This is a genomic window from Enterobacter cloacae complex sp. P18RS (assembly GCF_014982105.1).
Taxonomy (GTDB): Bacteria; Pseudomonadota; Gammaproteobacteria; order Enterobacterales; family Enterobacteriaceae; genus Enterobacter; species Enterobacter hormaechei_C.
Genome location: NZ_JADCKV010000016.1, coordinates 160237 through 275579, shown reverse-complemented (window position 1 = coordinate 275579; position 115343 = coordinate 160237). Strand labels below are relative to the sequence as shown.

General features: G+C 56.5%; 107 protein-coding genes and 1 pseudogene (2 of these 108 only partly in view). 52 read left to right on the top strand and 56 right to left on the bottom strand.

The features are described from left to right. A protein-coding gene (locus tag INF61_RS13455; protein WP_015570520.1) for a DeoR/GlpR family DNA-binding transcription regulator crosses the window boundary here: on the top strand, positions 1–365 show its final stretch. The gene continues 394 nt to the left of window position 1, outside the view; the window shows 365 of its 759 coding nt (coding positions 395–759); the start codon falls outside the window, past its left edge; the stop codon is at positions 363–365. Positions 366–469: 104 nt separating this feature from the next. Next, complete coding sequence (locus tag INF61_RS13450; RefSeq protein ID WP_193547832.1) at positions 470–1762, top strand: glycosyl hydrolase family 28 protein; 1293 nt, start codon at positions 470–472, stop codon at positions 1760–1762. A 177-nt stretch (positions 1763–1939) separates the two neighbouring features. Here INF61_RS13450 and INF61_RS13445 read toward each other — a convergent pair whose 3' ends face one another. The 3 genes from INF61_RS13445 to INF61_RS13435 form a co-directional block, all read right to left on the bottom strand. After that, on the bottom strand, positions 1940–2425 hold the full coding sequence (locus INF61_RS13445; RefSeq protein WP_003857133.1) for a GNAT family N-acetyltransferase: 486 nt from the start codon (positions 2423–2425) through the stop codon (positions 1940–1942). Continuing rightward, positions 2413–2679, bottom strand: a complete 267-nt coding sequence (locus INF61_RS13440) for a DUF1778 domain-containing protein (protein ID WP_003857131.1) — start codon at positions 2677–2679, stop codon at positions 2413–2415. Before INF61_RS13440 ends, INF61_RS13445 begins: the two co-directional genes overlap by 13 nt. Before the next feature lie 63 nt (positions 2680–2742). After that, positions 2743–3672 (bottom strand): LysR family transcriptional regulator, encoded by a 930-nt coding sequence (locus INF61_RS13435; protein WP_063847896.1) that lies wholly within the window; start codon positions 3670–3672, stop codon positions 2743–2745. A 129-nt stretch (positions 3673–3801) separates the two neighbouring features. On the opposite strand from INF61_RS13435, the gene INF61_RS13430 reads away from it, so the two are divergent. Then, positions 3802–5184 carry an MFS transporter gene (locus INF61_RS13430; RefSeq protein ID WP_193547831.1) on the top strand — a complete coding sequence of 461 codons (1383 nt, stop codon included), beginning with the start codon at positions 3802–3804 and terminating at the stop codon, positions 5182–5184. A gap of 21 nt (positions 5185–5205) precedes the next feature. Here the strand turns inward: INF61_RS13430 and INF61_RS13425 are convergent, their stop codons facing one another. From INF61_RS13425 to INF61_RS13415, 3 genes are read right to left on the bottom strand one after another with little or no spacing between them, the layout of a single operon-like run. After that, complete coding sequence (locus INF61_RS13425) at positions 5206–6201, bottom strand: DUF2891 domain-containing protein (protein WP_017382342.1); 996 nt, start codon at positions 6199–6201, stop codon at positions 5206–5208. Between the two features lie 9 nt (positions 6202–6210). Beyond that, a complete protein-coding gene (locus tag INF61_RS13420; protein WP_017382341.1) occupies positions 6211–7197 on the bottom strand; it encodes a DUF979 domain-containing protein in 987 nt (328 codons plus the stop codon). Continuing rightward, positions 7194–7916, bottom strand: coding sequence for a DUF969 domain-containing protein (locus INF61_RS13415; RefSeq protein ID WP_003857121.1), 723 nt, complete (start codon positions 7914–7916; stop codon positions 7194–7196). Before INF61_RS13415 ends, INF61_RS13420 begins: the two co-directional genes overlap by 4 nt. A gap of 224 nt (positions 7917–8140) precedes the next feature. Between INF61_RS13415 and INF61_RS13410 the strand changes: the two genes are divergently transcribed. Then, positions 8141–8689, top strand: a complete 549-nt coding sequence (locus tag INF61_RS13410; RefSeq protein WP_003857118.1) for a winged helix DNA-binding protein — start codon at positions 8141–8143, stop codon at positions 8687–8689. Here INF61_RS13410 and glgX read toward each other — a convergent pair. Genes glgX through treZ form a run of 3 tightly spaced genes read right to left on the bottom strand, consistent with a single transcriptional unit; the run spans position 8686 to position 15029 of the window. Next, on the bottom strand, positions 8686–10761 hold the full coding sequence (gene glgX, locus INF61_RS13405; RefSeq protein WP_193547830.1) for a glycogen debranching protein GlgX: 2076 nt from the start codon (positions 10759–10761) through the stop codon (positions 8686–8688). The two genes, INF61_RS13410 and glgX, sit on opposite strands and share 4 nt — an antisense overlap. A gap of 15 nt (positions 10762–10776) precedes the next feature. Beyond that, complete coding sequence (gene treY, locus INF61_RS13400) at positions 10777–13245, bottom strand: malto-oligosyltrehalose synthase (RefSeq protein ID WP_193547829.1); 2469 nt, start codon at positions 13243–13245, stop codon at positions 10777–10779. Beyond that, on the bottom strand, positions 13242–15029 hold the full coding sequence (gene treZ, locus INF61_RS13395) for a malto-oligosyltrehalose trehalohydrolase (RefSeq protein WP_193547828.1): 1788 nt from the start codon (positions 15027–15029) through the stop codon (positions 13242–13244). Before treZ ends, treY begins: the two co-directional genes overlap by 4 nt. Positions 15030–15160: 131 nt before the next feature. Here treZ and INF61_RS13390 point away from each other — a divergent pair, with 131 nt between their 5' ends. The 3 genes from INF61_RS13390 to INF61_RS13380 all read left to right on the top strand — a co-directional run bounded on the left by INF61_RS13390 (position 15161) and on the right by INF61_RS13380 (position 17769). After that, positions 15161–15688, top strand: coding sequence for a GNAT family N-acetyltransferase (locus INF61_RS13390; RefSeq protein WP_032653615.1), 528 nt, complete (start codon positions 15161–15163; stop codon positions 15686–15688). Positions 15689–15799: 111 nt separating this feature from the next. After that, positions 15800–16684 (top strand): SDR family oxidoreductase, encoded by an 885-nt coding sequence (locus INF61_RS13385; protein ID WP_193547827.1) that lies wholly within the window; start codon positions 15800–15802, stop codon positions 16682–16684. Positions 16685–16791: 107 nt separating this feature from the next. After that, positions 16792–17769, top strand: coding sequence for an MBL fold metallo-hydrolase (locus INF61_RS13380; protein ID WP_193547826.1), 978 nt, complete (start codon positions 16792–16794; stop codon positions 17767–17769). 117 nt (positions 17770–17886) lie between these two features. Here the strand turns inward: INF61_RS13380 and INF61_RS13375 are convergent, their stop codons facing one another. Continuing rightward, entirely contained in the window at positions 17887–18471 is a 585-nt protein-coding gene (locus tag INF61_RS13375) for a nuclear transport factor 2 family protein (RefSeq protein WP_023296638.1), read from the bottom strand. A 109-nt stretch (positions 18472–18580) separates the two neighbouring features. Between INF61_RS13375 and INF61_RS13370 the strand changes: the two genes are divergently transcribed. Together INF61_RS13370 and INF61_RS13365 are read left to right on the top strand one after the other, a co-directional pair. Then, a complete protein-coding gene (locus tag INF61_RS13370) occupies positions 18581–19462 on the top strand; it encodes a LysR substrate-binding domain-containing protein (RefSeq protein ID WP_193547839.1) in 882 nt (293 codons plus the stop codon). A 16-nt stretch (positions 19463–19478) separates the two neighbouring features. Next, entirely contained in the window at positions 19479–20402 is a 924-nt protein-coding gene (locus INF61_RS13365) for a LysR family transcriptional regulator (protein WP_193547825.1), read from the top strand. Here the strand turns inward: INF61_RS13365 and INF61_RS13360 are convergent. Continuing rightward, positions 20393–21277, bottom strand: a complete 885-nt coding sequence (locus INF61_RS13360; protein ID WP_058689400.1) for a LysR substrate-binding domain-containing protein — start codon at positions 21275–21277, stop codon at positions 20393–20395. The genes INF61_RS13365 and INF61_RS13360 overlap by 10 nt on opposite strands. 111 nt (positions 21278–21388) lie before the next feature. On the opposite strand from INF61_RS13360, the gene INF61_RS13355 reads away from it, so the two are divergent. From INF61_RS13355 to INF61_RS13345, 3 genes are all read left to right on the top strand, one after another. Further along, complete coding sequence (locus tag INF61_RS13355) at positions 21389–22870, top strand: UbiD family decarboxylase (RefSeq protein WP_017382330.1); 1482 nt, start codon at positions 21389–21391, stop codon at positions 22868–22870. A 130-nt stretch (positions 22871–23000) separates the two neighbouring features. Continuing rightward, entirely contained in the window at positions 23001–23288 is a 288-nt protein-coding gene (locus INF61_RS13350; RefSeq protein WP_032671155.1) for a VF530 family DNA-binding protein, read from the top strand. A gap of 7 nt (positions 23289–23295) precedes the next feature. Beyond that, a complete protein-coding gene (locus tag INF61_RS13345) occupies positions 23296–24585 on the top strand; it encodes a glycoside hydrolase family 10 protein (RefSeq protein ID WP_033487785.1) in 1290 nt (429 codons plus the stop codon). 38 nt (positions 24586–24623) lie between these two features. On the opposite strand, the gene dsbG is transcribed toward INF61_RS13345, so the two are convergent. The 11 genes from dsbG to INF61_RS13290 all read right to left on the bottom strand — a co-directional run bounded on the left by dsbG (position 24624) and on the right by INF61_RS13290 (position 37589). Beyond that, positions 24624–25400 carry a thiol:disulfide interchange protein DsbG gene (gene dsbG, locus INF61_RS13340; RefSeq protein WP_193547824.1) on the bottom strand — a complete coding sequence of 259 codons (777 nt, stop codon included), beginning with the start codon at positions 25398–25400 and terminating at the stop codon, positions 24624–24626. A gap of 41 nt (positions 25401–25441) precedes the next feature. Next, complete coding sequence (locus tag INF61_RS13335; protein WP_193547838.1) at positions 25442–25999, bottom strand: RNA polymerase sigma factor; 558 nt, start codon at positions 25997–25999, stop codon at positions 25442–25444. A 5-nt stretch (positions 26000–26004) separates the two neighbouring features. Next, complete coding sequence (locus INF61_RS13330; RefSeq protein ID WP_015570500.1) at positions 26005–26418, bottom strand: hypothetical protein; 414 nt, start codon at positions 26416–26418, stop codon at positions 26005–26007. A gap of 189 nt (positions 26419–26607) precedes the next feature. After that, a complete protein-coding gene (locus INF61_RS13325; protein WP_017693401.1) occupies positions 26608–28158 on the bottom strand; it encodes a methyl-accepting chemotaxis protein in 1551 nt (516 codons plus the stop codon). Positions 28159–28268: 110 nt separating this feature from the next. After that, complete coding sequence (locus tag INF61_RS13320) at positions 28269–29270, bottom strand: LacI family DNA-binding transcriptional regulator (protein WP_193547823.1); 1002 nt, start codon at positions 29268–29270, stop codon at positions 28269–28271. A gap of 28 nt (positions 29271–29298) precedes the next feature. Further along, positions 29299–30705: a sucrose-6-phosphate hydrolase gene (locus INF61_RS13315; RefSeq protein ID WP_063413298.1), complete on the bottom strand. Its 1407-nt coding sequence runs from the start codon at positions 30703–30705 to the stop codon at positions 29299–29301. After that, on the bottom strand, positions 30705–32075 hold the full coding sequence (locus INF61_RS13310; protein ID WP_017382323.1) for a sucrose-specific PTS transporter subunit IIBC: 1371 nt from the start codon (positions 32073–32075) through the stop codon (positions 30705–30707). Before INF61_RS13310 ends, INF61_RS13315 begins: the two co-directional genes overlap by 1 nt. A 65-nt stretch (positions 32076–32140) precedes the next feature. Then, on the bottom strand, positions 32141–33658 hold the full coding sequence (locus tag INF61_RS13305) for a carbohydrate porin (RefSeq protein ID WP_023303760.1): 1518 nt from the start codon (positions 33656–33658) through the stop codon (positions 32141–32143). Positions 33659–33829: 171 nt separating this feature from the next. Next, positions 33830–34726: an aminoimidazole riboside kinase gene (locus tag INF61_RS13300; RefSeq protein WP_058689401.1), complete on the bottom strand. Its 897-nt coding sequence runs from the start codon at positions 34724–34726 to the stop codon at positions 33830–33832. 88 nt (positions 34727–34814) lie between these two features. Next, on the bottom strand, positions 34815–36026 hold the full coding sequence (locus INF61_RS13295) for a diguanylate phosphodiesterase (protein ID WP_193547822.1): 1212 nt from the start codon (positions 36024–36026) through the stop codon (positions 34815–34817). 87 nt (positions 36027–36113) lie between these two features. Continuing rightward, a complete protein-coding gene (locus tag INF61_RS13290; RefSeq protein WP_128771612.1) occupies positions 36114–37589 on the bottom strand; it encodes a carboxylesterase in 1476 nt (491 codons plus the stop codon). Positions 37590–37856: 267 nt separating this feature from the next. Between INF61_RS13290 and INF61_RS13285 the strand changes: the two genes are divergently transcribed. The 7 genes from INF61_RS13285 to INF61_RS13255 are packed head-to-tail and all read left to right on the top strand — an operon-like array spanning position 37857 to position 44685. Then, positions 37857–38711 carry a MurR/RpiR family transcriptional regulator gene (locus INF61_RS13285; RefSeq protein ID WP_047719541.1) on the top strand — a complete coding sequence of 285 codons (855 nt, stop codon included), beginning with the start codon at positions 37857–37859 and terminating at the stop codon, positions 38709–38711. Positions 38712–38723: 12 nt separating this feature from the next. Then, the gene (ddpX, locus tag INF61_RS13280; RefSeq protein ID WP_017382319.1) at positions 38724–39296 is read left to right on the top strand and encodes a D-alanyl-D-alanine dipeptidase; all 573 of its coding nucleotides are present in this window, start codon (positions 38724–38726) and stop codon (positions 39294–39296) included. A gap of 15 nt (positions 39297–39311) precedes the next feature. Then, positions 39312–40844 carry an ABC transporter substrate-binding protein gene (locus INF61_RS13275; RefSeq protein ID WP_003857078.1) on the top strand — a complete coding sequence of 511 codons (1533 nt, stop codon included), beginning with the start codon at positions 39312–39314 and terminating at the stop codon, positions 40842–40844. Positions 40845–40867: 23 nt separating this feature from the next. Continuing rightward, positions 40868–41890 carry an ABC transporter permease gene (locus INF61_RS13270; RefSeq protein ID WP_003857077.1) on the top strand — a complete coding sequence of 341 codons (1023 nt, stop codon included), beginning with the start codon at positions 40868–40870 and terminating at the stop codon, positions 41888–41890. Next, a complete protein-coding gene (gene ddpC / locus INF61_RS13265; protein WP_006810694.1) occupies positions 41887–42783 on the top strand; it encodes a D,D-dipeptide ABC transporter permease in 897 nt (298 codons plus the stop codon). Before INF61_RS13270 ends, ddpC begins: the two co-directional genes overlap by 4 nt. Further along, positions 42780–43766, top strand: a complete 987-nt coding sequence (locus tag INF61_RS13260) for an ABC transporter ATP-binding protein (RefSeq protein WP_032671167.1) — start codon at positions 42780–42782, stop codon at positions 43764–43766. Before ddpC ends, INF61_RS13260 begins: the two co-directional genes overlap by 4 nt. Then, positions 43759–44685: an ABC transporter ATP-binding protein gene (locus INF61_RS13255; protein WP_015570491.1), complete on the top strand. Its 927-nt coding sequence runs from the start codon at positions 43759–43761 to the stop codon at positions 44683–44685. Before INF61_RS13260 ends, INF61_RS13255 begins: the two co-directional genes overlap by 8 nt. Here the strand turns inward: INF61_RS13255 and INF61_RS13250 are convergent. After that, entirely contained in the window at positions 44682–45431 is a 750-nt protein-coding gene (locus INF61_RS13250) for an SDR family oxidoreductase (protein WP_193547821.1), read from the bottom strand. The two genes, INF61_RS13255 and INF61_RS13250, sit on opposite strands and share 4 nt — an antisense overlap. Before the next feature lie 137 nt (positions 45432–45568). On the opposite strand from INF61_RS13250, the gene INF61_RS13245 reads away from it, so the two are divergent. Beyond that, on the top strand, positions 45569–46474 hold the full coding sequence (locus INF61_RS13245) for a LysR family transcriptional regulator (protein ID WP_193547820.1): 906 nt from the start codon (positions 45569–45571) through the stop codon (positions 46472–46474). Between the two features lie 23 nt (positions 46475–46497). Here INF61_RS13245 and INF61_RS13240 read toward each other — a convergent pair whose 3' ends face one another. Both INF61_RS13240 and INF61_RS13235 read right to left on the bottom strand, forming a co-directional pair. Then, the gene (locus tag INF61_RS13240; protein WP_003857069.1) at positions 46498–46926 is read right to left on the bottom strand and encodes an OsmC family protein; all 429 of its coding nucleotides are present in this window, start codon (positions 46924–46926) and stop codon (positions 46498–46500) included. Positions 46927–46995: 69 nt separating this feature from the next. After that, positions 46996–47883, bottom strand: a complete 888-nt coding sequence (locus INF61_RS13235) for a LysR family transcriptional regulator (RefSeq protein ID WP_255510063.1) — start codon at positions 47881–47883, stop codon at positions 46996–46998. Positions 47884–47994: 111 nt separating this feature from the next. Between INF61_RS13235 and INF61_RS13230 the strand changes: the two genes are divergently transcribed. From INF61_RS13230 to adhP, 7 genes are all read left to right on the top strand, one after another. After that, positions 47995–48846, top strand: a complete 852-nt coding sequence (locus tag INF61_RS13230; RefSeq protein WP_023296660.1) for a Vmh family MBL fold metallo-hydrolase — start codon at positions 47995–47997, stop codon at positions 48844–48846. A gap of 51 nt (positions 48847–48897) precedes the next feature. Further along, positions 48898–49419, top strand: coding sequence for a VOC family protein (locus tag INF61_RS13225; protein ID WP_017693390.1), 522 nt, complete (start codon positions 48898–48900; stop codon positions 49417–49419). Positions 49420–49560: 141 nt separating this feature from the next. Then, positions 49561–49776: a biofilm-dependent modulation protein gene (gene bdm, locus INF61_RS13220; protein WP_015570485.1), complete on the top strand. Its 216-nt coding sequence runs from the start codon at positions 49561–49563 to the stop codon at positions 49774–49776. A 95-nt stretch (positions 49777–49871) separates the two neighbouring features. Continuing rightward, positions 49872–50009 (top strand): stationary-phase-induced ribosome-associated protein, encoded by a 138-nt coding sequence (gene sra, locus INF61_RS13215; RefSeq protein ID WP_000841561.1) that lies wholly within the window; start codon positions 49872–49874, stop codon positions 50007–50009. A 176-nt stretch (positions 50010–50185) separates the two neighbouring features. Continuing rightward, positions 50186–51883: an NAD-dependent malic enzyme gene (locus tag INF61_RS13210; RefSeq protein WP_006810704.1), complete on the top strand. Its 1698-nt coding sequence runs from the start codon at positions 50186–50188 to the stop codon at positions 51881–51883. Positions 51884–52225: 342 nt separating this feature from the next. Continuing rightward, entirely contained in the window at positions 52226–53935 is a 1710-nt protein-coding gene (locus INF61_RS13205) for an ABC-F family ATP-binding cassette domain-containing protein (RefSeq protein ID WP_193547818.1), read from the top strand. 196 nt (positions 53936–54131) lie between these two features. Then, positions 54132–55142: an alcohol dehydrogenase AdhP gene (gene adhP / locus INF61_RS13200; RefSeq protein ID WP_193547817.1), complete on the top strand. Its 1011-nt coding sequence runs from the start codon at positions 54132–54134 to the stop codon at positions 55140–55142. Positions 55143–55181: 39 nt separating this feature from the next. On the opposite strand, the gene INF61_RS13195 is transcribed toward adhP, so the two are convergent. Then, positions 55182–55691: an Rrf2 family transcriptional regulator gene (locus tag INF61_RS13195; protein WP_015570482.1), complete on the bottom strand. Its 510-nt coding sequence runs from the start codon at positions 55689–55691 to the stop codon at positions 55182–55184. A 130-nt stretch (positions 55692–55821) separates the two neighbouring features. Here INF61_RS13195 and INF61_RS13190 point away from each other — a divergent pair, with 130 nt between their 5' ends. Next, a complete protein-coding gene (locus INF61_RS13190; protein WP_193547816.1) occupies positions 55822–57024 on the top strand; it encodes an NAD(P)/FAD-dependent oxidoreductase in 1203 nt (400 codons plus the stop codon). A 39-nt stretch (positions 57025–57063) separates the two neighbouring features. Here INF61_RS13190 and araJ read toward each other — a convergent pair whose 3' ends face one another. Continuing rightward, complete coding sequence (gene araJ / locus INF61_RS13185; protein WP_017693387.1) at positions 57064–58239, bottom strand: MFS transporter AraJ; 1176 nt, start codon at positions 58237–58239, stop codon at positions 57064–57066. A gap of 161 nt (positions 58240–58400) precedes the next feature. Here araJ and ppk2 point away from each other — a divergent pair, with 161 nt between their 5' ends. From ppk2 to INF61_RS13170, 3 genes are all read left to right on the top strand, one after another. Beyond that, complete coding sequence (gene ppk2, locus INF61_RS13180) at positions 58401–59219, top strand: polyphosphate kinase 2 (protein WP_193547815.1); 819 nt, start codon at positions 58401–58403, stop codon at positions 59217–59219. Between the two features lie 101 nt (positions 59220–59320). Next, positions 59321–59509, top strand: coding sequence for a hypothetical protein (locus tag INF61_RS13175; RefSeq protein WP_017382306.1), 189 nt, complete (start codon positions 59321–59323; stop codon positions 59507–59509). Beyond that, a complete protein-coding gene (locus tag INF61_RS13170) occupies positions 59509–59832 on the top strand; it encodes a CcdB family protein (protein ID WP_071963960.1) in 324 nt (107 codons plus the stop codon). Before INF61_RS13175 ends, INF61_RS13170 begins: the two co-directional genes overlap by 1 nt. A 51-nt stretch (positions 59833–59883) precedes the next feature. On the opposite strand, the gene fdnI is transcribed toward INF61_RS13170, so the two are convergent. The 3 genes from fdnI to fdnG are packed head-to-tail and all read right to left on the bottom strand — an operon-like array spanning position 59884 to position 64476. Next, the gene (gene fdnI, locus INF61_RS13165; RefSeq protein ID WP_150325874.1) at positions 59884–60540 is read right to left on the bottom strand and encodes a formate dehydrogenase-N subunit gamma; all 657 of its coding nucleotides are present in this window, start codon (positions 60538–60540) and stop codon (positions 59884–59886) included. Then, positions 60533–61417 carry a formate dehydrogenase subunit beta gene (gene fdxH / locus INF61_RS13160; RefSeq protein WP_003857048.1) on the bottom strand — a complete coding sequence of 295 codons (885 nt, stop codon included), beginning with the start codon at positions 61415–61417 and terminating at the stop codon, positions 60533–60535. The genes fdnI and fdxH overlap by 8 nt, the downstream gene beginning before the upstream one ends. A gap of 11 nt (positions 61418–61428) precedes the next feature. Continuing rightward, positions 61429–64476 carry a formate dehydrogenase-N subunit alpha gene (fdnG, locus tag INF61_RS13155; protein ID WP_100244796.1) on the bottom strand — a complete coding sequence of 1016 codons (3048 nt, stop codon included), beginning with the start codon at positions 64474–64476 and terminating at the stop codon, positions 61429–61431. Between the two features lie 220 nt (positions 64477–64696). On the opposite strand from fdnG, the gene yddG reads away from it, so the two are divergent. After that, positions 64697–65575, top strand: a complete 879-nt coding sequence (gene yddG, locus INF61_RS13150; RefSeq protein ID WP_193547814.1) for an aromatic amino acid DMT transporter YddG — start codon at positions 64697–64699, stop codon at positions 65573–65575. 626 nt (positions 65576–66201) lie between these two features. Beyond that, positions 66202–67275 carry a porin OmpC gene (gene ompC / locus INF61_RS13145; RefSeq protein ID WP_017382300.1) on the top strand — a complete coding sequence of 358 codons (1074 nt, stop codon included), beginning with the start codon at positions 66202–66204 and terminating at the stop codon, positions 67273–67275. Positions 67276–67320: 45 nt separating this feature from the next. Here ompC and INF61_RS13140 read toward each other — a convergent pair whose 3' ends face one another. Next, positions 67321–68811: an MFS transporter gene (locus INF61_RS13140; protein WP_032648391.1), complete on the bottom strand. Its 1491-nt coding sequence runs from the start codon at positions 68809–68811 to the stop codon at positions 67321–67323. Between the two features lie 116 nt (positions 68812–68927). On the opposite strand from INF61_RS13140, the gene INF61_RS13135 reads away from it, so the two are divergent. The 6 genes from INF61_RS13135 to narI all read left to right on the top strand — a co-directional run bounded on the left by INF61_RS13135 (position 68928) and on the right by narI (position 77820). Continuing rightward, positions 68928–69503: a TetR family transcriptional regulator gene (locus INF61_RS13135; RefSeq protein ID WP_015570471.1), complete on the top strand. Its 576-nt coding sequence runs from the start codon at positions 68928–68930 to the stop codon at positions 69501–69503. Between the two features lie 210 nt (positions 69504–69713). Continuing rightward, on the top strand, positions 69714–71099 hold the full coding sequence (locus INF61_RS13130) for a NarK family nitrate/nitrite MFS transporter (protein ID WP_193547813.1): 1386 nt from the start codon (positions 69714–69716) through the stop codon (positions 71097–71099). Between the two features lie 67 nt (positions 71100–71166). Beyond that, entirely contained in the window at positions 71167–74907 is a 3741-nt protein-coding gene (locus tag INF61_RS13125) for a nitrate reductase subunit alpha (RefSeq protein ID WP_045329886.1), read from the top strand. After that, a complete protein-coding gene (gene narH, locus INF61_RS13120) occupies positions 74904–76448 on the top strand; it encodes a nitrate reductase subunit beta (RefSeq protein WP_015570469.1) in 1545 nt (514 codons plus the stop codon). Before INF61_RS13125 ends, narH begins: the two co-directional genes overlap by 4 nt. After that, positions 76448–77143 carry a nitrate reductase molybdenum cofactor assembly chaperone gene (gene narW, locus INF61_RS13115; RefSeq protein ID WP_180263037.1) on the top strand — a complete coding sequence of 232 codons (696 nt, stop codon included), beginning with the start codon at positions 76448–76450 and terminating at the stop codon, positions 77141–77143. Before narH ends, narW begins: the two co-directional genes overlap by 1 nt. Then, complete coding sequence (gene narI / locus INF61_RS13110) at positions 77140–77820, top strand: respiratory nitrate reductase subunit gamma (RefSeq protein WP_015570467.1); 681 nt, start codon at positions 77140–77142, stop codon at positions 77818–77820. Before narW ends, narI begins: the two co-directional genes overlap by 4 nt. A gap of 88 nt (positions 77821–77908) precedes the next feature. On the opposite strand, the gene INF61_RS13105 is transcribed toward narI, so the two are convergent. Continuing rightward, positions 77909–78358, bottom strand: coding sequence for a hypothetical protein (locus INF61_RS13105; RefSeq protein WP_047365085.1), 450 nt, complete (start codon positions 78356–78358; stop codon positions 77909–77911). 94 nt (positions 78359–78452) lie between these two features. After that, positions 78453–79298 (bottom strand): N-hydroxyarylamine O-acetyltransferase, encoded by an 846-nt coding sequence (nhoA, locus tag INF61_RS13100; protein ID WP_141414357.1) that lies wholly within the window; start codon positions 79296–79298, stop codon positions 78453–78455. Positions 79299–79403: 105 nt separating this feature from the next. Here nhoA and INF61_RS13095 point away from each other — a divergent pair, with 105 nt between their 5' ends. Beyond that, the gene (locus INF61_RS13095) at positions 79404–79976 is read left to right on the top strand and encodes a flavin reductase family protein (protein WP_193547812.1); all 573 of its coding nucleotides are present in this window, start codon (positions 79404–79406) and stop codon (positions 79974–79976) included. Positions 79977–80024: 48 nt separating this feature from the next. Here the strand turns inward: INF61_RS13095 and fusA are convergent, their stop codons facing one another. Further along, positions 80025–82124 (bottom strand): elongation factor G, encoded by a 2100-nt coding sequence (fusA, locus tag INF61_RS13090; protein ID WP_023296668.1) that lies wholly within the window; start codon positions 82122–82124, stop codon positions 80025–80027. Positions 82125–82285: 161 nt separating this feature from the next. Between fusA and INF61_RS13085 the strand changes: the two genes are divergently transcribed. Then, positions 82286–82585 (top strand): helix-turn-helix domain-containing protein, encoded by a 300-nt coding sequence (locus INF61_RS13085; protein WP_193547811.1) that lies wholly within the window; start codon positions 82286–82288, stop codon positions 82583–82585. Here the strand turns inward: INF61_RS13085 and INF61_RS13080 are convergent. From INF61_RS13080 to INF61_RS13015, 13 genes and pseudogenes are all read right to left on the bottom strand, one after another. Further along, on the bottom strand, positions 82578–83219 hold the full coding sequence (locus INF61_RS13080; protein ID WP_023296669.1) for a hypothetical protein: 642 nt from the start codon (positions 83217–83219) through the stop codon (positions 82578–82580). The genes INF61_RS13085 and INF61_RS13080 overlap by 8 nt on opposite strands. Before the next feature lie 91 nt (positions 83220–83310). Continuing rightward, positions 83311–84312 (bottom strand): Kdo(2)-lipid IV(A) acyltransferase, encoded by a 1002-nt coding sequence (locus tag INF61_RS13075; protein ID WP_193547810.1) that lies wholly within the window; start codon positions 84310–84312, stop codon positions 83311–83313. Positions 84313–84498: 186 nt separating this feature from the next. Then, positions 84499–84729, bottom strand: a complete 231-nt coding sequence (pptA, locus tag INF61_RS13070; RefSeq protein WP_003857012.1) for a tautomerase PptA — start codon at positions 84727–84729, stop codon at positions 84499–84501. Between the two features lie 37 nt (positions 84730–84766). Next, on the bottom strand, positions 84767–85384 hold the full coding sequence (locus INF61_RS13065; RefSeq protein ID WP_193547809.1) for a glutathione S-transferase family protein: 618 nt from the start codon (positions 85382–85384) through the stop codon (positions 84767–84769). Between the two features lie 41 nt (positions 85385–85425). Beyond that, a complete protein-coding gene (locus INF61_RS13060; RefSeq protein WP_017382289.1) occupies positions 85426–86313 on the bottom strand; it encodes a transporter substrate-binding domain-containing protein in 888 nt (295 codons plus the stop codon). 9 nt (positions 86314–86322) lie between these two features. Further along, the gene (locus tag INF61_RS13055; protein ID WP_017693375.1) at positions 86323–87096 is read right to left on the bottom strand and encodes an amino acid ABC transporter ATP-binding protein; all 774 of its coding nucleotides are present in this window, start codon (positions 87094–87096) and stop codon (positions 86323–86325) included. After that, positions 87080–88006, bottom strand: coding sequence for an amino acid ABC transporter permease (locus INF61_RS13050; RefSeq protein ID WP_193547808.1), 927 nt, complete (start codon positions 88004–88006; stop codon positions 87080–87082). The genes INF61_RS13055 and INF61_RS13050 overlap by 17 nt, the downstream gene beginning before the upstream one ends. A gap of 9 nt (positions 88007–88015) precedes the next feature. Then, the gene (locus INF61_RS13045; protein ID WP_015570459.1) at positions 88016–88525 is read right to left on the bottom strand and encodes a GNAT family N-acetyltransferase; all 510 of its coding nucleotides are present in this window, start codon (positions 88523–88525) and stop codon (positions 88016–88018) included. A gap of 9 nt (positions 88526–88534) precedes the next feature. Continuing rightward, positions 88535–90798: pseudogene (locus INF61_RS22905) on the bottom strand (NtaA/DmoA family FMN-dependent monooxygenase). A gap of 16 nt (positions 90799–90814) precedes the next feature. Beyond that, a complete protein-coding gene (locus INF61_RS13030) occupies positions 90815–91936 on the bottom strand; it encodes an amidohydrolase (protein WP_017382285.1) in 1122 nt (373 codons plus the stop codon). Then, the gene (locus INF61_RS13025; RefSeq protein ID WP_032653686.1) at positions 91933–92934 is read right to left on the bottom strand and encodes an LLM class flavin-dependent oxidoreductase; all 1002 of its coding nucleotides are present in this window, start codon (positions 92932–92934) and stop codon (positions 91933–91935) included. Before INF61_RS13025 ends, INF61_RS13030 begins: the two co-directional genes overlap by 4 nt. A gap of 109 nt (positions 92935–93043) precedes the next feature. Beyond that, entirely contained in the window at positions 93044–93583 is a 540-nt protein-coding gene (locus INF61_RS13020) for a shikimate kinase (RefSeq protein ID WP_017693371.1), read from the bottom strand. Positions 93584–93654: 71 nt separating this feature from the next. Beyond that, positions 93655–94053: a cupin domain-containing protein gene (locus tag INF61_RS13015; RefSeq protein ID WP_015570456.1), complete on the bottom strand. Its 399-nt coding sequence runs from the start codon at positions 94051–94053 to the stop codon at positions 93655–93657. 112 nt (positions 94054–94165) lie between these two features. On the opposite strand from INF61_RS13015, the gene INF61_RS13010 reads away from it, so the two are divergent. Then, positions 94166–95056 (top strand): LysR family transcriptional regulator, encoded by an 891-nt coding sequence (locus INF61_RS13010; protein WP_015570455.1) that lies wholly within the window; start codon positions 94166–94168, stop codon positions 95054–95056. A gap of 327 nt (positions 95057–95383) precedes the next feature. Next, on the top strand, positions 95384–96880 hold the full coding sequence (gene ansP, locus INF61_RS13005) for an L-asparagine permease (RefSeq protein WP_015570454.1): 1497 nt from the start codon (positions 95384–95386) through the stop codon (positions 96878–96880). Positions 96881–96972: 92 nt separating this feature from the next. Here ansP and INF61_RS13000 read toward each other — a convergent pair whose 3' ends face one another. Beyond that, positions 96973–98034: a YncE family protein gene (locus INF61_RS13000; RefSeq protein ID WP_193547807.1), complete on the bottom strand. Its 1062-nt coding sequence runs from the start codon at positions 98032–98034 to the stop codon at positions 96973–96975. Positions 98035–98280: 246 nt separating this feature from the next. Here INF61_RS13000 and pqqU point away from each other — a divergent pair, with 246 nt between their 5' ends. Next, positions 98281–100398, top strand: coding sequence for a TonB-dependent receptor PqqU (gene pqqU, locus INF61_RS12995; protein WP_193547806.1), 2118 nt, complete (start codon positions 98281–98283; stop codon positions 100396–100398). Positions 100399–100520: 122 nt separating this feature from the next. Here pqqU and INF61_RS12990 read toward each other — a convergent pair whose 3' ends face one another. From INF61_RS12990 to INF61_RS12980, 3 genes are all read right to left on the bottom strand, one after another. Then, on the bottom strand, positions 100521–101189 hold the full coding sequence (locus INF61_RS12990) for a GntR family transcriptional regulator (RefSeq protein ID WP_003856981.1): 669 nt from the start codon (positions 101187–101189) through the stop codon (positions 100521–100523). Positions 101190–101448: 259 nt separating this feature from the next. After that, positions 101449–102483: an NADP-dependent oxidoreductase gene (locus INF61_RS12985; RefSeq protein ID WP_180249234.1), complete on the bottom strand. Its 1035-nt coding sequence runs from the start codon at positions 102481–102483 to the stop codon at positions 101449–101451. Positions 102484–102549: 66 nt separating this feature from the next. Continuing rightward, a complete protein-coding gene (locus tag INF61_RS12980) occupies positions 102550–103125 on the bottom strand; it encodes a helix-turn-helix domain-containing protein (RefSeq protein WP_017382277.1) in 576 nt (191 codons plus the stop codon). A 148-nt stretch (positions 103126–103273) separates the two neighbouring features. On the opposite strand from INF61_RS12980, the gene INF61_RS12975 reads away from it, so the two are divergent. Both INF61_RS12975 and INF61_RS12970 read left to right on the top strand, forming a co-directional pair. Beyond that, positions 103274–103792, top strand: coding sequence for a GNAT family N-acetyltransferase (locus INF61_RS12975; protein WP_015570449.1), 519 nt, complete (start codon positions 103274–103276; stop codon positions 103790–103792). Next, positions 103789–104238, top strand: coding sequence for a DMT family transporter (locus INF61_RS12970; RefSeq protein WP_045334946.1), 450 nt, complete (start codon positions 103789–103791; stop codon positions 104236–104238). The genes INF61_RS12975 and INF61_RS12970 overlap by 4 nt, the downstream gene beginning before the upstream one ends. 3 nt (positions 104239–104241) lie before the next feature. Here the strand turns inward: INF61_RS12970 and INF61_RS12965 are convergent, their stop codons facing one another. Together INF61_RS12965 and INF61_RS12960 are read right to left on the bottom strand one after the other, a co-directional pair. Then, on the bottom strand, positions 104242–104475 hold the full coding sequence (locus INF61_RS12965; protein ID WP_032669817.1) for a YdcY family protein: 234 nt from the start codon (positions 104473–104475) through the stop codon (positions 104242–104244). 101 nt (positions 104476–104576) lie between these two features. Continuing rightward, entirely contained in the window at positions 104577–106175 is a 1599-nt protein-coding gene (locus tag INF61_RS12960) for an ABC transporter substrate-binding protein (protein ID WP_003856968.1), read from the bottom strand. A gap of 282 nt (positions 106176–106457) precedes the next feature. Here INF61_RS12960 and INF61_RS12955 point away from each other — a divergent pair, with 282 nt between their 5' ends. From INF61_RS12955 to INF61_RS12945, 3 genes are read left to right on the top strand one after another with little or no spacing between them, the layout of a single operon-like run. Further along, the gene (locus INF61_RS12955; RefSeq protein WP_154054557.1) at positions 106458–107789 is read left to right on the top strand and encodes an SrfA family protein; all 1332 of its coding nucleotides are present in this window, start codon (positions 106458–106460) and stop codon (positions 107787–107789) included. 4 nt (positions 107790–107793) lie between these two features. Continuing rightward, positions 107794–110775, top strand: coding sequence for a virulence factor SrfB (locus INF61_RS12950; protein WP_193547805.1), 2982 nt, complete (start codon positions 107794–107796; stop codon positions 110773–110775). Beyond that, complete coding sequence (locus INF61_RS12945) at positions 110772–112946, top strand: virulence factor SrfC family protein (protein WP_045334952.1); 2175 nt, start codon at positions 110772–110774, stop codon at positions 112944–112946. The genes INF61_RS12950 and INF61_RS12945 overlap by 4 nt, the downstream gene beginning before the upstream one ends. A gap of 33 nt (positions 112947–112979) precedes the next feature. Here the strand turns inward: INF61_RS12945 and INF61_RS12940 are convergent, their stop codons facing one another. Together INF61_RS12940 and INF61_RS12935 are read right to left on the bottom strand one after the other, a co-directional pair. Continuing rightward, complete coding sequence (locus INF61_RS12940; protein ID WP_039270671.1) at positions 112980–113738, bottom strand: alpha/beta fold hydrolase; 759 nt, start codon at positions 113736–113738, stop codon at positions 112980–112982. An 86-nt stretch (positions 113739–113824) separates the two neighbouring features. Continuing rightward, complete coding sequence (locus INF61_RS12935; RefSeq protein WP_003856960.1) at positions 113825–113998, bottom strand: GhoT/OrtT family toxin; 174 nt, start codon at positions 113996–113998, stop codon at positions 113825–113827. Positions 113999–114241: 243 nt separating this feature from the next. On the opposite strand from INF61_RS12935, the gene INF61_RS12930 reads away from it, so the two are divergent. Genes INF61_RS12930 through INF61_RS12920 form a run of 3 tightly spaced genes read left to right on the top strand, consistent with a single transcriptional unit; the run spans position 114242 to position 115135 of the window. Beyond that, complete coding sequence (locus INF61_RS12930; protein WP_015570441.1) at positions 114242–114568, top strand: DUF1971 domain-containing protein; 327 nt, start codon at positions 114242–114244, stop codon at positions 114566–114568. Between the two features lie 27 nt (positions 114569–114595). Continuing rightward, positions 114596–114949 carry a DUF1971 domain-containing protein gene (locus INF61_RS12925; protein ID WP_003856958.1) on the top strand — a complete coding sequence of 118 codons (354 nt, stop codon included), beginning with the start codon at positions 114596–114598 and terminating at the stop codon, positions 114947–114949. Between the two features lie 3 nt (positions 114950–114952). Beyond that, positions 114953–115135: a DUF1869 domain-containing protein gene (locus INF61_RS12920; RefSeq protein ID WP_003856955.1), complete on the top strand. Its 183-nt coding sequence runs from the start codon at positions 114953–114955 to the stop codon at positions 115133–115135. Between the two features lie 35 nt (positions 115136–115170). Here INF61_RS12920 and patD read toward each other — a convergent pair whose 3' ends face one another. Continuing rightward, positions 115171–115343, bottom strand: partial view of an aminobutyraldehyde dehydrogenase gene (patD, locus tag INF61_RS12915; protein WP_193547804.1) — the end only. It continues 1252 nt past the right edge of the window; the window shows 173 of its 1425 coding nt (coding positions 1253–1425); its start codon lies beyond the right edge, outside the window; it ends in the stop codon at positions 115171–115173.

Genomic DNA, 115343 nt, shown 5'->3' with positions numbered 1-115343 from the left:
CATGCATAGAGGTGATCCTGATTGGTGGTCGTTTGTATAAACACTCCATCGTCACGGTCGGCGCGGCCGCTATTGAAGGCATCAATAATATTCATGCGGATCTGTTCTTCATGGGGGTCACTGGCGTCCATCCTGAGGCCGGGCTGACCACCGGAGATTATGAAGAAGCGTGCATCAAACGTGCATTTTCCGGCAGAGCGGCGGAAACGGTGGTATTGGCCTCACCGGAAAAGATCAACACGGCCTCGGCGTTTGTGATTGGCGACCTGTCGCTGGTGAATACGCTGGTTGTTGAAAACACAACGGATGAACGCTGGGTGAGCGCTCTGAAAGAAAAGGGCGTTGCGGTGATCGCAAGCCAGTAAATATCTGCTTTTTTGCCAGCCTGACCGCGTGGCTGTCAAACAGACAAAGGTTATCCTTCACGCGGATTTCTAGACTAAGGCTTTCATCTGTTTAAGGACAAGCCATGAAAGCGGTCTCCATTCTGACGTGCGGCGCGGACCCAACCGCGCAACGCCTGTCAACGTCTGCCATTCAGCAGGCCATAAATAGCGCTCAACAGAACGATGTCATTGTTATTCCGCAAGGCCGTTTTCTGACCGGAGCACTGTTCCTGAAAAGCGGTGTTTCGCTTCGCCTGGACGCTGGCGCACAGCTCGTTGGAAGCCAGGATCTGGCTGATTATCCATTGATAAACACCCGGGTGGCCGGCATTGATATGCGCTGGCCGGCAGGCATTATTAATATCATCGATTGTGAAAACGTCAGTATTACCGGTACAGGCACAATAGACGGGCAGGGTGTTATCTGGTGGCAACGCTTCTGGGGCGATGACGAGCGCAGCGGCATGGTCGACGATTACAGCGCCAGAGGATTGCGCTGGGTGGTTGATTACGACTGTCAGCGCCCGCGCAATATTCTGGTCTTTGAAAGCCAGAGCATTCTGCTGCGTGATTTTACCAGTCGGGAGTCCGGATTCTGGAACATGCATCTTTGTTATTCGCGCCATATCACGGTTGAGGGCGTGCAAATCAGCAATTCTGCGGGGCCGAGCACCGACGGGATTGATATCGATTCCTGTGAACAGGTGCGGGTTGAACGCTGCATTGTTTCCTGTAATGACGACAATATCTGCATAAAATCAGGACGAGGACGCGAAGCGGCGCAAAAAGCACGTACCGCTAGGGATATAGTGGTTCGCGGTTGTACGCTGAATAAGGGGTCCGGGATCACGCTGGGGAGCGAAACCTCAGGCGGCATTGAACGCGTCCTGATAGAAGATAATGCGTTTAACGGTACGGGCGTCGGGTTTCGCATTAAGTCGGCCCGCAACCGGGGCGGATTTATCCGTGATATCACCGTCCAAAATTTACATCTTACGGACGTGCGTTTTCCGGTGCTGATCCAGCTGAACTGGTTTCCGCAGTACAGCTATGGCGACCGGGGAAATTTATCTGATAAACCAGAACACTGGCGCAAGCTGGCTGAAGGTGTTGAGGGCGAAGCCGGTCTTACTGCGGTCAGCGGACTGACGATTAAAAATATGTCGGCGCATCGCTCAGACAACAAATATTTCTCGCGGGCATTTTTCATTGAGGGGTATCCGGAGCGTCCTGTGGCCGGGTTAACGCTGGAGGGTATTTTGATTGACGCGACAGAGTTCGGGAAAATTTCCGGTGTGGATGGGTTGCGCTTTCAGAATGTGCAGGTGACTGCCGTAGAGAACACGCAAGACTGTAACGACAGTTATGAACGTTAAGGGCATAGAATCGATGGACATAATGCGCTGAATGAGCAGAACAAGGATGGGTCCGAAACGGCTGGATTTGTTCTTAATTAATCTTAGTGCGCATAATGTATATTATGTTAAATTGGATATTATGAAGCCTATCCCTCGTCAGATAAGCCCATCGCATCCTACCCCCTCCCTTTGCCTCTACTGAGGAAGCCTGAGAAACAGTGTCCGTTCCTGAGTCTGCGATGCTTTGAAACCATGGTGGATATAAAACGCTTTGGCTTCCTCAGTGAGTGCATGAACCATGATCGCTCGCACCCCGATATTCTCAGCTACCCGATAACAGCGTAAAACCGCATCGTGGAGTAAATCGGCTCCCAACCCGTTTCCGCGTAACGAGACATCCACAGCCAGACGGGCAAGTATAATCACGGGTATGGGATCCGGCATGTTACGCCGCAGATTACCTGTCGCTTGCGTATGGTTAACGCTGCCGGTAGCCAGAGAGTAAAATCCCGCGACCTGCTTCGTGCCCGTTTTACAAACGACAAACGTTCGGGCTGCGCCGAGCGCCTGGTTTTTCAGACCTCTTTGTTTTAGCCATTCGTCAAGCACGGCCTCTCCACTGACGAACTCCGCCAGTTGATGGACGCTGGATAAGGGCTCTGGTGCTGTTACACGTCCCACTGAGGTTTCCTTGCCAGCAGTTTTTCTATGGCAGGATCGTCCGCGACCGGGGCATCGAGCATGTCAATGAACTCTGCATACTGTTCATCGTTAAAATTGAATACACGTCGATCGAGGATCACATTCTCGGCTGCCTGACAGGCCATCTCCAGAATGAAGTCTGTACGTGATTTATGGAGGATCTCTGCGGCGGCATCGATAAGCGCCCGCTGGGATTCTTTGGCTCTGAGATTGAGTTGAACATCTGATTTCATAGGTATACCTCTTGTATAGCAATTGCTTTACAAGCATAGCATAAGCGCTGTGTATAGCAATCGCTATACAGAACCCTTAATCATGTCTGACCTCTCCACACCGCATATCGCAAGAATTTGCTCTCTCAGCCAGCGGTGACCAGGGTCGCGTTCCATTCTTGGGTGCCACATCTGCGATACCGTAATACGACGGCCTTTGAACGGCAGCTCGAACAGATGTACCTGGTCCGTTACCTGCTGATTGAGTAAATAGAGCGCGGGTATCATGGCGATAAGATCCGATTCCAGCGCCACGGAGAGCGCCGTCGGAAATCCCGGTACGACGCTGGCGATTTTACGTTTTGTCCCCAGTTCGGCCAGCGCATCGTCAACGGATCCATGCAACGCGCCCTCGGGTGACGCAACCACATGGCCCCAGGCGACATAATCCTTCACGCCTATTTCTGCCTGCTTAGCCAGCGGGTGTCCCTTACGCACGACGCCCACAAACCGATCCTCAAACAACCGTTGCAGCCGTATTTCAGGCCCCATATTGCTCTGGACGCCAATCTCCAGATCAACCAGCCCTTCCCGAAGATAGCGCGACGTTTTTTCCGGCTTAGGCGCGAAGCGTATACAGACGTCCGGCGCGGCATCGGCCACAGCCGCTATAAGCGCAGGCCCAAACGCCACCACAAAACCATCGTTTGCCCTGATGGTAAAAAGGCGCGCCAGACTTTGCGCACTGAACGTTTCAGTTGAGGGCTGCAATACCGCCCTCGCCTCGTGCACTGCACGTCTGGCGCGATCCCGGGTCGCTTCGGCCCACGGGGTTAGTACCATGTTACGTCCTGCGCGCACCAGGATCGGGTCGCCTGTAACGTCGCGTAACCTGCTTAATGTCCGGCTCATGGCCGAGGTGCTGAGGTTCAGACGACGTGCTGCACCTGCGACACTCGCTTCGCTCAGCAATATGTCGAGTGCAATCAGTAAATTAAAATCAGGATCGGTCATAGCGCTCATTCCTGTTCATTCAGATAAGGCGTTTCGTGCAACGATAAAGTGTAAATGGTGCGCCTTCCGCCCTGTAAAAGCCATCTTTATAGTTTTGTCATCCATACACTCTTCTCAGAGGACAACATAATGACGCTCTTTTCCAGTCAACCCGGCGACGAAGGACTGCCTGGCCCGGCGCGCGCACGGGTGATGGCCGCAATTATGACCACCACCTTAATGGGCGTGTTTGATGGCACCATGATCAACATTGCCCTGCCCTCCATGGCTCAGGAGATGCAGGTACCTGCCAGTATTGCCGTCTGGTTCGCCAACGGGTATCTGCTGGCGGCTGCGATGACGCTGGCGATATTCGCGGCGCTTGCGGCCCGCCTGGGTTATCGCCCCGTATTTCTGGCAGGTCTGACGACCTTTACCCTGACATCACTGGGTTGCGCGCTGGCGAATACACCCGAAATGCTTATCGGTATGCGCGTGCTTCAGGGGATCGGCGGCGCGGCGACGCTGAGTATTGCCCCCGCAATCCTGCGGTCCGTATTTCCCGGGCGATTGCTTGGCCGCATTCTGGGGTTACACGCCCTGCTCATCGCCTCCAGTTCCGCTATCGGCCCGGTATTGGGCGGGACGATCCTTCACACCCTGAGCTGGCAATGGCTGTTTGCGATAAATGTTGTTCCCGGCACCCTCGCCTTACTGCTGGCGGTCAAAGCGCTGCCGCGGGATGCGGTTCGAAAGCAAGCGCCTTTCGACACCCCGGGCGCGATATTGTCGGCGCTGCTGTTGGGGTCGACGATCATGGCGGCGAACAGCCTCCAGGACTATCATCCCGGTAGCCTTTGCTGGACAATGCTCGCTGCGCTGAGCGGCATGGCGTTTATCTGGCAGATCCGCCGCGCGGATAACCCCTTACTGCCGCCGATGATGTTTAAAAATGAACGTTTTACCCTCGCGGCCTTCACGTCGATGATTGCTTTTGTCAGCCAGGGGATCACCTTTATTGCGCTGCCCTTCCTTTTTCAGAGCGAATACGGCTACAGCCCGGTGTTGTCTGCCCTGCTGTTTACGCCGTGGCCGCTAGGGATCGTACTGATTGCGCCGCATGCAGGCCGGTGGGCAGACACGATTTCAGCCCCGGCGATATCCACCCTGGGGCTGATGATTTTTGTCGTCGGTTTGATCCTGCTGGCAACATTACCCGACCGCCCTTCAGTGTGGGATATCTGCCTGCGGAGTCTGCTGTGCGGAGTGGGGTTTGGCTGCTTTCAGAGTCCCAATAACCGGGAAATGCTTTCCAACGTTATTCGTGAGCATGCGAGCTATGCATCCGGTGTTTTATCCATTATGCGCACGTTCGGGCAGTGTCTGGGCGCCGCCGCCGTGGCCGTTCTGCTGGCCGCAGATGAAAGGTCAATTCATGTTGCGCTGTGGGTCGCCGCCGCAGCTTCTGCGGTAGCGGTCGTCGTCAGCGCGAGCCGGTTGCGTAAAATCACTCATCCTGCGGAAACAGGATGAGCACGAAAATATAACTAAGCGCTACTCCAGCGCCAGCAGCGCAAAACTCGCCAGCCAGTGGCCGCCGCTGTAGTGACTGCCGACAACATGCTCCACGCTTGCCGAGAGATGGCGCGCAACGGCATCCTGTAACGCCTGCTGCGCCGGGTGGTTTTCCGGCAGAGCACGGGCAATGTGCTTCATACACCAGGCGCGGCTGAGGTTAAGCCCGTCCAGGTGCGCGATTTTCGGGTCGGTGCGGTCGCTTACCTCAGCCGGGTTCATCAGCGCTGAAACGGCACCCACTTCAGGCAGAAACGCATCGAACCAGGCCGGGAAATTCTCTACCACCTTACTCATCAGTAACGCCTCGGTCAGCGCCCCGGAGATATACTCGTCGCCGCCCGGCTCATAATGCGCCGGATATTGCGTGTCCGTATGATAAAAGCGCGTCGCCGCGTCCAGGATCGCCTGTTCAAGCCCGTCATCCGTCACCGCCCGGGCATAATCCAGCCCCAGCGCGAGCGCAAACGCTGTGTTGTAATGCGTTCCGACGCGGATGGGATAGGTAAGCTTGCTGAGGTAATCCACCAGCCGCTGGCGAATATCCCGCGTTAACGGTTGCAGCGTCTGGTACCAGCGCTCCGCCTGTGGCAGTGACGACTGTTTCAGCTCCTGCGCCAGCGCCAGCAGCCAGCCGTAGCCATAAGGCCGCTCAAACGACGCGCGGAACGGCGCGGTAAAATAGGCCAGCTCCTTCGCCACCTTCTCGTCGATCAGGTGTTCTTCGAACAGAGTGATGATCTCTTCCCGGCACGGCAGTTCGGGCCAGAGACGCAGGCAGCGCAGCAGCAGCCAGTAGCCGTGCACCGCAGAGTGCCAGTCAAAACAGCCGTAAAAGATCGGGTGCAGCTCGCGAGGCGGCAGAACGTCGCCGTCATCGTTGAGCAGATGCATAATGTGGTTCGGGTATTCCTGACGTAAATAGGTCAACGGCATTCTGGCGAAGGCGTCAGCCTGATGTTGCGTTAATTCCATTGCAGCTCCTTAGCGAAACACGAGGAAATACATTAAGAACACGTTCACCACCAGCAGGGTTAACGCGGTCGGGATCTGGATCTTGATAACCTGATATTTGTCTTTTAGCTCCAGCAGCGCGGCGGGCACAATGTTGAAGTTGGCGGCCATCGGCGTCATCAGCGTGCCGCAATAGCCTGCGTACATACCGATAGCCAGCAGCGGCGCCGGGTTACCGTGATGGACGTTAATCAGGAATGGCAGAGCGATACCGGCGCTTAACACCGGGAAGGCTGCGAAGGCATTACCCATGATCATGGTAAACAGCGCCATCCCCACGCAGTAAATGACCACTAGCATGAAGCGGCTGTCCGGGTTCACAAACAGGCTGACCACCTTTTGTACCGATTCGCCGGTATTCGCCACCACGAACACCCCACCGAGCATGGCGAGCATCTGCGGCAGGATCACCGCCCAGCCAATGGTATCGACCAGCCGACGCGACTGACGCACCGCATGCAGCGGCGTACCTTTTGTCAGCCACCAGCCGGTAAGGATAGCCGCCACGCAGGCCACGCACAGCGCCGCCAGCGTAAGCTGTTTCTGGTCGAGCAGATAAACGCCGCCAATCGACACGCCTTTCAGAAACAGCGTCCCGATGACCGTTACCACGGGGATCATCAGTGCCGGTAAAAACAGCCAGTTTTTCAGCCGGTTCGACGAGGCAACACGCTCCTCCTCGGTGGACATTTTATAATGCCCCTTCCCGACCAGCCCGAAACCGGCCAGCAGCGCAATCACGATAACGGCGCCGCCAATAATGCGATACGCCAGCGACTTACCCAGCTCCTGCACCATCAGATCGCCAAACAGGAAGATCCCGCCAAACAGAAACCAGAACAGCGCCGTGGTATAGCGTTTCGGGTTAGCGCGGTCGCGAAGGGTCATCACAACCAGCAGCATCACGACGAAGCCGATCAGGTAATACACGCGGTTAATGGTGATGAGGGTCATCATGGTGCGATCTCCTGCGTACCCTGCTCTGCTTTCCAGGCCATCACGTCGCGACGAATGCTGGCGTCGAGGCGCAGCAGACGCGTCATATGGATGATCAGTGCCGCAATAGCGGTCGGAATGGCCCACAGGCCGATATGCAGCGGTTCGATCCCCTCGATCCCGTTCTCTTTCAGGAACGCATCAATCAGCAGTACCGCGCCAAAGGCGATAAAGATATCTTCCCCAAAGAAAACCGCGATATTGTCACACGCGGCGGCATGGGCTTTGATTTTGTCGCGGATAGTCTGCGGCAGTTCGCCGTATTCATTCAGGGCCGCCCCTTCCGCCATCGGCGCCAGCAGCGGACGCACCGTTTGCGCGTGGCCGCCAAGGGACATCAGGCCCAGCGCAGCCGTCCCTTCGCGGGCGACAAAGTAAAGCATCAGGATACGCGCCGAGGTGGCGCTGGCGATCTTCGCGACCCAGGCCTGGGCGCGCTCTTTCAGCCCGTAATACTCCAGCAGGCCAATCACCGGCAGGATCAGAATGAAGGTGGCAAGCGATCGGCTATTCACGAACTTTTCGCCAAAGGTTTCCAGCAGCATACCGAAATCCATGCCAACCAGCAGGCCCGTCGCCAGCCCCGCCACCACGACAACCAGCAGCGGGTTGAAACGCAGTGCAAAACCAATAACCACCACCGGAATCCCGATAAGTGGCAACAGTGTAGAACTGTCCATAAACGTTACCCTATCCAAAGTGAGCGTTGCGCGCCGACGGCTATTTTTTATACTTCGCAGCAGAGCGAAGCCGGTGCATTACGGCGCGCGATGTTGTGTTTTGCGTCAGGCTCCACAGAACCTGCACTAAAAAGCTATATCTGAACGTCAAAAACATGTAAACAATTTATCAATAAAATGTTCTTATTTTATCGACGGGTTTACATTTCGGGGGAAGGATCGTTATGACAGTAAAGAAAAAGACGACAGCGTTAAACCACGACGATATTGCGGACGGGCGAATCGTCTCCTCCCGTCATCTCGTCTCAGAGCGGTGTGCTGAATTATCAGAGCTGGAATATGCGCTGATCATGACCAGCAATGCGTTTAACAAATGGATGGTGCGCTGCATGACCGCTGCGGGTGAACCGGATATGGGGGCCTTTGACGTTTCGCTTCTGCACCACGTGAATCACCGCAACCGCAAGAAAAAGCTGGCCGACATCTGCTTTGTGCTGAACGTGGAAGATACCCACGTGGTGACGTATGCGCTGAAAAAGCTGGTCAAGGCGGGATATGTCACCAGCGAGAAAGCCGGAAAAGAGCTTTTTTTCTCCACCACGGAGGAGGGAAAAGCGCTGTGCATGAAGTACCGGGAGGTGCGGGAGGCCTGCCTGATCAACATTCATGCGGAAAGCGGCATTCCGGGAGCATCAATTGGCGAGACCGCGCAGTTACTCCGCGCGATCTCCTCCCTGTATGATACCGCCGCACGCGCGGCGGCCTCGCTTTAAGGACGGCGGAAAAGCGTCATACTCCGCCCGGCCAGTTCATAATCGACGGATTCCGTGATGATTTCCCCTGTGGGGGCCTCATCCGCCGTCGAAAGCTCCAGCACCCAGCCCCCTTCGCCAAACTGCGGGATCTGGAATGGAACCGTGCCTTCAAACGGGTTAAACAGCATCAGCACGTCGTGCCAGACGCCCTCTTCCTGCTTAAGATCCGGGCGGCTGATGGCAAGACCAAGGGTGGAACCCTCGTCCCATTGTTCCGACTGCTGCGGTCCGCCACCGGCGTTAAACCAGCGGATCTCCAGCCCGTCGCGCCAGTTCTCACGTCGCAGCAGCGGCTGCGTCGCGCGCAGGGCAATCAACCGACGGGTAAAGTCGCGCAGCTTCTCGTCGTTTTCAGAGAGCCCTTTCCAGTTTACCCAGGAGATCTCGCTGTCCTGACAGTAGCCGTTATTATTGCCCTTTTGCGTCCGGCCAAACTCATCCCCTGCCAGCAGCATCGGCGTACCGTGCGAGAAGAAGAGCGTGGTGAGGAAGTTGCGCTTTTGCCGCTCGCGGGTGGCGATGATATCCGGGTTCTCCGTCGGCCCTTCTTCGCCGTAGTTATACGACCGGTTATCGTTATGTCCGTCGTTATTATCTTCCCCGTTATCGGCGTTATGTTTCTCGTTGTACGACACTAGGTCGTTCAGCGTGAAGCCGTCATGCGCGGTAATAAAATTGACGCTGGCCCACGGACGACGCCCGCGCAGATCGTACAAATCACCGGACCCTAACAGACGGGCGGCAAAATCGTTAGAGACGTTATCCCCCTTCCAGTATTCACGTACCGTATCGCGGTATTTGTCGTTCCACTCACCCCAGCCAGGCGGGAAGCCTCCCACCTGATACCCGCCGGGGCCGATATCCCACGGCTCACCGATGAGCTTCAGCTTCGACAGCACCGGATCCTGGGTCACGGCATCGAAGAAGCCGCCGCGCGGATCGAACCCCTCCGGCTCACGTCCGAGAATGGTCCCGAGGTCAAAGCGGAAACCGTCAATCTGCATCGATTCTGCCCAGTAACGCAGGGAGTCCATGACCATCTGCAATACGCGCGGGTGTGAAGTATTAACGGTGTTTCCGGTGCCGGTGTCGTTGATGTAATACCGGTGCTGATCCGGCATGGTGCGGTAATAACAGAAGTTATCAATTCCCTTAAACGACAGGGTTGGCCCCAGCTCGTTGCCCTCCGCCGTGTGGTTATAGACCACGTCGAGGATCACCTCGATGCCCGCGTCATGATAGGCACGCACCATGTCGCGGAAACCCTGGATCCCCGCCGGGCCGTAATAGCGTGACGCTGGCGCAAAGAAACCGAGCGAGTTATAGCCCCAGAAGTTTTTCAGACCGCGATCGAGCAGGTGCTGATCGTCAGGGAACCAGTGAACCGGCAGCAGCTCGACCGAGGTAATCCCGAGGCTTTTGATGTACTGCACCGACGCTTTATGCCCCATCCCCTCAAACGTACCGCACAGTTCAGGCGGAATAGCCGGGTTAAGCTGGGTAAAGCCTTTTACGTGGCTCTCATAAACCACGGTATGCGGCCACGGGATATCGGGTCGGCGGGAGTCTTGCCAGTCGACGGCATTGGGGTCGATGACCTTACATTTGGGCGTAAACGGCGCGCTGTCTCGCGTATCAAAGCTGAGATCCAGCTCATCGTGTCCCAGCTCATAGCCGAAGTGGGCATCGTTCCACTCAATGTCACCCACCAGTTCACGGGCATAGGGGTCAATAAGCAGCTTATTGGGATTGAAGCGGTGACCGTTCTCCGGATCGTAAGGGCCATACACACGGTAACCATACAGCGCCCCCGGTTTCAGATCCGGCACATAGCCGTGCCAGACCTCATGGGTATATTCCGGCAGTTCCAGGCGGGCTATTTCTGTTTTTCCCGAAGGATCAAACAGACACAGCTCTACCCGCTCCGCGTGGGCGGAAAACAGAGCGAAGTTCACCCCTTTCCCGTCATAATTTGCGCCCAACTGCTGGCCATGACCGGCCCGAATTTCAAACGTTGTATCCTTTGGCATTTTTGTTCTCCTCGATTAGTCGCAGGTAAGCAGAACCAACAAACATCCCTTTTCAGACGTTAAATCCAGCGTCTCTGGCAGAAGGCGGCGCTCACCGGTAAACAGATCCCGGTAGTGCTTCCCGGCCAGCTCCTGGGGTATGGCCACCGTAGTATTGGCCCACAGCATCGCATTGTCGGTGACGTCAAACACCAGACGCGGCACGGCGACGATCAGCGCCTCGTCATCTTTTATGCGGGCATAAACGATCAGATTCTCTTCCCGCTCGCCGGTCACCTTCAGCGGCAGCCAGTCGCCGTAGCGGAAAAGCGCGGGGTAATGCGGCCGCAGCCGTAACAGCGTGGCGGTGACGTACTGCTTCACGCTGCCCTCTCGCCAGCGTTGCGCATCGTTAAAAATGGTTCCATCCGCTACGCTGAGGTTTTCCGCCAGCGCGGTGAAATCCGGTTCGCGGCGGTTATCCGGGTCGACCAGGCTGAAGTTAAGCCCTTCGCTGCCCTGGTAGATGTCCGGTACGCCTGGCGCAGTCAGCTTGATCACCGTCTGGCTCAGGCTGTTCATTAACCCAGCCCGAATAAACGGCTGGAGTGCGGCACTGAAATCACGCAGGAACAGGGTGTTATCCGGGGAGAGCAGATGGCGCACGTAGTCCAGCACCACGCTCTCGTACCCTTCGTTGCTGTCGATCCAGTCGGTACGCTGCTTGGCCTCGCGCAGGGCTTTCTCAATAAAGCCGAGGAAACGCTCTTCCAGTGACTTAAGACCATCACGATCGTCTGGCGACAGCGTGGCTGGCCAGACGCCCGCCAGCGCCTGGAAGATCATCCAGGTGTCGGCGGCGTTCGGCGCGGTGCCGTCGTTGAGGAATCGGACCTGCGTCTGGTTCATCTGCCGCCAGCGCGCCAGGTTTTCCCCCCACAGATCTGGCGCTTCCGTCAGCGTGTATAGTCGCGCTCGCGCATCCTCGCCGCGTTTGGTGTCGTGGGTGGAGGTTCCCAGCAGCGCATCGGGCTGGCGGGCAAGACGAATGCGCATCTCCTGATGAAAACGGGAAAGTGAAAATGCGCGCGGCGTCGGGTCAGCGCCGACTTCGTTCAGGGCCAGCTCCAGGTTATGGCGGAAGAACAGCGTATCCTCTACCGATTTCGCCATCAGCGGCCCGGTCAGTTGCTGAAAACGGGTGCGGAAAAGCGAGGCCAGCGCGTGGTCATGCTCCGGCAGATCGCCGGTAAGAATACGCACGATCAGGCTGAGCGCGGGTTCAGAGGTGTCGACGCTGGCGACCACGCGACTGAGCAGCGCCACATCCGGTGGCGTCAGCCCCTCTCCGGTGCCGTAGGTGCGATACACCGGAAACGCGATAAGCAGCTCGCGCAGGGCATGGCGGATATCCTCATGCTCCACTTGGGCACCGTTATGCCCGGCCAGCTCGCTGGCGATTTTGAGCAGCGTGGTAAATTCACCTTCAAAATTACGATCGGTCATCAGCCCTTTGGCTTTGCGAAGTTCCGCCTGCCTGTCCACGGTCGTGCCCAGCGTCTCGTCGTAGAGCGTCTCCAGTCGCGAGAGGTTGGTATCATCCACCAGCACTTCCGCCAGCGAGGCAATAAACTCATAGCCCGTAGTACCCGAGACCGGCCACTCCTGAGGAAGCTGTTCCCCTTTGGCGAGGATCTTCTCTACCGTGATGTAGCAATCCGGCCCGGTCGCCGCACGCAGGCGCTGCAAATAGCCCAGCGGATCGGCAAGCCCGTCCACATGGTCAATGCGCAGGCCGTCGACAACCCCGGCGTGAACAAGCTCAAGGATCAGGCGGTGCGTGTCTGCGAAGACCGCCTCATCCTCTACCCGCACGCCGACCAGCCCGGTGATTTCAAAAAAGCGCCGCCATGAAAGCTGTTTCGGCGCTTCCCGCCAGGACATCAGCCGCCAGCTTTGCGCCTCGTGGATCTCAGCGATGCTCTTGCCTTCGGCATACGTGCCGGGATTAAGCGGATAGGCGGTATCATAGTAAACCAGCGCTGCGCTGTTGGTGACACTGTCACGTTTTAAGGTGATAGCCCCCCGCTCCAGCTCGGCTTCAAAGGTGTCGCCAAGAAACGGCAACGTCAGCGGTCGGGACCAGTCGATATCAAAATACGCCGCATAGCGGCTCTGCCTGCCTTGTTCTATAACATCGCGCCACCAGCGGTTTTCCAGCGAGGTCGACATATGGTTAGGAACGATATCCAGAATCAGCCCCATCCCCGCCTGCTTCAGCGCTGCCGCCATGCGGTCAAACCCTTCCCGCCCGCCAATCGCCGGGTCGATTTCGTTGGGGTCGGTCACGTCATAGCCGTGGGTGGAATCCGTGGTTGCGGTGAAAACAGGCGACGCGTAAAGATGGCTAATTCCAAGGTCTTTCATATACGGAATCAGGTCCACCACGCGATCGAAGGTCATGCCGTTGCGAAACTGAATTCGGTAAGTAGAGGAAGGGATCATAGCGCTGCTTCTCCATCAGCTAAGCGAACAACAATGCTGTTTGGCGGCAGGTTATCGACTGCCTCCGGCCAGCTAAAGATCGTTTTTCCGGGCAGGTTCGGTAAGGCGAGCGGCTTTTTGCCGATATTCAGCGCCAGCGACAGCGTACCGGACGGGAAACGCCAGCTCACGGCAACCATGCCGAGCGCCGTTTGCAGGACGTTACCCTCCACGGCGCCCCGCTGTTTCAGTAGCGGGACGATAAAGCGCTGACGCAGCGCAATCAGTTCGCGCGTAGCGTGCAGCCACGCCCTGCCTTCCTGCGTGTCTGCCTTGTTCCAGTCAAGCTTCGACCGCATAAAGGTATTTACGTCATTGGGGTCCGGTACGGTTTCATCGTGCCCGGCATGGCCGGTAAACTCTTTCGCGCGTCCTTCCCGCACGGCTTTCGCCAGGTCGCCGTGAAAGTCGGTGAAAAAGAGGAACGGATGCGTTTCGCCATACTCCTCGCCCATAAACAGCAGCGGAATATGGGGCGACATAAGCATCGCCGCAAACAGCACACGCGTTTTATCCGCGCCTGCCAGAGAGATAAGCCTCTCCCCCTGGGCACGGTTGCCGACCTGGTCGTGATTCTGAATAAAATCGACAAAAAACTGCGGAGGTTGCTCGCGACACTCTACCCCGCGCGATTTTCCGGTCTGAAGCGAGATTTCCCCCTGGTAGACAAAGCCCTCTGCCAGCGCCCGCGCCAGTTTTTTCTCCGGCTCAAAGGAAAAATCCTGATAATAGGCGTGTGATTCCCCGGTCGCGAAGACATGCGCGGCGTTGTGAAAATCATCATTCCATTCGGCGGTGAAAAGCGGCGTCTGACCATGCTCATCGCGCGGATGCAGGAAAATCACGTTGCGACTGTCTTCGGTGGTCAGATGGATATGCCGATCCGGAAATGCGTCGCGGATCCGTTGCGCTATCTCGGGAAGAATATGGGTCTCAGCGTCGTCATGGATCTGGTCGATGGCGTCGAAGCGCAGACCGTCAAGATGATACTCCGAGAGCCAGAATAACGGCGCCTCGGCGATGTATTGCCGGACGGCCTCAACCTCATAGGCAATACCGTTGCCCCACGGGGTCATACGATCCTGATGGAAAAACGCTGGCGAGAGCAACGGCAGGTAATTACCTTCCGGGCCAAAGTGGTTGAGTACGATATCCAGCACCACGGAAAGCCCGAGCGCGTGGGCGGCATCAATGAAGGCATGAAAATCATCCGGTGTGCCATAAGCCGAGTGCGGGGCATACAGCAGTACGCCGTCATACCCCCATCCGCGCGCCCCCCCGAACTGGGACACGGGCATCACTTCCAGTTGCGTAATACCCAGCCCGGCCAGATAAGGCAGTTTGTCGATGGCCGCCCTGAAGGTTCCTTCCCCGGTGAAGGTGCCGATATGCAGCTCGTAGATCACCGTCTCTTCCCACGGTCGTCCTTGCCATTCCCGCTGAGTGGGCAGGCTGCGACGCGGGTCGATCACCACCGACGGGCCGTTGACGCCAGCCTGCTGCGCGCGTGAGGCCGGATCCGGCACCGCCATTCCATCCTGTAAAACAAACTGATAGGTCGTACCGTGCCTGACGCCGGGCACGTCAATCTGAAACCAACCGTCGCCCACCGCCGCCATGGGAATGTCGGTATCGGTTAAACGTAATGTGAGATCTTTCTGCCCTTCTGCCCAGACGCGAAAACGTACAACGTCATCGGAAATAAACTCAGCACCCCAGTGCCTGCGACATGTTCTGAATTCCATTCATTGTCCTCGAATGACCACCTTTTACGCGGAACGAAATACAAGCTTAGACCAGGATCTACAGAGTGTTATGCCAGCAGGGGATGCCGCTTCGTCTATTATCTATTTATAACTCCCACTTAAGGAATACTATGCATATTCGAAAAGGATTAAGTACAGACCTCGCCCGCCTTGAATGTTGTGATTTTTCTTTCAAGGTTGATGAGATTGCCAGAGAGCCATTTCTCAATGGTGATTTGCATATCGAGGCGCTGACCGAACCTTATCTTAAAACCTATGAACTTGATCTCCAGACGCTGGAAAATCATTGCGTTAATCCGGATTCAATATTTCTTATCGCCGAAACGGATGACGGTGAAATCGCCGGTTTTATTACCGCGTCCTGCAACTGGAATAAATTTATTTCGGTGGATTACATTGCCGTGGAGCGTTCAAAACGCCGTACGGGCGCGGCGCACAAGCTGATGTCCGCCACCCACGTCTGGGCGCGAAGCCTCAATGCGCCCGGGTTACGGCTGGAGACGCAGAACGTTAATGTTTCTGCCTGTCAGTTCTATCGTCACTATGGGTTTATTCTCGGCGGTTACGATCGCTACCTTTACAACGCCCTGCCGGAAAAAGATGAGGTCGCCCTTTTCTGGTATTACATGCTGGCTTGAGAAAATATTTTATATCCGCTACCAGAAGATAGATTTGTCTGAATTTGTCAATTTTGCCCGCTTACGTTTAATTAACGACTAATCTTGGAATTCACTATTAAGGAGGCCGGTATGTCTACAGGAAATAATCACACGCTGCATTACCCTCGTCCACCGTTTGCTGAACAACCGCAAAGGGCCCCCGGGCTGGCATCTGAAATGAAGCCAATACCGGATCACGGTGAAACAAGTTATATCGGATCAGGCAAACTGGCAGGAAAAAAAGCGCTGATTACCGGCGGTGATTCCGGAATTGGTCGCGCGGTAGCGATCGCCTATGCCCGTGAAGGTGCAGATGTGGCTATTGGCTATCTCCCGGAAGAGGAGTCCGATGCGGCATCGGTCATTGCGTTGATTCGGGCCGAAGGCCGTAAAGCGGTCGCCATTCGCGGCGATATTCGCGTGGAATCGTTCTGCGATACGCTGGTGGAAAAAGCCGTCGCAGAACTGGGTGGCCTGGATATCCTGGTGAACAACGCCGGACGCCAGCAGTACTGCGAATCGATCGACGATCTCACCACGGCAGATTTCGACGCGACGTTTAAAACCAACGTCTATGCCCCCTTCTGGATCACTAAAGCTGCGCTGCGCCATTTGCAGGAAGGCGCCGTGATCATCAACACCACTTCCGTTCAGGCGTTTAAACCGAGCGCGATCCTGGTGGACTATGCGCAGACCAAAGCCTGTAACGTGGCCTTTACCAAGTCTCTGGCTCAGCAGCTGGGGCCGCGTGGCATTCGGGTGAATGCCGTCGCGCCAGGTCCATACTGGACGCCTCTTCAGTCCAGTGGCGGTCAGCCGCAGTCCAAAGTTCAGAAGTTCGGGGAAGATACGCCCCTGGGCAGACCGGGCCAGCCGGTTGAAATCGCACCGCTGTATGTGCTGTTTGCCTCCGATACCTGCTCATACGCCTCCGGGCAAGTGTGGTGCTCTGACGGCGGTACCGGCGTGCTGTAAAGCATCCTCTCAGACCTATCCATTTCATGGATAGGTCACATTCACTTCCCTGCTGTTCTCAAAAATCTCAGTTGAACTATGATGAACTTACTATTGAGGAGCCCATCATGTTTACTGTGAAAAAACTTGCGATATCAACCCTGTTGACCGGTTCGGTTTTGTTCTTTCCCGCGATCCACGCGGTGGCCAGCGTTCCACAGCATGTGGTGAAACAGCAGGCTGGCGGCTACAGCGTTCAGGTTGGCGATACGATTGTCACCGCCTTTACGGACGGCAGCGTGCCGCAGGATCTGCACGCCTTACTGCGTCGGACGACGGCAGAAAATACCGATGCGTTACTGGCTAAAAACTTCCAGGCCAATCCGGTGGAAGCGTCGATTAACGCGTTCTATATCGCCATCCCCGGCCACAAAATTCTGGTGGATACCGGTTCCGGTCAGCTCTTTGGCCCCGGCAAAGGCGGGCGGCTGATTGAGAGCCTGGCGACGCAGGGCATTAAACCGCAGGATATTACCGATATCCTGATCACCCATGCGCACTCCGATCATGCTGGCGGCCTGGTTAAAGACGGTCAGCGCGTATTTACCCGCGCACAGGTGTATGTCGGCAAACCGGATATCGATTTCTTCTTTAACGACGAGAACCAGAAAAAATCTGGCTATGACCAGAACTACTTCGACGTCGCGTACAAGACCTTAAAGCCCTATCTGGATGCCGGAAAAGTGAAGACTTTCTCCGGGACGGAACAGCTTCTGCCGGGCATCAGTGGTACGGTTCACCCGGGCCACACCCCAGGGTCCGCGTTCTACACGCTGGAGAGCAAAGGTGAAAAAATTACCTTTGTCGGCGACATCATTCACGTTGCCGCGGTTCAGTTCCCACAGCCCAACGTGACGATTGCTTACGATGAGGATCAGGACGGAGCCGCCCGGGTACGCAACGCAGCGTTCGCTGAGTTTGTGAAAAACAAAGATCTGATTGCGGCGCCACATCTGCCTTTCCCCGGGATCGGGTATGTGAAGAAAGGTGAGCGGGAAGGCTACGCGTGGGTTCCGGTGACCTATACCAACCGGGACGCCCAATAAGAGAGTCTCTGCGTCCCAGGCTAAATATGTCAGCCTGGGACCGCTATCTCACGCCCAGGGCCCCGCGGCCGGGTATTAACCAGCCGGCGAAATCTGTTCGGCCCTGCGCTCAACCTGTCAGACAGCCAGCCATTTTTTTGCGTTCGCTTTCATATTCGCTTCTAGTTCACTGTCACGCGTGGCAAATACGCGGCCGAGGGGAAAACCGCTTTGTTCCAGCAGATAAGCTAGCGCGGCATATTCCCGCGGATAGTTGGCAGCAATTTTTGAATCAATCTCAACCGGGCCCAGCGGAAAGGTGAAAATACCCATGTCGTAGATGCTCTGACGATGGAACAGCTTCCATACGCCCTCTCTCTTTTCTGCCAGATCGTAGAAACGATTGTGGCATTCGCATCCAATATTAAGTTTTATATTTTCAGCGATGATCATCGCATTGGTTTCGAGAATCGCTTTGTCGCCGCGGTCGTTAAAAGTGACGGCGGGCGAGCCAATCATATGTTTTGTGCGCAAATCTGAAGCGCCCATACGCATGGAACCCTCGACAAAATCGCTCGCGAGCCCTTCGAACCACGTAATTTCGATTGTGCCGTCCGGATGAAAAAGATTACGCAGCTGCTCCCATTCGCCCAGGTCGCGGTGCATCCAGCCATTCATGAGGTCGTTAAGATCCTGACGGTCTTGCAGTTGGTGAGTTTGCATTGTTTGGTTCCTGTTTGAGTTGATGCGTTCAGTTTGGCCGTGAAGCGGTTTATACTCAAATATATATATTTTACTAAACAATCATTTTTAATGATGAGTCAGGGTGGCAATGGAACTCCGGCACTTACGCTATTTTTTGGCTGTTGCAGAAGAAGAGCATTTTGGACGCGCGGCTAAGCGACTCAATATTGTTCAGCCTGCGCTCAGCATGCAGATTAAAGCCCTTGAAACTGAGTTAGGCGGTCCGCTGTTTATCCGCACCAGCCGTCGTGTGGAACTTACTGAGGCCGGATCGCTTCTTCTCAGCGAAGCCAGACTGATGCTGGAACAAATGGAACACACGCGTCTGGCAGTCCAGCGTGCGATACGGGGAGAGACAGGGCGTGTACGGGTCGGTTTTGCCGGTAACGCCATTTTTAGTGGCAAAATGATTACCGATGTACGTCGCTTCCGTAAAACCCATCCGGATGCAGAAGTCACCATTCAGGAAATCGCTCCCCAGAAACAGGTAGCTGCGATCCTCGCAGGGCATATTGATGTCGGTTATACACCGGATAACAGTACGACAGCCGATCCGCAGATCAGGGTGCAGAAAACCGGAAACTGGGAGATGATAATCGCAATGTGTGACGATCATCCCTTAGCCATCCATCCGCACCTCTCCGTTGAAATGCTCGCCGGTCATCCCCTGGTCCTGTACGACGCGCATGACTCCAATGAAAATCTGACTGTGCTGCTGGCGCAGCAGCTCGGGGATGGTTTTTGCGTGGCACATCGTTCAAACAGTACGCTAAGCGTTCTGGCATTTGCCGCAGCCGGGCTCGGTCTGGCGCTGGTTCCCGCCCCCCTGCAACAGGTGCAAATACCCGGACTGATTTACCGCAACCTGAATGCTCAGGCGTTGACCGCAAATCTGGTCATGATCAGCCGCATGCAGGAGCCAGGTAATGCAGTGACTGCTTTTCTGGCAATGGCTAACCTTCCCTGTTGAATAACGGCAGCAAGCTATGACGCACAATAAGATGCCCTCCTCCGATATGGATATGGACCTGATCCTGACGCTGGATGCGTTACTCAGGGATCAGAATATCACCCATGCGGCCGCGCGGCTGGGCATCAGCCAGCCGGCGATGTCTGCCCGCCTTGCGCGCCTGCGCGTCCTGTTCAATGAGCCGCTGTTTATCCCTTCCCCACACGGACGTGGGGTGTTACCTACGCCGCGCGCCGAGGCGTTAAGGCCGCAGGTCGCGACGGTTTTGCAGGGTATATCGGCGATGCTTGAACCCACCACGTTCAACGCGCATAACAGCACCCGCACCTTTGTGATTGCCCTGCACGAGAACCCGGCGCTGATGCTGGGGGCAGAGTTGCAGAATCAGATTAGCAGCACAGCACCAGGCATCCGCCTGCGTTTTGCGCTCCCGGAAACCCCGCTGCTGCCAGCGCAGATGGAAAATGGCGATGTGGATATTTATGTCGGCGTTAACGCGGGGGCGCACGATGCATGGGTCAGACGCAAGCTGTTTGACGATGAATATGCCACCGCCCAGCGTAAAGGCCATCCGCGCGGTACGGTGCCGATGGATCTGGAAAGCTATTGCAGCCTTTCCCACCTGGTGGTTTCATCCGAGGGCGACCCGTTCGCGGGCTTTGTCGATCAGCATCTGGCGGGGCTTGGCCACCAGCGTAACGTGGTGATGTCGACGCAAAGCTATGCGATGGCGCCTGCGATTGTTGCCGGTACCGATTTGCTCTGCACCCTACCCAGACGCATGTTGCTACGGTTCACGCAAACGCTTGATATTTTTCCGCCGCCGCTGGATCTCCCTCCGATCGTCATCGGTATGTACTGGCACCCGAAAAACAGCCGGGATCCGGCTAACCGCTGGCTGCGAGAACAGCTTCTTCAGGCCGCCGGACGTCAGGTATGATCGAGGATGCTCATCAATTTTTTCAGGATCTCAGAGCGAATAATCCGGTGGCAAACCAGCGTCAGCTCGCTCTTCCGGAGTCGGTCAAGAATATCCACAAAGACGACGTTTTGTACGCATATCGCCTTCGCTGAAGCCGGCAGCATAGCGATGCCAAACCCTGCCGAGACGAGAGTTATCACCGTGGGGACATCGGTGGCATTTTGCACAACGTCAGGCTGTATGCCCGCGCTGTGGCAGGCATCATAGAAATATTGCTCCAGCCCCATCCCCTCCGGGTCGCGCAGGGCGATCCACTTCTCCTCTTTCACCGACGCAAGCGTCAGCGCGGCGGAGCCCGCCAGGCTATGTTGACGAGGTAAGGCCAGCACGGCCTTTTCCGTTGTAAATGGACGGCTTTGCAGATCGTCAGGCAATAGCGGTAACGGGGCACGAATAATGGCCACATCCAGCTGGTTGCTTTGCACGCCGGTATAAAGGGTTTGCACGTTACCCGTCATCATGGAAAGGCTGATGGCGGGCCATTTCTCATGTAAAAGCCGTAGCGCGGCGGGTAGCTTACTGTCGAATATCGCACTTGAAACACATCCGAGATTCAGCACGCCCTGTTCCCCTCTGGCCGTCTGTCTGGCATCCAGAATCGCCTGATCGGTCATTAAAATCGCGACTCTGGCTTTACTGAGAAATGCCTCACCGGCTGGCGTCAGCGTCAGGCGACGATTCGCCCGGCTAAAGAGCAAGACCCCAAGACGATCTTCAAGCGTTTTTATCTGCTGGCTCAGCGCTGGCTGCGCCATGTTAAGGCGCTCCGCCGCCCGATGCATGTGAAGCTCTTCCGCCACCACGATGAAATTGCGCATCAGTCGAAACTGCATACCATGCCTTTATTATTGATAATAAAATTCATATTAAAATAGCATAAATGATGCAATTGATAGCCCTCTTCGTCCGGTTAAGAATGGAAGCCTTCATCCGAGGAGGGAAATATGAAAAACCACATCAACGATCTCAGAAGTGCTATCGAACTGCTCAAACGCCATGAAGGTCAATACCTTGAAACCAGCCATCCGGTCGATCCTGACGCGGAGCTGGCGGGTGTGTACCGGCATATTGGTGCTGGCGGCACGGTAAAACGTCCGACGCGCATTGGCCCGGCGATGATGTTTAACGCTATTAAGGGATATCCCGACTCGCGTATTCTGGTCGGAATGCACGCCAGCCGCGAGCGGGCGGCGCTCCTGTTGGGCTGCGAGCCCTCTGAACTGGCAAAACATGTCGGCCAGGCCGTGAAAAACCCGATTGCTCCCGTTGTGGTTCCGGCGGCACAGGCGCCCTGTCAGGAACAGGTGTTTTATGCCGACGATCCGGACTTCGATCTGCGTAAATTGCTTCCGGCACCGACCAACACGCCGATAGATGCCGGTCCGTTCTTCTGTCTGGGGCTGGTGCTGGCAAGCGATCCGGAAGATGCCTCACTGACCGATGTCACTATTCACCGTCTCTGCGTGCAGGAGCGCGATGAGCTCTCCATGTTTCTTGCCGCGGGCCGCCATATTGAAGTGTTCCGTAAGAAAGCCGAGGAGGCGGGCAAACCGTTGCCGGTCACGATCAATATGGGTCTCGATCCCGCTATCTATATTGGCGCCTGTTTCGAAGCCCCTACCACGCCCTTCGGCTACAACGAGCTGGGTGTCGCCGGCGCGTTACGTCAGACCCCCGTAGAGCTGGTGCAGGGTGTGGCCGTAAATGAAAAAGCGATAGCGCGTGCGGAAATTATCATCGAAGGCGAACTGCTGCCGGGCGTGCGTGTAGAAGAAGATCAGCATACCCACACCGGGCACGCGATGCCGGAATTTCCCGGCTACTGTGGGGAGGCTAACCCCTCCTTACCGGTAATCAAAGTGAAGGCCGTCACGATGCGTCATCAGGCGATCCTGCAAACCCTGGTAGGACCGGGCGAGGAGCACACCACGCTGGCCGGTTTGCCAACGGAGGCCAGCATCCGTAATGCGGTGGAAGAAGCCATCCCCGGTTTTCTGCAAAACGTCTATGCGCATACCGCTGGCGGCGGCAAGTTTCTTGGCGTATTGCAGGTGAAAAAACGCCAGCCCTCTGACGAAGGGCGTCAGGGTCAGGCGGCACTCATCGCGTTAGCCACCTATTCCGAGCTTAAAAACATTATTCTCGTCGACGAAGATGTGGATATTTTCGACAGCGACGACATCCTGTGGGCGATGACCACCCGTATGCAGGGCGATGTCAGCATCACCCATCTGCCGGGGATCCGCGGACACCAGCTCGATCCGTCTCAGGCGCCGGACTACAGCCCCTCCATTCGTGGCAACGGGATCACCTGCAAAACGATTTTCGACTGTACGGTGCCCTGGGCGCTGAAGTCCCGCTTTGAGCGTGCGCCCTTTATGGAGGTAGACCCGACGCCGTGGGCGCCTGAACTGTTTAAAAAATAGCGTTAACCGGAAAATCTTCTTCACCCTTCACGGGTGAAGAACCTCACGCTGAAATTGCCGCGTCCCCTGCTTTCTTGTAACCTTTGAGCGTTTATCACATCCCCATAAAAACTGAGACTACCGGACGCCTATGACAGCACATATTTCCAACGATCCTTTGCATGGCGTAACCCTCGAAATGCAGGTTAACGCGCTGGTTGCGCGATATGGCTGGAATGAACTGGGCAACCGAATCAAAATCAACTGTTTTCGCAAGGACCCGAGTGTTAAATCGAGTCTGAAGTTCCTGCGCCGCACCCCATGGGCGCGGGCGGAAGTTGAAGCCCTCTACCTCGACTCTCTTCACGATGACGGTAACGGGGAACAGGACGAACCGGAGTTTAATCCCTGGACGGATAGCCGGACACCCAGGAGCTAACACGCAAATGATGCGACACGTAAAACGGACTGGCGCGCTGCTTGGCTGCGCGCTTTTACTGGTAAGTTGCACTTCCAAACCACCCAAATCACTCGTTACCCCGCTGCCGCAGGCGAAACCTCTACAGCAGACTAACGAACCCATGCGCGGGATCTGGCTGGCGACCGTCTCCCGTCTCGACTGGCCTCCCGTGTCATCGGTGAATGGCCGTAGCGCGGACCAGCGTATCGCCCAGCAACAGCGGGCGCTGACGGACAAGCTCGATAAGCTGAAAAAACTTGGGATCAACACCGTCTTCTTTCAGGTAAAACCGGACAGTACGGCGCTGTGGGCCTCTAAAATACTGCCCTGGTCAGATACCCTGACGGGGACTATCGGGGAAGATCCCGGTTACGATCCGCTTCAGTTTATGCTGGATGAAGCGCACAAGCGCGGGATGAAGGTTCATGCCTGGTTTAACCCGTACCGCGTTTCCACCAACACGAAGCCGTCGACCATCGCCGCGCTTAACCGCACCTCGTCGCTTCATCCTTCCAGCGTGTACGTCCAGCATCCGGAGTGGATCCGCACCTCGGGGGATCGTTTTGTTCTCGACCCGGGCATTCCCGACGTGCGGGACTGGATAACCCAGGTGGTGATGGAAGTGGTAAATCACTACCCTGTCGACGGCGTTCAGTTCGATGACTATTTTTACACCGAGACGCCGGGGTCCACCCTGAATGATGCCTGGACCTTCAGGCGCTATGGCGAAGGTTTTGCGTCAAAAGCGGACTGGCGTCGACACAATACGCAGCAGTTGATTGTGCAGGTTTCAAGGGCGATCAAGCAGGCTAAACCTGAGGTCGAATTTGGCGTTAGCCCGGCGGGGGTCTGGCGCAATCGCTCCTTCGACCCGGCAGGCTCGGACACCCGCGGTGCCGCAGCCTATGATGAATCCTACGCTGACACGCGCAAATGGGTACAGCAGGGTTTACTGGATTACATTGCGCCGCAGATCTACTGGCCCTTCGCCCGCGACGCGGCACGTTACGATGTGCTGACAAAATGGTGGGCTGACGTGGTGAAACCGACCCATACCCGCCTGTATATCGGGATCGCGTTCTACAAAGTGGGCGCGCCTTCCAGAAACGAACCGGACTGGACGGTGAACGGCGGCGTACCGGAGCTGAAAAAACAGCTCGACCTCAACGATTCACTGCCAGACGTTAAGGGCACCATCCTGTTCCGTGAAGACTATCTTAACCAGCCGCAGACGCAGGAGGCAGTAAATTACCTCCGGGGACGCTGGGGTAGTTGACTGAAAAAAGGCAGAAACGTCCTGTTTCTGCCTTTCTTTTACGGCTTCGGCCCGAACATCGCCTCAAGCTGTTTTGCGTCTGGCATACCCACGACCTGTTGGAGTTCGTTTTGCTCATTCAGGTAATAAATAGCCGGTGTGGCATTCGCGCCGAGACTGTCCATTAGCGTCTGGTGATTTTGCAGGATCTCAACGGTTTCCCGGGAAGCCGCAGCTTCAGGTTTCGGCAGCTTTTTCCCGCCGGACAGCTCGTACGTTTTCCAGGCCGACACCGGATCTTTCGCATTCAGGATCGCGGAGGCGTTACGCCCGCTGTTTGGGTTAAGAAATGCAACCAGCAGCGTATTGAGCTGAACCTTGCCAGCCTTCACCCACGGCTGCGCTTCAGCCCAGAACTGCTTGCAGTACGGGCAGAACGGGTCGGCAAAGACGAAGACTTTGCGCGGGGCACTCTCCGCGCCCTCTTTCAGGGGATGCGCCGCATTGAGCTTTTTCCACATCTCGCGGCCCATCGGGGCGTAGATCTCTTTCTGGAAAAAGGCCTCGCTGAGGTTGGTTCCTTTCTCATCATAAAGATAACCAGACACGACGTGCTTTCCGTCAGGGGTCAGAAAGAGCGTCACGCCCATGTCCTGATATTTCCCCAGCCACGCTGGCGCGCCGCCGGGGGCGTCAATTTTCTTGATGATTTTGATGTCCTGCTGTTCACTGAAGTGCTTCACCACATCCGGAAGCGACTCCTCTGCCCTGACCAGCCCTGAAACCATCAGAGCAGAGACTAACAGCACCTTTTTCTTTGCTAACCGTTGAAGCATAACGACCCCTTTAAAATATTGTTTTTCAGAGTGGTCGAAGTTTATTGCCCTGTCAACGCTTCATAAATATCCTTGAGGCGACTACGCAAAAATCGCACGGCTTTGTGTTTGCGGGATAATAACGCCTGCACACTGTCGCCTGTTTCCTCTGCCAGCATCTTCATGCTGTAGCCCTCAAATTCCGTTTTTTCAAACACCTCGCGCTGAGGTGGCGGCAGTTCCGACAGGGCTTGCCCCAACTCTTCCCATAGCAGCATGTTGAGATACTCTTCCTCCGGCGTTTGCGGTACGCCGAATAACGTTTCTGCAATCTCCTGCTCAGGAAAGTCTTCGTCATCTGCTGTCAGGTACCCCGGCAGTGAAACCTCGTGCTTTTTTCGCGCCCGGTCGATCATCTCATTTCGTGCGGCGCGAAACAGCCAGGCGGCGACGTTCTCGACCGGTTGTTCCACTTTCATCAACTGCCAGGTCACTTCCTGAAGAATATCATCGACATCATCACGAACCGCAGTCCGTCCGTGAATGAAGGCTTTTAGCCGCGCGCGGCAGGCATTGAGTGCCGAGATCAGTAATGATTCCCCCGCCTCACCGGCTTTCATATCGCTCACTCGGCTTCCGGCGCTTTTGCACCGTTATCATCTCGCTTTTCATCCCGGCCATCGTGCCACCGGCAATGACCGTGGCGCCCAAATCCCGCCCGACGCTGCTGAATGAAGGCCTCACGTTGTTCGGGGCTCATATTCATCCATTGTTCGTGCATACGGCGGTGTGCACCGAACATGCCCGGACGGAAACCCAGCCCACCGAAAAGAATGCGGCTCAGCAGCAGGATCCCCAGCGCCTGCCAGAAGCCAATGGCTTTAACCCCCAGGATGGCCGGGAGCAACGCGTTCCACAGGGACATGACCAGCAGGCCAAGCACCACGAACAGGACTGCGCCAATCACGATGCCCTTACCCATACGATGGCGGCCCAAACCACGCCCGTGACCTTTTCCGTGCATATCAAAATTTCTCATGTGTACCTCGTTTATGTTGAATGATTATGGTCTCTGATGAGGTAGACGGATGAGGAACAGAAATATTGCCGGGGAAAGATAAAATTTATGTCATAGCGGCTTTGTACGGATAACAGTAATGGCTGAAGGAGATTGTGCAGCGGCTACATGCAGACATTAAAAAGGCTCCCTCAGGAGCCTCTCTGAACATCACGCCGTAGCAGGCAAACTAAAGCTCGAGATACTCTGGGACAGCTGCTGCGCCTGCTCCTCCAGCGAGGCCGCGGCGGCGGCGGATTGCTGCACCAGCGCCGCGTTCTGCTGGGTCACACCGTCCATCTCCGTTACGGCCTGCCCAACCTGACCAATCCCGCGGCTCTGCTCTTCTGAGGCAACCGAAATCTGTTCCATCAGCGTATGCACTTTATTCACAGAGCTGATAATAGAATCAATCACCTCTCCCGAACGATTCACCAGTTGTGCACCGTTTTTCACGCTGGAAACAGACTGGGCGATAAGGCTTTCGATATCTTTCGCCGCCACCGCGCTTTTTTGTGCCAGGGTGCGCACTTCACTTGCTACCACGGCAAATCCTCGCCCCTGCGCGCCAGCACGCGCCGCTTCAACGGCCGCGTTTAGCGCCAGAATATTAGTCTGGAAAGCAATGCTGTTGATGACGCTGGTGATGTCTTCAATACGCTTCGAATTGGACGCGATAGTATTCATCGTTTCGATGACTTCACGGGTTACCGCTTCACCGGTATGGGCATTTTTCACGGCATCCTGCACCAGCTTACCGGCCTGGAAAACGTTGTCGGTGTTATTCGCCACCGTCGCGCTCAGCTCTTCCATGCTGGCGGCCGTCTGGGTCAGGGCCGAAGCCTGTTGCTCGGTACGGGAGGCCAGGTCGATATTGCCGGAGGCAATTTCCTGCGCCGCATGCGTCACAGTGTGGCTGGCATCGCGCACCTGAGAAATGGTGGAGAGCAGCGCCTGGCGCATCTGCTCCATCGAGGACATCAGGTGATCGATTTCATTCCCGGAATCACGCTTGATCGGTACCGGTACGTCCAGCTTCCCGGCCGCAATCTGGCGACAGTGCTCGCGCGCCAGGTTCACCGGCGCAAAGACCACGCGTTTCATCAGCAGGCTGACGGCGAAGATCACCACCACGAACAGCACCGCAATGCAGGCGATAATAACCAGACCCGACACGAAATTATGGCTCGCATCCTCGTTCAGCGTTTTGGCGTACTTCTGGTGAACGGAGAGAACCTGATCGAGCACAATTTCATATTGGCGATCGAGTTGAGACACCACGGGAATAAGAGCGTTGAACCGCGACACATCGTGAGCGGCGGCAGCGGCGATGAGAGGCGCCAGTCCCTGGTTACGGTAGTTTTGCCACGCCTCCTGGTAGGCAGTGACCAGCGGGGCTTCGTCCGGCAAACGCGGCGAGGCCATAAACGCCGAAAATGCACTATCGGCTTTGGTCAGCGCCTCTTTAACCGAGGCCAGTTTCGCAGACGGGTCGGTAGCGTCCCCCGCTTCCACCATTTTCACATACTCCATAACCCTGACCCGCAGGGTTCGGCTGTGGTTAATGGGATCAATAATGGACAGAACCACCTGAATTTCTTTGTTCACATTATCCAGCGAAGTATTACTTTTAATGATGAGCCCAACGCTGGTGATAGTGCTGGCCACAAAGAAGAAAAGCAGGGAAAACAGGATAATCAGGGATGATTTTTTCAACGACATAACACACCTCAGGGATATAATTTCCCTTTGGTTATCGGCTGAATCCAATCTTTAATTAATTAAAGTTATTGATGTCACCCTCAGACGTTACCCTGTCACTCTACGGCCTTTTATCGCCGTTGCAGGGTGGCATCCAGCTTACGCTGGATCGGCTCCGGCGTTTCCCCTTCAATCAGTTTGCCAATCAGATCAAAGCAGTGCCAGGCGAGCTGGCGGTTATCCTGACGAACGGTATCGACAGGAATGGTTAGAGAATCATAGAGATAGTGATCGTCAAAGCTGGCCAGACGCATATCGCTTTGCAGCAGATTATGTTGCCCCATATAGCGCAACACCCCTTCCAGCAGACCGCAGGCGGCGGTAAAAAGGGCTTTTGGCGGGCGGCCCAGGCGTGCGCAAAGCTCGGCAAACATTTCGTAGCCGGAGCTCGGATGGTAATTACCATGAATGATCCACTCCGGACGTAACTCGACGCCAGCGTCACGCAGCCCCTGCTTAAACCCTTCAAGACGGTCACGCGTCGGGGAAAGCCGCGGCTGACCGCCGAGGAAGTAGAACTCATCCGGATGCTGGCGCGCGATGTCGGCCACCAGTGTGGCGGTTGGGGTAATTGAATCGGTGAGAACCAGCGGCAGAGAACTGTCGTTCATATGACGGTCAAAGAGTACAACGGGCAACTGTTCGCTCAGCTTTTGATAGTCCGCGTCGTTGAGCATGCTGGAGGCGACAATCAGCCCGTCCACCTGGCGGGCCACCATGTTATTGACCACCACAGTCTCCTGGCCGGGATTTTCATCGCTACAGGAGATCAGCAGCTGAACACCCGCCTCGCGGCAGAGGGTCTCCAGCTCATGAGAAAAAACGGCAAACCCGTAGTTGGTGATTTCCGGCACCACCAGACCAATGGTGTGGCTGCGGTTGTCCCGCAGCGAACGGGCGTGAATGCTGGGCTGATAATGATGTTCTTTGGCAATCGCCAGCACACGCTCGCGTGTCTCCTCCGCCACCCGAAGCTCTTTGCTGCGGCCGTTCAGAACCAGGCTGGCGGTGGCTTTTGATACCCCCGCGAGCTCCGCGATATCTTTAATGGTGACGCGTTTTGTTTTTCTCACAACGACTTAGATCCGGCTGCCAAAACCTCTATTCTATCATGCAGCTGCGCAGCGACCAGTAGCGTAATGTGATATCGGACGCACCTTCGAAGCGTACCTGGGCCGGATGGTCAGGAAAATAGCGGCTGCTCATGACGCCTTCACCGTGATTGATGAAAATTTCGACGCTGGAACAGTCGCACAGCACGCGTAAATGATGAACATTGCCCTGCCAGTAGCGGGTCAGCGTGTCTGTGGTTTTCAGACTGGCGCGTTCCAGGCGGATCCCCTCATCATCCACAATCAGCCGCAACGCGCCGGCAAAATCCACGTTCACGCTCGATGCGCTCAGTTCGAACTCAAGACGCGCTCCCGCCAGCACCGGGGCATCGCTGGCGCGTCCCTGCCAGTGATGTTCATCCTCGCGCAGCGTTTCCAGCTCACGAACCGGGGTTTGCCAGAGCTTACCGTCGCGGTAGCGCAGCTCGCGAGGACAGGTCATCTGGTGGATCCAGCCGTGCGCCCGCGTAGGCTGGAGCATCTCTTCGCCGTCCGGCACGCCCATCCAGCCGATGAGGATGCGGCGGCCATCTTCTGCCACCGTGGTTTGCGGCGCGTAAAATTCGAAACCGGCGTCAAGCTCATGCAGCTCGCCGTGCGCAAATGCAGGCGTTTGATAATCAAATACCCCACGCATCCAGACGGCCGGATAGGTGTTGAGATAGCGATGCGGTTCGCGCGCCAGCCCCTGCGGGCAGCAGATCAAGACGTGTGTGCCATCAAGCTCAAACAGATCCGGGCACTCCCACATATAGCCCGCGTCCGTGAGTCCGTTGACGCCGTGACCGGCGATTTCGCCGCAGGACGCCCAGGTGTGTAAATCGGCTGACGTAAACAGCAGCACCTTGCCGCGCTGCTGTCGATCCTGCGCGCCGAGCACCATGTACCACAGCCCGTCATGCCACCATACTTTCGGATCGCGGACGTGCCCGGTGTACCCGTCCGGCAGGGGCAACACCGGTCCCAGTTTGGCAAACGTGCCATCGTCATTTTGCACCGCCAGACACTGCCAGGCGGTGCGGCCGCCATCGTCAAACTTAACGTTGCCGGTATAGCACAGGGTCAGCACGCCGTTGTTATCCACGGCGCTGCCGGAGTAACAGCCATTGCGGTCATACTCTTCGTCAGGCATCAGCGCCATTGGCTCGTGCTGCCAGTGCACCAGATCTGCTGAGCTCCAGTGCCCCCAACACTTGTAGCGATGATCGCAGCCCAGCGGGTTCCACTGATAAAACAGATGGTAGCGCCCGGCAAACCAGATAAACCCGTTCGGATCGTTCATCAGCCCTGTCACCGGTGCGGGATGCCACTGCGGATAGTGGCTGTCCGCCAGCGCACGCGGCTGGCCTTGCATAACGGCCTGCAACACGGCAGGCCAGCGGGAAGATAAGGTCATTATTCAGAGTCCGTTTTATATTTCAGCAGCAGAGAGACGGTGAACGCCACGCCAAAGGCAATCACCATGCCGATTATATAGTTGAGCAGCGAGCTGGCCTGGACAATCGCCATGCCGGGAAGCGCCGTCAGGCCAACGGCGGTCATGTAGACATGCACCGACACCACCCAGGCACCGCCCGCCGCACCACCGATCAGCGCCGCGATAAACGGCTTCACAAAACGCAGGTTGATGCCAAAAATTGCCGCTTCGGTGATGCCCAGCATCGCGGAAAACGCCGACGGTAAGGTAATGGCTTTGATTTTGGCATCGCGAGTTTTGAACCACACCGCCAGACACGCCCCGCCCTGCGCCACGTTCGCCATCGCCCAGATCGGCAGCAGGAAGTTAACGCCAATCGACGGATTACCCAGCAGTCCGGCCTCAATGGCGTGGAAGCTGTGGTGAATGCCGGTAATGACAATCACCGAATAGAGCCCACCAAACAGCAGCCCGGCCAGCCAGCCCGCGTGGGCAATCAGAGTGCTAAGAATGAAGGAGATCCCGTCGCCCAGCGCGCGTCCCGCCGGGCCAATAATCAACAGCGCAATGAAGCCGGAGATAATGACGGTCAGGAACGGCGTCAGGATCAGATCTAACGCATCCGGGATGGCCCGGCGCAGCTGTTTTTCCACAATGCTCATAAACCACACCGCCAGCAGCACCGGGAAGACGGTTCCCTGATAGCCAATCATGGCGATTTCAAGACCGAAGAAGTTCATGGTGTGGAAGCCGGACGCTACGCCCCAGGCGTTGGTCAGCGCCGGATGAGTCAGAATGCCGCCGAGCGTTGCCCCCAGATACGGGTTGCCGCCAAACTCCCGCGCGGCGGTGAAGCCAATCAGGATCGGCAGAATAATAAACGCCGCCGAGCTGCACATATCCAGCATGATATAGAGCGCGTTATCCGGATTAACCCAGCCGTAGGTTTTAACCATCCCCAGCAGGCCCATCAGCAGACCCGAGGCCACGATCGCCGGGATAATCGGCACGAAGATGTTGGAGAGCAGACGCGCGATACGCTGGAACGGGTTCAGCTTGCGGGCCGCAATATCCGCCGCTTCCGATTTACTGGACTCGCTAATCTCTGCCGCCTGAATAAACGCGGCGTAAACCTTATTCACCACCCCGGTGCCGAAGATCACCTGCATCTGCCCGGCGTTTCGAAAACAGCCTTTCACGCCTTCAACCTTGCCGATAGCCTGCTGGTCGGCAAGCGCATCATCGACCAGCACCAGACGAAGGCGCGTGGCGCAATGTGCCGCGCTGGCAATGTTCTCTTTGCCACCGAGCAGCGGAATAAGCTCGCGCGCAATATGATTAAAATCCATAGATACCTCTTCCTGACCTCTTTTATGGTGTTCGAAACGCCCCCGCGATGCGGGAGCGTGAAGGGTTAAAACCAGGTTTCCATCTGCACCCCAAAGTTCCATTCCCCGCCCGCGTTGAAGCCGCTGCTGCCAAAGGCATCATCGCTGGCGTAGTTATCCAGCTTGCTGCTCCAGTCCATCCAGGTGGCGAACAGGCGCAGCTCCGGACGGCTGAAGAAATCGCCAATTTTGCCCGCCTTTAACGTCGGGGCGAAGGTCAGCTTGTAGAAGCTACCGTTAACCGCATTGCGATCCTTGTAGCCTTCCGGGCTTAAATCCATGTACTGATAGCTGCCTTCGAACGCGAGGGCGAAATTCTGGGTCACCTCTTTGATCAGACGCGTATTGAGCGTGACCCACTCATAGCTGTCGCCCTTCACGTAGCGGTCCTTACTGCTTTGCGCCAGCACGGCGGGCGCAATGTGCCAGCCACCGCCCAGCGGCGTGACACCGTAACTTGCAAAACGCCAGGTATCGGCTTCTGACAGCAGCGCGCCGTCTGAACCAATGCTTTTCACCTCGGCGCCCAGACCGTGGCCGTAAAGCAGAGCCGTTTTGGCGGAACCTTCCCGCAGGCCGTAGAAGCTCTCGTTATGCAGACCAACCAGCGCATGTACCCCGTTATTGGCCGCGTCGGTTTTAATCGGATCGCCGTTGCTGTCCTTACGGTCGTCATTATCTTTTGCCCGTAAGCCGCTGACCATCATCTGCACCGGCCCGGCGAAGTGATTCATGCTGAGGATGTAGTTCTGAACGTTGTTGTCGATCTCCTCTTCGCTGCCGAAGTTACGGCCATAAAGGGAGAAGTTACTGCGCAGCGTATCGTTCCACTTCACGTCGTAGACGCCGCCGCCGGTCCCGGCGAGAAACACCACGTCGGAATCCAGCCAGTGAATGTCGAAGTTGTCGCGGTCAAAACGCTTACCCGCCCAGAAGGTACTGCCCTTCAGCGCACCGGTAAAGTCTGGCAAATTGCCCAGCTCGGCAAAGGCCTGACGAATGTTCAGGTCGCTGCTGTCTGCCGACCAGTCGTTATAGGTTTTCTGGCCGTCGGCCAGCATCGCCTTAAAGCGCGTCGTCGCACCATTCTCCAGCGTCTGTTTGTGCTCAACATTCAGCTCAACGTAGGTATCCGCTTCGTTCCCCAGACGCCCGATGGCCCCGCCCGTTTCCCCGGCGGGCGTCAGATAAGGGCCGCTTTTGCTGCTGGAGGCCGCGTCGTTCATCAGCAGGCCGGAACGGGCGTAACCGTGAAATTCAAAACCGCCTGTCCGGTCGGCTTTTTCTTCCAGCACCGTGGTACGTTGCGCCACCGCCTGTGTGGAGGTTTGCGCTTCCTGCTGCGCAGCCACCAGCTGCTGTGTTTTCTGTTCCGCTGCCGTGGCGCGCTTTTCAGCAACCTGCGCGCGGGTTTCCGCCTCCTGCAAACGCTGCTCCAGCGCCGCCAGGCGCGCTTCGATACGTGTCATATCCGTCTGGGCAAAAACAGAGGTACTCCCGGCCAGCATGCCTATCATCACGGCAAGTCTGCGTTTTTTATACATTTTGTCGCATCCCTAATAACTATCGGTGAAAGTGCTAAATTGCTAAACCGGTTTAGGCTGATGATACTAAACCGTTGAATTTTGGATCGGCAACGTTTTTTGCTAAACCGTTTTAGTAAGTGTGATCGAGGCGACAATTCAGGCCGCCGACCGGTGGCCTGGAGAGGTGAATTACAGTTCGTGATGATAAGGCAGCGCGGTCATTGCCCCTTTTGCGGTTGTCGCCAGCGCCCCACAGCGCTGCGCCAGCGTGATGACCTCTGAAAGACGGGCCTGGCCATCACGAGCCAGACCGAACAGCAGCCCGGCGACGAAAGCATCCCCCGCGCCGGTGGTATCAATGCATTCCACGGGTGATGCAGGATAGTGCGTCAACGCGCCTTTCTGCCAGGCGGTTACGCCCTCTTTTCCCTGCGTCACCAGCACCAGCCTGGCCGGACAGGTGCGCATCAGCGCCGCCAGCCCCTCATGGACCTGCGCATTTCCGGTTAAGAACGCCAGCTCTTCCAACGAAATTTTCACCACATCTGCACAGGCTAATGCCCGCTCAAGACACTGACGCAGCTCGACTTCATCATGCCAGAGATCGGCGCGGATATTGGGGTCAAAGCTGACAAATCCCCCCGCCAGTCTGATAGCGGACATCGCCTGAAACGTCGCGGAACGGCTGGGTTCGGCGCTGAGCGCGATAGAGCAGACGTGCAGCCACTCCCCGGCGCGGAATGGCGGGAGATCGGCAGAGTCGAGGAATAAATCAGCGCTCGGGCGAACCATAAAGGTAAAGGAACGTTCACCGTCGTTATCGAGATCCACCACCACCGTGGAGGTGCGATGCTGCGGGTCCAGGCGCAGCCATTCTGTATTAACCTGCTCATCCGCAAGCGTTTTTTGCATAAAACGCCCGAAGGGGTCGTCGCCCACCCGGCCTATAAAGGCGCTTCTGCCGCCCAGACGCGCAACCCCTACCGCGACATTGGCCGGTGCGCCGCCAGGACATTGCAGCAGTTTGCCCTCTCCGTCGGGCAACAGATCCACCACGGCATCGCCAAGTACCCAGATCGTCTCCATATCACCTTCTTAGCTAAATCATGTTAAACCGGTTTAGCTATTTAAGCACAGGCAAGGTGTCGGGGAAATATGGCGAGGGAAAATTTGCTTAACCCACCCGATGGGGCCAATGGATATCACCTACGCCATTGAGCTGCGGGCGGGCGAACAAAAAGCCCTGGAAGCGGCGAATACCGACGGATTCAAGCCAGCACCACTCTTCTATCTTCTCAATGCCTTCTGCGACCAGCGTAATCTCCAGATCGGTGCAGCAGCTGATTATCGACTTCACAATCGCCTGCTTGGGCCCGCTCAGGTGGATATCGCTGACGATCTCTCTGTCGATTTTGAGCTTATCCGGCTGAAACCGCGTGAGCAGTGAAAGACCAGCATAGCCGGAACCAAAATCATCTATCGCCAGCCCAACCCCTTCCGCGCGCAGCTGTTTAATGGCGCTGTTAAACTGGTTGAAGCCGGAAATCATCTCGCTCTCAGTGACTTCAATGACCACCTGCTCAGGCTGTAGATTGTGCTTTTTGATCTGCGTTACCAGGAACTCTACCGAGCCCGGCACGTTAACCAGCGACATTGGCAGCAGGTTCACCGCCAGTTTGTGGCTGCCGATGCCGAGCTTTTGCGCCAGCGCAAAGGTCCAGGCTTTGGTTTGCAGGTCGACTTCGTAAATCTGTTCACGATCGAGACTACGGAAGAAATGCTCCGGGCTGCCGCCGTCGTTTCCGCGTATAAGCGCTTCGAGAGAACTGATTTTGCCTTCGGACGGCTCGACAATGGGTTGCAGCGCAAACTGGCAGGGCTGTCCCGCCAGCAGACCTAACCCTTTACCAAACGGCGCGCGCTCTCGCGAAAGCGTCCATTTATCAGGCTCATAGTCCGAAGCGGGTGGGATAGCGGTTTTGCCGGTGATAAAGGTCTGAATAAATTTGAAGACCCGATCCTCAGAAGTCAGATAGCTTTCCAGCTTGCTGTAATGCAGAACCGACGCCAGAACCGCTTTCGGGGTCTGAACGTCCAGGTCAAACAGCAGCATTCCCACGTCTTCGAAACGTCTGCGCGGGCCGTAATCGCGCATCAGCTCCACCACGCCGGTATGCCGGTCATCCGCACGGATGGTGTTAAAAAGCGCGACGACGCGCTGTTCCGTGCCTTCGAGAATTTGCAGAACGTCACGTCCACGGGAGAGAAGAATGCTTGAGATGCCCTGCTCCGTATTACGGATCCTGGCCTGTTCAACCAGCGCGCTTAACGCTGCGGAGGTGCAGGTTAAGCTCAGCTGGCTTCGATAAATAAGAGTTGTCAGCACAGAAACGGGGTCCGGTATGGGGTATATGCCTGAACGGTACTGTTTAACACAGTTCCCCGGTGTGACCTAATCTATTCCACGTCGGGCTTAATTCTCCCCGATACGGCTGTCGATCCGCGTCTGCATATAATCGTAGAACGGATTCGACGTCACCCGCATCAGCGCATCTTTGCCGACGCTCAGAACCGATGTTTCTCCCCACAGGGCTATCGTCCCCAGGCTGATACCGTAGTGGTTTTTCACCTCAGGATAGCGGCCATACAGATCGTCATCAGGCGGGAACGGAATAGCAACATGCGACAGGGAATAAACCTCCTGCGGATACGCGACAGACAGCGGCATCACCGTTTCCCGGGTGCTACCCGCTGGCGTTGTCTTTGCCACCATATCAAACCTGTCGGGGCTGGCATTGGTCACAATTGTGACACTGTAACGCCTTTTTGCCTCGGGCAGCAGGTCAGCCACCGCCGTCCAGGATGATGGCCTGAACAGTGGACGGAAACTCCCGGCCTGGTTGATATCAAAAACTACCAGTTCGCTGCCGTTTGCCGGAAGCTGGTCAAACAGCCCGCTAACCACGGCGCGGGTACTGACCGTTGAATCCATGACCGACTGAAACGCCAGCACCGGCGGAAGCTGCGCCAGTTTGTGATCATGAACATCGCGGTTTATCTGCTCATGCAGCGCCTGGGTAAGCAGCCAGGACTGACGTGCTGCATTCACCGGGAACGAATTGTATTTATAAGGATTATATTCCGGCGAAATGTTGAGCCACGCGGCTTTGGCAAACGCCGGTAACATAGCCGGTAGCCCGGCGAATCCGGCAAAGCGCGCAAACGCCGTGACGCCAATCATCGGTGAGAGCAAAACGATCTGCTGAGGTTTACGCAGTTCAGGCGCATCAAGAGCGTCGAGGGCGTATTTCATCGCCAGCGCCCCGCCGTTGGAGTAGCCCACCAGATGCAGGGGGAGATCGTTCCCCGTCAGGCGTGTCGCTTCACGAACCGCAAGGCGCGATGCGGCCAGCCACGCCTCCCAGTCAACGTCTGTCAGGGCACCCGGCGCCGTGCCGTGTCCGGGCAAACGAGGCACTACGGCCACAAAGCCGTGCTGTTGATAATTCTCTGCCAGATGCCTGACGCTGTAGGGCGAGTCCGTCAGACCGTGCAGCAATACCACCGCCCCGCGCGGCTTTCCGGCAGGCATCAGCACGAACGACCGATTTGCATCCGGGGAAAAGTGTCCTGGCCACACCAGACTCTGGCGGTAATAACGGTTCAGCGGCGTGCGCTCTGCGGGTGTGACATTCGCCGTCACCTCAGCGTCGAGAGCGGTGAAGATGGCGTTTTCCCGCGCGACATACGCTGCGAAGGTCGCGTTATCCATCTCCTGCACGGACATTTCGTCAGCCCGCCAGGTGTGCCAGTGATGCAGAGCCGGCCCCTGCTGCGAAAGATAAACCCGCACCGCCAGCAGCACGAGCACAATGATCCCGATGACCATCGCTATTTTTTTTGCGAGAGCCATCAGGCGCACGCTGACCCGCCAGGGCAAATTAGCCATGTGAGGCTCCCTCCCTTATCCACAGAGCGTTCATCTTACCAAAAAATGTGAAGAGGCTGACGTATTCACCAAATAGATACCGCTCGTGCCGGACACTGCACCAAAAGTGAACTACGCTGCACAAATGTTGAGCATCTGTTAAACAAATATTGCATTAACTTTGCTGCACAGCGCGTTTTCGCCGCAATGTGAACATGGCACGCGTCCTGCATTGTTAATCCGGTAACAGAAACCCGGACTTTGACAGCCAGTTAACAGCGAGGCGGTATGACGACCAAACCTGAGGTGTTGAGCCGTATCGAAGCGACCTTTAGCCAGCTCACCCCGAGCGAAAAACGGGTGGCAAGCTGGATGCTGGCGCACGTCGGGCAGATCCCCTTTGAAACGGCAGAGAGCGTGGCGCTGGCCACGGCAACCAGCGGGATCACCGTCGGACGCTTTCTGCGCAAGCTGGGCTATCGCAACCTGGACGACGCCAAAAAAAGCCTGCGCAATCCCCACCAGCCCTGGGGCATTAACGAGCGTCTCGACTCCTGGAAGCAGCAACAGCCGCTGTCGGATCGCCTTCAGCACTCCCTGTCGCTGGAGGTGGACGCCATTGCCCATGTTTACCAGCTGGCGCAAAGCGAAACGTTCAGGCAGGTGGTCCAGCAACTTACCCATGCCGACGCCGTTTTCGTGCTGGGGATCCAGTCCACGCGCGGGATCGCCAATGCATTCTTCAGCCATCTGGAGTATCTGCGCCCGCGGGTGAGCTATTCCGAAGGGCTCTCCGGTAGCTGGGTGGAGTCGCTTAACTCCGGCTTTGCGAACCCGTATATCGTGCTGACGGATACCCGCGCCTACTCCGCCATTGCCCGCCAGTACTGCCGCGTGGCGAGCGAAAAAGGCCTGGCGATGGCGCTGATCACCGATATCTGGTGCCCGTGGGCTCGGGATTATCCGATTGATTTACTCCAGGTGAAGACCGATACCGGCCATTTCTGGGATTCGCTGGCGCCGGTGAGCTGTCTCTTCAACCTGCTGCTGTCGGGCGTTGTGGAGGCGCTGGGCGATGCGCTGCCGGAACGTCTGGCAATCAACCGACAACTACAGCAAGAGTTTGGTCAATTTGAACGCTAAAGGAGCGGAGCTATGCCTGAAGAGAGTCAACTGATTGATGTGGCGAAAACCTTCCCCACGCTGCATATCGATCTGAAATACGCGACCGCCGATAACATCACTGGCCGCCCGATCTACCAGCACGCCGCGTGCCTGTTGCATACGGATGCCGCCACCGCGCTGGCGAAAGCGATCAGCATCGCCGCGCTGGCCGGTCTGAAGCTGGTGGTTTACGACGCCTACCGCCCCCAGCAGGCGCAGTCGCAACTCTGGGATGCCTGCCCCAATCCGGAATACGTGGTGGATGTCGCAATTGGCTCTAACCACAGCCGGGGCACCGCCATTGACGTCACGCTGATGGATGAACACGACAACGTGCTGGATATGGGCGCCGGGTTTGACGAAATGCACGACCGTTCTCATGCCTGGCACCCTTCCGTTCCGCCCGAGGCGCAGCGAAATCGTCTGCTCCTGAACGCCGTGATGTACGGCGGCGGTTTTGTGGGCATCAGCAGCGAGTGGTGGCATTTCGAACTGCCGAACGCCGCCAGCTACCCGCTGTTAGATGACCAGTTCGCCTGTTATCCGACCACACACTCACTCTAATTCTGGAGCCCGGCCATGAAAACTACGCTGCTTACAACCCTGATTGCCGCTACGCTCGCCCTGAGCGCCCCTCTCGCGCTGGCGGCGGTGCCAAAAGATATGCTGGTGATTGGGAAAGCTGCCGATCCGCAAACGCTGGATCCGGCGGTCACTATCGATAACAACGACTGGACGGTGACCTACCCCTCGTACCAGCGTCTGGTGAAATACAAGCCTGGCACCACGGAGGTGGAAGGCGATCTGTCGACGGGCTGGAAGGCGTCTGACGACCAGAAAGAGTGGACGTTCACCCTGGCAGATAATGCAAAATTCTCCGACGGCACGCCGGTGACCGCCGAAGCGGTCAAGCTGTCGTTTGAACGTCTGCTGAAAATTAATCAGGGACCTTCCGAAGCGTTCCCGAAAGATTTGAAAGTGGACGCGGTGGATGAGCATACGGTGAAATTCACCCTCAGCCAGCCGTTCGCCCCGTTCCTCTACACGCTGGCCAATGACGGCGCGTCGATCGTCAACCCGGCGGTGCTGAAAGCCAATGCCGCCGACGACGCGCGCGGTTTCCTGGCGCAAAACACCGCGGGTTCCGGACCGTTTATGCTGAAAAGCTGGCGGAAAGGTCAGCAGCTGGTGATGGTGCCCAACCCACACTGGCCGGGTGAAAAGCCGCACTTCAAGCGCGTCTCGGTGAAGATTATCGGTGAAAGCGCCTCGCGTCGCCTGCAACTTTCCCGTGGCGATCTGGATATCGCCGACGCCCTGCCGGTGGATCAGCTTGCTGCTCTGAAGCAGGAAGGCAAAGTGGCCGTGGCGGAATACCCGTCCCTGCGGGTGACCTACCTCTATCTGAACAACAGTAAGCCTCCGATGAATCAGGTGGATTTGCGCCGCGCGGTCTCCTGGGCCACCGATTATCAGGGGATGGTGAAAGGCATTCTCAGCGGGAACGGCAAGCAGATGCGCGGCCCGATCCCGGAGGGCATGTGGGGCTTCGATGCGAACGCCATGCAGTACAGCTTTGACGAGGCTAAGGCCAAAGCGGCGCTGGAGAAAGTCAACGATAAACCGGCCAGCCTGACGTTCCTCTACTCCGATAACGACCCGAACTGGGAGCCTATCGCCCTCTCCACGCAGGCGAGCCTGGGCAAGCTGGGGATTAACGTCAAGCTCGAGAAACTGGCGAACGCCACCATGCGCGACCGCGTCGGCAAAGGTGATTATGACATTGCGATTGGTAACTGGAGCCCGGACTTCGCTGACCCGTACATGTTCATGAACTACTGGTTCGAATCGGACAAAAAAGGGCTGCCGGGTAACCGCTCATTCTATGAGAACAAAGAGGTCGATGCATTGTTGCAGGCGGCACTGAAAACCACCGATCAGGCGGAACGCACCAAAGATTACCAGCAGGCGCAGAAAGTGGTGATTGACGAGGCGGCTTACGTTTATCTGTTCCAGAAGAACTACCAGCTGGCGATGAACAAAGAGGTCAAAGGCTTCACCTTTAATCCGATGCTTGAGCAGGTCTTTAACATCGCCACCATGAGTAAGTAACGGCCCACGCCGGGGGGAAGTGTATGACGTTCTGGAGCATCGTGCGCCAGCGCTGCTGGGGGTTAATCCTGGTGGTGGCCGGTGTCTGTATTATTACTTTTATTATTTCACACCTGATCCCCGGCGATCCGGCCCGCCTGCTGGCCGGTGACCGCGCCAGCGATGAAATCGTGCAGGGCATCCGCCAGCAGCTGGGGCTGGATCAACCACTCTATATTCAGTTTGGCCGCTATGTAGAGGCGCTGGCGCACGGCGATCTGGGCACCTCCATTCGCACCGGTCGCCCCGTTGCGGAAGATTTGAAAGCCTTTTTCCCCGCCACGCTGGAGCTGGCCTTCTGCTCTTTGCTGCTGGCGCTGGTGATTGGCGTACCGCTGGGCATTTTATCGGCGGTGTACCGTAACCGCTGGCTGGATCACCTGGTGCGACTGATGGCGATGACGGGCATCTCGACGCCTGCCTTCTGGCTGGGACTGGGGGTAATCGTTCTGTTCTACGGGCAACTGCAAATTCTGCCCGGCGGCGGCAGGCTGGACGACTGGCTCGATCCGCCTGCCCACGTTACCGGCTTTTATCTGCTGGACGCCCTGCTGGAAGGCAACGGCGAGGTGTTTTTCAACGCCCTACAGCACCTGATTCTACCCTCCCTGACCCTGGCCTTTGTGCATCTGGGTATTGTGGCGCGTCAGGTGCGTTCCGCGATGCTGGAGCAACTGAGCGAGGATTATATTCGTACCGCCCGCGCGAGCGGGTTGCCGGGCTGGTACATCGTGCTGCGCTACGCCTTACCCAACGCCATGATCCCCTCCATTACCGTGCTCGGGCTGGCGCTGGGCGATCTGCTGTATGGGGCAGTCCTTACCGAAACCGTGTTTGCCTGGCCGGGAATGGGAGCCTGGGTGGTGACCTCCATTCAGGCGCTGGACTTCCCTGCCGTCATGGGCTTCGCGGTCGTGGTATCGCTGGCCTATGTCTTCGTCAATCTGGTGGTGGATCTGCTGTATCTGTGGATCGACCCGCGAATCGGGCGCGGAGGTGCCGAATGATGTTAACTCAGGAAACGCCCGTCCCCGTCAGCACCGCCAAACAGCGCATCAACTGGGCAAAGCTGTTCTGGATGTTACGCAAAAGCCCGCTCACGCTGATCGGTGGGGTGATTATGATCGTGATGCTGCTGATGATGGTGGTCTCGCCGTGGATAGTCCCGCACGATCCGAACGCGCTGGATCTGACCGCGCGATTGCAGGCGCCATCAGCCCAGCACTGGTTTGGCACCGATGAGGTGGGCCGGGATCTGTTCAGCCGCGTGCTGGTGGGCAGCCAGCAGTCCATCACGGCGGGGCTGGCGGTGGTGGTGATTGCGGGCGGCATCGGTTCTCTGCTCGGCTGTTTGTCCGGCGTACTCGGCGGACGCGGCGACGCCATCATTATGCGTATCATGGACATTATGCTCTCCATCCCCTCGCTGGTGCTGACGATGGCGCTGGCCGCCGCGCTCGGCCCAAGCCTGTTTAACGCGATGCTGGCGATTGCGATTGTACGCATTCCGTTTTACGTGCGGCTGGCACGCGGGCAAACGCTGGTGGTGCGCCAGTTCACCTACGTGCAGGCCGCCCGCACCTTTGGCGCGTCGCGCTGGCACCTGATCAGCTGGCATATCCTGCGTAACGCCCTGCCGCCGCTGATCGTACAGGCGTCGCTGGATATCGGCAGCGCCATTCTGATGGCCGCCACGCTGGGCTTTATTGGATTAGGCGCGCAGCAACCCACCGCCGAATGGGGCGCGATGGTGGCCGTAGGGCGTAACTACGTGCTTGACCAGTGGTGGTACTGCGCGTTTCCGGGGGCGGCAATTCTGATCACGGCAGTTGGGTTTAATCTGTTTGGCGATGGTCTTCGCGACCTGCTGGATCCCAAATCAGGAGGGAAGCAGTCATGAGTGATTCCGTATTATCGATTGAAGATTTGCACCTGAGCTTCCCCATTTTTCGCGGTGACGTCCACGCGCTCAACCACGTTTCGCTGGAGATTGGCCGGGGTGAAATTGTCGGCGTGGTGGGCGAATCCGGCTCGGGAAAATCGGTTACCGCGATGCTGGCGATGCGCCTGCTGCCGGAAGGCAGTTACCATATTCACCATGGACGGGTCACGCTGCTCGGTGAAGATGTCCTGAACGCGTCGGAAAAACAGCTTCGTCAGTGGCGCGGCGCCAGGGTGGCGATGATTTTTCAGGAGCCGATGACGGCGCTCAACCCCACGCGCCGGATTGGCAGGCAAATGGTGGAGGTGATCCGCCAGCATCAGTCGCTTTCCCGCCGCGACGCGCAGCAGAAGGCGATCGCCCTGCTGGGCGAGATGCAAATCCCGGATGCGGCACAGGTGATGGATCGCTATCCGTTTGAGCTTTCCGGCGGCATGCGCCAGCGGGTGATGATCGCCCTTGCCTTCTCCTGCGAGCCGGAGCTGATCATTGCCGATGAGCCGACCACCGCGCTGGACGTGACCGTTCAGCGTCAGGTGCTGCGTCTGCTGAAACACAAAGCGCGCGCCAGCGGGACGTCGGTGCTGTTTATCAGTCACGATATGGCGGTGGTGTCGCAGCTTTGTGACCGGATGTACGTTATGTACGCGGGCAGCGTGATCGAAAGCGGCAGCACGCAGACCTTGATCCACCATCCTGTGCATCCCTATTCGATTGGCCTGCTGCGGTGTGCCCCGGAAAATGGTGAACCGCGCGAGATCCTCCCGGCCATTCCCGGCACGGTGCCTAACCTCAGCCACCTCCCGCGCGGATGTGCTTTTCGCGAGCGCTGTTTTGCTGCCGGAGCGAAATGCAGCGAAACGCCGCGCTTAATTTCCACGGGCGCAGAAGGCCAGCAGGCTGCCTGCTGGTACCCACAACAGGAGAGACGCCATGTCTGAGGTACTGCTGGAACTGGATAGCGTGCATGTGAATTTTCCTGCGCGCAAAAACTGGCTGGGGCGTGTGACGGAGCAGGTACACGCCCTCAACGGCATGGATCTCCGGATCCATCGCGGCGAAACGCTGGGCGTTGTGGGGGAATCCGGCTGTGGAAAGAGCACGCTGGCGCAGCTGCTGATGGGCATGCTCAAACCGAGTACCGGTGCCTGTCAGCGCGCGAATGCGGCAGGCGGTATGCAGATGGTATTTCAGGACCCGCTCTCGTCCCTCGATCCGCGTTTACCCGTCTGGCGCATCATCACCGAGCCGGTGTGGATACAGCAACGCCGCAGCGAACGGGAGCGTCGTCAACTGGCTGAGACGCTGGCGCAGCAGGTGGGCATTCGGGCGGAATATCTTGACCGCCTGCCGCATGCGTTTTCAGGCGGACAGCGCCAGCGCATCGCTATTGCCCGGGCGCTCTCTTCGGATCCGGACATCATCGTGCTGGATGAACCTACCAGCGCGCTGGATATTTCCGTCCAGGCGCAGATCCTCAATTTGCTGGTTGCCCTGCAACAGCAGCGAAATCTGACCTACGTGCTGATCTCGCACAACGTCTCGGTGGTCCGTCACATGAGCGACCGGGTGGCGGTAATGTATCTGGGGCAGATCGTGGAGCTGGGTCCGGCGGACCAGGTGCTGGGCAAGCCACGGCATCCGTATACGCAGCTGCTGCTTGACTCCGTTCCCCGTACCGGAGAACCGCTGGACGAAGATCTGGCATTACGCAAAACCGATCTCCCCGGTAATCGCCGCCTGCCCGATGGCTGCTACTTCCGCGACCGCTGCCCGCTGGCAGCTGAAGGATGCGAACGGCCGCAGCCGCTTCAGCCCGCAGCCGGAGACCGAAGCGTACGCTGCTGGCGTAACCGCTAGATTTGCGCCATCCCGCCATCGACAAACAGCTCCGTGGCGTTTATAAAGCTGGCGGCATCGGACGCCAGAAACGCCACGGCTTTTCCGACTTCGCCCGGCGCGCCCAGGCGACCCAGCGGCACCTGGGCCGCCAGCGCATCGTATAATCCCTGACGCTGTTCTTCGGGAACCAGATCGCCAAGACCGGGCGTTTTCACGGGGCCAGGGCTGACGACGTTGACGCGTATCCCGCGGCCCTGTAAGTCCAGCGCCCAGGAGCGGGCAAAGTTACGCACGGCGGCTTTACTGGCGCTGTAGACGCTAAAATTCGCCGTCCCCTTAATTGAAACCGTCGATCCGGTGATGATAATGGATGAACCAGAGGAGAGCAGCGGCAGCGCTTTCTGGACGGTAAACAGCACGCCGCGCACGTTGGTGGCAAAAATCCGGTCAAACTGCTCCTCGGTGATGGCGCCCAGCGGCAGCATGTCGCCGCCCCCGGCGTTGGCGAACAGAATATCGAGTCGTCCTTCTTCTTTAGCAATCTGCGCGTAAACCGCATCCAGATCGGCCATTCTGGAGACGTCCGCGCGGATAGCTTCCGCCGCCGCGCCAATGTCTGCCCGCGCGGCATCCAGTTCGGCCTGACGACGTCCGGTGATATAGACCTTCGCTCCCTGCGCCGCCAGCTCCTGTGCCGTTGCGAGACCAATACCGGTGCTGCCGCCGGTCACCAGAGCGATTTTTCCTGCAAGCATTGTATTCATACTCATAACCTTCTGTTGTGATGTAAAAGAGGAGCGTTTGCCCGCGTCAGGCAGACTTTAGATCTTGCGGGATTCGTGATAAACGGGCAAAAATGAAAATGAATTTTCACAGCAGGAAATAATCAGAGGAGATCTGTGTGGATCATCTAATGGCAATGCGCGCCTTTACGCGGGTGGTTGAATCCGGAAGCTTTACCCGAGCGGCAGACTCCCTGAACATGCCGATAGCTACGCTGAGTAAGCTGGTAAAATCACTTGAAGCGCACCTGGAAACACGGCTGCTGCATCGTACTACGCGTCGGGTGGTCACGACGGCAGAAGGCATGGAATACTACGAGAAAGCGCTGCGGGTATTAATCGATATAGAGGACATTGATACCGCCTTTCGCGCATCGTGCTGCACGCCTAAAGGCCATTTGCGTATCGACGTGGGGGGGTCAACCGCCCGGGACGTGTTGATCCCCCTGCTGCCGGATTTTTTTCAGCGCTACCCGGACCTGCGCATCAACCTGGGGGTAGCCGACCGTCCGGTAGACTTAATCAGTGGAAACGTAGACTGCGTGATCCGCGGCGGCCCGCTGGATGACTCTTCACTTATCGCCCGGCATATCGGTGACGCCCGGATGATAGCCTGCGCGACGCCGGGCTATCTTAAGACTCACGGCATCCCTGCCTATCCGCAGGAGCTGCGCAACGGCCATAAGCTGATTAGCTACCTTTCCCCCGTTACCGGACGCGCATTCCCGTTTCGGTTCCTCGATCGGGGTGAACCGCTGGAGATCAGCGTTCCGCACCATCTTGGAGTCAATGAAAGCAACGCACACCTGGCCGCGGCGCTGGCGGGTTTAGGGATTATTCAGACGTTTGGCTATGCTGCGAGAGCGCATCTGGAAACGGGCGCGCTGGTAGAGATCCTGAGCGACTGGCGTCCTAAGGCGTATCCTTTTCACGTGGTCTATCCACAGAGTCGGCATTTAACACATCGCCTGAGAGTGTTTATTGCGTGGCTTGCCGAGGTCTTCCCTGCGTCGGTGAAAGGTTAGCCGGGCATTTGCCCGGCCTGATATCAGTTCAGTTTGTAATCCAGCGTGATTTCGGCTTTCAACAGCTGCGACACCGGACAACCCGCCTTCGCTTTCTGAATAATGCCGTCGAACTGCTGAGGATCGATACCCGGTACCGTCACCTTGCTTTGCAGCGCCACTTTGCTGATGGCAAAACCACTGTCGGTTTTATCCAGCGAGACATCCGCCGTGGTATCGATGGAATCGGCGGTATAACCCGCTTCGCCCAACATTAGCGACAGGGCCATAGAGAAACAGGCCGCGTGCGCTGCGCCAATCAGCTCTTCCGGGTTGGTCCCTTTTTCGCCCTCGAAGCGGGTGTTAAAGCCGTAAGGTTGCTGGTTAAGGACGCCACTTTCTGTTGAGACCGTCCCTTTGCCGCGTTTGATGTCGCCAGACCAGTGTGCTGAACCGTGCTTATGAATCGTCATTCTTGCTCTCCTTTTGGCTTACAAAGGGATAAGTATAGGACGCATAATCCATTTTGCAGGGAAGACAGATTAGTCCGAGCGCGTGGCAAGGTGGTTTGCCAGCGCGTCGAGGAACACACGCTGCGCCGCAGGCTGATAGTCTCGCGACTGATAAATACCAAAAATACCGATCGGTTTTGGCGTAAAGGCGCTGAGCACCGGCACCAGGCTGCCCTGCCTTAGCGCCGCGTCGGCCTCGCGCTCGGGCAGCATGGCAATACCACAGTGGTTTATCGCCGCCTCCATCAGCAGTGACGAGATGCTGGCGCTGAGATTGCCGCTGACCGCCGTCGTGATCGGCTCCCCTTCGGGCGTCAAAAAACGCCACGACTGACCGGCAAAAAAGCTGTAATGCAGGCAGTTGTGCCGTGCTAAGTCCTCCAGCTGCTCTGGAACGCCCCGGCTGGCAAGGTAGTGCGGCGAAGCGCAAAGTACGGACCGACACTCTCCCAGTCGGCGGGCGATCATGCCCGGTTCGGGGTTATCGGTGATGCGGATCGCCACGTCAATTCGCTCGCCCACCAGGCTTACCGGATGGTTATTAACATCCAGCTCAATGCGCAGCTGAGGGTAACGCTGCAACAGATCGGGCAGCACCGGAGCGATAATCTGCATCGCGGTGAAATGCGCGCAGGCGACGCGAAGCGTACCTGAGGGTAAATCCTTCACTGACTGATCTTCAATTTCCTGAGAAATTTGCGAGAGCGTACGCGTCTTTTGCAGGACCTTCTCTCCCGCCGCCGTCAGCGTCAGCTTGCGGGTGGAGCGGTTCACCAGCCGCGCCCCGGCCCACTTCTCCATCTGCTCCAGATAACGGCTCACCATCGGACGGGAGATCCCCAGCTCCCGCGCCGCCGCGCTTAAACTCCCCAGCTCACAGATGCGGTTGTACACCTGGGCGGCAATAACGCGATCCATTTTGACCTCCATTTGCTCGATTTATGAAACTAAGCATCTCCTGTTTCAGGAATTCTGGCAAATGAAGAGATCCGTACAATAGAGACTTTCCTGAAGAACAGAGAGATGACCATGACCATCGCCCGCCTTGCTTTGCTGACAACCCTTTTCACTCCGGCCGTCTTTGCCGCGCCGTTGACCGTTGATACGTACAACCCGCAGGAAAAAGGCATTTTTGCCGTTTCTTCCACCCTGGTGTCTGGCCCGAAAGAGGCGGTACTGTTTGACGCCCAGTTCAGCGTGAAAGATGGCGAAGCGCTGGTAGAAAAAATTCGCCACAGCGGTAAAACGCTGAACAAAATCGTGATCACTTCCGGCGATCCGGATTTCTATTTCGGCCTGCAACCGCTGGTGAAAGCCTTCCCTAATGCCAAAGTTGTCGCCACGCAACAGGTGGTGGACCATATCAAGGCCACAAAAGACGCGAAGCTCGCCTTCTGGGGGCCACAGATGAAAGACGGCGCGCCGACGCAGCTCTACGTGCCGCAAGTGCTTGCCTCAACCACCTTTATGATTGACGGTGAGAGAGTGAATATTGAAGAGCCTGAGAGCTATGCGGCGTATGTCTGGATCCCATCCGCAAAAACCATCCTCGGCGGCACGGGCGTCTCATGGGGCATTCACGTCTGGACGGCAGATACCCAAACGCCGGAAAGCCGCAAACAGTGGCAGCAGACGCTGGATAGCATGGCAGCCCTTAAGCCCGAACACGTTATTCCGGGCCACTACCTGGGGACACCGCCAGCAGGTACCGGCGCTATCGACTTTACCCGTCGCTATCTACAGCAGTTTGAACAGGCCCTCACGGCAGATAAAGCGTCAACCGGCGTCATCAACACAATGAAAAAACAGTGGCCGAATCTGGCGGAAGCCAGTTCGCTGGAACTGAGTGCCAAAGTGAATACCGGCGAAATGAAGTGGTAATAGCCTGATTATCTCCTGCTATATTTAAATTTTTTATAGCAGGAGTTAACTATGCCATCGTCAGTAAGGGGCATCGACCATATCGGTATTACGGTGCCCGACATTGAAAAAGCCACCCTATTTTTTGAACGCGCTTTCGACGCCCAGGTTTTATATCATTCTGTCGATGCGCAAACCGATAATATTGATCAGCCCGCCCAGCAGCACACCTTAAAATTATTTCCCGGCACAAAAATTCACGCCATTCGCATGCTCGTCATGCCCCACGGACCCGGCATAGAACTTTTCGAAATGCATGGCCCTGAACAGGGAATGCCCGCCCGCGCCAGCGACTTTGGCCTCCAGCATTTTGCTGTTTATGTTGATGATTTTGATAAGGCGATAGCCGCTTTCACCGCTGCTGGCGGGGAGATGTTTACCGCGCCAAAGCCGCTCACGTTTCCGGATGAGCAAGGTGAAGGTAATGCTTTCTGCTATGGGCAAACCCCCTGGGGCAGCATTGTAGAATTGATTTCCTGGCCAACGCCCATGCCTTATGAAAAAACGACAAATTTACGCCGCTGGAAACCCTGAATTTTATTTCTGTGCTACGGGAGATGATATTTTTATTTCCAGGACGAATCTGAACCACAACGGCGAAAATATTTGCCAATCTGAATGCGAATTACGATTTTGCACGCCGTAACATTAAACAGACAACGACACGGAGGCAGCATGTTTACTTATTACCCGGCACATACCACAGCAGCACAACCCGAACTCGTTAACGCGATTGCGCAGGGTCTTCAGGCGGAGCACGGTGTTGTTACCGAAGATGACATTTTGATGGAACTGACCAGGTGGGTGGAAGCCACAGACAATGACATCCTCAGTGACATCTACCAGCAAACCATCAACTATGTGGTCAGCGGGCAAAATGCACCTTTGTAAAAACCTGCTAAGCTGGATCTGCAACCTAAGGGGTTACATTTCGTTTGCGTGAGCAAACTTGTCCTTAAAACTATCAACGGGATTGAGGAGTTAATATGAAATCGAACCGTCAGGCACGCCACATTCTGGGACTGAACTACAAACTCTCTAACCAGCGCAAAGTGGTTATTGAAGAGGGGAGCGAAACGCAAGTGACCCACGCCACCGGCAGGAAACGTCAGGCAGGCAAGTAAGTTCCAGTACGAAATCCACAACACCATCGGTTACCCCGGTGGTGTTTTTGTTTATGTGTTGCGGTAATTAATATTTAGCTCCTTTATAATACCGCCCGACCGCACCCCGTAGCACAGGCCAGAAAGATGACAAACAGCAGTGTCAGGGACGGATCTTCTTAAAAAGAGTGAGTGACATGGACAACAAACTGAAAAAACATCGTTCCCTTTATATTCCTTACGCCGGTCCGGTTTTACTGGAGTTTCCCCTTCTGAACAAAGGCAGCGCCTTTAGCATGGAAGAGCGCAGCAGCTTTAACCTGCTGGGTCTTCTGCCTGAAGTGGTTGAAACCATTGAAGAACAGGCGGAACGCGCCTGGATCCAGTATCAGGGCTTTAAAACCGAAATCGATAAGCACATCTACCTGCGTAATATCCAGGACACCAACGAAACCCTCTTCTACCGCCTGGTGCAGAACCATCTCGAAGAGATGATGCCCGTCATTTACACCCCAACCGTCGGCGCGGCGTGTGAACGCTTCTCAGAGATCTACCGACGTTCCCGCGGCGTGTTCATCTCCTATCAGAACCGTCACAACATGGACGACATTCTGCAAAACGTGCCTAATCACAACATCAAGGTGATCGTGGTAACCGATGGCGAACGTATTCTGGGCCTTGGCGACCAGGGCATTGGTGGGATGGGGATCCCCATCGGTAAGCTCTCGCTGTATACCGCCTGCGGTGGGATCAGCCCGGCCTACACCCTGCCGGTGGTGCTGGACGTGGGGACCAACAACCAGCAACTGCTGAACGATCCGCTGTACATGGGCTGGCGTCACCCGCGCATTACCGACGACGAGTACTATCAGTTTGTTGATGATTTCATCCAGGCCGTGAAGCACCGCTGGCCGGACGTGCTGTTGCAGTTCGAAGACTTCGCACAGAAAAACGCCATGCCGCTGCTGAACCGCTACCGCGATGAGATCTGCTCGTTCAACGATGACATTCAGGGCACTGCGGCAGTGACCGTGGGGACGCTGATTGCCGCGAGCCGTGCGGCAGGCAGCCAGCTCAGCTATCAGAAAATTGTCTTCCTGGGTGCAGGCTCCGCGGGCTGCGGCATCGCCGAGCAAATTATTGCCCAGACCCAGCGCGAAGGCTTAAGCGAAGAGCTGGCTCGCTCCCGCGTCTTTATGGTGGACCGTTTTGGCCTGCTGACCGACGGTATGCCAAACCTGCTCCCGTTCCAGACCAAACTGGTGCAGAAGCGTGAAAACCTGAAAAACTGGGATACGGATAACGAAGTGCTCTCGCTTCTTGACGTGGTGCGCAACGTGAAGCCGGACATTCTGATCGGCGTATCCGGGCAGACCGGCCTCTTCACGGAAGAGATTATTCGCGAGATGCACAAGCACTGCGAACGCCCTATCGTGATGCCGCTGTCTAACCCGACTTCACGCGTGGAGGCAACGCCGCAGGATATTATCGCCTGGACAGAAGGTAAGGCACTGGTCGCGACCGGCAGCCCGTTTGATCCGGTGCTGTGGAAGGACAAACTCTATCCCATCGCACAGTGCAATAACTCCTATATCTTCCCGGGTATTGGTCTGGGGGTTATCGCCTCCGGTGCGTCACGCATCACCGACGAAATGCTGATGTCCGCGAGCGAAACGCTGGCAGGTCACTCACCGCTGGTGAATAACGGTGAAGGCCTGGTACTGCCGGAGCTGAAAGACATTCATAAAGTGTCCCGCGCAATTGCCTTCGCGGTAGGCAAAATGGCGCAGCAGCAAGGCGTCGCGGTGAAAACCTCTGCCGATGCGTTGCAGCAGGCGATTGACGATAACTTCTGGATGCCGGAATACCGTAGCTATCGTCGTACTTCTATTTAAGCATTGCCCCTCACCCAGCCCTCTCCCCAAAGGGGAGAGGGCTGGGTGAGGGGCATATACGGCACCTCCCACTAGCCAAACCCATTTTCCCCCGCTACACTCCCTTCATCCATTAACCTACTGAATATATAAGGAGGCCAATTATGCTGTACTGTGAAATTTTCAATGTTTCACATACATTTGGTGATCGCACCAGCTCAAGCGTTATCGGTATCGTGCTGCGATAACTTCCGCTTGAGCGAAGACACCAACCCCTGAAATCCCTTCTCTCGGGCTTACTGAGTTATCGTCAGCGATGTTTGACGAGGCATAAACATGCCTGTAACTCCTGGGTAAGCAACAATGAGCACTTTACTCACTGCACATTCTTTACGCGTTGATACAGCGTTCGGCACGCTCTTCGACTCTCTCTCCTTTACGTTGAAAAAAGGCGATCGCATCGGCCTGCTGGGTGATAACGGCTGCGGAAAAAGTACGCTGCTGAAAATCCTCGACGGGACGCAGTCCCCTGCTGCCGGAACCGTTTCACTGGCGGGGCATTGCCTGCTGGCGCGCGTGGAACAACATCTGCCGGAGGCCCTTTATCCCCTGACCATGCTGGATGCGGTGCTGGCGCAGCTGCCGATCGGTGAGCGCGACAGTTTGCGCTGGAAAGCCGAGACGCTGCTGTCCGGAATGGGCTTCACGACGCAGGAAACGGCGTTAACCTCCGCCACGCTGAGCGGCGGCCAGCATACGCGGTTGCTGCTGGCACGAGCGTTGATAAGCGATCCGGATCTGCTGCTTCTGGACGAACCGAGCAACCACCTTGACCTGCCGACCCTGCTGTGGCTGGAGCAGTTTCTACAAAACTGGTCCGGCAGCTTTGTGCTGGTCTCACACGACAGGCAACTGCTGGACGCGGTAACCAACGGCAGCTGGATCCTGCGCGATAAAACGCTGCACGCCTTTGCCCTTCCCTGCACTGCCGCCCGTCTGGCGCTCGACGCAAAAGACGAAAGCGATGCGTTGCGCCATAAGGCAGAGCAAAAAGAGATCGACCGCGTCACGGCCAGCGCACGGCGTCTCGCGACCTGGGGCAAGGTCTATGACAACGAAGATCTCTCCCGTAAGGCTAAGCAGATGGAAAAACAGGTCGAACGCCTGAAAGAGACCCAGACGGAACTGACGGCGGGAAGCCCGTGGACCTTAACCCTGCGCGGGGACGCGCTTCGCGCCGACCGCCTGCTGGAAATGACTCACCTCGGCGTCTCCCCGGCGCCGGGTCTGCCAGACCTGTTTACTCTCAACAGCGCGCGGCTAAAGAGCGGCGATCGCGTGGCGATTGTGGGTCGTAACGGCTGCGGAAAATCGTCGCTGCTGAAGCTTATCTGGCGACATTTTCGCGACGAGATCGCGGACGAGCGGCTTAAGCGTCATCGGCGCGTCTCACCCGGCTACTACGACCAGACGCTGCACCAGTTGCCAGATGATGCGGCGCTGCTTGATGCGCTGGAGCCTTTCGCGCCAGATCCGCAGACCCGTAAAATGGCGCTCATCAGTGCCGGGTTCCCGTGGGCGCGTCACGGGCAAAACGTCAGTACGCTGAGCGGCGGGGAACGTTCGCGCCTGCTGTTCGTCGGCCTGACGCTTGCCCGTTATAGCCTGCTGATGCTGGATGAACCGACCAACCACCTGGACATGGAAGGCAAAGAGGCGCTGGCGGAAACGCTGCAACAGTTTGAAGGCGGAGTGCTGCTGGTGAGCCACGATCGTCAGTTAATTAGCCAGAGCTGTAACCGCTTCTGGCTGATTGAGGACGGCAGGCTGAGCGAATGGCACGATGCGGAGGCGGTGTTTGAGCGTCTGCGTGAGGACACCGCTCCGGTTGTACCTGAGGCATCGAATAACGCATTGAAGGCACCCTCTTCAGCGTCTGACGATCTGCTCGAACGCCTGGTTGCCCTGGAAACGCTGCTGGAAGAAGATTTGGCGCGCAAGCCAAAACATCAAAAACCGCAGTTACAGGCGCAATGGCGAAAAGAAATTGAGGTGATAGAAGCGCAACTGTAAATCTGAGCCCGGCGGTGACGTCGCCGGGCCAGTGTTTTTCACCCCAATTTATAAGGGGTACAGCCTTTTCTTAATCCGAAAATGCATCAAATAATGACATTATGTTGCGGTTACCTTGCATTACATCGCCAAAGTATTAATCCTTAATGGGTAATCAGACCTGCTATGCAGATACTCATCATGAAAGGAGAAACACATGAAGGCTGCTGTTGTCACTCAGGATCATCAGGTTAATGTCACAGAAAAAACCTTACGCGCGCTCAAACATGGTGAAGCGCTGCTGAAGATGGAGTGCTGTGGCGTTTGCCATACCGATCTCCATGTTAAGAATGGCGATTTTGGCGACAAAACCGGGGTGATCCTCGGCCACGAAGGGATTGGTATCGTCAAAGAGATTGGTCCTGGCGTCACGTCGCTAAAAGTAGGCGATCGTGCAAGCGTGGCGTGGTTTTTCGAAGGCTGTGGCCACTGTGAATATTGTAATACCGGCAACGAAACGCTGTGCCGTGACGTGAAAAACGCGGGTTACTCCGTTGACGGCGGCATGGCGGAAGAGTGCATCGTAACCGCGGATTACGCGGTTAAAGTTCCGGACGGACTGGACTCTGCGGCGGCCAGCAGCATCACCTGCGCCGGGGTCACCACCTACAAAGCGGTAAAAGTCTCTGACATCAAACCCGGCCAGTGGATTGCGATCTATGGCCTGGGCGGTCTGGGCAACCTCGCGCTGCAATACGCCAAAAATGTCTTCAATGCGAAGGTTATCGCCATTGACGTGAATGACGAGCAGTTGAAGCTCGCTGCCAGCATGGGCGCAGACTTAACCGTGAACTCCCGCAGTGAAGATGCGGCAAAAGTGATTCAGGAGAAAACCGGCGGTGCACATGCGGCGGTGGTGACGGCGGTAGCGAAAGCGGCCTTCAACTCTGCCGTTGACGCAGTTCGCGCCGGAGGCCGCGTGGTGGCTGTAGGCCTGCCGCCGGAAGCGATGAGCATGGATATTCCACGTCTGGTCCTGGATGGGATTCAGGTAGTGGGTTCCCTGGTGGGTACCCGTCAGGATCTGCTCGAAGCCTTCCAGTTTGCGGCTGAAGGTAAGGTGAAACCGAAAGTTACAATGCGCCCACTGGAAGATATCAACGCCATCTTCAAAGAGATGGAACAGGGCCAGATCCGTGGCCGTATGGTGATTGATTTACGTTCTTAACCGCGGTGGCCGGGTAGCGGCTCTGCCCTGCCCGGCTTTTCACGTGGACGAACGGCGATCGGAAATCCATTCCTGAACCTCGATCTGGAACGTGTCCGGCGCTTTTCGATACATCTTCCGCGCCAGATCCAGGATGGTATGGCGCCCTAACTCCTCTTCCATCCGCTGCTGCGCGCTGTCCATGACCGAGCGCACCCCACACGGGCCGTCACAGACCCAGGCAGGTGGCGTTTCATCAAACACCGCCAGGCGCTGACGCACTTCCCGACACTCAAACATATTCTTCTCGCCGTCAATGGCATGCGCCACGTCCAGCACACTGATCAGCTCTGCCGGACGCGCCAGCCGGAAGCCTCCCCCTTTGCCTTCGGTGCTGATGACCAGCCCCGCGCGTGATAAACGGGTGAAGATTTTTCCAAGATAGTCGTACGGCACGCCCTGCAAGGCCGCCATCTCCCGGACGCTCATCTCACGTTCATTGCCTTTTGCATCCACCATACACATCAGGCTATGAATGCCATATTCCACACCAGAACTGTAAAACGCCATGGCTCACTCCGGGTCATTGTTCGCTGCATTATAACGATTTTTAACTCAGAAAGAAGTTGTCGCAGTTAACTCCGACAAGTATAGTGGCAGTTATGTCAGACATACAGCCTGACGCACTAAAGGATCGAGTATGAAAAAGCAGATTTTAATTGTGGGTAGTGGGTTTTCCGGTATGTGGGCTGCGGTCAGCGCCGCGCGCCTTTCTGCTCTTGCGGGTAACAATAGCCTCAGCATTGCCGTGCTGGCCCCTGTTGCGGAGCTGCGCGTTCGCCCACGCTTTTATGAAGAGAACGTGTCGTCGATGGTCGCGCCGCTGACCGAACTATTTGCTGAGCTGGGTATCGCCTTTATTGCGGGCGAAGCACAGCGTATTGATACCTCGTCTAAAACCGTTTTGTATCGCGATTCAAACGGCGCGATTGCTGACGTCGCCTGGGAACGTCTGATCCTCGCAACCGGTAGCCAGACTAAACGTCCTCCTGTTGCCGGTCTGGCTGAATACGCCTTTGATATCGACCAACTCGACTCCGCCAGATTATTCGAGCAGCATCTTGATTCGCTGGTTTCGCGCCCCTCCACCCCGGAGCGTAATACCGTGGTCGTGTGTGGCGGCGGCTTTACCGGCATCGAACTGGCAACGGAACTTCCTGCCCGACTCCGGACTCGCTTCGGCGCTGATACAAAGACTAAAGTAATCGTAGTTGAAAGAGGTGCAACCATCGGCGGGCGTTATAGCGAGGCGCTGCGTAACACAATTGAAGAAGCAAGCAACGCGCTGGGCGTTGAATGGCGTTTAAACAGTGAAATTGAAGCCATCGATGCCAGCGGCGTAACGCTGAAAAACGGAGAGCGCATTGCCAGCGCCACTGTAGTGTGGACGGCAGGGGTAGAAGCTAACCCCCTCAGCCTGCAAATTGACGGGGAACGCGATACTCAGGGACGGCTGATCGTCAACGACACGTTGCAGGTTCCTGCGCATCCGGAGGTTTACGCGACGGGTGATATGGCGCACGCCAAAACGGACGATGCGGGCAACACGGCGCTGATGACCTGCCAGCACGCGATCCAGCTTGGGAAATTCGCCGGACACAACGCGGCGGCCAGCCTGTTAAATCTGGAGCCGTACCCTTACCGTCAGGTGAACTACGTCACCTGTCTGGATTTGGGTGGCTGGGGCGCGGTATACACCGAGGGCTGGGAACAGCGCGTTAAATCCGTGCGCGAGGAAGGCAAAAAGATCAAAGTCGCCATCACCAACGAACTGATTTACCCGCCAGCAGCAGACAAAGCGGTCGCTTTTGCCGCCGCTGACCCGCTGGCGAAATTCGTTTAGTCCTCTTCTGCGCCCGCGACCAGCGGGCAAAGTGTGCAATCAGGCCAGCGCACCTGCGTTGGCCTGACGCTTTTTGGCACATAAATAACCATACATCAGCAGAGAGGTCATCGCAGAGAAGGATAAAATCGCGGCCGGCAGCGTGACATAGCTCCAGCTAAAACCGAGCGTAATCATCAATCCACCGAAATAGGCGCCAATTGCGCTGCCGAGGTTAAACGCCATTTGCCCGCCTGCGGCCCCCAGCATCTCGCCGCCTTTCGCATTTTGCAGCAGTAGAATTTGCAGCGGCGCAGAGAGCGCAAACAGCCCGGCGCAGCAGACAAATCCCATGACCAGTGAAGCTGTTTTAAGCTCGCCAAAGGCAAACAACGCCAGCAGCGAAGCCACAATCACCAGGTCGGTGGTGGCAGCAATGCGCAGCGGGCTAAAGCGTGACGACAGCTTGCCGCTGAAGACATTTCCCAGCACCATGCCCAGCCCCATCAGCATCATGATCGCGGTCATGACGCCCTCAGAAAAGCCTGACACGTTGACCATAAACGGCTTCACGAAGCTAAACCAGGCAAACACCCCGGCATTGCCAAACATCGTAGCGGCAAAAATCAGCCACGGTTCCGGTTTCTTCAGGAAGTGGAATTGTTCTGCCAGCCGGGTGGTTGTCGTGTCGTGAATGTCAGGCACCCACAGCAGAACAGACAGGATCACCAGCGCGTCAAAGACCGCAATCAAAAAGAAGGTGTAACGCCAGTTAAATTCATGTCCCAGCCACGTCCCGAGCGGCACGCCAAGCAGGTTGGCAACGGTCATCCCGGCAATCATCCCGGCCACAGCGACCGTCACTTTACCCGGCGGCGCGATTTTTGACAGGATTATCGCCCCCACTCCGAAAATCGCGCCATGCGGGAAACCAGAGATTAAGCGCCCCGCCGCCAGCCCCACGTATGAGTCAGAGAAGGTAAAGAGCGCGTTACCGACGACGCACATCGCCACCAGAAACAGCAGCGTTGTTTTCAGCGAAAATTTACTGGAGAACAGCGCCACAATCGGCGCGCCGATCACCACGCCAAAAGCGTAAAACGAAATCATATTTCCGGCGGAGGGAATCGAAATGCCCGTATCATGAGCCAGCTCGGTCAGCACGCCCATAATGCCAAACTCAGCCATCCCCAGGCCAAAGGTACCCAGTGCTAACGAAAAAATTGTCTTTTTCATACCGCGACCACTGTTAAAAAATATGCAGCGTGCATTATTGATTAAACTTGTATGGTGAACCAGTTCAAATCAGATTTCTGACACATTAATCCATTCATTCAGGCCGATTACACTCTTAGTACGGCCTCGATCCCGCGACCGGATACAAAGGGAGACCCACCATGGTCAGTAAGAAGAAAACCCGTGTTGTTGATGATGTCGTTAAAAACGCGCCGCTCAAAACCAAAGCGTACGAGCAAGAGCTTCGCCGCCTCCATGTTGAACTGGTTAAGCTCCAGCAATGGGTGGTCGCCAAAGGGTTAAAGGTCTGTATTGTTTTTGAAGGGCGAGACGGCGCCGGTAAAGGCGGCGCTATCAAAGCCATCACCGAACGCGTCAGCCCTCGGGTGTTTCGCGTTGTTGCGTTACCGGCCCCCACCGATAAAGAGAAAAGTCAGCTCTATTTTCAGCGTTACGTTCCCCATCTGCCCTCTGCCGGGGAAATCGTTATTTTTGACCGCAGCTGGTACAACCGCGCGGGCGTGGAAAGAGTCATGGGTTTCTGTACCGAAGAGCAGGCCGAAAAATTTCTTGATGGAACGCCGGTAATGGAAAAAGCGATGGTCGATGCCGGGATCATTTTGTTGAAATACTGGCTTGAAGTAACGCCAAAAGAGCAGGAGCGACGCCTGCGCGATCGCATCAATGATGGTCGCAAGATCTGGAAGCTGTCTCCAATGGATATTAAATCTTTCAATCTGTGGGATGAATATACCCTCGCCCGCGACGCGATGTTTAAAGCGACCGACACCGCCTGGGCGCCGTGGTTTGTGGCGCGCTCAGAAGATAAAAAACGGGTGCGGCTGAATATTATTTCGCATCTGCTTTCCCAGAACCCCTATAAAGAAATTCACGTAGACAAGGTGGATTTACCGAAACGCAAGATCGGCAAAGTGAAGCCTACAAAATATCCCTTCCGCTATATTGCAGAGCGATTTTGATATTACTGGAAGACGGCTCGCATAATGTAGATTACCAGGGGAAACAGTATTGTTTTTTGTTGGCTGCGGTTGATAATGACCGCACCAACAAAGGAGAAAACATGAAACCGAACCGCACAGAAAGATGTGTTACAACAAAGCCTTTTACGGGGAAAAAGCCTCGCCCACTCTCTACAACAGCAGAGCACAAGCGACAGCATCAACAGGATCAGGGATTTATTAAAGCGATGAATGAATTAACGGCCAAAGCAGGGCTATTATCGGATGACCCTTATTTTGGAGGGCTTTGATGTGTTTTCAGTTTGACGTTTATCGCAACCCATCAGACAGAACGCGTGAATACCAGCCCTATTTTATGATTATTCAGCACGATTTTTATGACGACTTATCAACGAGACTTATTGTACCGTTAAGCTATCATAATCATTTAAGAGGACATTCAAACGCTGCAACGCCACTGGTGAACATTGAATCCCAGACATATTTTCTTAATACAGCCAACATCACACACGTGGAGACAAAGAAACTTAATAATAAGAATTATGTATGTAATCTGCGCAGTGCAAGAAGTAGTGTTCTTGCAGGAATTGATGCGTTAATTACCAATACGTAGCTCAGAGCCGCGCAAGTGCAGCGCCGCCGGACAATGCCGACGGCGCAAGGTTTACTTCAACCCTTCCGAACTCTCTTTTTGCGCTTCAAGTCGCTCAATGTCCCGATACCAGCGCGGATGGTGTTTTTGCGCCCAGCGGCGGCTCACCTTCCCTTCAATCATGCCTTTAATCGATCCTTTCACCCAGAAGGCCATATACATATGGATCAGGATGGCGTGGATCAGAATAATGGCCGAGGTCGCGTGGATCAGCAGTGCGTAGCGCACCACCTGGATCGGGAAATATTGGGCAAAATACGGACGCCAGATAATCACTCCGGTCACCAGCAGCACGAAAATCATGCTCATGATGGTCCAGAACATCATCTTCTGCCCGGCGTTGTATTTGCCCACCTTCGCGACTTTATGCTCGTTGCCTTTCAGAACCTCAACAATCCCTTTAATCCAGGGAATATCCTGCTTGTCAGGGATGTTGTGATGAACGAAACGCACGAACATAAACATCAGCACCACGAAAATCAGCACGCCGAAGAACGGATGCAGAATGCGCCCCATCTGCGGTGTCCCGAAGGTTTCCGTGAGCCACTGTAGCGTCGGGAAAAAGAACGAAATGCCGGATACCGCCACCAGGAAGAAGCAGATGACCACCGTCCAGTGACAGGCGCGATCGACAAATTTTGTGCGCACTATCATTTTCGACTTACTCATGATGCTCCTCCTCGTCGTCATCCACCTCTTTATTCGGCCCGATACCGATGTAGTGATAAATCAGCCCGGCAAAGGTGGCGATAAAGCCCGCCGCTGAGAGCGGCTTAAGCGCCCCTTTCCAGAGATTGATCGAGGTATCGATCGCCGGATCTTTCGGCAGATTGTGATACAGCTCCGGCTGGTCATTGTGGTGCAGAACATACATGACGTGCGTACCGCCGACGCCCTGCGGGTTATAAATCCCGGCCTTGTCATAGCCGCGCGCTTTGAGCTTATCCACCCGCTGCTGCGCCACTTCCAGCATCTCTTTTTTGGTACCGAAGTGGATCGCCCCGGTAGGACAGGTCTTCACGCAGGCAGGCTCCTGGCCGACGCTGACGCGATCGACGCACAGCGTGCATTTATAGACCCGGTTATCCTCTTTATTGAGGCGCGGGATATTAAACGGACAACCTGCAATACAGTAACCGCAGCCGATGCAGTTATCCTGCTGGAAGTCGACGATCCCGTTGGCGTACTGAATGATTGCCCCGGCAGACGGGCATGCCTTCAGGCAGCCCGGATCTTCACAGTGCATACAGCCGTCTTTACGGATCAGCCACTCCAGCTTGCCATTCTGGTCGGTTTCGCTAAAGCGCATCACCGTCCAGGACTTGGCGCTCAGATCAGCAGGATTGTCATAGACCCCAACGCAGTGCCCCACCTCGTCGCGAATATCGTTCCACTCCGAGCAGGCCACCTGGCAGGCCTTACAGCCCACGCAGGAGGAGACATCGATCAGCTTGGCGACTTCTGCCTTGTAATCCCGCGCACGAGGCGCGGGCGTTATCGGGTTGGTCGCGGAGCGTTTAATAATGTCTTGTGTTTCCATCGCCATTTAATCGCTCCTTACGCTTTCTCGATGTTGACCAGAAACGCTTTATACTCCGGCGTTTGCGAGTTTGAATCGCCGACGTTTGGCGTCAGGGTATTGGCGATGTAGCCTTTCTGCGCTACACCTTCAAAGCCCCAGTGCAGCGGTATACCGACGGTTTCCACCTGCTGGCCATGCACGTTCAGCGTTTGCAGACGACGGGTGACCACCGCCACCGCGCGAATAAAGCCGCGCTTGCTGCTGACCTTCACGCGATCGCCGTTGGCAATGCCTTTCGCCTTCGCCAGGGTTTCGCTTATCTCCACAAACTGTTCCGGCTGCGCGATGGCGTTAAGCCGCGCGTGCTTGGTCCAGGTATGGAAATGCTCGGTCAGGCGGTAGGTGGTGCCGACATACGGGAACTTGTCCTTTTTACCTAAACGCAGCACGTCGTCTTCGTAGATGCGTACCACCGGACTGGAGACCACATTCGGGTGCAGCGGGTTAGTGCCGAGCGGCGTTTCCATCGGCTCGTAGTGTTCCGGGAACGGCCCTTCCGCCAGTTTGTCGATAGCAAACAGACGTCCCAGCCCTTCCGGCTGCATGATAAACGGCCCGGTGTTGCTGCCCGGCGCGGCGGTGTTGAAGTCCGGGATATCGTTCCCCGTCCACTTCGTGCCGTTCCACTCGATCAGCATGCGTTTCGGATCCCACGGCTTACCGTTCACGTCTGCGGAGGCACGGTTGTACAGTACGCGGCGGTTTAACGGCCACGCCCATGCCCAGCCCAGGGTATTGCCCAGGCCTGACGGATCGGCGTTATCGCGATTGGCCATCTGGTTACCCTGCTCCGTCCAGCTGCCGGTGTAGATCCAGCAGGAAGAGGCCGTGGTACCGTCGTCACGCAACAGCGCGAAGCTATTGAGCAGCTGTCCTTTCTTCGCCACCAGATTGCCGTTGGCATCGTACAGGTCGGCCAGCGCCACGCCGTTGTTCTCTTTTGCCACCTCTTCGGACTCAGGATGATCCGGCTGCTTGTAGTTCCAGCTCATCTTCAGCAGCGGCTCAGCGCCTTTGCCGCCTTCGGCGCGGTACATCTCGCGCAGGCGATGGTAAATCCCGGCCAGAATTTCGCCGTCATTACGCGCTTCGCCGGGCGCATCCTGACCTTTCCAGTGCCACTGTAGCCAGCGGCCAGAGTTGGCAATTGAACCGTCCTCTTCCGCAAAGCAGGTCGACGGCAGGCGGAACACCTCGGTCTGAATCGCTGCCGGATCGACATCGTTTGATTCACCGTGGTTCTGCCAGAACGTAGACGTTTCGGTGACCAGCGGATCGATAACCACCATGTACTTCAGCTTGCTCAGGCTGCGAACGACTTTGTTTTTATCCGGGAATGACGCTACCGGGTTAAAGCCCTGGCAGATATACCCCGTGACGTCGCCCTTATCCATCATGTTGAAATACTTGATGACATCGTAAGCCTGGTCCCATTTCGGCAACCACTCAAAGCCCCAGTCATTCTCTTTCTGCGCCGCGTCGCCGTAGAACGATTTCATCAGACTGACGGCAAACTTCGGATAGTTACTCCAGTAGTTCACCTGGTCCGGACGCGTCGCTTTTGGCGTGTTGGCGTCAAGCCAGCTTTGCCAGTCGGTCTGCTTCTCGGACGGCAGGGTCAGGTAACCCGGCAGGCTGGTCGACAGCAGGCCGAGGTCGGTTAAGCCCTGAATGTTAGAGTGCCCGCGCAGGGCGTTCACGCCGCCACCGGCCATCCCCATGTTGCCGAGCAGCAGCTGGATCATCGCCATGGTACGGATGTTCTGCGCGCCCACGGTATGCTGCGTCCAGCCCAGCGCGTACAGGAATGTAGTGGTTCTGTCGGCGGCACTGGTGGAAGCCAGCACTTCACATACTTTCAGGAAGTCCGCTTTCGGCGTACCGCAGATGTTTTCCACCACGTCCGGCGTATAGCGGGAAACGTGCTGTTTCAGCAAGTTCCACACGCAGCGCGGATCGCTCAGGGTCTCATCGCGTTTCGCGTAGCCGTTTTCGTCGAACTGATAGTTCCAGGACGATTTATCGTACTGACGTTTCCCGGCGTCATAGCCGCTGAAGAGGCCATCTTCGAAGGCGAAATCTTCCCGTACCAGCAGGCCGGCATTGGTGTAATGCTTAACGTATTCCACGTTAATTTTGTTATTTTCGATCAGGTACAACAGCACGCCGGAAAGGAACGTAATATCCGTACCGGAGCGGATCGGCGCATAGATATCAGCCACCGATGCCGTACGCGTAAAGCGCGGATCGACGACGATCAGCGTCGCATCGTTGTTGTTTTTTGCTTCCATCGCCCAGCGGAATCCCACCGGATGGGCTTCAGCGGCGTTACCGCCCATTACCACCACGACGTTAGCGTTTTTGATATCAACCCAGTGGTTGGTCATCGCACCGCGACCAAATGTTGGAGCAAGACTTGCTACCGTTGGTCCGTGTCAGACGCGCGCCTGGTTATCAACCGCCAGCATGCCGAGGGAGCGCACAAATTTTTGCGTCAGCATGCCGGTCTCATTACTTGCCGCAGAGGCACACAGCATCCCGGTGGAGGTCCAGCGGTTTACCGTGATGCCCTGCTCGTTCTTCTCAATAAAGTTGGCGTCGCGATCCGCTTTCATCAGTTTTGCAATTCGGGAGAAGGCTTCGTCCCAGGAGATACGCTGCCATTTGTCAGAGCCCGGCGCACGATATTCCGGGTAGCGCAGACGGTTTTCACTGTGGACGTAGTCCAGCAGCCCCGCCCCTTTCGGGCAAAGCGCCCCGCGGCTCACCGGATGGTCCGGGTCCCCTTCAATATGATAAATCGCTTCTTTGGCGTTCTTTGCGCCATCACCCAGGCTATACATTAATAGCCCACAACCCACGGAGCAGTATGTGCAGGTGTTACGGATCTCTTTCGCGCGCAGCAGTTTATAGTTGCGTGCCTGAGCCAGCGCCATTTTGGGAGCGAATCCCAGCATTGCGGCTGTTGTTCCGGCCATACCGCCCGCGCAGATTTTAAAAAATTGTCTGCGGCTGACGTCCATTGCTGTCCTCGTTATCTGATAAGACTTCGCGCCGCAAACTAACAGCAAAGCCCCTGTTTTTTTTGCGTCAAATCAAGGTCGTCAGACTTCGCCCCCTTAATAGTCACTGCCGGTACGATTTGCTAATCCTTTCGGGTTAACAGGCTCTTTGAAAATTCGCCAGGTGTAGCAAATAGATGCTATAAGTTTTCCCTTTGATTTTTAGAAGACTGGCAGGGTAATGGACAGAAAAAGAGCAACGCTGACAGGCCTGGCGGCCATATTGTTGTGGAGCACCATGGTGGGTCTCATCCGCAGCGTCAGTGAAGGACTGGGCCCGGTGGGCGGCGCGGCGATGATTTACACCGTCAGCGGGCTGTTGTGTCTGGTGACGGTGGGTTTTCCCGATCTTCGGCGTTTTTCCACGCGCTATCTCATTGCGGGCAGCATCCTGTTTGTCAGCTATGAGATGTGCCTGGCCCTGTCGCTGGGGTATGCCGCGACGCGCTCACAGGCGATTGAAGTCGGTATGGTCAATTATCTGTGGCCAAGCCTGACGATTGCGTTCGCGATTTTGTTCAACGGGCAAAAAACCACCCTGTGGGTGATCCCTGGGCTTCTCATCTCGCTGTTGGGTGTGTGCTGGGTTTTAGATGGCGAAAACGGTCTGCAACTGAATGACATCATGCAGAACGTCGTTTCCAGTCCGCTAAGTTATGGGCTGGCGTTTGCTGGCGCTTTTATCTGGGCCGCCTACTGCACCGTCACCAGCAAGTATGCCAAAGGGCAAAATGGCATTACCCTTTTCGTCCTGCTGACCGCCCTGAGCCTGTGGGTCAAATATGCCGTCAGCGATCAGCCCGAAATGGTGTTCAGCGTCCCGGTTGTGGTGAAGCTATTGATGTGTGGGGTTGCGCTTGGCTTTGGCTACGCCGCCTGGAATATCGGTATTCTTCACGGTAACGTCACGGTGCTTGCGGCTGTCTCATATTTCACGCCAGTTCTTTCCGCCGCACTGGCGGCTATTCTGCTGAGTTCTCCGCTTTCACTCTCATTCTGGCAAGGGGCATTGATGGTGTGCGCCGGATCGTTACTGTGCTGGTATGCCACCCGCAAATAGCATTTTTATTTTTGCCGGGTACCGAATATGCCCGGCAAAATATTAACAATATTTTAATATGTGATCACACCCTCGAATATAATTCGTAACATTAGAGAGTAATTAAATTTCTGTATAGAGTGCTGTCAGAAAGCCAGCGTTGTTGTGGAAATTGACATAAACTGACAACGCAGGTAATTAATTCAGCGCCAATATTCCCGCGCTATATAGCACAAAGTGCAATAGTTTATTTCTGAATATTTCTCTTTAAAAACAGGTTCTGGTTTCCCGAGAAATTTATAATCAACTGTTTTAAAAAAGGTTATCCTGCCACATGCTTTGACATTCCCTGCCAAACCCTTTTAATCCCACCAAAAAACTAAAACGTCCGACAACTATTCACAGCCATATTATCTTGATTGGTTAATAATCACTTTATGTCTATATATTAACCTGACTGGCCGATTTAAGGGCAATTTATCCGATCAGGATCACACTAATTGAAATTATCTTTAATATTTTGAAACTTATTATTGAAAGCAGTCTACGGAATTTTAAAAATAGTCTGCCATTGACGATAAGCCTCGTTTAAAAATCGCTCAGGTGGCTTAGGAAATACCTAAATAAAATTATAAGGATTATTTAAGATGAAACTTAAATTAGTTGCAGTGGCAGTGACTTCCATGTTGGCAGCTGGCGTTGTTAACGCGGCTGAAGTTTTTAACAAAGACGGTAACAAACTGGATCTGTACGGCAAAGTTACTGGTCTGCACTATTTTTCTGATGATGCTGGTAGCGACGGCGACAAAACGTATGTTCGTCTGGGCTTCAAAGGTGAAACTCAGATCAACGATCAGCTGACCGGATACGGCCAGTGGGAATATGAGTTCAAGGGCAATCGCTCTGAAGCTCAAGGTTCCGACGGCAACAAAACCCGTCTGGCGTACGCTGGTCTGAAATTCGATGAATTCGGTTCCTTCGACTACGGTCGTAACTACGGTGTGGCTTATGACATCGGCGCGTGGACTGACGTTCTGCCAGAGTTCGGTGGCGATACCTGGACGCAGACTGACGGCTTCATGACCGGCCGTACCACTGGCGTTGCAACCTACCGTAACACCGACTTCTTTGGTCTGGTTGACGGCCTGAACGTGGCTGCTCAGTACCAGGGTAAAAACGACCGTGACGATATCACCGAATCCAACGGTGACGGCTGGGGTCTCTCTTCTACCTATGAATTCGACGGCTTCGGTGTGGGTGCGACCTACGCGAAATCTGACCGTACCGACCGTCAGGTTCGTGCTGCAAGCAACCTGAACGCCGGTGGCGAAAACGCAGAAGTCTGGGCTGCTGGCCTGAAGTACGATGCGAACAACATCTACCTGGCAACCACCTACTCTGAAACCCGCAACATGACGGCGTTCGGTAACGGTCACGTTGCCAACAAAGCGCAGAACTTCGAAGTTGTGGCTCAGTACCAGTTCGACTTCGGTCTGCGTCCGTCCATCGCTTACCTGAAATCCAAAGGTAAAGACATCGGTTCTTATGGCGACCAGGACCTGGTTGAATACGTTGACGTTGGCGCGAGCTACTACTTCAACAAAAACATGTCCACCTATGTTGATTACAAAATCAACCTCGTGGATGACAGCCAGTTCACCAAAGATGCCAAAGTGGCTACCGACAACATCGTAGCTGTAGGTCTGACCTACCAGTTCTAAGATCTGTTAGTTCAAAAGGCCAGCCCTCGCGGCTGGCCTTTTTTATTACTGCTGCCCTCCGACCTTCGCCAGACTAAACCAGATCCCGACCGCCAGAATCAGCAGCATGCCTCCCGCACTGCCCAGGGCCACGCTGTGCGAGGTGATGAACGCGGTTTTCGCCGCCGTCATCACCGGCTCGGCCAGCGACGGCGTCAGCTCCTGCGCCACCTTCATCGCTTCACCGATGGACGACGAGGCTTTATCGGTCAGCGACGCGCTCAGCCCCTGCGGCAGTACAATAGACGCCGAAAAGCTGCGGGTTAACAGCAGACCGAAAATGGCGATCCCCAGACCAGCACCCAGCTCGTAGGACATGGTTTCGATCGCGCCTGCGGCGGCCGCTTTCTCTTTCGGCGCGGCAGCCATGATCGCTGACGTCGATGCCAGCAGTGCGCTGGCGGCACTGAAGCCCAGCAGCACCATCAGGCTCCACGCCTGCCACTGTTGGGTGCTGAAATCGAGCGTCGACAGGCCGATAAAACTGACCGCGCTAAGCCCCATGCCTCCGGCCGCGACAATGCGCAGCCCCAGACGCCCGACCAGCACACCCGCGATCGGCCCGCTAAATCCGCTCGCCACCATCACCGGCAGCATAAATATCCCTGCTTCAAACGGCGTAAAACCATGCACGAACTGCAACTCCTGCGCCATCAGCAGTTCAAAGCCCACCAGCGCAATCATGGCGGTCATCGCCATGACCACGCCGCTTAAAATAATGCGATGGCAAAACAGGCGCATGTCGATCATCGGCACGCGCGCGCGTAGCTGGATACGGACGAAGATAAACAGCATTACCGCTCCGGTAAGCAGCGTACAGGCCACCATCCACGGCGACAGCACCCCTTTCAGGGCGGTTTTGGCGCTATAGACCAGCAGTAAAATCGCCACAATCAGCATAATGGCATGGCTGATATTGAGCGGCTGTTCGGGCCGCCCCTGCTGAGCAGGCACCAGGCGCGCAGCAAGCGAAACCACGATCAGCACGATCGGCACGTTAATCAGGAACACCGACCCCCAGTAAAAGTGCTCCAGCAGCATGCCGCCAATCAGCGGGCCAAACGCCGCGCCGCCCGACCCAACGGCAGCCCAGACGCCGAGGGCGATATTACGGTGCCGCACGTCAATAAACAGGGTGCGGATCCCTGCAAGCGTAGCCGGAATGATCATCGCCGCGCCAATCGCCAGCGACGCGCGGGCGGCAATCAGCCAGCCCGCGGACGGCGCAAAAGCCGCCGCTAACGATGACAGGCCAAACAGCACGCTGCCGATCATCAGCAGGCGCTTAAAACCTATGCGATCGCCCAGCGCGCCCATCGGCAGCACCATTCCCGCCATCACCAGCGAGTAAATATCAATAATCCACAGCAATTCGTTGCCGCTGGCACCCAGCGTCATGCTCAATGTTGGCGCCGCCACGTGCAGCACCGTCGCGTCAATCGCCACCGGGATATACACCAGCACGATAATCACTAACGCTAACCACTGACGAAACATAAATTTCCTTTTCAGTTAAAAACTGGACACATGTCCAGAATGCGATCCTACGTAAAGTTGAACACTTGTCCAGCTCTTTGTTACACTCGTTTCGTTGCCATTGAGAGTGAGAAATTATGCGTTATCTGAGCAAGGACGAGCGGCGGGAAGAGATCCTCCAGGCCGCGATGCGCGTGGCGCTGACCGAAGGATTCGCTGCGATGACCGTGCGCCGCATCGCCACCGAAGCGGGCGTCGCCACCGGGCAGGTGCATCACCACTTTGCGTCGGCGGGCGAGCTTAAGTCGCTGGCGTTTGTCCGGCTGATCCGCGATTTGCTGGATGCTGAAATCGTTGGCGAAAACGCCGGCTGGCGTGAGCGCCTGCATGCCATGCTCGGCAGCGATGACGGCGGGTTTGAGCCCTACATTCGACTGTGGCGGGAGGCGCAAATTCTCGCCAGCCGGGATAGCGATATCAAAGGCGCCTACGTTTTGACCATGGAGATGTGGCACCAGGAAACGGTCGCGATTATCCGCGCCGGGGCGGAGGCCAACGCCTTTACGCTTGCAGACCAGCCGGAAAATATCGCCTGGCGTTTAATTGGTCTGGTATGTGGCCTGGATGGCATATACGTATTAAATATGCCTGAAATGGACGACGCGGCATTTAATAAGCATCTGGATAAGCTTATTTCCCTCGAATTGTTTTAATACTCCCATCGGGGTATTAATTTCCGCAAATAGTTACAATTAGTAACACATAAAGCGAACCCTGATTCCCATTCCAAACTCAGGGATTCGCTTTTTTATCTATCCTTTCAGATGTATCCCATAACATCCAAAAAATTCTACAAACTGCCGAAAGGTATCTTTCTGTTTTCACTTCTTTTTTCTCTCCATTTGGGTAAGCAAGAGGGTGATATGTCACATCAAAGCGAGAAGAGTAATCAGCATCTGTTGAGTAACTGGAAACCGGAAAACGCGCAATTTTGGGAGAATAAAGGGAAACATATCGCACGTAGAAACCTGTGGATTTCCGTGGCGTGTTTGCTTCTCGCGTTTTGTGTATGGATGTTGTTTAGCGCTATTGCGGTAAATCTTAATAAGGTCGGATTTAATTTCAGCACCGATCAGCTTTTTATGCTAACGGCATTACCTTCTCTTTCCGGCGCGATATTGCGTGTCCCCTACTCTTTTATGGTGCCGATATTTGGCGGACGTTACTGGACCGTGTTAAGTACCGTTATCCTGGTCGTACCCTGTGTCTGGCTTGGGATCGCCATCCAGAATACCGCTACGCCTTACTGGATCTTTATCATCATCGCACTGCTGTGCGGTTTTGCCGGGGCCAACTTCGCTTCCAGCATGGGAAATATCAGTTTCTTCTTCCCGAAAGCCAGACAGGGCAGCGCGCTGGGCATTAACGGCGGGCTGGGTAACCTGGGCGTGAGCGTGATGCAGCTGGTTGCGCCGCTGGTGATTTTTCTGCCGATGTTTACCTTCCTCGGCGTTCACGGCGTCCCCCAGGAGGATGGCTCGACGATGTGGCTGGCGAACGCGGCGTGGATCTGGGCCCCGCTGCTGATTCTTGCTACCCTTGCGGCGTTTTTTGGCATGAACGACATCGCCAGCTCGAAAGCGTCCATTGCCAGCCAGCTTCCGGTGCTTAAGCGCTTTCACCTCTGGCTGCTGAGCCTGCTTTATCTGGCAACCTTCGGCTCGTTTATCGGTTTCTCGGCAGGCTTTGCTATGCTGTCGAAAACCCAGTTTCCGGACGTAAATATCCTCCACCTCGCCTTCTTTGGCCCGCTGATCGGCGCCCTGGCGCGTTCGGCTGGCGGGATGATTTCAGACAGGCTGGGCGGCGTACGGGTGACGCTGATCAACTTCGTTTTTATGGCCATCTTTAGCGCCCTGATTTTCCTGACGCTCCCCGGGTCTGGTTCAGGCAGTTTTATCGCCTTCTATCTGGTCTTTATGGGCCTGTTCCTCACCGCAGGCCTGGGCAGCGGCTCGACCTTCCAGATGATCGCGATTATCTTTCGCCAAATCACCCTCGACCGCGTGAAAAAACAGGGCGGGAGCGACGAACAGGCACAGCATGAAGCGGTGACCGAAACGGCTGCCGCGCTGGGCTTTATCTCTGCCATCGGTGCGGTAGGCGGGTTCTTTATTCCCAAAGCCTTTGGCACATCCCTGGCGATGACCGGTACCCCGGTGGGCGCCATGAAAGTCTTCCTCGTGTTTTACATCGTCTGCGTGCTCGTCACCTGGCTGGTGTACGGCCGCAAATCCTCACAAAAATAATAACTACCTCTTCGCCGGAGCGTGATGTCTCACCCTCCGGCCATGCTATCGAAGCAGGAGAAATGTCATGAGCAAACTGTTGGACCGCTTCCGTTACTTCAAAACAAAAGGCGACAGTTTCGCCGATGGGCACGGGCAGGTGTACCACACCAACCGCGACTGGGAGGACAGCTACCGTCAGCGCTGGCAGTTCGATAAAATTGTGCGATCCACCCACGGCGTTAACTGCACCGGCTCCTGTAGCTGGAAGATTTATGTCAAAAATGGCCTGGTGACCTGGGAAACCCAGCAGACCGACTATCCGCGCACCCGCCCTGACCTGCCTAACCACGAACCGCGCGGCTGCCCGCGTGGCGCAAGCTACTCCTGGTATCTCTACAGCGCCAACCGTCTCAAGTACCCGCTGGTACGCCGCAGGCTGATCGAACTCTGGCGCGAGGCGCTGGCGCAGCATACCGATCCGGTGCTGGCCTGGGATGCCATTCAAAACGATCCGCAGAAAGCGCAGAGCTACAGGAAAGCGCGCGGAAAAGGCGGTTTTATCCGCTCAAACTGGAAAGAGCTTAACCAGCTGATTGCTGCCGCCAACGTCTGGACCATCAAAAACTACGGCCCGGATCGGGTAGCCGGTTTTTCCCCCATCCCGGCCATGTCGATGGTCTCTTATGCCGCCGGTACGCGCTATCTCTCCCTGCTCGGCGGCACCTGCCTGAGCTTCTATGACTGGTATTGCGATCTGCCTCCGGCGTCGCCGATGACCTGGGGCGAACAGACCGACGTGCCGGAATCGGCGGACTGGTACAACTCCAGCTATATCATTGCCTGGGGCTCGAACGTGCCGCAGACGCGCACCCCGGACGCCCACTTCTTTACCGAAGTGCGTTACAAGGGCACCAAGACCGTCGCCATTACGCCGGACTTCTCGGAGGTGGCGAAGCTCAGCGACCAGTGGCTGGCCCCCAAACAGGGTACCGACAGCGCCCTTGCCATGGCGATGGGCCATGTGATCCTTAAAGAGTTCCACCTCGATAACCCGAGCGAGTACTTCCTCAACTATTGCCGCCGCTACACCGACATGCCGATGCTGGTCCTGCTGGATGAACAGGCTGACGGTCGCGTGGTGCCGGGCCGCATGCTGCGCGCGTCGGATCTGGCCGACGGGCTGGGTGAAACCAATAATCCGGAGTGGAAAACCATCGCCTTTGACGTGGCCGGAAATCTGGTGGCGCCGAATGGTTCCATCGGCTTCCGCTGGGGTGAAAAAGGCAAATGGAACCTGGAGTCGCTGGCTGCGGGACAGGAAACCGAGCTGACGCTTTCCCTGCTCATCACCCACGACAGCGTGGCAGACGTGGCCTTCCCTTACTTCGGGGGCAACGAGAATCCGCATTTCCGCAGCGTGAAGCAGGAGCCGGTGCTGACGCGCCGCGTACCGAGTAAAACCCTGACGCTGGCCGACGGCAGCCAGAGACGCGTGGTTAGCGTGTACGATCTGGTGCTGGCAAACTACGGCCTCGATCGCGGTCTGGAAGACAGTAACGCGGCGACAAACTACGCCGAGATAAAAGCCTACACCCCGGCCTGGGGCGAACAAATTACCGGCGTCCCCGCTTATCTGATAGAAAAAATCGCCCGTGAATTTGCCGACACGGCGCAGAAAACTCACGGTCGTTCGATGATCATCCTCGGGGCCGGTGTGAACCACTGGTACCACATGGACATGAACTACCGCGGGATGATCAACATGCTGGTCTTCTGCGGCTGCGTCGGGCAGAGCGGCGGCGGCTGGTCGCACTATGTCGGCCAGGAAAAGCTGCGCCCGCAAACCGGCTGGCTGCCGCTGGCCTTCGCGCTGGACTGGAACCGTCCGCCGCGCCAGATGAACAGCACATCGTACTTCTACAACCACGCCAGCCAGTGGCGCTATGAGAAGCTCACCGCACAGGAACTGCTTTCTCCCCTTGCAGACGCATCGAAGTTTACCGGTCACCTGATTGATTTCAATGTCCGCGCCGAGCGCATGGGCTGGCTGCCGTCGGCTCCACAGCTTAATCTCAACCCGCTGCACGTTAAGGCCCGGGCGGACGCCGCCGGCATGTCGCCGCAGGACTACACCGTTCAGGCGTTAAAATCGGGCGATATCCGCTTCGCCTGCGAACAGCCGGATAACGGTAAGAACCACCCGCGCAACCTGTTTGTCTGGCGTTCTAACCTGCTTGGCTCGTCCGGGAAAGGCCATGAATACATGCTGAAATACCTGCTTGGCACCGAGAGCGGTATTCAGGGTGAGGATTTAGGCTCAACGGACGACGTGAAGCCTGAAGAGGTGGAGTGGCAAACCGCCGCCATCGAGGGCAAGCTGGATCTGCTGGTGACGCTCGATTTCCGTATGTCCAGCACCTGCCTGTTCTCGGATATCGTCCTGCCCACCGCCACCTGGTATGAAAAAGACGATATGAATACCTCGGACATGCATCCGTTTATTCACCCGCTTTCCGCAGCCGTTGACCCGGCGTGGGAGTCCCGCAGCGACTGGGAGATTTACAAGGGCATCGCCAAAGTCTTCTCTGAGGTGTGCGTCGGACATCTCGGCACCGAAACTGACGTGGTGCTACAGCCGCTTCAGCATGACTCCCCGGGGGAGCTGTCGCAGCCTTTTGATATTCTGGACTGGCGCAAAGGCGAGTGCGATCTGATCCCCGGCAAAACGGCACCGAACATCGCCGTGGTCGAGCGTAACTACCCGGAAACCTACGAGCGCTTTACGGCCCTTGGGCCGCTGCTGGACAAGCTCGGTAACGGCGGAAAAGGCATATCGTGGAACACCCAGAACGAGGTCGATTTCCTCGGCAAGCTCAACTACGTCAAGCTCGACGGCCCGGCGAAAGGTCGCCCGCGCATCGAGACCGCCATTGACGCTTCAGAGGTGATCCTCGCCCTTGCGCCGGAAACTAACGGTCAGGTCGCGGTCAAAGCCTGGGAAGCCCTCGGCGAACTGACCGGACGCGATCACACTCATCTGGCGCTGAACAAAGAAGATGAGAAAATCCGCTTCCGCGATATTCAGGCGCAGCCGCGCAAAATCATCTCCAGCCCGACGTGGTCCGGCCTTGAGAGCGAGCACGTCTCCTATAACGCAGGCTATACCAACGTTCACGAGCTGATCCCGTGGCGCACGATTTCGGGCCGCCAGCAGCTGTATCAGGATCATGCCTGGATGCGCGCCTTCGGGGAGAGTCTGGTGGCCTATCGTCCACCGATTGACACCCGCAGCGTTACCCATATGCGCGAAATCCCGCCGAACGGATTCCCGGAAAAAGCGCTTAACTTCCTGACGCCGCACCAGAAATGGGGCATTCACTCCACCTACAGCGAAAACCTGCTGATGCAAACCCTGTCGCGCGGTGGGCCAATCGTCTGGATCAGCGAAACCGACGCGCGCGAGCTGGGCATAGTGGACAACGACTGGATCGAAGCTTTTAACGCCAACGGCGCCCTCACCGCCCGCGCGGTGGTCAGCCAGCGCGTGCCGCCGGGCATGACCATGATGTACCACGCTCAGGAGCGCATCCTGAACATTCCGGGGTCAGAAGTAACCGGACGGCGCGGCGGGATCCACAACTCGGTCACCCGCGTCTGCCCGAAACCGACCCACATGATCGGCGGCTACGCGCAGCTGGCGTACAGCTTCAACTATTACGGCACCGTCGGCTCGAACCGCGACGAGTTCATCATGATCCGTAAAATGAAAAACATTAACTGGCTGGACGGCGAAGGTCGGGATCAGGTACAGGAGGCGAAAAAATGAAAATACGCTCACAGGTTGGCATGGTTCTGAATCTCGATAAATGCATTGGCTGCCATACCTGCTCGGTCACCTGTAAGAACGTCTGGACCGGGCGCGAAGGGATGGAGTACGCGTGGTTCAATAACGTCGAAACCAAACCGGGTATCGGCTATCCGAAAAACTGGGAAGATCAGGATGAGTGGCAAGGCGGCTGGATCCGCGGTATTCACGGCAAGCTGACCCCGCGCCTCGGCGGAAAAATGGGCGTGCTGTCGAAGATTTTCGCTAACCCCGTCCTGCCGCAGATTGACGATTACTATGAACCCTTCACCTTCGATTACCAGGATCTGCACCGCGCGCCAGAGGGCGATCACCTCCCTACCGCCCGCCCGCGCTCGCTGATTGACGGCAAGCGAATGGATAAAATCGAATGGGGGCCCAACTGGGAAGAGCTGCTGGGCGGCGAGTTCGAAAAACGCGCCCGCGACCGCAATTTCCAGAAGATCCAGAAGGAGATGTACGGCCAGTTTGAAAACACCTTCATGATGTACCTGCCGCGCCTGTGCGAGCACTGTCTGAACCCCAGTTGCGTTGCCACCTGCCCGAGCGGTGCGATTTACAAGCGTGAAGAGGACGGCATTGTGCTGATTGACCAGGACAAATGCCGCGGCTGGCGTCTGTGCATCAGCGGCTGCCCGTACAAGAAAATCTACTTCAACTGGAAGAGCGGCAAGTCAGAGAAGTGCATCTTCTGCTACCCGCGCATTGAGTCCGGCCAGCCGACCGTCTGCTCGGAAACCTGCGTCGGGCGCATCCGCTACCTTGGCGTGCTGCTGTATGACGCGGACCGCATTGAAGAGGCGGCCAGCACCGAGCATGAAACCGATCTGTACGAGCGCCAGTGCGACGTGTTCCTTAACCCGAACGATCCGGCGGTGATTGAGGAAGCGCTGAAACAGGGTATTCCGCAGAACGTCATCGACGCGGCACAGCGTTCCCCGGTTTACAAAATGGCGATGGACTGGAAGCTTGCCCTGCCGCTGCATCCGGAATACCGCACCCTGCCAATGGTCTGGTATGTGCCGCCACTGTCACCGATTCAGTCCTACGCCGACGCGGGTGGTCTGCCGCAGAGCGACGGCGTGCTGCCTGCGGTCGAAAGCCTGCGCATTCCGGTGCAGTACCTGGCAAACATGCTCAGCGCGGGCGATACCGGTCCGGTGCTGCGCGCCCTGAAGCGCATGATGGCGATGCGCCACTACAAGCGTTCCCAGACCGTGGAAGGCGTGACCGACACCCGCGCCATCGAAGAGGTCGGCCTGACGGAAGAACAAGTAGAAGAGATGTATCGCTACCTGGCGATTGCCAACTACGAAGACCGCTTCGTGATCCCGACCAGCCACCGCGAAATGGCGCGCGACGCCTTCCCGGAGAAAAACGGCTGCGGCTTCACCTTTGGCGACGGCTGCCACGGTTCCGACACCAAATTCAACCTCTTCAACAGCAGCCGCATTGACGCGATCAACATCACCGAGGTGCGTGAACACGGGGAGGGAGAATAATGCAAATCCTCAAAATCATCGCGCTACTCATTGAGTATCCCGATGAGCTGCTGTGGGAAAACCGTGACGAAGCGCTTTCCCTGGTGGAACAGGACGCGCCCATGCTGCTGCCGTTTGCGCAGCAGCACCTGAGCGCCCCGCTGCTGGATAAGCAGGCCGAATGGTGCGAAGTGTTTGAACGGGGGCGCGCAACCTCGCTACTGCTGTTCGAACACGTTCATGCCGAGTCCCGCGATCGCGGTCAGGCGATGGTCGACCTGATGAGCCAGTATGAGAAAGCCGGGCTCCAGCTGGACTGCCGCGAGCTGCCGGACTATCTGCCGCTCTATCTGGAATATCTCAGTATCGTCAGCGATGACGAGGTGCGTGAAGGGCTGCAAAACGTCGCGCCGATTCTGGCGCTGATTGGCGGCCGGCTGAAACAGCGCGAGGTGGCGCATTACCAGCTGTTTGACGCCCTGCTGACGATGGCCGGAACGCGGCTTTCCAGCGACAGCGTGGCGAAGCAGGTGTCTGGTGAAAAACGGGATGATACCCGTCAGGCGCTGGACGCCGTGTGGGAAGAGGAACAGGTGAAGTTTATCGAAGACAACGCCACATCGTGCGACAGCTCGCCGATGCAGCAATATCAACGACGCTTTAGCCAGGACGTCGCGCCGCAGTACGTGGACGTCAGCGCCGGAGGCCCAAAATGACACATTACCTGAACGTGTTTTTTTATGACATTTATCCGTACATCTGCGCCACCGTGTTTTTCCTTGGCAGCTGGTTGCGCTACGACTACGGGCAGTACACCTGGCGCGCCTCGTCGAGCCAGATGCTCAGCAAGCGCGGGATGAACTGGGGCTCTAACCTGTTTCATATTGGCATTCTGGGGATCTTCTTCGGGCATTTGTTCGGCATGTTAACCCCGCACTGGATGTACGCCTGGTTTTTACCCGTCGCGGTTAAACAGCAGTTAGCCATGATTGCGGGGGGGATTTGCGGGGTGCTGACGCTGATTGGCGGGTCGATGCTGCTGATCCGCCGCCTGTTCAACCAGCGGGTGCGTGCCACGTCCACCACGCCGGATATTATCATCATGAGTATCCTGCTGCTTCAGTGCATCCTTGGGCTGTCGACCATTCCTTTCTCCGCCCAGTATCCTGACGGAAGCGAGATGATGAAGCTGGTCGGCTGGGCGCAGGGGATCGTGACGTTTAAGGGAGGCTCGTCAGAAATGCTGAGCGGCGTCGCGCCGATCTTCCGCGTGCATCTGGTGCTGGGGATGACGATCTTCCTTATCTTCCCGTTCACCCGTCTGGTGCACGTATGGAGCGCGCCGTTTGAGTACTTCACCCGTCGCTATCAGGTAGTGAGATCGCGCCGTTGATTTTGTCGGGTGGCGGCTTCGCCTTACCCGACCTACGTTTCAAGCCGCTGTAGGCCCGGTAAGGCGTAGCCGCCAACGGGCCGCACTGTCAGAACAGCGTACTTCCGCTGACGACTGAAATAACCAACAGCAGCAGCAACACTGCGACGATCAGACCAAAAGCCAGTAACGCCGCATGAAAAGCGAGCGTAGCCCCAGAAAAAAACAGTGCGCCACTCACCCCCCATCGGTTCTCTTTGCGCATCCCACCCGTGAAGGCAAGCCCTAATGCCACCACAGACAAAATTACTCCGCTATTGATAAGAATACTGTCGATATCGACCGTTTTCTTTTTCGCCTCAACGGTCGGTTGCTCCCCTTTGATGCCAGCAATAATCCCTTTTTTCACCGCCGAAACCTTTTCAGCCACAACAATTTCAAGCGCTGTCGACTTTGTTGAAAAAGGACCAAAGGTGAACTGCACTAATGAGACAAGCAGTGCAATAACCCCGAGTAACATTCCCACTGAACTGAATTTATTCCGCAACAAGATTTCCATATCAGCATGCCTTCGATGATGTTTAAACTAACCCGCCGAATGGCGGCCTACGTTCGGGCACCCGTAGGCCCGGTAAGGCGTAGCCGCCACCGGGCTATTTCCCTGCCTGTGGATGCGTATCAAACCCCGCCATCACGGCCGTCAGCTCGGCCAGGGTAAAGCCGTGCTTCGGGTCATCAACGCCCAGGCCAAACCGCGCCTGCATCAGCTTATACAGCGCCTCCGCATCCGGCAAATGGATCTGCTCCTCCACATGCCCGTTCTGCCAGTGGGTAAAATTAAAGTTGGTCAGCGTCAGCTTGCCCCCGTCCGGCAGGTGGCGACACATCAGCAGGTGATGACGGAAATGGGACTGCGGCCAGTGCGCCGACCAGAAGTTTCCCATCACGTAATCGTTGAAGTATTGGGTCGCCAGGTCGAAGTGGTACATCGACTGCCAGTGCTCGTGATGGCGGAATTGCAGTACCCAGTCGTTACCCTCGCTCAGCAAACGATAACGCCCGTGTGGGGTTTCCTGTTCCTCGTTGGCGATCAAACGAATCGGCGCCGTCAGCGTTTGTCCGCCAAATCCCACATCGGCGATCCAGCGCTCGCCGTTCAGCTCAACCAGCAGCAACCGGTGCGTACGCGGCGGCATCTGCGACGGATTAGCCAGCACAACCCGCCCCAGCACGCTGCGCACCGTAAAACCGACTTCGCGCAACACCCGCTCAAACAGGCCGTTTTGCTCAAAGCAATATCCCCCCCGCCGCGCGGTGACAAGTTTATCCACCAGACACCCGTCGTCCAGATGGATTTCACGCGGCAAAACAACATCGATATTTTCGAAAGGGACTGCGCAGTTATGGTGTAAATGCAGCCCCCGCAGGGTATCGATATCAACCTGTACGGGCTGCTGCCAGCCCGTGCGGGCGAAATAAGCACTCAGAAATGGGGACATGATTTGCTCCAGGATGTGATATCCCCTGTTTATAAACTATTTTCCCTTATGCATATGCGCAAAAGTGCTTTTTCGTCATACTCATCGTGTACATGAGGAGATCCTATGAACCACTTTCGCCCTGTTGAATTACGCCATGCCAGCCGTCTTCTGAATCACGGTCCAACCGTGCTCATCACCAGCCGGGATAAGACCATCGATCGTCGCAACGTCATGGCCGCCGCGTGGTCTATGCCGGTGGAATTTGAACCCCCGCGTATCGCGATTGTGGTAGACAAAAGCGCGTGGTCACGGGAGTTGATCGAACGCAGCGGGAAATTCGGCATTGTGATCCCCGGCGTGGCGGCAGCCAACTGGACCTGGGCGGTCGGCAGCGTCAGCGGGCGCGACGAGGATAAATTTAACTGCTACGGGATCCCGGTTATTTATGGCCCTGAGCTTGGCCTGCCGGTTATAGAAGAGAAATGTCTGGCGTGGATGGAGTGCCGGTTATTACCTGTAACCTCTGCGGCAGAGAAATATGACACTCTGTTTGGCGAAGTGGTTTCCGCCGCGGCGGATGAACGCGCATTTGTCGCCGGACGCTGGCAGTTTGACGGGGATAAACTGAATACGCTGCATCATCTGGGAGCGGGCACGTTTGTCGCGAGCGGGAAAATGGTGAAGGCGCTGGATTAACGCACCTCAAAAAAGAAAAGCCCTCTTCCTGAGGAAGAGGGCTTTTTATTACTTCACACGCTTCGCAATAATCTCATCCGCCACATTCCGCGGAGCTTCCGCAAAATGATGGAACTCCATCGTATACGTCGCGCGCCCCTGGGACATCGAGCGCAGCGTGGTGGCGTAGCCAAACATCTCAGCCAGCGGGACGTCAGCGCGAATAATCTGGCTGCCGTACTGTTCAGCCATTCCCTGCACCAGGCCGCGACGGGAGGAGAGATCGCCCATAATGTTCCCGGCGTACTCTTCCGGCGTTTCCACCTCAACGTGCATCACCGGCTCAAGAATAACCGGATCCGCCCGCCTAGCGCCCTCTTTGAAGCCGAGGATCGCCGCCATGCGGAAGGCCATCTCCGAGGAGTCAACGTCATGGTAGGAACCAAACGTCAGGGTCGCTTTCACATCCACCACCGGATAGCCCGCCAGCACTCCCGTATTCATGGCTTCTCGCAAGCCTTTTTCCACCGACGGGATGTACTCCCGCGGCACCACCCCGCCTTTGGTGGCATCTTCAAACACAAAACCACTCCCGGCGGCTAACGGCTCAAGGCTCAGGACCACATGACCGTACTGCCCTTTCCCGCCGGACTGTCGGACAAATTTCCCTTCAATATCCTTCACCGCTTTACGCAGGGTTTCACGGTAGGTGACCTGCGGACGACCAATGTTCGCCTCAACGCCAAACTCGCGCTTCATGCGGTCGACGATGATCTCCAGATGCAACTCGCCCATCCCGGAGATAATGGTCTGTCCGGACTCTTCGTCCGTGTGCAGGCGGAACGACGGATCTTCCGCAGCCAGGCGCTGTAGGGCAATCCCCATTTTCTCCTGATCGGCCTTGGTTTTCGGCTCAATCGCCAGCGAAATAACCGGGTCCGGGAACTCCATCCGTTCAAGGGTGATCACCGCATTCGGGTCGGTCAGCGTGTCACCGGTGGTAACGTCTTTCAGCCCGACACAGGCTGCGATATCCCCTGCACGCAGCTCGTCCACCTCATGGCGATCGTTGGCATGCATCAGCACGATGCGCCCGATACGCTCTTTCTTGCCCTTCACCGGGTTGTACACCGCGTCGCCTTTGCGCAGTATGCCAGAATAGACGCGGATAAAGGTCAGCTGGCCGACGTACGGATCGCTCATCAGCTTGAAGGCCAGCGCCGAGAACGGTTCATCATCGCTTGGGTGGCGCTCGGCGTGCTGTCCGTCTTCGTCTACCCCATCAATAGCGGGCACGTCCAGTGGAGACGGCATCAATTCAATCACCGCGTCGAGCATGCGCTGCACACCCTTGTTCTTGAAAGCGCTGCCGCACAGCATGGGCTGTATTTCACCGGAGATGGTCCGGACGCGCAGCCCCTGGATGATTTCTGCTTCATCCAGTTCGCCCGTCTCAAGGTACTTATCCATAAGCTCATCGCTGGCTTCTGCCGCAGCCGAAACCATTTTTTCTCGCCACGCTTGGGCGGTACTCAGCAGATCGTCAGGGACTGGCGCATAGCTGAACGCCATGCCCTGCGTCGCATCGTCCCACAGAATGGTGCGCATCTTGATGAGATCCACCACGCCGGTGAAGTGTTCTTCTGCCCCCACGGGGATCACAATCGGGACCGGATTGGCTTTCAGCCGCTCCTGCATCATCCGCACCACGCGGAAGAAATCTGCGCCCGGGCGGTCCATTTTATTGACGAACGCCAGACGCGGAACATGATATTTATTCGCCTGACGCCAGACGGTCTCCGACTGCGGCTGCACACCACCGACGGAGTCATAGACCATTACCGCGCCGTCGAGCACACGCATGGAACGTTCCACCTCAATGGTGAAATCCACGTGCCCGGGGGTGTCGATAATATTGATGCGGTGCGGTTCAAAGCCTCTGTCCATACCGGGCCAGAAACAGCTCACCGCCGCCGACGTAATGGTGATCCCGCGCTCCTGCTCCTGCGCCATCCAGTCGGTGGTTGCCGCGCCATCGTGTACTTCACCCAGCTTGTGGCTCATCCCGGTGTAAAACAGGATGCGCTCAGTGGTGGTTGTTTTGCCCGCATCGATATGCGCGGAGATACCGATGTTGCGATAACGTTCGAGTGGAATGGGTCGGGGCATGTTATTTCCTTAAGTCTTCATGACTGGTTTGTGACGACCGGGATGGTCGCGTGTTCGTTCGTTTGTTATAATAGTCCCATTGTACGAGTATTATCGAACTATTTTTTAACGGTTGACCTATTGTTGATATAGCTCAATCTCACGCGAGACGCAGGAAAACGATGATCCCAAACCACCCGGAACCTGAACAAATAGTGTTGGAAAATGTGCTGTTCGCCCTCGGCAATCCGCTGCGATTAGCGATTATCCGCAGGCTGGCCGACGGCAGCGAACTGAGCTGTAACGCACTGCGCCCGGAAGAGGTGGTGAAATCCACTATGACTCACCACTGGCGCGTGCTGCGCGACAGCGGTGTGATCTGGCAGCGCCCGCTGGGGCGCGAGAATATGATCTCACTGAGAAGAGAAGATCTGGACGCCCGTTTTCCTGGGCTGCTGGCGATCCTGCTCCAGGCTAAGTAGCGGCAGCGTCCTCAAGACGATAAACCGGAATCCGCCGTGTTGTTCCGGTAAGGGTGTCGAACACCTCCGTATCGGACGTCACTATTCTCATCCCGGTCTTCCTTAACCGCTGCACGTCGGCGGCTATGCGCTGGAGGCCAAACCAGAAAAGCCCGTCAAGCGCGGTGACCGCAAGCCCCTGTTCCAGCGCCAGCTGGAGGCGCTCGCGGGGGGCTTTCACCTGCTGAGCGATTTGCCGGTAAGGCACTTCCGAACCGCCGGACGCATCGATTCGCTGAATACGGGTCTTCAGGTGGTAGGTAAATTCATCGGGAATGCCGTTCAAATCCTGTTTAAGGCTGTAGACGCAGCCAAACCGCTTGCCGTTGAACAGGACATTTTTTTGACTGAGCTGAAACTCATTTCTGATGCCATCAATCAGCTGCGGTGCGCGGGTAAGAAGTAACCGGAAGGGAAGCTCAAAGCTGGTCACATAATCCACGTTCAGCAGCGCGAGACGCAGCCGCTCTTCTGCCCCGGATTTCTGGTCATGACACTCGCGCATCACCTCCGCCCACTGGCGCGTCAGACGTTCCGGCTCACCGGCTTCGGTGAGGAGGTATTTTTCCAGATGATAATCGACTCTTCCGGTCATGTTGGGCATCCCGTCAATGTGGATGCGGTAATTCTATCCAGCGCGGCAGGATTTATAAAGGGCGGAGCGCACCGGCATCCGCCCTGCCGGGCTACTGCTGGATACTCGACCGGTCCGAAATATCGCTGGCAGATAAGGTTCTTGCAGAAGATGGGATCTGTTTTTTGCGTTTATACCGGTCCGGCTGGCCTTCAGGGCGGGTTTTGAACCGGCGATGCAGCCACATATATTGCTCAGGCGCCATCATCACGGCGCGCTCAATCGCTCTGTTCATTTGCGTGGCCACCGACGCTTTGTCGCCTCCCTGCAAGGTATCGCTGATATCCTCCAGAATAATCAGCTCATACCCTGTGCCGTCTGCTTTTCGGCGCGGTACAAACGGGATCACGGCCGGTCTGGCACTTTTCACCAGCATGTAGCTCCCGGCAGTTGTCGCGGCGTCCGGGACGGCAAAAAACGGCACAAACACGCTATTCGTTTTGCCATAGTCGTGGTCCGGGGCATACCACAGGATCTCGTTTTGCTTCAGCGCGCGGATCATGCCCTTCAGGTCATAGCGGTCAAGCATGGTTTTATTGGAACGCAGACGACCGCGCGTTTGCAGCCAGTCGAGCAACGCATTATTGTTGGGACGATACACACCAATACCCGCGTTGAGCATGCCAAAGATGCGTGCGCCTAATTCCAGCGTGAGAAAATGCATGCCAATGAGCACCACTCCCCTTCCTTGCGCCCGCGCCTGTTCCATATGTTCGTAGCCGGTTACGCTGAAGTGTTTCCGTACGCGCCAGTCTGGCCAGAACCACGCTATCCCCGTTTCGATGACGCCCATTCCAACCGATTCAAAATTACGCTCAAGTAAACGCTCGCGCTCGTCCTCTTTCATATCAGGAAAGCAAAGCTCAATATTTCGTCTGGCGATCTCCACGCGGCGTGGAAGCAGGCGCATAGCCAGACGCCCAAGCCCGTGACCTGTTTTCAACAGCAGCGGGTACGGAAGCTGAACCGTGCACCAGAGCGCGGCAATGCCTGCCCAGCTGAGCCAGTAACGAGGATGAATAAAGGCGAGTGAAAACTGAGGTAATTTTGTCATGGAAAAATTATCCTTTTACTAATTTGTACTTAATCTGGTGCAGTTGCAGTGCTTACCTGCTGATTTAACGAATATTGTTCGGAGGGATGAATTGTAGCGGAATCGTTATGGTTTTTATTATCGATTTTTGCGAAAGGGAATAAAAGCGAGGAGCGCCGGGTGATATTGCACCACCCGGCAGGCAAGTTACATCGAATAACCGGGCTTCTTAATCAGTTCATCCAGTTTCGGGCCGATCTCGGTATCCCAGACCTGCGCCTTCCAGTCAGCTTCCTGAACCTCCTGAAGCGCCACGGAGATTGAGCGATCTTTGCTGTTCAGATGACGGGCGATCGCTTCGGCGATATCCGCCGCCAGGGCCGTTTTTTGTTCGTCAGTCAGATCGCGTGGAAAACATTTGATATCAACGTGTGGCATGGGCAGGGCTCCTTTTATAGATGAGCGTTCCACGTTATCAGATTATATCGTTAGCTTTTAGCACCTTGTGCAGTTCCGGCAGCGCGCAGACGGCATCCGCGACGGCGGTAATATTAGGCGTGTTAGTGGCAAACCACTCATGACGTGGCCCCCAGGTACGCGCAACGGCAATATAGACGTCAAGCAGCGTCAGCTGTTTGCCAAACGCAAACGGCGAGGCGCTGAGCTGGCTGTCGAACCACAGATAGAGCGATTTTCGGTACTCAATGCAATTTTTCTTCAGCTGTTTCGGGGCATCAGGCACCCAGCGTTCCGGGTAATCTGCATACGTAAAGGTGGGATAGACGTTCGCCACAAACCAGATGAGCAGGCGCTGAAACTGCTGGCGCTCGGCCTGCCCTACGGGCGGCGCGAGGTCGGGACGTCTGTCGAGCACCATCAGGGCGATCGCTGCGGTTTCCGTCACGATCGCCCCATTTTCCAGCTCCAGCGTCGGCACCTGGCACAGCGGGTTCAGTTTCAACAGCAATTCGCGCTGCGGGCCGGGCTGGTCAAACCCGTCCACGTTGACGAACTGATACGGGATGTCTGTCAGAGTCAGCATCACTTCACTGATTGCCGATCCCCAGCCGGGTACGCCATAGAGTTTGATCATGTTGCCCCCTCAGGGATGAAAACCCTAAGTGTAGAGCACCATTAGTAGGTTATCCCGGGCGGGTTAACGTCAGAAGACGTCACCGCTTCGCCCGCCTCCCCCCAGCGCGCCAGCACCTTTTGATACTCCCCGCGCTTAATCGCACCGTCCAGCGCAGCCTGCAACGCATACACCAGCCCATTACCTTTTTTGGTTGTGGTGGCGACATAGGCTTTCTTCGGCCCTAATCCCACGACGCGGGTTTTGCCGGTTAACGCGGCTTTATAGGCAGAAACGGACTGCGGTCCAAAGAAAACATCCGCCCTGCCGGACTGAATATAAAGATTGCCTGAGGCGTCGTCGGTCAGATAAACCGGCAACGCAGGCTCGCGCCCGGCCTTTTTATTCTCTTCGTTCCAGCCCAGCAGAATACGTTCCTGATTGGTGCCTGACCCGACAATCACCTTTTTACCGGCCAGATCTTTCGCACGGGTGATCGACTGTACGTTGCTGGTGGATTTCACCGAGAAGGCGAGGGAATCGACGCGATAGGTCGCAAAATCGAACTTCGCCTTACGTTGCTCGGTGACGGCGATATTCACCAACGCCACGTCATAACGCCCGGAAGTGATCCCCAGCGGCCAGTCTTCCCACGCCGTTGGCACCAGCTTCAGCTTCAGCCCCAGACTGCCCGCCAGCAACCGGGCGATATCCGGGTCGCTGCCAATACGGGTGCGGTTATCACTGGCCAGCAGCGCCAGCGGCGGAGAATTCAGGGCTGAAATCGCCACCGTGAGGGTACCCGGCTCAACAAATTTATAGTTCGCCGGGATTTTCGCCACTGCCTGTTGATCAACCGTCACCGGCAGCGGCTGTTCGTTGGCCTTTAAATCAATGCTGGCGTAGCTCGCCGTCGTGAAGACCAGCCCCGCCAGGAGTCCATATTTCATCTGCGCTCCTTACAGCACTTTTGAGAGGAACTGGCGCGTTCGCGGATGCGACGGTCGGTTTAACACGTCGTCGCTGCTGCCCTGCTCCACAATTTTACCGTCGACCATAAATACCACCTGGTCCGCCACTTCCCGGGCAAAGCCGATCTCATGGGTGACCACTACCAGCGTAGTGCCGGAACGGGCGAGCTTTTTAATCACGTCCAGCACTTCGCCAACCAGTTCCGGATCCAGCGCCGAGGTGGGTTCATCAAACAGCATCACGCGCGGGCGCAGCGCCAGCGCGCGGGCAATGGCGATACGCTGCTGTTGGCCGCCGGAGAGGTGACGCGACCAGGCATCGGCTTTATCGCGCAGACCTACCACATCCAGCAGGCTGTAGGCGTTTTCAACAGCCTCTTTTTTACTGAACTTTTTATGCGCGATAGGTGCTTCAATCAGGTTTTCCAGCACCGTGAGATGCGGAAAAAGATTGAAGTTCTGAAACACGTACCCAACGTTGACGCGCTGTTTGAGGATCTCTTTCTCTTTGAGCTCGTAGAGTTTGTCACCCTGACGGCGATAGCCGATGTAATCCCCGTCAATCTGAATAAAGCCTTCGTCTACGCGCTCAAGATGGTTAATGGTGCGCAGCAGCGTCGATTTTCCCGATCCAGAGGGGCCAAGGATCACCGTCACGGAGCCCGGCGGGATCTCAAGCGTGACGTTATCGAGCGCTTTATGTCGGCCAAAAAACTTACTGACGCCGGTAATGGAAATATGTCCTTCAGGAGAGGCTTGCATGAACAGGCTCCTGTGCTGGCGAAGTGGTGACGGAGCGCGCGCGACTGGTCGCCCGGTTGTGGTTAACGGCGGAGCGGCGCTCGCTGCGGGCGAGTACACGCTCAATAACATGCTGGATGGCAGACAGTACGGTGGTGATCACCAGATACCAGACGGCCCCCACCATCAACAGCGGGATCACCTCCTGGGTGCGGTTGTAAATCATCTGGATCGTGTAGAACAGTTCCGGCATCGCCAGCACGTAAACCATCGCCGTCCCTTTGGCGAGGCTGATGATTTCGTTAAACCCGGACGGCAGGATGGTGCGCAGCGCCTGCGGGAGAATTATGCGCACCGTGCGACGCCATGCCGGCAGACCTAGCGCAGCGGCCGCCTCATACTGACCGTGGTCGACCCCAAGGAAGCCCCCGCGAATGATCTCCGCAGTATAGGCGCTCTGCACCAGCGTCAGCCCCACGATGGCGGTAGAAAACTGCCCGAGAACATTGATGGTTTCAAAGCTGCCCCAGGTAATGCCGGTAAAAGGCACGCCGAGAGAGAGCGTGTCGTAGAGATAGGAGAAGTTATAGAGGATAATCAGCACCACGATCAGCGGCAGGGAACGGAACAGCCAGATGTACCCCCACGCCAGGCTGCTCAACAGCCATGATGACGAGAGCCTCGCCAGCGCCAGCATGCCGCCAATCACCACGCTCAGTACGGTGCTTATCAACGTCAGCAGCAGCGTCTGGCCGACGCCTTCGAGGATCACCGGGTCGAAGAACCAGCGGGCAAATACCGCCCATTCCCAGCGAGGATTAAAGGCCACGGACTGGATCACGACCGCCAGCACAAACAGCGCCACCACGGCGCCAGCAGCGCGCAGCGGATAACGTGCCGGGACCACTTTTATGGTTTCAACGTTGCTCATCGTCGCTCCTTATGCGGTTTTGCTGAGCGCTTCGCGGATCAGCGTCTTGGTGAAACGCAGCCGACCGTCGAACGGCGGCTGGCTATACTCTTCCGGATCACGGTTAAGATCGAACTGCGGCTGATACCCCTGACTGAGATAGAGCCGCACCGCCTCCGGCTGGCGAAACCCCGTGGTCAGGTAGATGCGGCTGTAGCCCGCCAGCACCGCCCGGCGCTCCAGCTCCTGTACTACGCGCGCGGCCAGTCCCTGCTGGCGCAGCGTTTTATTCGTCCAGATGCGTTTGATCTCTGCGGTATGTTCGTCGAAGGGCTTGTACGCACCGGTGGCGATGATCTCGCCATCGCGCTCCAGGACGATAAACAGCCCCTGCGGCGCCAGGTACCACTCTGTCAGCTCGACTTCCGCATCCTTTGAAAAGTAGTCGCCGTAACGAGCGGCGTACTCACCGAAAAGCCCCTCGATAATGGGCTGAAGATCGGCATCTTCCGGCGAAACGTCACGAAATTGTTCGCGCATAGCGCCTCCTTAATCGCCCAGACCCGCCGGGTTAACTTCGGAACTGGGGATACGCTCCACGCCTTCCCCCCAGCGGTTCAGCACTTTGTCGTAATCTCCGTTCTTGATCGCGCCGTTCAGCGCGGTTTGAACCGGCTCGACCAGGCCGCTGCCTTTTTTCAGCGTCACCGCGATATGCGCCGCCTTCGGCCAGCCGCCGTCGACGCTGCCGACCAGTTTGGTTTTACCGTTAAGCGCCGCTTTCCAGGCACCGATCACGTTCGGGCCAAAGTAGGCGTCCGCGCGTCCGGACTGAAGCGCCAGCGTTTGGGCCGCGTCGTCTTTGGTGTAGATCGGCGTAAAGGGTTTAAGCCCTTTTTTGAGGTTCTCTTCGTTCCATGCCAGCAGGATGGCCTCCTGGTTGGTGCCGGAACCCACGATGATGCGCAGCCCGGCGATATCCTCTGCCTTCACAAGCGAGTTGATCGGACTGGTGGATTTCACGTAGAAGCCAAGTGAATCCTTGCGGTAGGTGGCGAAGTCGAACTTCTCTTTGCGCGCTTTAGTGACGGTGATGTTGCTGATAGCCGCGTCGTATTTCCCGGAGGCAACCCCCAGCGGCCAATCCTCCCAGGAGGTGGGCACCACGTTCAGCTCCAGTCCGAGGCTGTCCGCTACCAGACGCGCGATGTCGACCTCACTTCCCAGCAGAGTTTTGTTGTCGTCGGAAAAGACCGTCAGTGGCGGTTGATTCAGTCCCGCCACCGCCACGGTAAATTTCCCCGGCACGGCAAAACGATAGTCTTTCGGCAGTTGCGCGATCGCATCGCTGTTTTTGGCGGTATTGATCGGCGTTTTATTGGCCTCAATGCTCACGCCGGTGCCGTTAATATTGACGTTCTCTGCCCAGACGGCAGGGGTAAAGGCCAGCGCAAGCGCCAGAATAAGCGATGATTTCTGCATAGCGTTTTTCTCTTTTATTGTTGTGTGAACTGATTTTTGGGCTCGTCTAAGCCCAGACTTTCGCGCAGCGTGGTGCCGGGATAGTCGGTGCGGAACAGGCCGCGCGCCTGTAAAACGGGCACCACCTGGTCAACAAAGCGCGGGAAGGTGTCCGGCGTGCCGCCCTGAATGATGAAGCCATCCGCCGCCTTCTCTTCGAACCAGGCCTGTAAACCATCGGCCACCTGCTCCGGTGTGCCGGAAAAACGCGGGCGCGGCGATGCGGCTTCCAGCGCGACCTGACGCAGAGTTAAGTTGCGCTCACGGGCGTTACGCTTGATTTCATCGGTGGTGCTGCGGAAGCTGTTTTTGCCCAAATCGCCAATATCCGGGAACGGCGCGTCGAGGGGATACTGGCTGAAGTCGTGATGCTCGAAATAACGTCCGAGGTAATTCAGCGCATCATTAATGGAGACCAGTGCCGCCGTAGTTTGATACTGGTTTTCTACGTCATCGGCGTCGTTTCCAACAATCACGCTGACGCCCTGGAATATATGTAAATCCTCTGCGCGGCGGCCGTGACTTTCCAGCTGCTGTTTAACATCGCGGTAAAAAGCCTGGGCTTCTTCCCGCGTGTCATGGTGGGTAAAGATGGCGTCAGCGTGTTTTGCCGCCAGCTTTTTACCGTCGTCGGACGCACCAGCCTGAAAGACAATCGGACGTCCCTGCGGCGTGCGGCCAATATTCAGCGGGCCGGAAACCTGGAAGAAATCACCGTGGTGATCAAGAGTATGCAGTTTCGACGCATCAAAGAACTGTCCGCTCTCTTTATTGCGGATAAAGGCATCCCCTTCCCAGGAATCCCACAGCCCCTTCACCACGTCGAGATACTCATCGGCAATGCGGTAGCGCAGCGCATGCTCCGGGTGTTTTTCGCGGGAGAAGTTCCTGGCTGACCCTTCCAGCGGTGACGTCACCACGTTCCAGCCCGCGCGTCCGTTGCTCAGGTGATCGAGGCTGGCGAACTGGCGTGCAACGGTGAAAGGCTCGCTGTACGAGGTGGATAACGTGCCGACCAGCCCCAGGCGCGAGGTGATACTCGCCAGCGCGGACAACACCGTCAGCGGCTCAAAGCGGTTTAAAAAATGCGGAATGGATTTCTCGTTAATATAAAGGCCGTCGGCCACAAATATAAAGTCGAGCTTGCCCTCTTCTGCTTTTAAAGCCGTTTCTTTAACGAAATCAAAATTAATGCTGGCATCCGCGACCGCCGCCGGGTGGCGCCAGGCAGACATATTTCCGGATGCACCATGCAAAATGGTCCCCAGCCGCAATTGACGATGTGCAGACATATTCACCTCAAATTAATTAAACGTGTTGCAGGGCTTTTTCCGCGAGCTGAGCAAAATAGCGGGCAGCGGGTTCGATTAATGCTTCGTCCGGGTTAAATGCCGGGTGATGTAACCCAAACGGACTGTTGCTGCCAATGCTGACAAACGCGCCGGGTATGTTTTGCAGATAGACCGCGAAATCCTCCCCGCCCATGTGCAGTTCCGCATGCCGGGTTTCATATCCCGCTTCGCGCGCGACCGAGGTGGCAAACCCGGCCCAGTGCTCATCGTTCACCAGCGCGGTGGGCCCGGCGTACCAGGTGATGTTGATTTGCGCGCTAAAGGCGCTGGCAAATCCGGCGGCGATTTCACCGACGCGCGCTTTCACGTTCTGCTGCACTTCCGTGCGGTGCGTGCGCAGCGTGCCCTCCAGCTCAACGCTTTCCGGCAGCACGTTCCAGGTATTCCCCCCGGCGATGCGCGTCACGCTCAGAACAACCGAATCCAGCGTGTTGACGTTACGGCTGGCTACGCTTTGCAGCGCGGTTACCAGCTGGCTTGCCAGCACGATGGCGTCGTTGCCTTCATGGGGACGTGCGGCATGCGCGCCTTTGCCGGTCACGTGAATAACGAAGCGATCAACGTTGGCATAGAACGGGCCGCCGCGCGTGGCAAACTCGCCGACCGGCAGTGACGGCTCGTTATGCATCCCGAAAATCGCGCGTACGTCGCGTAACGCCCCGGCCCGCACCATGCTTTTTGCTCCGCCGAAATTCTCTTCCGCTGGCTGGAACAGGATCCGCACGCGACCGTTGAGCGAGGCTTCCCGCTCTTTCAGCTTTAGCGCGGCGCCGAGGATCACGCTGGTGTGAATGTCGTGTCCGCAGGCATGCATCACCCCGGCGCGCCGGGAGCTAAACGGCACCCCGCTGCGCTCGTCGATGGGTAACGCGTCGATATCGGCGCGCAGCGCAACCAGTGCGTTGCCCGTGCCGATCTCCGCAACCAGCCCGGTCTGGAGATCGTAAGGCAGCGGGGCAATCCCGGCTGCCGTCAGCCACTCGCGCAGGCGCGCCGTTGTTTCGACCTCCTGACCAGAGAGTTCAGGGTTCTGGTGCAGCTCACGGCGCCAGGCAATCAGTTGTTCGCTAAAGCTCATACGGTAACCTCCCTGTTAAGACGCGCCTCGGCCAGCAGTCGCAGGGACTGTACGCGCGTTGCGCCATCAGCGACCGGCGTGTCGATGATAAATTCGTCAATCCCCCACTGCTGATGCAGCGCGTTGAGCTGTTCAAGCACCGACGCCGCCGTTCCGGCCAGCAGAGACTGCGCCCGACGCGCGATGCGCACCGGTTCACTCCCCGCCTGCCGCGCAAAGGCGTAGGCCTGTTCTTCGCTGGCGACGGTGACGCGCTGTCCGTTTGCCAGCTCCACGCCCCACACTTCAACCTTCTGCGCCAGCGCATCGGCCTCAGCCTGGGTTGGGGCAACAATGGCCTGCACGGCCACAATCACCTCCCGGACGCTGTGTTGACGCCAGGCTGTGACGACCTCGCGTAGCAGCTCAGGATCACCGTTCAGATGGGCGGCAAAGACAAAATGCCAGTCAAGGGAGGCCGCCAGCAGCGCGCTTTCTGTGCTGGCGCCCAGCAGAAACCCCCGGGCAGGCACCGGCGGCAGCGGCGTGGCGCGAACGTCCTCCTCCGCTGACTGATTTTCAGGGCGGATCCAGCGATCGAGCTGCGTCAGTTGTTCAGCAAAGCTGCCTTTTTCCTGCGGATTAAGGCCATGCTGCAAGGCGCGGGTAGAGAGCGGCAGACCGCCGGGCGCTTTGCCAACGCCCAGATCAACCCGGCCCGGCGCAATGGCGGCCAGTACGTTAAAATTTTCGGCGACTTTATAGGGGCTGTAATGTTGCAGCATGACGCCGCCTGAGCCCACGCGAATACGTTTTGTTTGCCCGAGGATCCAGGCAATCAGCAGCTCCGGCGAGGGGCTGGCAAGCTGCGGGGTATTGTGGTGTTCGGCAATCCAGAAGCGGTGATAACCCAGCGTTTCTGCCTGTTGCGCCAGTGCTAAGGTTCGCGCCAGCGCATCGGCGGCTGTTTCGTGTTCTGCGACGGGGCTTTTATCCAGAATGCTGATTCGCCATGACATGTTGCGTTCTCGTTTGACTTAACATGTCGTCATTATTAAAGGTGGATTTCACCTCTGAGAAACAATTAATTTACATTTGGATTGCCGGAAAACGGCAATAGAGAGTCTGTCATCGGCGTGATTTGAGCGATGTAATGAGTCTTTCCGCATCCTGCCGTCGGGTAATGCGGAGAAAGCGAATGTGTGCGTACTGCGGGTTTTGCATATCCGCCTCATATCGTTTGCGGTTGCTGCGCCAGGTTTTGATCGTCCAGATGATAATAGAGTCCTTGCTAAGGAACGACCGACGAAAGCTTTCGCGGTTCCCCGTGCCGGGCCAGAGCTCCTGTTTGTGCCAGGCGCGTCTGGAGGCCCGCGTCACCGCCTGCCAGAGCGTGCGGATAAACCCACGATCTATCCACACCACCAGATCGACGTCGCGCCACTTAACGTCGCGTGTGCGGTTGTAATTCCCGTCCAGGACCCAGTCAGGCGAGGCGGCGAGCGCTTTTTCCAGGGTTGCAAGAAACTCATCATCCGGTGTTCCCTGCCAGTTCGCTCGCCAGTAAAGCCTGTCCATCTCAATGTAAGGGATAGCCAGCGCCTCCGCGATTCGCCTGCCAAACGTGCTTTTCCCACTTCCGCTGGTGCCTATGATATTGATTTTCACCGTTCCGCCTGCACATGCTGAAGAAAACGGATCGAATCATAACGTTAATAATTTGTTTACGAAACGCCAGACTACTCGTTCGGATACTGCTCGTCGGTGACCTTCTCCAGCCATGCCACCGGGCTCCCGTCGACAGCTTCTGCGATGGCGATATGGGTCATGGCCGTCTGCGCGCTTGCGCCGTGCCAGTGCTTCACGCCGGGTGGGATCCAGGCGATATCACCCTGATTCAGGGGTTCCGCCTCTTTCCCCCACTCCTGTAACCAGCCGCGCCCCTGCGTCACGATCAGCGTTTGTCCAAGAGGATGCGTATGCCAGGCGGTACGTGCGCCGGGTTCAAAGGTGACGGTCGCGCCGCCGACTTTTGCCGGTTCAGTCGCCTGGAAAGGCGCGTCAATGCGCACGCAGCCGGTAAACCAGGCCTCTGGCCCCTGTACGGAAGGTAACGAACCGCTACGGATAATTTTCATGATTAACTCCTCGTTTGCTGTTGCGTTAACAGTAGCGTAAAGCCATGGGGAGCATTAGAGTGCATAATCAGAAAGGAACCATGAATTCAATTCATAAATCGAGTAAACCGCCATGTTAAAAGACAACTTCAACGATCTGCTTTCCTTTATGGTCGTCGCCCGGGAGCGCAGCTTTACCCGCGCCGCGGCGCAGCTTGGGGTATCTCAGTCGGCGCTCAGCCACGCAATGCGCAATCTGGAAACGAGGCTGGAAGTCCGTCTGTTAACCCGCACCACCCGTAGCGTGGCCCCTACCGAGGCCGGCGAGCAACTCTTCATGCGCTTAAGCCCCCATCTGCTGGAGATCGAGCAGGAACTCACCGCGCTGCGTGATACCCGCGACAGACCTGCCGGGAATATTCGCCTTACCGCCGGGGAGCACGCCATGTCTGCGGTGCTGTGGCCTGTGCTTAAACCCTTTATGGCGCAGTATCCTGATATCAACGTTGAAGTCACGGTGGACAATGGGCTGACTGATATTGTCGATGGCCGCTTTGACGCGGGGGTGCGTCTGGGTGAGCAGGTGGCGAAAGATATGATTGCCGTTCGTATTGCGCCGGACATGCGCATGGCGGTCGTCGGGTCGGCAGAGTATTTGCAACGTTTCGGCGTACCGGAAACGCCGGAGCAGCTTGATCAGCACCGCTGCATTAATATGCGCCTGCCCACACGCGGCGGATTATATGCCTGGGAATTTGAACGGGACGGACGTGAGCTGCGCGTGCGGGTTGACGGCCAGCTGATCCTCAACAGCCTGCCGCAACGCATCGATGCCGCCGAAAACGGTCTGGGGCTGGCGTACGTCCCGGAAGATGCGGTTCAGGACGCCCTTGCTGAGAGCCGGTTAGTGCGTGTGCTTGAAGCCTGGTGCCCGGCTTTTACGGGATACCATCTGTATTATCCGAGCCGCCGCCAGCACACTACCGCCTTTGCATTACTCATTGCAGCCCTGCGGCATTCATAGTCTCTACCTATAAGTAACTATTAAGTAAACCTGATGATTAAATCAGCATTCGCCGACCTTTTTGCCTAAAAAAACGTCACGATTCAGCGCGTTGTGATCGCCGTCTGCTCTGACCACACGATTTCCTTCGACGAGCATCACTTTCGACACGGTTATATTTTGCGTCGCTTAACAATTGCGGGTAGGATGCCTCGCCATGTTTTGCCTTATCCATACACAGAATGACTGGAAAGGCGGCATGTGTCTGCGCAGAAGCAATCGTTTGTTTCGGCTTCTGCCAGGCAGGACTATCACGTTAATGGTTCAGACAGGCAAACAGGTAACTCAATGAAAACAAGCAATAAAAGCGCAGCCGATCATCATGCTGCGAAACGTCGCTGGTTGAACTCTCATGAAGAGGGCTATCACAAGGCGATGGGCAACCGTCAGGTGCAGATGATCGCCATCGGCGGCGCTATCGGTACAGGTCTGTTTTTAGGTGCAGGCGCACGTCTGCAAATGGCTGGCCCCGCTCTCGCCCTGGTCTATCTGGTGTGCGGGATCTTCTCTTTCTTCATCCTTCGCGCCCTCGGCGAACTGGTACTCCACCGCCCTTCCAGCGGCAGCTTTGTCTCTTACGCCCGCGAGTTTCTTGGTGAAAAAGCCGCGTATGTCGCGGGCTGGATGTACTTCGTTAACTGGGCGATGACCGGTATCGTCGATATCACCGCCGTAGCGCTGTACATGCACTACTGGGGCGCGTTTGGCGATGTGCCGCAGTGGGTGTTCGCCCTTGGGGCGCTGGCAATTGTCGGGACCATGAACATGATCGGCGTGAAATGGTTCGCCGAGATGGAGTTCTGGTTCGCACTGGTGAAGGTGCTGGCCATTGTGATCTTCCTGGTGGTCGGGACCGTATTCCTCGGTACCGGTAAACCACTGGACGGTAACGCAACCGGCTTCCACCTGATTACCGATAACGGTGGTTTCTTCCCGCACGGCCTGCTGCCAGCGCTGGTTCTGGTGCAGGGGGTGGTGTTCGCCTTTGCTTCCATCGAACTGGTCGGTACGGCGGCTGGTGAATGTAAAGATCCGCAGACGATGGTGCCAAAAGCCATCAACAGCGTGATCTGGCGTATCGGTCTGTTCTATGTGGGTTCCGTGGTGCTGCTGGTGCTGCTGCTGCCGTGGAATGCATACCAGGCGGGGCAAAGCCCGTTTGTAACCTTCTTCTCTAAGCTGGGCGTGCCGTACGTGGGCAGCATCATGAACATCGTGGTACTGACCGCCGCGCTCTCCAGCCTGAACTCCGGGCTCTATTCGACGGGCCGTATCCTGCGCTCCATGTCGATGGGAGGCTCTGCGCCGAAGTTTATGTCGAAGATGAGCAGGCAGCAGGTTCCTTATGCGGGGATTCTGGCCACGCTGGTGGTTTACGTCTTTGGCGTGTTCCTGAACTATCTGGTGCCGTCCCGCGTATTTGAGATCGTTCTGAACGTGGCTGCACTGGGGATTATCGCCTCCTGGGCCTTTATTGTGGTCTGCCAGATGCGTCTGCGCAAAGCGATCAAAGAAGGCAAAGCGGCTGATGTGTGCTTCAAGATGCCGGGCGCACCGGTGACCTCCTGGCTCACCCTGCTGTTCCTGTTCAGCGTGCTGGTACTGATGGCGTTTGACTACCCGAACGGTACTTACACCATCGCGACGATTCCACTGCTGGCGGTTCTGCTGATTGCTGGCTGGTTCGGCGTGCGTAAGCGCGTTCACGAGATCCACAGCACCGCGCCGCTTCATCACGACGATGAAAAGCACGACGCACCGCTGGTAGAAGAAACCTCGCGTTAATAAAAAAGCCGGGTGGCGGCTTCGCCTTACCCGGCCTACATCTCATGGTTTTGTAGGCCCGGTAAGCGCAGCGCCACCGGGCAATTCCACCATCACAGCGCGATACGAATCACATCGTCAGGCTGGGTCGCTTCCTGCTGACGGGTTGATTTCTGTTTCACCGTTACATACAGCGTTTTACCGTCCGCAGACAGCGCCAGGCTGTTCGGGTAAACCGGGGTATCGTAGGTCCTGGTCACTTTGTAGGTTTTGGCGTCAATCACGCTCACCTTGCCCGCCTCGCGGTGCGTCACATAGGCTTCGTTACGCGCCGGGTTAAACAGTACGGCCAGCGATGCTGGCGCGGCGATTTTCTGCATCACGCTGCCATCTTTCAGATTCACCACCAGCACTTCTGGCTGTTTTGAATCCGTCACAAACGCACGCTGGCCGGCAGTGTCCAGGCTCAGGTTCAGGTAGAAGTGCTCTTTTCCGTCATCCTGCACTTTTTTACGACTGAGGATTTTGTTGGTTGCCGTATCAATGGTCACCAGCTCACCGTCCGCATTGGTGGTATACAGGCGTTTTGCCTTCGCATCCAGCGCCAGACCGGTGCTGAACGTGCCGGTGTTGGTGATGGTGTCCTTCAGCTTCAGCGTTGCGCCATCAACAACCCAGATCACGCTCTCCTTGCCGATACCGGTAATGTACACCGTATTGGTCGTGTCATCGGCCACCAGCTGGCGCGGCTGAAGCGGCTTCACCGTGTCGCTACGCTTGCGATCGTCCAGCACCAGGCGCCCTTTCACCTCGCTCGTTTTGGCGTCAATCGCCGTCACGGTGCTGTTGACGGTGTTACCGAACCACAGCGTCTGGGTGGCGTTATCGATCGTGGCGCCAAACGGCTTGAGATCGTTATGAATCGCCTGCGTCACTTCCAGCGTGACCGTATCCAGACGATAGACCACGCCGCCCTTATCGGTTTTGCGGCTTTGTGACGTCGCAACCCACAGCGCGTTTTCCTGCTGGCTGACGGCCATTTCATACGCGCCCTTGCCGACCGCTTTGCGCAGCATCTCTTCAGCGGCATGAACCTGGAACGTACCGGCAAACAGTAAAGAGCCCAACAGCAGAGACCCACGCAGGCGCGGCGAGCACAGATGACGTAAAGACATAACAATTCCTTTTTAAATGAGGAGATTTACCGCTGACATCACTTCCGGTGGGCAAAGTCATCGCTTTGCCGTTATTTTAATGAGAATAGTAATCATTAATGAGTTGAATGTGGAGTATTTCTTTCCTTCAAAGCCTTACATTCACGAAATGTGCGGTTATAGTTTTCATAACATTTACAAAGGATTTAACATATATACACAGGTTCCAGTTGATTTGGTTCGAATTTTTCTTAACCGGTTTACTCCATGAAAATTATTACTGCCCGCAAGGCATCACTACCACTGCTGTTCGTTCCCGTCATTTTTGGCCCGCTGAGTGCGATGGCCGCGGATGAACAGACTCTGATCGTCAGCGCCGCGCCGCAAACCGTCTCCGAACTGGACACCCCCGCCGCAGTCAGCGTGGTGAGCGGCGAGGATATGCGACATGCCACACCGCGCATCAACTTTTCTGAAACCCTTGGGAGCGTACCCGGCCTGCAAATCCAGAACCGCCAGAACTATGCTCAGGATCTGCAACTTTCCGTTCGCGGATTCGGCGCGCGTTCAACCTTCGGCGTACGCGGGATCCGCATGTACGTGGACGGCATTCCGGCAACCATGCCCGACGGCCAGGGGCAGACGTCAAACATTGACCTCAACAGCATTGAGAGCGTCGACGTGCTGCGCGGCCCCTTCTCTGCCCTGTACGGCAATGCCTCCGGCGGCGTGATCAACATCAACACCCAGACCGGACAACAGCCAGCCACAATTGAAGCCAGCAGCTATTACGGCAGCTACGGCACCTGGCGTTACGGCATGAAGGCCACCGGTGCGGTGGGCGACGGGACTCAGGCGGGGGATGTGGACTATGCGGTATCCACCACCCGTTTCACCACACATGGCTATCGTGACCACAGCGGCGCACGGAAAAACCTCGCCAACGCGAAACTGGGCGTGCGCATTGATGATGTCAGCAAGCTAACGCTGATTTTTAACAGCGTGGACATGAAAGCCAACGATCCGGGCGGACTGAGTTATCAGGAGTGGCAGAACAACCCGCGCCAGTCACCCCGTGGCGATCAGTACAATACGCGTAAAACCATTAAGCAGACCCAGGCTGGGATCCGCTACGACCGTCAGCTGAGCGAACAGGACGACCTCAGCGTGATGATGTATGCCGGTGAGCGTGAAATGACCCAGTACCAGTCCATTCCGGCGTCCACTCAGCGTGACAATCCTGCGCATTCGGGCGGCGTAATTGATATGCAGCGCCATTATCAGGGTATTGATACCCGCTGGACCCACCGCGGCGAGCTGCTGGTGCCGGTAACGTTTACCACCGGCCTTAACTACGAAAATATGAGTGAAAATCGCCGCGGGTATGAAAACTTCGTGATGAACAATGGCGTGCCGGATTTTGGCGTGAAGGGTAACAAACGCCGTGACGAACGTAACCTGATGTGGAACCTTGATCCCTACCTGCAAACCCAGTGGCAGCTCACGCAAAAGCTGTCTGTTGAGGCGGGCGTGCGTTACAGCTCCGTCTGGTTTGACTCCAACGATCATTACATTACCCCGCAAAACGGCGATGACAGCGGTGACGCCAGCTACCATAAATGGCTCCCGGCTGGTGCGGTGAAATACGCCGTGACCGACGCCTGGAACCTGTATGCCGCGGCGGGACGTGGATTTGAGACCCCGACCATCAACGAACTCTCCTACCGTTCTGATGGCAAAGGCGGCCTCAATATTAATCTGCAACCGTCAACCAACAACACCTATGAGATTGGCAGCAAAACCCGCATCGGCAATGGCATCCTGACGGCGGCGCTGTTCCGCACGGATACCGACAATGAGATCGTGGTAGATAAAGACAATGAACGCCGTACCAGCTATAAAAATGCCGGTAAAACGCGCCGTCAGGGTATGGAAATTGCGCTCGATCAGCAGTTTGCCGAGAACTGGAAGCTGAAAATGGCGTGGACCTACCTTGACGCGACCTACCGTACCAACGTCTGTGATAAATCAGATTGTAGCGGCAACCGAATGCCGGGTATTGCCCGTAACATGGGGTATGCGTCGTTTGGCTGGGAGCCTGAGGAAGGCTGGTACGCGGGGGCAGATGCCCGCTACATGAGCGACGTGATGACAAACGACACCAATACCGCCAAAGCGCCCTCTTATACCGTGGTCGGTCTGAATACCGGGTATAAACTCAATTACGGCAAATGGGGAATGGACATCTTTGGTCGCGTCGATAACCTGTTTGATAAAGAGTACGTCGGTTCAGAGATTGTTAACGCTGGCTACAATCGCTATTACGAACCCGCCCCTGGCCGTAACTATGGCGTGGGCCTGTCGGTCTCTTATCGCTTTGAGTAAAACATTTTCCGGCAGCGCACGTTGCCGGTAAAAAATAACATCATTCCCGGTAGCCTTAAGCGCCGGGAATATACTCAGGGAAGTTTAAAACGAATAAAAAAATAAGTGCGCCAGTGCGATCCTTAACTGTAGTATTGCCGTTGCAGGAGGATATTAGCTTCATCAATGGCTCGGTCGATCGCTTCCCGACTGGCCGTCACGTCCCTTTGCTCAAGCGCAGAAAGCAGATCGGCATAATGGTAAGTCGTTGCAGGGATATCTTTCATCTCTTCGTGCAGGTAGTTGATACACGGACCAATCCGTACCCAGAGCTGCTCAATCAGCGAGTTCAGGGTCGGCATTTCGGCATACTGATAAAGCGTAAACCGGAACACGCGGTTGGCATGGATCGCCTTCTGCACGTCGCCCTGATGCATGGCGGTGCTGAAGTTATCTGACAGCGCGCGTAATGCATCCAGTTTGGTCTCGGTCATATTCTGACACGCCGCCGCAACGGCCATCGGCTCAAGCTGTTTTCGAATGGCGTTAATTTCGTTATAACGCTCCAGCGTAACCTCTGGCACCAAAAACGCCTGAGCAGGCGTGGCCTGTAATGCGCCTGCCGACACCAGGCGCAGCAGGGCTTCGCGCACCGGTGTGATGCTGGTGCCTAATTTATCCGCAATCTCTTTCGTGATGAGTCGAGCCCCAGGTTTTAATGAGCCCGTAATTAACGCTCCCTTTAAACTGTTCTCAACTTGCATCGTCAGACTGATTCTTTGTGCTTTTTCCAGATTTTCCAAATCAAGCATGTTTAATTCCCGTAGCCAAAACAAAATGCCATTTTCAGCGACTGTTTAAAAAAACATCGCCGGTTTGATATATCCTGTATCGTCATGCCTGGTATGAAGGGCGCGCGTTAAAATAAAAATTGTTCAATTAATATTACGTTTACCACTTCTGGCTCAGCTGGGCCGATGGCGCGCAATGCTTATGGATTAATTAAAGACAATATATCGTATCTTCACAAATAATTATGGCGGACTTTGCCCGCCATAACCGATGCTCTGTTTAGTCCGCCGCCACGCGGATCACGACCTTGCCGAAGTTTTTCCCTTCCAGCAGCCCAATCAGCGCCTCCGGCGCCGCGTCCAGCCCTTCGGTGACCTGCTCGCGATAGTGAATTTTGCCTTCCTTCACCCAGCGTCCCATTTCCTGCTGGAACTCGTCGATACGATGACCATAGTCCTGAGCGATGATAAAGCCCTGCATGCGGATGCGTTTTTTGAGGATGGTCCCCATCAGCAGCGGCAAGCGATCCGGACCATCCGGCAGGTTGGTCGCGTTGTAGCCGCTGACCAGTCCGCAAACAGGTACGCGCGCGGAGGTATTCAGGAGCGGCAGTACGGCGTCAAAGACTTTACCGCCGACGTTTTCATAATACACGTCAATGCCCTGCGGGCAGGCTTTCGCCAGCTGTTCGGAAAAATTATCCGCATGGTGATCCAGACAGGCGTCGAAACCGAGCACGTCGACCGCATGACGGCATTTCTCCTCCCCGCCAGCCACGCCGATAACCCGGCACCCCTTGATTTTACCGATCTGCCCCACCGTTGCGCCGACCGGCCCCGTGGCTGCCGCCACGACAAGCGTTTCTCCCGCCTGAGGCTGGCCGATATCAAGCAGCCCCATATACGCGGTGAAGCCCGGCATTCCCAGCACGCCGAGTGCCCATGAAGGGTGCGACGGGTTTTCGCCCAGCCTGACCAGCCCTTTCCCGTCGGAAAGTTCATACTCCTGCCAGCCGCTGTAGCCCAGAACCCACTCGCCCTCTTTATAATCCGGATGGCGGGAGGTCTCGACGCGGCTTACCGTGCCGCCCACCATCACCGCGCCAATCTCGACAGGAGGTGAATAGGATGGGGCATCGCTCATACGGCCACGCATGTACGGATCAAGCGAGAGCCATACGGTGCGTAATAACACCTGCCCCTCTGCGGGCGAGGGGATCGGCTGCTCTTCCAGGCGGAAATTTTCGGCAACCGGTGCGCCGTGTGGACGGGAAGCCAGTACCCAGCGTCGGTTTTGCGTAGTTGATTGACTCATTCATCGCTCCTTACAGCTGAAAATGTCATTCAAGTCTGGCACGTTATCCTGCGGATCGCCTTTGCATTATGAGCCGGACTGATTAAGCCGCACGACCAGATAAAGGCACGATTCATCCGTTTCGTTAATAAACCGGCAGTCGTTCGGCGGCCCGAGTTCCAGACAATCTCCGGCCTTCATTTCATGGCGGGTGTCCCCCTCCAGAAAGACAAGTTCACCTGCCTGCAACCAAATCAGCTGTCGCGCCAGCGCATAAGAGGAGGCGGGCATCGGCACATCGCTGCCCGCGGGCAGTTCCACCTGGACGAGGTCAATAGGCATATCGCTGCGCGGCGACACATGACGACGTAAATAGTGGGTTTGCGGATCGCGCCAGACGGGCTGGTTCGCCAGACGTAACAGTTTGCCCTCCTGCATTTCCGCGCGCGCAATGAGCGTAGACATGCTAATACCGAAGGCACCGGATAACCGGGCAAGCAGCGTCGCCGTTGGGCTACTGTCCCCCCGTTCAATCTTATGGATCATGGCGCGTGAAATACCTGCCCGTTCGGCCAGTTCGCTTAATGACCAGCCCCGCGACTCGCGTTCAAGGCGTATGCGGGCGCTAATGCGTTGATTCATATTGTCTGTCATTGTGTTCATGACGTCATACTATAGTGTACGGATGGTTTTTCGGGGCAGTTTGGTGACAAAAAAATAGGGATTTTGTCGTAGCGATGCAACACAAGAACTGTGTAATATTGTGAGTGAATCGTACTACTATAGTAAACAACACAGCCAGAGGTTAACCATGATCGTTCGTCATGCCTGCAAAGAAGATTGTGCCGCTATCGGTGAAATTTATAACCATGCGGTGCTGCACACCGCCGCCATCTGGAACGATACAACTGTCGACACCGATAACCGTATTGCATGGTTTGAGGCGCGCACGCTGTTGGGTTATCCGGTGCTGGTCAGTGAAGAAGAAGGTGTTGTGACGGGATACGCCTCATTTGGCGACTGGCGAGCGTTCGACGGTTTTCGCCATACGGTGGAGCACTCGGTTTACGTTCATCCCGATCATCAGGGCAAAGGCATCGGTCGGCTGCTGATGACGGAATTAATCAAGGAAGCCCGCCAGATTGGTAAACATGTGATGGTTGCCGGTATCGAGGCGCAGAATCAGGCGTCGATTCATCTGCACGAAACCCTGGGCTTTGTTACCACCGGTAATATGCCGCAGGTGGGAACCAAATTCGGTCGCTGGCTGGATTTAACCTTTATGCAACTCCAGCTCGATGAGCGCAGCGATCCGGATGCTCTGCCATGAATCAATCGTTGACGTTAGCGTTTCTGGTGGCCGCCGGGATTGGGCTGGTGGTGCAAAACACCCTGATGGTGCGCATTACGCAATCCTCTTCCACCATTCTTATCGCCATGCTGCTGAACTCGCTGGTGGGGATTGTGCTGTTTGTCAGCATTTTGCTGGTGAAAAATGGCCTGGCGGGGTTTAGCGAACTGGCGTCAACGGTGCGCTGGTGGACGTTAGTACCCGGCCTGCTGGGGTCATTTTTTGTCTTTGCCAGTATTAGCGGGTATCAGAATGTGGGCGCGGCAACGACCATTGCCGTGCTGGTGGCAAGCCAGCTGATTGGCGGCCTGGTGATGGACATCCTCAAGAGCAACGGTGTCCCCCTGCGGGCGCTGGTTGGCCCGGTCTGCGGCGCAGTGATGCTGGTGGTCGGCGCCTGGCTGGTGGCACGGCGCCAGTTTTGACCCTTACAGGATAGTCCCACCCTGCGTGAGGTGGGCATGGCGCGCCTCCGCCTCTTCTTTATGCTGCTTACCATGATGCGCAATCGCGGTACGCAGGCGCTGCTGCTGGGTATAGCGATCTTCACGGCTGAGCTCTGCATCATCGCTTAATTCGATCAGCAGTTCGTTCATGTGGGTAATTACGCTCTCTTCGATGGCGGCGTCGACGCGGGCGATAACATCGGTTAAATGGGACATTGTCACTCCTTTCCAAATGCCCGGTGGCGCTACGCTTACCGAGCCTACGGGTGCTAAATGTAGGCCCGGTAAGGCGTAGCCGCCACCCGGCAAGAATACGATCAGTTCAGCTTCGCTTTCGAGAAGTCACTGCCCATCAGGCTCACGCTGTACCCGGTCACATTGCTGCGGGTCGCGTAGAACGTTTTGCCGTTAGCTAACGCAATCCACGGCGCCTGCTGGTAGAAAATCTCCTGTGCCTGGCCATACAGCTTCGCACGTTCGTCCGGGTTGCTGGTCAGTTTAGCCTTTTGCACCAGTTCATCATACCCCTTATCACACCAGCGCGCGGCGTTTGAACCGGTTTTGATACTGTTACAACCCAGCAACACATCGGCGAAGTTGTCCGGATCGCCGTTATCAGACATCCAGCCGAACAGCGCGGAATCATGCTCGCCTTTACGCATGCCGGAGAGATATTCCCCCCACTCGTAGGAGACGATTTTCGCCTTCACGCCCACTTTCGCCCAGTCAGCCTGGATCATCTCCGCAATGCGTCGCGAGTTCGGGTTGTACGGACGCTGAACCGGCATGGACCAGAGGGTCACTTCCGCGCCCTTCTCCAGACCCGCCTGCTTCAGCAGCGCTTTCGCTTTTTCCGGATCGTAGCCGTAATCCTTCAGGTCTTTATTAAAGCCGAGCATGTTCGGCGGGATCGGCGATTTAGCGACCGTACCAGACCCCATAAAGACCGCGTTCACAATGGCCTTTTTGTCCGTCGCGTAATTCAGAGCCTGGCGCACCAGCACGTTATCAAACGGTTTTTTCTCCGTATTAAACGCCAGGTACCCAACGTTCAGCGCATCCACCGAGTGCAGGGTCAGGTCTTTGTTTTTCTTGATCGCTTCAAACTGCACCGGCGACGGCGCAGGAATGATCTGACATTCATTCGTTTGCAGCTTCGCCAGACGCGTCTCAACGTTTGGCGTGATGGAGAAGATCAGGTGTTTGGTCGGCACCTCACCGTCCCAGTAGTTCGGGTTGGCGACGTAGCGGATCAGCGAATCCACCTTGTACTGCTGAAGCACATACGGGCCGGTGCCGATTGGCCAGGTATCCACATTTTCAGGCGTACCCTTTTTCAGCATCGCGTCCGCGTACTCGGCTGAGAGGATCGAGGCGAAGTCCATTCCCCAGTCGGCCAGGAACGCCGCGTTGGGTTCACTCAGCGTGAACTGAACGTGATAATCGTCGATCTTTTTCACATCCTGAATGAGCTTGTCGAGGCCCACGTCATTAAAGTATTCGTAATTACCCTGGGAAACATTGTGATAGGGATGCTTAGGGTCTTTCTGACGCATAACGGAGAAAATAACGTCATCAGCGTTAAAATCACGGGTCGGTTTGAAGTATTTATTGCTGTTGAATTTCACCCCTTTACGCAGGGTAAACGTGTATGTTTTGCCGTCTGGCGAAATGGTCCACGACTCGGCCAGAGAAGGCACCGGCGTGTTTTTTACCGGGTCGAAGTTAATCAGACGGTTATAGAGCGTTTGCGAGCTGGCGACAAACGAGGGGCCAGAGCTGGCGATTTGCGGGTTAAACGACTCCGGCGACGCCTCGGAGCAGTAGATAATGGTGTCTTTGTTTGCCGCCCATGCGGCGCTTGCCGGTAGCAGCGCGCTCAGCGCGAGGGCGAGCACGGTTTTCCCTGTAGACATGGTTATTACCCTTTCGGTTTTATTATAGTGAACAGTAATAACAGCACAGACGTTTTGGCCTGACAAATAACGAATCACTATCAGGTTATTCTAAAGCCGTACATTTCGCTGGTTTTAGCATCACCCCGCAGAAACCGATTTGCCTTAAGGTTCATTATTCGTCAAGCACAACCGTCACGATCAATGCCGCAAGAAATCATCCCTTTTGTCGTCTCCTCCGCCGTTTGCTTGCTTACCTGTTTCGTTACAGTAATGGCGTGAAGAAGTCTACAGGACCAAATCGTGGCAAAAACACTTTTACGCAGCGGTAATCTGGATGATTTTCAGGCCGTTGGCGGCGGCGGACAGGCCGTTTTTGAATCAGCGCTGCAAATCCGCGAAGCACTTCGGTTGCGCAAACAGCAGGCTATCGTCGATTGCCTGGCCATTCCTCAGGTCAACGACGGCGGGGATCGCGTTGACTGGTACTCCCCGGTTGAGGGAACCGTCTCCAGCTGGAGGGCGGCGGATGAAGATGATCGTTATCGCGCCCTGCGCTATCTGGAAAACACGCTCGCCAGCGTGGAGTCGCTGAGTAAAAAATGCCTTCAGTCACCGAAAACGGCGCAGCAACTGTTTGGCTCTCTGCTCTCAAAAGCCTTTCAGTTTCCCGGTGAAAACTTTGTTTTCCTGGTGGATGGCAAGCCGGTGATCTGCTTCTGGGGTTTCGTCAACCTTAACGAAAACGCGCGCGACGACGTGCTGGACTGCCTGCGCGAATCGTTGGTCCCTGAACCTGCACCCGAGATGATTAACGAACCTGAACCGGAGCCAGAACCGGCCCCGGTGATGACCTTTGAGCAGGCCGATGCGCCGCTTATCACGCCTGCGGCTACCGTCCGTATCACCGACGATGAGCTGTATACGCCAGAGCCGGTGCGCATGAACGCCGCGCCGCCAGAGCCCGCACCGGCGGCCTTACAGAAAAAACGTCGCTCCCCCCTGTGGTTGCTGCCGGTTGCCGCCGTCATTATTGCAGCCATCGCCACCCCGCTGCTCTGGCCAAAACAGGCCCCGACCGCAGCGCCTGTTGCCACACCAGCGCCAGCGCCTGTCGCCATTGCTCCGGCCCCCATAAAGTCGGTTGAGCCGCTTGAACTGAAACTCCCGCTGCACCAGGCCGAAGTGGTAGAGCCGAAGGTGAAAACGCCTGCCCCGGCAGCCGAACCGGTGGTCATTACCGCGATACCGAAAGATGCGATGGTGATGGAGGCAAACCAGGTCAAAGCGGGGTTAACGCGCTTCCTGAATGGCACCTGGCGCGCATTTCTCGATGTGCAGGATCCGCTCACCGGCAAACCGCCGTCGCTGCGCTACCAGATCCAGAACAATAAAGGTTTCGCCCGGGTCGTGCATGGCGACAACATCGTCTGCCGGGTGGACGTCTTTTCCGGATTACACAGCAACGGCGAGCTGTTGATCAAAACGCGCGGAAACGCGCGTTGCACCGACGGTTCACGCTATCCGATGCCGGAAGTGACCTGTAAGGCGGGTGCCAGCGACGTGGCGGAATGCACCGCACGTTACGATGCCAACACCGTCGTTCCTCTGACGTTCAAGAAAGCAGGTGTCTGATCCTATGCTGGTTAATCTTTGCGACTATAAACAGAGCGTGACGCTGATTGCTAACAGCGGCGTGCAGTTTCTCGATTTTGGCCTGACTCCGCAGGACACCGCCAGCAACGGGCGTTTCGTGCGTAAAACGGCAAATGGCCCGCTGCTGCGCCTGGATTTTGACCTGGTTAACGGCCGGTACACGCTCCCTGCCACCGATGGCGGGCAGCCGGAAGTGGTCAAGCCTGAAAGCACCATTCCACTGCATGACTCCCTGACCGTGCTGGACGGCGTCTGGCTGCCACTCCCTTTCCTGCGCTTTAACCCGCCGCGGACGTTTGTTGAAGGCCCGGATAACTGGGCGCGCGTCCAGGTACGAAAGCTTTCCACGCCCGACGCAGCTGGCAATACGCACCGGGTCACCGTCGCGCTCGACAGCCAGATTCCAGAGCATGCGACGTCTGCCCTGTCGCCGGTTGAAAACGATATCCTGAACGGCACGCGTTTCGCGCTCGCCTGGCGCGACAGTGAGGTTGAAAGTTTCCTCGACCAGACCTGGATTGACGGCTGGCTCCGTGAAGCCTTCACGCAGTTTGCCGACGGGGTTGAAAAACGCTCCGAGCGCGAGCTGCATCAGGCCATGCGCAGCTTTGAATATCAGGCGCACTGGCTCAACCTGCTCTCCATGCTCGGTGAACAACTCACCGTGCCGGAAGTGAAGTTTGTCACCCATACCCTGAGCACCCCTGCTATTCCTGTCGATCTGATCCTTGACGTAGGCAACACCCATACCTGCGGCGTGATTATTGAAGATCATGGTGATGCCAACGACGGCCTGCGCCAGACGGCTGAACTTCAGGTACGATCGCTGAGTGAGCCGCAGTTCCTGAATGAACCGCTGTTTACCAGCCGTCTTGAATTTTCCGAAGCGCGTTTTGGCAAGCAACACTTCTCGGTGGAAAGCGGCCGGGAGGATGCGTTCGTCTGGCCGTCGATTGTCCGCGTGGGTGATGAAGCGCGAAAGCTGGCGATGCAGCGTCTGGGCACCGAAGGCAACAGCGGCATTTCCAGCCCGCGTCGCTATCTGTGGGACGAGACGCCGGTGGTGCAGGACTGGCGCTTTAGCCAGATGAACAGCAAAACCCAGCGCGAACCGCTGGCAACCGCGTTTCCCCTGATGAACCTGATGAACGACGACGGGGAACCGCTCTTTACGCTGCCGCAGGATGAACGCCTGCCGGTGTTCTCTCCGCAGTACAGCCGTAGCACCCTGATGACGCACATGCTCTGCGAGCTGCTGGCTCAGGCGCTTGGTCAGATTAACAGCGTGGCCACCCGCCTGCGGCTCGGCTTCCCGGCCTCTCCCCGCCAGCTGCGGACGCTGATCCTCACCCTGCCTTCGGCGATGCCGAAACAGGAGCGCGAGATTTTCCGTCGCCGCATGTTCGAAGCCATCGCCATCGTCTGGAAAGCGATGGGCTGGCACCCGCAGGATGAAGATTTTGCCAGCCGCAAGCAGCAGGAAAAAAGCGTGGTGCCGGTTCCTGAGATCCAGATGGAGTGGGACGAGGCCAGCTGCGGCCAGCTGGTGTGGCTGTATAACGAAGCCATTTCCCATTTCGGCGGTCAGACCGAGGCCTTTTTCGCCTCCCTCGCCCGTCCGGATCGCGCGCCTGAGCCTGACGTCCAGCCGGGGCGTGCGCTGCGCGTGGCCTCGATTGATATCGGCGGCGGCACTACGGATATGGCTATCACGCACTATCAGTTAGATGATGGTTCCGGGAATAACGTCAAAATCACCCCACAGCTGCTGTTCCGCGAAGGGTTTAAGGTCGCTGGCGACGACACGCTGCTGGACGTGATCCAGCGCTACGTTCTGCCTGCGCTGCAAACCCAGCTTCAGAAATCCGGCATAGCCGATGCTTCCCAACTGATGGCATCCCTGTTCGGCGACTCCGGGCGGATCGATACCCAGGCGGTCCTGCGCCAGCAGACGGCGCTTCAGCTTTTTATGCCGATCGGTCACGCGATCCTGGCGGCGTGGGAATCGAGCGATGTTGACGATCCGCTGGCCGGGCTGCATGCCACCTTTGGCGATCTGCTTGCGCAAAAACCGACGCGCAACGTGATGAATTATCTCCAGCAGGCGATCGACCATGCGTTGCCTGCCGGCTCAGAACACTTTGATCTGTTCAGCGTACCGCTGCACGTCAGCTTCCGGGAGATGCGGGACGCCATGCTGGCGGGTCAGTTCACGCTTGCCGCCCCGCTTCATGCGGTATGTGAGGCGATCTCTCATTACAGCTGCGATATCCTGCTGATCACGGGACGGCCGGGCTGTCTGCCGGGCGTTCAGGCCTTGATTCGGCACCTGCAACCGGTGCCCGTCAACCGCATCGTCTGGCTGGATAAATACCAGGTTCATGAATGGTATCCGTTCAGCCAGCAGGGACGGATCGGCAACCCGAAATCCACCGCTGCGGTGGGAGCGATGCTCTGTAGCCTGGCGCTGGATCTTCGTCTGCCGCGCTTTAACTTTAAAGCAGCGGATATCGGCGCGTATTCTACGGTGCGCTATCTGGGCGTGCTGGATAACACGATCAATACCCTGCGGGACGAGAACGTCTGGTATCACGATATCGACCTCGATAAACCCGGCGCGAAACTGGACGCCCGTCTGCACTTCCCGCTGCGCGGCAACGTTACGCTCGGCTTCCGGCAGTTGGCCAATGCCCGCTGGCCCGCGACGCCGCTCTATACCCTGAGCATCAACTCAGCCGAGCTGGCGAAAGCCATTGCGGGCGACGGCGTACTGAACGTGCGCCTGAAGCTGCGTGGCGGCAATAAGCAGGAAGGCCCGGAATCTTTCGAGCTGAGTGATGCCTGGCTACAGGACGGCACGCCCGTGCCGCCTGATGCCCTGACATTTAAACTGAATACTCTGGCCGATCGCCGACACAGCGGCAGCCACTACTGGATCGACAGCGGGAGCGTATACCTCAAATGACTGCGACGACTGCCACCACTCAGGCCTTAATCGGGTGGATCAACGAGACGCGACAGCACGCCCCGATGCTGGATAACGAAGCCGACGCCCTGCTTGCCCGCCTTAACGCAGTAAGCGCGCGTGAAGAGGCGCTCGATCGCGCCCTTGTCAGCCAAGGCAGTATCGGCTTATATGGCCACTCGCAGGCCGCGAAAGCGCACCTGCTGGCTGCTCTTTGCGGCAGCGGGGACGAACGGCTGAACGTTACGCCGGGTCAACGCACGTTTGATTACTTCTCGCATATTAACCCCGGGCATGCACCGACCAACATGGCCGTGCGTTTCAGCAGAGCGTCCCGCGAGGTCGCAGACGACGCGTTTCCCCTGCGCCTGCGCCTGGTAACGGAGGCCGAGCTGGTGCAGCTGTTTATCGCGCGCACCACGCTGGATCCGCAGATCCGCGCGGTGGATAAATCGGTGATTGAAGCCCGGCTTGAGAAGTGGCGGGCGCTGCGTCAACCGCAGAGCGTGCCGGGAATGACGGCGCGGGAAGTCGCGACCATTGCCCGGTTCTGGCAAAGCGTAGTACCCGGCGCTAAGCAGCATATTGATGATGCCCTGTGGCACCAGTTTGCCCTGCTGGTTCCGTCGCTTGATCTCAGCACCCGCGCCAGCGTCTGGTCTCTGCTGTGGGGTGAGCAGCAGGAGTTAACCCAGCAGTGGCTTAAATTCGCCCAGGTGCTGCATCAAACCAGCCATGCCAGCGCGCTTGCGGCGCCGTTGAGTCTGCTGGTGGACAGCTTTGGTCTGCCCTGCGAAGGCTTCCTTACGCACGGGGCGTTTACCGTGCCGGAAGCACAGGAAACACTGCTTCATCCGGTAAAAAACGGCGAGCTGCTTAACGCCATTAGCCTGCCCGTCGATGTACTGGCATCTCTGACCCGCGAAGTGGAGCTGCCCGTTGAGAACTGCGTGCTGGATAACGTTGACGTCATTGATATTCCGGCCATTTCTGAGGAAAACACGCCGCTGATGATGCAGGCAAAATGCCTGTGGTTGCTGGAGCATTATCGTCAGCACATTCAGCCGGATGTCCTGGTTATCTGCAATGCGACGGCGCACCACCAGCAGACCGCGAAAACGGCAAGGCTCCTGCAAAACTGGGTCAAAGAGACGCAGCCGGTTGAAGAATCCGCATTGCCGGGGCTGGTCTGGGCCATTACCCCTCATGATGCGCGGTTTACCACAAAGCAGAATCTGGACGAAGCGGTGCAGCAATTGCTGGGCCAGCCGGGTCTGCGCTGGGGCACGCTCCAGGCGCTCGATACCCACAGCATGCAGCGGGTGATTGAGTGGCTGTCGCAGGCTACCCTGCCGGCACAGCGCCAGAAGCGTCTCCGCGCGCTGAAAAGGCTGTTACAAGAGTCGCTGTCGACGCTGATTCGCCCATATGTCGCGCCTCTCACTCAGGAGCCAGGCGCAGGGCGGGCACAGGCCGAAAAAATGGTCCGAACGCTGCAAGGCAGTGCCGCTCGTCATGGTGAACTGCTTGAGGGACTTCTGCCGCCGTTAAACGCGTTTGAGACGCTGCTGACCGTTCACCAGCCTCGTGAGGAACAGGTCAACGGCCTGTTTAACGATGTTATCGATCTGTTTGCGGAAGAGACGCAGGAAAATCCAGGCGCGTTGCAGACCAAAGACAAGGCGCGGCTGGCCCATAACGTGTGGGTTAACCATCTTCGTCAGTGGAGTCGCAACGACGCGGCGGCTGCCCGTCTGGGCCTGGACGCAGAGGTATTACAGCAGATTGCGGATGTGCTGATCGTTACCAGCTACCGGCTGGATCTGCCGCTGCAACTGCAACGCATTGCAGAAAAAGATAAAAGCAGCGCCGCGCAGCTGCATGCCGCGACAGGCAATTTCATTAGCTGGCTTGGCTATGAAATGACGCCCGTTTCTGAACGGCCTGCAAGCCGGATCCGCAAAGGTCAGCCAATTTTTGTGACGCCAGTTGTGAGCAGCGCTTCACCCCGTCTTACCCGACTTGGCGAGCAGCCTGTCCATGCGGCGACAGCCTATGTTTATGACTGGCTGGTTGCGCTCTACACCCGCGCGATTGAAAACGTGGATTATCAGTGCCCGTATGACGTTCAGCCTGCTGCGCGGAAAGCCTTGTCTGCCCTGCTGTCTTAATCATTGCAGCCCGCAGCAATGCGGGCTACCCCTTCATGAGCCGTTTATGAAGCCAGATAAAGCCTGAGCCAACGCTGACGGGTTTTCCCAGGACATTGAATGGCCCGCATCAGGGATAATTTTTACAGCAACGCCGTTTTGTTGCAGGCGATTAAAATCGTCATCAGGCAGGGATCGCTCACCAAAAACTAACATTACCGGGCAGCTCAATGACAAGAACAGGTGTGCCCAGTCAGGTTTAACGCCCTCGACCAGGCTTGTTGCGCCGCGCCAGACGGCCCAGGGGGCATTGCTTTGAAGGCTTCCAGCCCACGGCGACGTTTCCGCCCGCAGCATGTCATCATAGCCCTGTTCCAGAAAATGTTGTTCCGTTTGGGCCGCAATTGCTCGGCTGAACATCCCGCCACCCGCATGAAAATTGGGTTCAGATACTATCAGGCCCTTAACGCGCGACGTTAACAGTGCTGCCGTTTCGATCGCGATACTCCCCCCCATGCTATGACCATACAGCCAGAGACTATCCAGGGCGAGATGGTTTAACAGTTCAACCACCACCTGCGCCTGTTCGCTCGTGCGATAACGGTAGTTGTCAGGTTTGTCACTGTAACCGCTACCGGGAAGATCGATCAGAATGGCTCTGCGCCCCCCGAAACGGGTATCACAGACAATACGAGGATATTCATACGACGATGCACAGCCCAACCCGTGGATAAACACAACCGGGTCACCGAAACCGGGAAGATCCTGCCAGCGCACAGTGCAGCCTGCTTGCTGCGAATAGAAACTGTTCATAAGCACTCCATGTATGACGGACTGTATATTTATACAGCCTCAATGTATGGAATGCTATGTCTGGATGCCGATTCTGGAAGCGTGCTTCAGAAAAGAGAGATCAACAGGGCAACAGGAAAGCTCATCGGCCAGGTGGAACCCACCAGGAATGCGCTCAACAGGCGAATACGTTTACGATCTTTAGACAGGAACCAGGTGATTAATGCGCAGATGGAGGCCATGATTGCGTAGAACACCAACATCTTTTGATACAACGTCATTCTGTTTACCTGAGCCGAAAAATAACCGCACGCAATATGCGTCATATGTTGACACAGATCAAGTTTTTTCGTTACATCATAACCACTTAAATACTAAGGATAATAACAACTGAGTACCTTGTGTAACAACGCCGGGTAAAGAAAAACGGTTATTATTGATAAGGTGCATATTAAATGCACTTTTTGATAAATCCATCCCCTCAGAAAGCAGTTTAATACCAGCAGGCTTTTAAGGGAGGAAACATGCTACGCATTCCGCAGAGTTGCATTCACACCCGTTCCACGCCTTTCTGGAACAAAGAAACGGCCCCCGCCGGCATTTTTAAACGCCACCTGGATACGGGCACGCGTCCGGGCGTTTACCCTCGCCTGTCGGTGATGCGTGGCGCAGTGCGTTATCTGGGCTATGCTGATGAATTTACACCTGAGCCTGACAGCGAGCTCGTCATTGAAGCGGGTCGTTTCGGCGTTTTCCCGCCAGAGAGATGGCACCACATTGAGGTGATGACCGACGACACCCTGTTCAATATTGAATTCTTTGTTGAACCTGAGGTGCTTAAGTCCCTTTAAGCGCCCGCCAACATGAAGGAAACTATTATGTTACGTATTCCTGAAAACTTTGTTCATACCCGCTCGACGCCGTTCTGGAATAAAGAGACCGCCCCAAAAGCGCTTTTTACCCATCACAACACCAAAGCCGGCGTGTACGGTCGGTTATCCGTCATGCAGGGTGCAGTGCGTTACTTTGGCTTTGCCGATGGCGACGCCACCGAACCCGATCTGGAAGTGGTCATTGAGGCCGGTTCTTTTGGCATCTCCCCACCCCAAAAATGGCACCGCATTGAGCTACTGACCGACGACACCTATTTTAATATCGACTTTTTCGCGGATCCTGCCGTCACGCTCAGCGGTGCGGGCATCGGTAAAGTGGTCAACACGCATAAGGAGTAAATAATGGGTAAGGCTACCTATACCGTGACCGTCACCAACAACAGCAACGGCGTGTCGGTGGATTATGAAACAGAAGCGCCAATGGAGCTGTTGATCCCGGACGTCGCGGCAGATGTCGTGAAGGATCTGGTGAACACCGTTCGCGCCTACGATACGGAAAATGAACACGAGGTCTGTGGCTGGTAAGCTGAATCGCCCGGCACTGCGCCGGGCATGAAGGTTTAGTGTTTGATCATTACATGCCGGACTACCGTGTAATCCTCAAGTCCGTAGACCGACATATCTTTGCCATAACCGGATAACTTCATCCCGCCGTGCGGCATTTCGCTCACCAGCATAAAATGGGTATTGACCCAGGTGCAGCCATACTGCAACCGTGCGCTGAGGCGATGGG

Bases quoted from the DNA above. Each gene is read 5' to 3' on its own strand.
- INF61_RS13450 (WP_193547832.1), top strand. From the start codon at position 470: ATGAAAGCGGTCTCCATTCTGACGTGCGGCGCGGACCCAACCGCGCAA.
- INF61_RS13440 (WP_003857131.1), bottom strand. From the start codon at position 2,679: ATGAAATCAGATGTTCAACTCAATCTCAGAGCCAAAGAATCCCAGCGG.
- INF61_RS13435 (WP_063847896.1), bottom strand. From the start codon at position 3,672: ATGACCGATCCTGATTTTAATTTACTGATTGCACTCGACATATTGCTG.
- INF61_RS13430 (WP_193547831.1), top strand. From the start codon at position 3,802: ATGACGCTCTTTTCCAGTCAACCCGGCGACGAAGGACTGCCTGGCCCG.
- INF61_RS13425 (WP_017382342.1), bottom strand. From the start codon at position 6,201: ATGGAATTAACGCAACATCAGGCTGACGCCTTCGCCAGAATGCCGTTG.
- INF61_RS13420 (WP_017382341.1), bottom strand. From the start codon at position 7,197: ATGATGACCCTCATCACCATTAACCGCGTGTATTACCTGATCGGCTTC.
- INF61_RS13415 (WP_003857121.1), bottom strand. From the start codon at position 7,916: ATGGACAGTTCTACACTGTTGCCACTTATCGGGATTCCGGTGGTGGTT.
- INF61_RS13410 (WP_003857118.1), top strand. From the start codon at position 8,141: ATGACAGTAAAGAAAAAGACGACAGCGTTAAACCACGACGATATTGCG.
- glgX (WP_193547830.1), bottom strand. From the start codon at position 10,761: ATGCCAAAGGATACAACGTTTGAAATTCGGGCCGGTCATGGCCAGCAG.
- treY (WP_193547829.1), bottom strand. From the start codon at position 13,245: ATGATCCCTTCCTCTACTTACCGAATTCAGTTTCGCAACGGCATGACC.
- treZ (WP_193547828.1), bottom strand. From the start codon at position 15,029: ATGGAATTCAGAACATGTCGCAGGCACTGGGGTGCTGAGTTTATTTCC.
- INF61_RS13390 (WP_032653615.1), top strand. From the start codon at position 15,161: ATGCATATTCGAAAAGGATTAAGTACAGACCTCGCCCGCCTTGAATGT.
- INF61_RS13385 (WP_193547827.1), top strand. From the start codon at position 15,800: ATGTCTACAGGAAATAATCACACGCTGCATTACCCTCGTCCACCGTTT.
- INF61_RS13380 (WP_193547826.1), top strand. From the start codon at position 16,792: ATGTTTACTGTGAAAAAACTTGCGATATCAACCCTGTTGACCGGTTCG.
- INF61_RS13375 (WP_023296638.1), bottom strand. From the start codon at position 18,471: ATGCAAACTCACCAACTGCAAGACCGTCAGGATCTTAACGACCTCATG.
- INF61_RS13370 (WP_193547839.1), top strand. From the start codon at position 18,581: ATGGAACTCCGGCACTTACGCTATTTTTTGGCTGTTGCAGAAGAAGAG.
- INF61_RS13365 (WP_193547825.1), top strand. From the start codon at position 19,479: ATGACGCACAATAAGATGCCCTCCTCCGATATGGATATGGACCTGATC.
- INF61_RS13360 (WP_058689400.1), bottom strand. From the start codon at position 21,277: ATGCAGTTTCGACTGATGCGCAATTTCATCGTGGTGGCGGAAGAGCTT.
- INF61_RS13355 (WP_017382330.1), top strand. From the start codon at position 21,389: ATGAAAAACCACATCAACGATCTCAGAAGTGCTATCGAACTGCTCAAA.
- INF61_RS13350 (WP_032671155.1), top strand. From the start codon at position 23,001: ATGACAGCACATATTTCCAACGATCCTTTGCATGGCGTAACCCTCGAA.
- INF61_RS13345 (WP_033487785.1), top strand. From the start codon at position 23,296: ATGATGCGACACGTAAAACGGACTGGCGCGCTGCTTGGCTGCGCGCTT.
- dsbG (WP_193547824.1), bottom strand. From the start codon at position 25,400: ATGCTTCAACGGTTAGCAAAGAAAAAGGTGCTGTTAGTCTCTGCTCTG.
- INF61_RS13335 (WP_193547838.1), bottom strand. From the start codon at position 25,999: ATGAAAGCCGGTGAGGCGGGGGAATCATTACTGATCTCGGCACTCAAT.
- INF61_RS13330 (WP_015570500.1), bottom strand. From the start codon at position 26,418: ATGAGAAATTTTGATATGCACGGAAAAGGTCACGGGCGTGGTTTGGGC.
- INF61_RS13325 (WP_017693401.1), bottom strand. From the start codon at position 28,158: ATGTCGTTGAAAAAATCATCCCTGATTATCCTGTTTTCCCTGCTTTTC.
- INF61_RS13315 (WP_063413298.1), bottom strand. From the start codon at position 30,705: ATGACCTTATCTTCCCGCTGGCCTGCCGTGTTGCAGGCCGTTATGCAA.
- INF61_RS13310 (WP_017382323.1), bottom strand. From the start codon at position 32,075: ATGGATTTTAATCATATTGCGCGCGAGCTTATTCCGCTGCTCGGTGGC.
- INF61_RS13305 (WP_023303760.1), bottom strand. From the start codon at position 33,658: ATGTATAAAAAACGCAGACTTGCCGTGATGATAGGCATGCTGGCCGGG.
- INF61_RS13300 (WP_058689401.1), bottom strand. From the start codon at position 34,726: ATGGAGACGATCTGGGTACTTGGCGATGCCGTGGTGGATCTGTTGCCC.
- INF61_RS13290 (WP_128771612.1), bottom strand. From the start codon at position 37,589: ATGGCTAATTTGCCCTGGCGGGTCAGCGTGCGCCTGATGGCTCTCGCA.
- INF61_RS13285 (WP_047719541.1), top strand. From the start codon at position 37,857: ATGACGACCAAACCTGAGGTGTTGAGCCGTATCGAAGCGACCTTTAGC.
- ddpX (WP_017382319.1), top strand. From the start codon at position 38,724: ATGCCTGAAGAGAGTCAACTGATTGATGTGGCGAAAACCTTCCCCACG.
- INF61_RS13275 (WP_003857078.1), top strand. From the start codon at position 39,312: ATGAAAACTACGCTGCTTACAACCCTGATTGCCGCTACGCTCGCCCTG.
- INF61_RS13270 (WP_003857077.1), top strand. From the start codon at position 40,868: ATGACGTTCTGGAGCATCGTGCGCCAGCGCTGCTGGGGGTTAATCCTG.
- ddpC (WP_006810694.1), top strand. From the start codon at position 41,887: ATGATGTTAACTCAGGAAACGCCCGTCCCCGTCAGCACCGCCAAACAG.
- INF61_RS13260 (WP_032671167.1), top strand. From the start codon at position 42,780: ATGAGTGATTCCGTATTATCGATTGAAGATTTGCACCTGAGCTTCCCC.
- INF61_RS13255 (WP_015570491.1), top strand. From the start codon at position 43,759: ATGTCTGAGGTACTGCTGGAACTGGATAGCGTGCATGTGAATTTTCCT.
- INF61_RS13250 (WP_193547821.1), bottom strand. From the start codon at position 45,431: ATGAATACAATGCTTGCAGGAAAAATCGCTCTGGTGACCGGCGGCAGC.
- INF61_RS13240 (WP_003857069.1), bottom strand. From the start codon at position 46,926: ATGACGATTCATAAGCACGGTTCAGCACACTGGTCTGGCGACATCAAA.
- INF61_RS13235 (WP_255510063.1), bottom strand. From the start codon at position 47,883: ATGGATCGCGTTATTGCCGCCCAGGTGTACAACCGCATCTGTGAGCTG.
- INF61_RS13230 (WP_023296660.1), top strand. From the start codon at position 47,995: ATGACCATCGCCCGCCTTGCTTTGCTGACAACCCTTTTCACTCCGGCC.
- INF61_RS13225 (WP_017693390.1), top strand. From the start codon at position 48,898: ATGCCATCGTCAGTAAGGGGCATCGACCATATCGGTATTACGGTGCCC.
- bdm (WP_015570485.1), top strand. From the start codon at position 49,561: ATGTTTACTTATTACCCGGCACATACCACAGCAGCACAACCCGAACTC.
- sra (WP_000841561.1), top strand. From the start codon at position 49,872: ATGAAATCGAACCGTCAGGCACGCCACATTCTGGGACTGAACTACAAA.
- INF61_RS13210 (WP_006810704.1), top strand. From the start codon at position 50,186: ATGGACAACAAACTGAAAAAACATCGTTCCCTTTATATTCCTTACGCC.
- INF61_RS13205 (WP_193547818.1), top strand. From the start codon at position 52,226: ATGAGCACTTTACTCACTGCACATTCTTTACGCGTTGATACAGCGTTC.
- adhP (WP_193547817.1), top strand. From the start codon at position 54,132: ATGAAGGCTGCTGTTGTCACTCAGGATCATCAGGTTAATGTCACAGAA.
- INF61_RS13195 (WP_015570482.1), bottom strand. From the start codon at position 55,691: ATGGCGTTTTACAGTTCTGGTGTGGAATATGGCATTCATAGCCTGATG.
- INF61_RS13190 (WP_193547816.1), top strand. From the start codon at position 55,822: ATGAAAAAGCAGATTTTAATTGTGGGTAGTGGGTTTTCCGGTATGTGG.
- araJ (WP_017693387.1), bottom strand. From the start codon at position 58,239: ATGAAAAAGACAATTTTTTCGTTAGCACTGGGTACCTTTGGCCTGGGG.
- ppk2 (WP_193547815.1), top strand. From the start codon at position 58,401: ATGGTCAGTAAGAAGAAAACCCGTGTTGTTGATGATGTCGTTAAAAAC.
- INF61_RS13175 (WP_017382306.1), top strand. From the start codon at position 59,321: ATGAAACCGAACCGCACAGAAAGATGTGTTACAACAAAGCCTTTTACG.
- INF61_RS13170 (WP_071963960.1), top strand. From the start codon at position 59,509: ATGTGTTTTCAGTTTGACGTTTATCGCAACCCATCAGACAGAACGCGT.
- fdnI (WP_150325874.1), bottom strand. From the start codon at position 60,540: ATGAGTAAGTCGAAAATGATAGTGCGCACAAAATTTGTCGATCGCGCC.
- fdxH (WP_003857048.1), bottom strand. From the start codon at position 61,417: ATGGCGATGGAAACACAAGACATTATTAAACGCTCCGCGACCAACCCG.
- yddG (WP_193547814.1), top strand. From the start codon at position 64,697: ATGGACAGAAAAAGAGCAACGCTGACAGGCCTGGCGGCCATATTGTTG.
- ompC (WP_017382300.1), top strand. From the start codon at position 66,202: ATGAAACTTAAATTAGTTGCAGTGGCAGTGACTTCCATGTTGGCAGCT.
- INF61_RS13140 (WP_032648391.1), bottom strand. From the start codon at position 68,811: ATGTTTCGTCAGTGGTTAGCGTTAGTGATTATCGTGCTGGTGTATATC.
- INF61_RS13135 (WP_015570471.1), top strand. From the start codon at position 68,928: ATGCGTTATCTGAGCAAGGACGAGCGGCGGGAAGAGATCCTCCAGGCC.
- INF61_RS13130 (WP_193547813.1), top strand. From the start codon at position 69,714: ATGTCACATCAAAGCGAGAAGAGTAATCAGCATCTGTTGAGTAACTGG.
- INF61_RS13125 (WP_045329886.1), top strand. From the start codon at position 71,167: ATGAGCAAACTGTTGGACCGCTTCCGTTACTTCAAAACAAAAGGCGAC.
- narH (WP_015570469.1), top strand. From the start codon at position 74,904: ATGAAAATACGCTCACAGGTTGGCATGGTTCTGAATCTCGATAAATGC.
- narW (WP_180263037.1), top strand. From the start codon at position 76,448: ATGCAAATCCTCAAAATCATCGCGCTACTCATTGAGTATCCCGATGAG.
- narI (WP_015570467.1), top strand. From the start codon at position 77,140: ATGACACATTACCTGAACGTGTTTTTTTATGACATTTATCCGTACATC.
- INF61_RS13105 (WP_047365085.1), bottom strand. From the start codon at position 78,358: ATGGAAATCTTGTTGCGGAATAAATTCAGTTCAGTGGGAATGTTACTC.
- nhoA (WP_141414357.1), bottom strand. From the start codon at position 79,298: ATGTCCCCATTTCTGAGTGCTTATTTCGCCCGCACGGGCTGGCAGCAG.
- INF61_RS13095 (WP_193547812.1), top strand. From the start codon at position 79,404: ATGAACCACTTTCGCCCTGTTGAATTACGCCATGCCAGCCGTCTTCTG.
- fusA (WP_023296668.1), bottom strand. From the start codon at position 82,124: ATGCCCCGACCCATTCCACTCGAACGTTATCGCAACATCGGTATCTCC.
- INF61_RS13085 (WP_193547811.1), top strand. From the start codon at position 82,286: ATGATCCCAAACCACCCGGAACCTGAACAAATAGTGTTGGAAAATGTG.
- INF61_RS13080 (WP_023296669.1), bottom strand. From the start codon at position 83,219: ATGACCGGAAGAGTCGATTATCATCTGGAAAAATACCTCCTCACCGAA.
- INF61_RS13075 (WP_193547810.1), bottom strand. From the start codon at position 84,312: ATGACAAAATTACCTCAGTTTTCACTCGCCTTTATTCATCCTCGTTAC.
- pptA (WP_003857012.1), bottom strand. From the start codon at position 84,729: ATGCCACACGTTGATATCAAATGTTTTCCACGCGATCTGACTGACGAA.
- INF61_RS13065 (WP_193547809.1), bottom strand. From the start codon at position 85,384: ATGATCAAACTCTATGGCGTACCCGGCTGGGGATCGGCAATCAGTGAA.
- INF61_RS13060 (WP_017382289.1), bottom strand. From the start codon at position 86,313: ATGAAATATGGACTCCTGGCGGGGCTGGTCTTCACGACGGCGAGCTAC.
- INF61_RS13055 (WP_017693375.1), bottom strand. From the start codon at position 87,096: ATGCAAGCCTCTCCTGAAGGACATATTTCCATTACCGGCGTCAGTAAG.
- INF61_RS13050 (WP_193547808.1), bottom strand. From the start codon at position 88,006: ATGAGCAACGTTGAAACCATAAAAGTGGTCCCGGCACGTTATCCGCTG.
- INF61_RS13045 (WP_015570459.1), bottom strand. From the start codon at position 88,525: ATGCGCGAACAATTTCGTGACGTTTCGCCGGAAGATGCCGATCTTCAG.
- INF61_RS13030 (WP_017382285.1), bottom strand. From the start codon at position 91,936: ATGAGCTTTAGCGAACAACTGATTGCCTGGCGCCGTGAGCTGCACCAG.
- INF61_RS13025 (WP_032653686.1), bottom strand. From the start codon at position 92,934: ATGTCATGGCGAATCAGCATTCTGGATAAAAGCCCCGTCGCAGAACAC.
- INF61_RS13015 (WP_015570456.1), bottom strand. From the start codon at position 94,053: ATGAAAATTATCCGTAGCGGTTCGTTACCTTCCGTACAGGGGCCAGAG.
- INF61_RS13010 (WP_015570455.1), top strand. From the start codon at position 94,166: ATGTTAAAAGACAACTTCAACGATCTGCTTTCCTTTATGGTCGTCGCC.
- ansP (WP_015570454.1), top strand. From the start codon at position 95,384: ATGAAAACAAGCAATAAAAGCGCAGCCGATCATCATGCTGCGAAACGT.
- INF61_RS13000 (WP_193547807.1), bottom strand. From the start codon at position 98,034: ATGTCTTTACGTCATCTGTGCTCGCCGCGCCTGCGTGGGTCTCTGCTG.
- pqqU (WP_193547806.1), top strand. From the start codon at position 98,281: ATGAAAATTATTACTGCCCGCAAGGCATCACTACCACTGCTGTTCGTT.
- INF61_RS12990 (WP_003856981.1), bottom strand. From the start codon at position 101,189: ATGCTTGATTTGGAAAATCTGGAAAAAGCACAAAGAATCAGTCTGACG.
- INF61_RS12985 (WP_180249234.1), bottom strand. From the start codon at position 102,483: ATGAGTCAATCAACTACGCAAAACCGACGCTGGGTACTGGCTTCCCGT.
- INF61_RS12980 (WP_017382277.1), bottom strand. From the start codon at position 103,125: ATGAACACAATGACAGACAATATGAATCAACGCATTAGCGCCCGCATA.
- INF61_RS12975 (WP_015570449.1), top strand. From the start codon at position 103,274: ATGATCGTTCGTCATGCCTGCAAAGAAGATTGTGCCGCTATCGGTGAA.
- INF61_RS12970 (WP_045334946.1), top strand. From the start codon at position 103,789: ATGAATCAATCGTTGACGTTAGCGTTTCTGGTGGCCGCCGGGATTGGG.
- INF61_RS12965 (WP_032669817.1), bottom strand. From the start codon at position 104,475: ATGTCCCATTTAACCGATGTTATCGCCCGCGTCGACGCCGCCATCGAA.
- INF61_RS12960 (WP_003856968.1), bottom strand. From the start codon at position 106,175: ATGTCTACAGGGAAAACCGTGCTCGCCCTCGCGCTGAGCGCGCTGCTA.
- INF61_RS12950 (WP_193547805.1), top strand. From the start codon at position 107,794: ATGCTGGTTAATCTTTGCGACTATAAACAGAGCGTGACGCTGATTGCT.
- INF61_RS12945 (WP_045334952.1), top strand. From the start codon at position 110,772: ATGACTGCGACGACTGCCACCACTCAGGCCTTAATCGGGTGGATCAAC.
- INF61_RS12940 (WP_039270671.1), bottom strand. From the start codon at position 113,738: ATGAACAGTTTCTATTCGCAGCAAGCAGGCTGCACTGTGCGCTGGCAG.
- INF61_RS12935 (WP_003856960.1), bottom strand. From the start codon at position 113,998: ATGACGTTGTATCAAAAGATGTTGGTGTTCTACGCAATCATGGCCTCC.
- INF61_RS12930 (WP_015570441.1), top strand. From the start codon at position 114,242: ATGCTACGCATTCCGCAGAGTTGCATTCACACCCGTTCCACGCCTTTC.
- INF61_RS12925 (WP_003856958.1), top strand. From the start codon at position 114,596: ATGTTACGTATTCCTGAAAACTTTGTTCATACCCGCTCGACGCCGTTC.
- INF61_RS12920 (WP_003856955.1), top strand. From the start codon at position 114,953: ATGGGTAAGGCTACCTATACCGTGACCGTCACCAACAACAGCAACGGC.